Genomic DNA, 112,622 nt, shown 5'->3' with positions numbered 1-112,622 from the left:
ATGATCGCGCCGGTGGATCCATATATCGAAGCCTATGCCGATGCGGGCGCCGATGTGCTGACCGCCCATGTGGAGGCCGGACCCCATATCCACAGAACGTTGCAGGCCATTCGCGCATCGGGCATGAAGGCGGGTGTCGCGCTCAACCCCGGCACCCCGGCCGAGGCGGTGGCGCATCTTCTGGATCTAACCGACCTCATCTGCGTGATGACGGTGAACCCCGGCTTTGGCGGGCAGAAGTTCATCGACATGACCGGCAAGATCAGCGCCCTGCGCCAGATGATCGGCGACCGCCCGGTACACATTGAGATCGACGGCGGCGTCGATCCAACCACCGCCCCCAAGGTGCGCGCTGCGGGCGCCGATGTGCTGGTGGCCGGCTCGGCCGTCTTCAAAGGCGGCTCAGTCGACAACCCGGGCGTCTACGGCACCAACATCCGCGCCATCCGCGCGGCGGCCGAAGGCACCTGGACCTGAGGCAGCCGGGAACTCCCGCCCGTCGGCAGACAATCAAAGATTGCCCACTTCCCGTTGGGCCCAGCACCGCGCCAAAGGCGCGCTGCTGAAGCGCCCCGCTCACATGTCGCTTTCATAGGGGAGATTCGGGTCAAGGGCCGCAAAGCGGCCGCGCCCATGGCGCGGTTCACCCTTGAGGCGACTCTCCCCAATCCAGAAACTGAATATCGCGCGTTCAGGGCAGACCTGCCCCTGAACCGCTTCTCAGCAGCCCCCTTCCGCGCCGCGCCAGCGGCGCCACGCCCAACCCCGAACAAGGTCTGCGCAAGCAGGCCGCCCATTCGGGGGCGGGAGCCTGCCCGATGGCTAGCTGATGCGATCCGCAAAGGTGCTCAGCAGCTTGTGTTTCAGGATCTTGCCGGTCGGCGCCGCAGGCAGTGCCTCCACCGGGATAATCCGCGCGGGGCATTTGTATCCGGCAAGCTGGCCGCGCACGAAATCCCCCAGTTCCGTCAGATCCGGCGCATCGTCCGGTGCCACCTGCACAAAGGCCAGCACCTCTTCGTCACCGCTGACCCGGCGCCCCACCACTGCGGACTGAACCACCTGCGGATGGGCATTGAGCGCAGCCTCTACCTCCGGCGGGAAGACATTGAAACCGCCATGGATAATCAGCTCTTTCGAGCGCCCTTCGATATGCAGGAACCCGCGCGCGTCCAGGCGCCCCATGTCCCCGGTGTGCATCCAGCCCTCTGCGTCCAGCACCTTGGCCGTTTCCTCGGGATTGCGATAATACCCCAGCATGATGTTCGGCCCGCGCGTCAGCACCTCGCCCAACCCATCGCCGCCCCCCGGCACGGTTTCATCGATCCGCACCTCGACCTCCGGCAAAGGCGGACCGGTAGAGATATCAGGATCGCCAAGCTGGCTGTTCTTTGTTGCGCAAACGCCAGCGGTCGTTTCTGTCATGCCATAGCCGTTCTGCAGCGCCACGCCGTAAAAAGCTTCCGCCTTTCGCTTCCAATCTGGGTCCAGCGGAGCAGCACCGGAGGAGACATACTGCAAGGCATCGCTGCCAAGGCGATCGAGACCTTGTTCCTTGGCATATTGCATCACCAGAGCGTGCATCTGCGGCACGGCGGACAGGCGGGTCACCCCGGCCCGCAGCGCCTCATAGAGTTTCGCCGCCGAGAACCGCGCCTCAAGGCGTACGGCTGCCCCGGCAAAAAGCGCCGCGGTCATCACCGATGCCAGACCAAAAACATGGGTCAAGGGCAGAACACCGTAGATGATATCCCCTGGGCCCATATCGCGCAGCTCTGCCGAAGACTTGCCGCCAAAGAGCACATTGCCATGGGTCAGCATCACGCCCTTGGGATCGCCGGTTGTGCCGGTGGTGTAAAGCAGAACCGCAACCTCAGCCGGTGCATCCGGATTCGAAGGATACGACGCCGCAATATGCAGGCTGCCAAAAGAACCCGTGATCTCTGACGCCTCCATCCGTGCGGCATGCGCCGCCGCCTCGGAGGAGATCGCAGAGGTGAACAGCGTCGTCGCAGGGCGGGCATGAGTCAGGATCCGGTCCACCTCGCCCGCGCTCATGCGAGCATTGACGGGCACGGCAATGGCGCCAACGGTCGAGGCTCCAAGCATGGCCGCGACGGCAGCGCAGCAGTTTTCCGAGAGAACCATGACCCGGTCGCGGGGCTGCACGCCCGATGCCTTCAGATGGCTGGCCACGTCCTCCACGGCTCTGGAAAGATCCGCAAAGCTCCAAGCTGCACCACCACTGTCGGCAAAGGCCGGAGCCTCAGCCCGCAGCCTGACCTGTTCGGCCAATAAATCGTGCCAGTAGTCCATCGCCTTCTCCTCCCAAATCCGGCGCGCCCATGTCATGCGGGCGGCATCAGTCGCTGAACTGAGGCGCTCTTTTTTCAAGAAAGGCCGCAATCCCCTCACCTGCCTCGGGGCCACCTGCGGCGCGGGCCATGGCGGCGCATTCATCGTCAAGCTGCGCCGCTTCGCTGGCGTCATAGGCATTGGAGACCAGCTTTCGGATCGTGCCTTGTGCCTCGCGTGGACCCTGCGCCAGTGCATCAGCCAGCACATGAGCCGTGCTCAGGACCCGCTGCGGGGCCACCACCTGATTGACCGCGCCAAGGGCCGCCAGTCGACCCGCCGTCACCGGACGCGCCAAAAGGCACATCTCCATCGCCAAGGGGCGCGGCAGCATCCGCGCAAGCGAGGCGGTCAGCCCGCCATCTGGCACCAGTCCCGCCTTAACATAGGCCGCCGTGAACTTTGCCCCGTAAGAAGCGACGATGAGATCCGCCGCCAAAGCCAGCGAAACTCCCGCCCCCGCTGCGCCGCCCTCGACAGCGGCGATCACTGGCACCGGGCAATCCCGGATACCGCGGATCAGATCATGCAGGTTGTTGACCTTGGCGCGGCGTTCTTCCTCGCTCAGGGAGCGCCGGTCAATGATCACATTGAGATCCCCGCCCGCGCAGAAAAAACCACCCTCCGAGGTCAGCAGCACGGCACGAATACGTGACTGTTTTGCCAGTTCAAGCGCAGCTGCGATGGCGTCATAGAGGTCCTGCGACAGGGCGCCCCGACGCGTCGGGTTCATGTTCACGACCACGGCGCGGTCGCCCAGATCGTCCATCCGTGCAAGTTGGCTCATTTGCGTATCCTCTTGAAAATTCCGTTGGCCGTGGCCAGAAGCCGACCCTCGTCATCAAACAATTCACCCTGAATATAGGCGATGGATTTGCCGCCCCCCGTGGGCCGCGCGCGGGCGGTGATCGTGCCGCCGCGCACCGCTGCCACATAAGACAGGTTCAAAGACACGGTCACCAGATCGGCGTGGTTTTCAGGATCAAAGAACTGCGACGCCGTATTGCCGCAAACCACATCCAGAACCGTGGCCACCATCCCGCCATGAAGTATGCCGTGGCGGTTGAGGTGTTTTGGCTCCAGCTCCAAGGTCACTGTGCAGGAGCCGTCCCGCCCGTCGATCTCGGTCCGGTAGCCAACCATCTCTTGGCAACCGGGATCCTCGATCAGGCGGATCTCGCCCCTATCACGCGGCGCTGAGGTCAAGGAAACGCTCCAGCTGGGTGTCCGCATCGCCGAAACGGTGCTCGGCCATGACAATCCGCTTGGCGATATGCGCGAGCTCGTATTCCTGCGTCATGGCAATGCCACCATGCATCTGGATCGAATCCTCGGCCACAAGGCGCCCGGCCCGACCAATCAGGTTGCGCGCCGCCGCGATGTTGAGATCGCGCAGGCGGGCGTCGCCCTCAAGATGCCCAGCGGCGTTGATCACCGCCGAGCGCGCCTGTTCCAGCTCGATCAGCAGTTCGGCAACCCGGTGCTGCAGCGCCTGAAACGTGCCGATGGGGCGGCCGAACTGGGTGCGGGTCAGCAGGTACTGGCGGGTGAGTTCCGTCGCGGTCTCCATCGCACCCAGGGTTTCGGCGGCCAAGGCCACTTCGGCGCGCGCCAGAACGTCCGCGATGGCCGCATAGGCACCGCCCGCAGCACCAAGACGCGCAGTCGCTGGAAGGCGCACACCATCCAGATCCACCTCTGCGGCACGACCACCGGCCAAAAGCGCGTAACCGCGCAGCGACAGGCCCGTCGCATCGCGCGGCACCAGGAAGAGGGAAATCCCATCCGTCGCATCCACCGCGCCGCTTTCGCGGGCCGAGACGATCAGATGGTCGGCGGCTTCAGCGTTGACCACAACCGCCTTTTGACCTTTGAGGATGATCTCTGCGCCCTCAACGGTCGCCGTGGTTTCGACGCGCGATGTTTCATAGCGACTGGTCGGCTCACCATGGGCAAAGGCCAGTTGCACTGCGCCGCCAATGACTTCTTCCACCAGCTCCTTTTGGCTGTCATCGCCAAGCGCCGCGATCAGCCCACCGCCCAACAGAGCCGTATCCAGAAGCGGCTCGACCACGCCCGCGCGGCCCAACTCCTCGAACACGGTAGAAATGTCGAAGCCTGCGCCACCAAAGCCGCCGTCCTCTTCGGAAAACAGCGCTCCGATGACGCCCAGCTCTGCCAGTTGGCCCCAGATGTCGGCGGAATAGCCCGCTTCGCTTTCGAGGATCTCGTTGCGTACCGAGGTCGTGTAGCGGTCAGACAGGAAACGGCGCAGGCTGTCCTGCAGCATCTGCCGCTCTTCGGTCAGGTCGAAATTCATGCCCGGCCTCCCATTTTCACTTTTGCGATGATGTTCTTCTGGATCTCGTTGGAGCCGCCAAAGATCGACAGTTTGCGGTTGTTGAAATACTGCGCGGCAACAGGGGCAGTACCTTCGGGGCCGATTGGCGGCTCATTGCCGCCCTCGACCGCTTCGGAGGCAAAGGGCATCGCGTAGACGCCCGCGGCGCGGCGTGCCAGATCATTGATTTCCTGGCGGATTTCCGTCCCCTTCACCTTCAGCATCGAGCTTTCGACGCCCGGCGCCTGCCCCGAGGCAGCGGCCGAGATGATCCGAAGATTGGTGGTGGACATGGCCATCAGATCGATTTCCGCCTGGGCCACGCGGGCCGCGAAATAGGGGTTCTCGATCAGGGGCCGACCCTTGTGCATCTGGCTGCGCGCAAGGCGTTTCACGGTCTCAAGACCCGCCTGGCTAAAGCCGACTCCGGCGATATTGGTGCGCTCGTGCGTAAGCAGATACTTGGCGTAGGTCCAGCCCTTGTTTTCTTCGCCCACCAGGTTTTCGACCGGGACCTTCACGTCGGTGAACCAGACTTCATTCACTTCGTGGGTGCCATCCAGAAGGATGATCGGGCGCACTTCGATACCGGGTGTATCCATATCGATCAGAAGGAAAGAAATCCCCTCCTGCTGCTTGGCATCCGGGTCGGTGCGCACAAGGCAGAAGATCCAGTTGGCATATTGGCCGAGGGTGGTCCAGGTCTTCTGGCCATTGACGATATAGTGGTCCCCCTCGCGCACGGCCTTTGTCTTGAGGCTGGCAAGGTCCGATCCCGCGCCCGGCTCAGAATAGCCCTGGCACCACCAGTGCTCCCCGTTGAGGATCTTCGGCAGGTAATAGTCTTGCTGCTCCTTGGAGCCAAACTTCTGCAGCACAGGAGCCAGCATCGAAAGGCCAAAGGGTACGATGCGCGGCGCATGGGCACGGCAGCATTCTTCCTCAAAGATATGACGCTGAACGGCGTTCCAGCCGCAGCCGCCAAACTCCTTGGGCCAGTTCGGTGCCAGCCAGCCCTGCTCGTTCAGGATGGCATGCCAGCGGTCATGGCCTTCCTTGCCAAGCCCGCGCCCTTCGCGCACGGCATCCGACATTTCCTTGGGCAGTTTTTCCTCCAGGAAGCTGCGCACTTCCTGGCGAAAGGCCTGCTCTTCTGCGGTGTAGCTCAGATCCATTTCTCTCTCTCCTCGTGGCCCGTGGGCGGGGGCATCTGTACGGCCCCCTTGGGGCCGGACAGCGCCCGAAGGTCCCTCGATGGGGCCGCCGGGCGCCGCCTGTTTTCAAGTTGCGGTTCAGTAGATTTCGAACAGGCCGGCCGCGCCCATGCCGCCGCCGACACACATGGTGACAACGCCCAGCTTGGCGCCGCGCCGCTTGCCTTCGCGCAGGATGTGGCCGGTCATGCGGGCGCCGGTCATGCCGAAGGGATGCCCGATGGCGATCGAGCCACCGTTGACGTTGCATTTCTCGTCATCGATCCCCAGCCGGTCGCGGCAATAAAGCGCCTGGCTGGCAAAAGCCTCGTTCAGCTCCCATAGATCGATGTCATCGACCTTGAGCCCGTGACGCTCCAGAAGGCGCGGAACCGCAAAGACCGGACCGATGCCCATCTCGTCGGGCTCACAGCCGGCGACGCAGAAGCCCTTGAAGGCGCCCATGGCCTCAAGTCCGCGTTTCTCGGCCTCCTTGGCCTCCATCAGAACAACAGCGGCGGCCCCATCGGACAGCTGGCTGGCGTTGCCCGCGGTGATGTAGTTGCCCGCACCGCGCACCGGCTCAAGGCTGGCCAGCCCGTCCAGCGTGGTGGAGGGGCGGTTGCATTCATCCCGATCCACCAGCGCCTCTTTCATGGAAATCTCGCCGGTTTCCTTGTCCTTCACAGCCATGGTGGTGGTGACGGGGATGATCTCGTCCTTGAACAGTCCCGCCTCCTGCGCGGCAGCGATACGCTGCTGGCTGCGCAGACCGTAGGCGTCCTGATCCTCGCGGCTGATACCATAGCGCTCGGCGACGATATCGGCGGTTTCGATCATGGTCATATAGACGGCGGGCTTGTGCTCTTTCAGCCAAGCCTCATGGGCCGCGCGCGCCTTGGGCTGCACCATCGAGATGCTTTCCACCCCGCCCGCAACCATCGGGCCGGCCCCTTCGCAGATGATCTGCTGCGCGGCCAGCGCGATGGTCTGCAAACCGGACGAGCAAAAGCGGTTCACGGTCATGCCGGATGCGGTGACCGGCAGGCCTGCCCGCAGGGCGATCTGGCGCGCAATATTGGCACCTGTTTCGCCCTCGGGGGCGCCGCAGCCCATGATGCAGTCTTCCACTTCTGCGCCTTCGATCCCGGCGCGGGCCACAGCCGCCTCGACGGCCGCGCCACCCATGGTCGCGCCATGGGTCATGTTGAAGGATCCCCTGAAGGATTTCGCCAGCCCGGTGCGGGCGGCAGAGACGATAACGACTTCTTTCATATCAGCTGTTTTCCTTGTTCAGATCGTCAAATGTGCGCCCTTCGGCCACCAGCCGCTCCAGCAAAGGCGCGGGCTGCCAGAAGAAGTCGTCTTCCTCGGCGTAGGATTTGATGTTGGCCAGAAGCGTATCCAGCCCCTGCATATCGGCCCATTTCAGAGGCCCGCCGCGATAGCGCGGGAATCCGTAGCCAAAGAGCAGCGTCATATCGACGTCGAGCGGACGGCGCGCGATGCCCTCGCCCACCACCTTGGCGGCTTCATTGACCATGGCCGCCATATAGCGGGTCACGATCTCCTCATCCGAGAACTCTTTCGGGGTGATACCCTTCTCGGCGCGCTCGGCCTCGATCAGTTCGGTGACCTCGGGGTTCGGGGTGCCGCCACGCTTTCCGGCCTCGTAGACGTAATAACCCTTGCCGGTCTTCTGGCCAAAGTTGCCCGCCTCGCAGATCTTGTCCATGTAGCTGCTGTCGCGCTCGCGCGGGTCCATGCCCTCGGCGCGCTTGCGCTTGCGCACGGCCCAGCCGATGTCGAGACCGGCAAGGTCCGCCACCGCAAAGGGCCCCATGGCAAAGCCGAAATCGGTCAGCGCCTTGTCGATCTGATAGGGCGATGCGCCATCCAGCACCATGTGATCGGCGGCCTTGCGATAGGTGGCAAGGATCCGGTTGCCGATGAAACCGTCGCAGACACCGGCCCGCACCGAGATCTTCTTCAGCCGCTTGCCGAGCTCAAAGCCGGTGGCCACCACGTCAAGCGCAGTCTTGTCGGCGACGACGATCTCCAAAAGCTTCATCACATGCGCCGGAGAGAAGAAGTGCAGCCCGATCACATCCTCGGGGCGCGAGGTGCTGGCGGCGATCTCGTTCACATCCAGGTAGGAGGTGTTGGAGGCGAGGATCGCGCCTTTCTTGCAGACCGCGTCCAGCTTGCCAAAGACCTCTTTCTTGACGCCCATCTCTTCGAAGACAGCTTCGATCACCAGATCCACATCGCTGAGCGCGTCGTAATCGGTGGCCAGCGTCAGCGCCTCACCAGTCAGGTGGTCGAACTGCTCCTGGCTGATCTTGCCGCGCTTCAACGCGCCCTGCAGATTGCCAGAGATGCGGCCCTTGGCGGCCTCGGCGGCCTCTGGGGTCATTTCCAGCATGACAACCGGCAGACCGGAGAGCAGCGCCGCCGTGGCAATGCCCGCCCCCATTGTGCCACCGCCGATAACGCCAAGGCTGTTCACCGCGCGCGGCTCGACGCCTTTCAGTTCCGGCAGCTTGCTGACCGCCCGCTCCGAGAAGAAGGCATGGATCATGCCTTGACGCTGGTCCGTGCCCATCAGCTCCATAAAGAGTTCCCGCTCACGCTTCATGCCTTCGTCAAAGGGCAACTCGCAGCAGGCCTGGATGCCACGGATCGCAACCGCAGGCGCCAGAAGGCCACGGCCCTTTTTCAGAACGCTTTCGTAAAGCGCATCGAAATCAACCGCTTCGGGGGCAGGCATTTCGCTGATCGCACGGCGCGGGGCGCCCTGATCCAGCAGCTCTTGCGCGTAAGCAAGACCAATCTCGCGCGGCTCCCCGTCTTCTATGCGATCCAGAATGCCGAGGCTCAAAGCTTCCTTGGCACCGACCTGACGGCCCGAGGTGATCACGTCGACCGAAGCGTCAATGCCAATCAGTCGCGGCAAACGCTGTGTGCCACCGGCCCCCGGCATGACACCGATCAGCACTTCGGGCAAGCCGACCCGGGCGGACGGAACCGCAATGCGGTAATGAGAACCCAGGGCGATCTCAAGACCACCGCCTAGCGCGGTGCCATGCAGGGCAGAAACCACCAAAAGCGGCGAAGCTTCGATCCGGGTGCAGACATCGGGCAGGAAGGGACCCTGCGGCGGCTTGCCGAACTCGCGGATATCGGCGCCGGCGAAATAGGTACGGCCCTCACCGTAGATCAGAACCGCCTTGGCGCCTTCCGATTCGGCGCGCTCGATGCCGTCGACCAGCCCTTGGCGCACATCCAGGCCCAGCGCATTCACCGGCGGATTCTGCGCCTTGAGGACCGCAATATCCCCGACGCGTTCATATCCAATGGCTTGTGTCATTCGTTTTTCCTCTCCTTGGCGGGGCTTTGGGACGCGGCCCGCAAAGCACCCTTTTCCCGTGGGGATCTAGCCACGCTCCCCCCACCTGCGCCAAGAGCTCACTGCACAACTCATGCGAAAACCCGGCGTCATTTTTGAAGCCCAAGATGTTCGGCTCCGGGGGTGGGAGTCAATCCCTGTTTTACTATGCGGAACTATGTTCCACTAATTTGACAGCACCCTATGCCCGCCCCCCTGGCTTGGCAAGCAATATCATTGCGCAAGGCAGGGACGGATGGCATCAAAATACCGCCACGGCCAGAATGGCCGCCCCATATGTAACAAGGGTGCCTGCATGAGCAAGCACCCCGTAACATCTCAAGCAGTATGTTGTGGAAGCAGCCGTTTCGTCAGCCGTTTGGTATCACCCCTTCCGCCACCCAGGCATCGAAAAGCTCCAACACCTTGTCCGAGAATTCCGGATCGTTGATGTGGCACTCAAGCCTGTGCAACTGGGCGGTGTCAGGGCAGGCGGCGGTCATTTCTTCGGAAAAGGCGGCCAATCCTTCGGTATCATGGAGATCGGCGCCGGGGCGGTCCCATTCGTTGCAGCCGCCAGTGGGCAGCAGCACCGCGACCGGCCCCTTGGCCTGCCCCAGCTTGTCGCAGATTGTGCGGGCGACAAGGCGGCGCTCGTCTGCATCGAGTACGGCAGAGGTCAAAAGCCGGTTGTGCGCATGGGCCGGGCGACCTTGCAGCTGCGGCGGGGTGTCCTGCCAGCCGACAAAATCCACCAGATCATAGCACCCCGGCGCGACCAGTTGCGGCGTGCCTGAACGTCCCGCGTTGGTCATCCGGTCGGCCCCCGCAGACAGCCCGCCAAAAAGGTGGTTCGAAACCTCCTGCGGAGCGAAATCCATCACTGCGGCAAAAGCACCTTCGGCAGCAAGGCTCTCAAAAGCGCGCCCGCCCATGCCGGTGGCGTGAAAAACGGCAACCTCATAGCCACGTTCTTCAAGCGCCGGTTTCAGGCTGACCATGTAACGCAGCACCGTCTTGCCAAAGGACGTCATGCCGATGAGGGGCCGGTCGCGTTTGGGTGGCTCGACGGCGCATGCTGCTCCCAAGACCGCACCCGCCGCCTGGCTGAGCGCCGCCTTGCAGACCGAGTTCAGCCCATAAAGCCCCCCGGCCCAGAGGATCATCTGCACATCCGCCGCGATCCGCTCGGGCGGCATCAGCGGCGAGAAGGATACGGTGGAAACGATGTATTTCGGCACGCCCACCGGCAACGCCCCGCAAAGGTCCAGCGCCAGATCGGTACCCATGGTGCCGCCCAGCACAATCACCCCGTCGATGGCCCCCGCGCGGTACAGCTCTAGGGCTTTGGCCGCCGCACCCTGCGCCATGATCTGCATCGCGGTGTTTTCATCACCGCTGTCGATGGCAGCCTGGATCGAACTACCGCCCGCCTCCGCTACCTGATGCTTGCTGATGTCGGTCGGCTGGCTAGGGTCGCCCAGAACGCTCACGTCCATGGTCAGAACGCCGCCACCCTGCCCCCGGATCACATCGGCAAGATAGGCAAGCTCGGCATCCTTGGTGTCATAGGTGCCTGCAATCAGGATGGTCTTGTCGGGCATAGGGTGTCCTTCCGTCAGAGTTGGATCCAGGCGGTTTTCAGATCCACATATTTGTCGAGCGCATGGAGCGATTTGTCATGGCCGTTGCCGGACTGGCCAACGCCGCCAAGGGGCACTGTGTTGTCGGCGCCGCCATAGGTGTTCACATGGACAACACCTGCGCGGATGCCCGCCACCATGCGATGCGCGCGGGACAGGTTCGCCGTCCACACCCCCGAGGCAAGGCCAAACTCGGTGGCATTGGCAAGGCGCAGTGCCTCTTCTTCAGTCTTGAACGGCGTGACCGACAGGACCGGGCCAAAGACCTCTTTCTGGAACAGACTGTGACCTTGGGCGACACCGGTCACAATGGTGGGCGCCATATAGGTGCCGCCGGTCTCTTCTAGTATGCGGTTGCCGCCGGTCACGATCTCTCCGCCCTCGGCCCGCGCCATGTCCATGAACGCGAGGTTCCGGCTGAGCTGATCTTCGGAGTTCACCGCGCCGATATTGTTACTCAGGTCGAGCGGATCACCGACGCGCAAGGCTTCGGCCTCTTCCACCATCATAGCCACGAACTCATCATGGATGGCCTCTTCCACCAAAAGGCGCGATCCCGCGACGCAGACCTGCCCCGAATTGCGGAAAATCCCGGCGGCCGAGACCTTGGCCGCATGGCGCAGATCGGGAGCATCGGCAAAGACGATATTGGGAGATTTGCCGCCCAGCTCCAGATAGCAGCGTTTGAGGTTGGAGCGGGCCGACGCTTCCAAGAGCTTGCGCCCCGTCACGCCAGATCCGGTAAAGGCCAGGACATCCACATCCATGGCTTCGGCCAGCGCCGCGCCCGTTTCCGCGCCCGTTCCGGTCACGACATTCAGCACCCCATCGGGCAGGCCGCAGTCTGCGCAGATCTCGGCCAGTCGCAACAAGGAGAGCGATGCGGTTTCCGCCGGTTTCAGCACCACGGAATTGCCCATCGCCAGCGCAGGCGCCAGTTTCCACGCCCCGATCATCAAGGGGAAGTTCCACGGCACGATGGCGCCCACGACCCCCACCGGCGCACGGTGTACGAGGCCCAGCACATCGGGGGCGGTGGGCGCAACCTCTCCGGCAATCTTGTCCAGCGCCTCGGCATAATAACGGAAGGTGCCCGCCGCCGATCCCGGCTCGGCCTTCAGGGCCATGCCCATCTCGGTGCCATTGTCACGCACGCCCAGAACGGCCAGCGTCAGCGCCTCGGCCTCGATCCTGTCAGCGATCTTATGCAGCACCTTCTTGCGGGACGCAGGCGCCAGACGCGACCAGCGGCCATCTTCGAATGCTGCGCGAGCCGCGGCCACGGCGCGCTCCACATCCGCCTTTGACGCGCCCTCAAGGGTGGTCAGAACAGATCCGTCAATCGGCGAAGTAACTTCGCATGGCGTGCCCGTACCTGCTTGCCACGATCCTTCAAGAAAGAGTTTTTGCGGCGCCACATCAGCCCGCCGAAGCTCATTGATGAGGTTTTGGTCTGCCATTCGGCCTCCTTCAGTTCCTTGCGGTCGCGCATGACGCGAATGATGTGCAGCGCAAGGACCAGTATGATGATAGAAAACAGGATGAACGCCACGGGGCGGTCGATGAAGTCAAAGGGGGTTTTGACCCGCGCCATGGCGGCGCGCAGCTTCACCTCCATGATACCGCCCAGAACCATGCCAAGGATGATCGGCACCGCAGGCAGCGACAGGCGTTTCAGCACATAACCCACCAGCCCAAAGGCCGCCGCCATCACGCAGTCGGTGGCGGAGTTGCGCAAGGAATAGACCCCCACAAAGCTGAGCGTCAGGATACAGACGCCAAGGAAGCGGTTGGGGATCCGCACCACTTGGATCAGGCTGCGCGTTGCAAACAGCAAGAACACCAGCACGAGGACATTGAGAACCAACAGCGCCAGATACAGCGCCACGACGAAATCCATGTCGTTCTGGAACAGCCCCGGCCCCGGCACCACGTTATGGACGTAAAAGACGCTGAGCATCATTGCCGTCAGCGCTTCGCCCGGAATGCCAAGCGCCAGAAGTGGCACCATGGCGGCGGCGGGCACAGCGTTATTGGCGGTCTCGGCGGCGATCAGCCCTTCCGACGATCCGCGCCCGAAATCCTGGGGGCGTTTCGAGCTCTTCTGAGCGTAAGTGTAGGACATGAACTGCGCGGTGAATTCACCGACGCCGGGGATCATCCCCATCACCACGCCAAAACCGGCAGACACCGAGGCAACACGGGGGTGGCGCGACAGCTCGCGCAAGCCCTGGAACATGCCACCGCGCAACCGGGTGAGGCGGATCTTTTCGTCCTCGTCGGTCAGCAGAACAAAAGCCTGAGAGATCGCGAACAGCCCCAGCACCACCACGATCAGATTGATGCCGCCGCCCAGGAAATCCTGCCCGAAGGTGTATCGCTGGGTGTATTTCACCGGCTCCATACCGATGGTGTTGAGGAAGATGCCAAAGCACGCCAGCGCCCCCGCAATCAGCGCCTGCCCGCGGTGGGCCACCACCACCAGGATCAAACCCAGCAGCGCCGCCAGAAAGATCTCGCGGCTGCCGAACATCGGCGCCACCTTGGCCAGCACCGGTGCAAAAAGGATCAGACAGATCACCGAGAAGACCCCGCCAAAGAAGCTGGCGGAATAGGCAAGGCTGAGGGCGCGGCGTGGCTCTCCGCGCGCGGTCATTGGGTAGCCGTCATAGGTGGTCAGCGCATTGACGGCGGTGCCGGGCGTGTTGATCAGGATTGCCGGGATCGCCCCCCCGTACATCGACGAGCCATAGATCCCCAGAAGCACCGTGAGGCCGACGATGGGATCCATCGAGAATGTCGCGGGCAGCAGGATCGCAATCGCCACCGCCGGTCCGACCCCGGGAATGGCACCGATCAAGACGCCGCCCACCGACCCTGCCAGCAAGGCCAGCGCCACGTCCCAGCGCATCAGGATCTCGATTGCAGAAAGGATAAGGTCCATCAGGGATCCCGTCGAATTGAAGGCCTAGAGGTAGAGAATGGCAAAACTGCGCAAGGGACCCGGCAGGTATTCATAGAGCAGCGCGCCCGGAATGCGCACCGACAAGAGACCCTTGAAGACCAGCACCACCACAACGGCAAAGGCCACGCTTATCCACAGCATCCGCGGGCTGCGATAGCCCATGCGCCACGTGAGTAGCGGCACGAACACCAGCGTCACCGGCAGGTAGCCAACAATGGGCACCAACAGGACATAGCCCATGAACCAAAGGACATACTCCAGCGCCTGGCCCCAGCGGCGCGCCTCCCAGCCGTCATGGCGCGTCACCCGCCGCCAGGGCAGCCGGTAGAGATGCAAGCCCCCGAGCAGCACCATGCCGCCAAGCGCCACGCCGGGCCAGAAGCGGGGCTGGGCAAAGAACTTGGTCTTTTTCACCCAAGCGGTCTGATCCCCGATCAGCGCCAGCAGCAGCGCCGATAGCCCGACAAGGGCCAGCGCAAAGATCAGCTGCCCGCGCCGGGGTCCGGGGAAACGGCGTTCGCGTTCTGTGGTCATTGGGAGGGATCTTTTTGTCGCGCGGAAACAAAAGAACGGGACGCCCGAAGGCGCCCCGATCCGGGAGGAGGCGTTATTCGAGGATGGAACCGATGCGATCCATAGTCTCGATGTCATTGGCCACGCGGGCGGCACTGTCATCGGCACCTTGCCAGTAGACCAGCGCGCCGGTTTCCTTGGCGACGGCCTGGGCGCGTTCGCTCATCACGGTATTCTCGGCCACCGCGATGATCTTGTCGCGCACGTCCTGCGGCGTGTCCTTGGTCACGAAGAGACCGTTCCACAGCGCGATATTGAGGCTTTCGTCCAGCTCACCAATCGCAGGGGCATCGGGCACCAGCGGGATGCGTTCATCGGTGATGGAGACCAGCACCTTCACATCATCAAGGCAAGGCAGGATCAGCTGCAGCGTGGTGTTGATCACATCCGCATCGCCCGAGGCCAGCGTGTTACAATCAAGCGCGTCAAAAGCCGCGTCAGAGCCCCACTCGAACCCTGCGTTCTTGGCAAAGGCCTTGGTCACCTGGGTCGGGGTCAGCACATCGCCGAAATGGCCCAGCGCCACATCGTTCTCTTTGGCGTAGGCAGCCAGTTCCTCCATCGAGGAATAGGGCGCATCGCCCGAGGTCGCGATCACGAAAGGATAGGTCAGGAAGATGCCAAGCGGGTCGAACTTTGCCGGGGTCAGCGGCGGGATGTCGATCTGGTGGCCGACAACCGGCACGCCGATCACGAAAGAGCCGATCGTGTAGCCATCAGCGGGCGCATTGGCGACCTCAATCGCGCCCGGGAAGGGACCGCCGCCGCCGCCGGGCTTGTTCACCACGGCTGCCGCAACGCCATATTCCGCCTGGAAGTCCTCGGCGATCATCCGCGTCAGCACATCCTCCAGATCACCCGGAGGCCAGGGCACAATAAAGTTCACCGGCTTTTCCGGATACTCGGCCTGGGCAGAGGCGGCGCTAAGGCCAAGGGCGGCGGCTGCCGCTGCGCCTTTGACGATGGTGGTCAGTTTCATTGCAAGTCTCCCGGTTGCTGTCAGTTGGGGTCGGCTTATTATTGGTTCATTATTCGAACCGTTGGTTTGAATTTAGATTGACAGCCTCCCCGGTTATCTGTCAACAAATTTGAAAGGCCGAGGCGGAAATTCCTTGGCCTTGCCTGATCACACAGCATTTACGGGATCGCCGCGCCACATGGGTACAGTCTCCAAAGCCTTGTCATTGCTGACATATTTCAACCATGGCCGAACCGAGATCGGGCTCAGCGACCTCACGCGCCTGTCGGGGATGAACAAGGCGACCGTTTATCGGCTGATGGGCGAGTTGCAGGAATCAGGCTTTGTCGAACAGGCAGATGGGGACCGCTCCTACCGGCTGGGGCCGCAAGTTCTGCGCCTTGCCGCCCTGCGCGAAGCTGCTGTTCCGATCCTGTCGGTGTCACGCCGGGTGCTGAAGGATCTGAGCGAGGAAACCGGCGAGACCACGCACCTGTCGCTGGTGCAGGGCAGTCAGCTCAACTCGCTCAGCCATGCCTATTCGCCGCGCCATGCCACCCGCGTAATGATGGAGGACGCCGAGGTTCTGACCTATCACGGCACCGCCTCCGGCCTTGCGGTGCTGGCCTTTGCCGAAGCCGATTTTGTCGATGCCATTCTTGCGGGTCCGCTGCACAGCCACACCGCCGCCACCGTCACCGATCCGCAGACGATCCGCACCCATCTTCGCGAGGTTCGAAAAGTCGGCATGGCGCAATCGGTCGGCGGGTTCGAGGCTGAGGTACACTCCCACGCGGTACCGGTCTTTGGGCCAGACGCCAAAGTCATCGGCGCGCTGGCCGTGGCTGCGCCGGTGTCGCGTATGACAAAAGACCAGGCCGCGCTGATCCCCGAAGCCCTGCGCCGCGCGGGCCAGACCCTGACCCACCGCATCGGAGGCGCCGCACCAGCCGATTACCCCAGCGAGGCCGCCGCATGAGCCTGCCAAAGCCGACACCCGCTTTTCGCCCTTCCCCCTTGCCCGCCTTCAATGGCGCTGCAGCCAGGAGCTGATTTCATGAAAGATTCCAACTACCTCAAGGAACATAACGCCAAATCCCTGTGGCACCCGATGGCGCATCCCGCCGACAGCCTTGCCAATCCGCCTACAATCGTGACTGGCGCGTCTGGCGTGCGGATCCGGGACGTGGACGGGCATGAGGTTGTCGATGCGGTCGGGGGCCTGTGGAACGTGAACCTCGGCTTTTCCTGTCAGCCGGTGAAGGATGCCATCGCCGCTCAGCTGGACGTACTGCCCTATTATTCGACCTTCCGCGGCACCACCAACGATCAGGTGATCCAGCTGGCCGAAGAACTGAAGGACTTCTTCGCGCCCGATGGCCTGTCCCGCGCCTTTTTCACCTCTGGCGGCTCGGACTCGGTGGAAACCGCCCTGCGGCTGGCCCGCCAGTACCACAAGATCCGCGGTCATGAGGGGCGCAGCAAGTTCCTCAGCCTCAAGAAGGGTTATCACGGCACCCATATGGGCGGCGCCTCGGTCAACGGGAACGCCAATTTCCGTACCCAGTACGAACCGCTGCTGCCCGGCTGCCACCACATCCCGGCGCCCTATACCTATCGCAACCCCTTCAATGAAACGAACCCCGAGCGTCTGGCCCAGCTTTGTCTGCAGGCGCTGGAGGATGAGATCGCCTTTCAGGGCGCAGGCACCATCGCCGCCTTCATCATGGAACCGATCCTGGGCGCGGGCGGCGTGATCCCGCCACACGAAAGCTTCATGCCCGGTGTGCGCAAGATCTGCTCCAAACACGGGATCCTCCTGATCGCGGATGAGGTGATCACCGCCTTTGGACGCACTGGATCCTGGAGTGGCTCGCGCCACTGGGGGGTTCAGCCCGACCTGATGTGCACGGCCAAGGCGATAACCAATGGCTATTTCCCCTTCGGCGCCGTGATGATTTCAGATGCAGTTGCTGAGGTGTTCGAAGACGACGAGACCGGAAAGGCCGCCATCGGCCACGGCTACACATATTCCGGCCACCCTGTAGGGGCTGCGGCGGCACTTGCCTGCCTTTCGGAGACCAAGCGCCTCAATGTGCCGAAAAACGCTGCACAGCGCGGGACGGAGCTGCATCAGGGCCTTTTGGCCCTGAAGGACAAGTACGGCCTGATTGGCGATGTGCGCGGCGGCCACGGGCTGATGTGCGCGCTGGAGCTGGTGGGCGATCACGTCAGCAAGACCCCGATCGACAAGAAGACCATCGGTGTCCTGCAGGAGACTGCCTATCGCGAGGGCGCCATGGTGCGCGTCTCTGGCCCCAACATCATTCTGTCCCCGCCGCTGGTACTGGACAGCTCGGATGTAGAAGTGATCCTCTCAGCTCTCGATGCAGGATTTGCCGCGACAAGCTGACTTTTCTGCAGCGCGCGGGCGCCTGTGCAGGGCCCTTGGTCCTGCACAGGCCACCAGATACCATGGCGGGCCCGAAGCGCATGCGCTTCGGGCTCGCGCCTTTCGGCGGCGCCGCTGACGCGGCGCGGCATCGCAATATGGTAAGAAAGCAGCTATCGCTGAGGGCAAGGTTTGTGTCAGGCAGGAAGACGTTGAACCCGCAAACCGTCTTGTGCGCCAAATGCACAGCACGTTTGCCGAGGCATATGTATGTGAAAGAGTGTCCAGCCGGGCCGGATGGTCTGATTAGACCTCTGGAACGATGAGCACCAATCCGTCAAGCGCATCAGATGCCTCAATCTGACAGCTAAGCCGCGACGCCTCGCTGCGGGTATCAGCCATATCCAACATCGCATCCTCGAAATCACCGGCAGCACCACAGGCTTCAGCCCAGTCTGGCCCCACGTGGACATGGCAGGTTGCACAGCTGAGCGTGCCGCCACATTCTCCGATTACACCCGGAACGTCATGGGCCAGGGCAGCTTCCATCAGGGACTGGCCTGTCTCGGCGGTGCCGGTGATCTCACGCCCGTCTGGCAATTTCCAGATTACTTTCATGCCTTACACTCCTTCACCGGCAGACGCTCAATAACTCAAACAAAGTGCACATAGAAATCGCGCATCCCGTCGCCTTCCAGATCGCGGGTCTTGCGCACTTCCTTGCGCTTCATGAAAACGTGATTGGCGACCAGCTCGGCCCCGACGGCCTCGGCCAGCACCGTGTCCCGCTCAAGATCCGCAACCGCGCCTTTCAAATCGATCGCGGTGCCTTCTCGCGCGTCGGTCCGGTCAAAGCCGTCGCCGGTTTCCATCGGCGGCAGGGTATATCCCTTTTCAACGCCCAGCAGCGACGCCTGCAAGACCGCCGCCACCGCCGTGTAAGGATTGGCAGAAGCATCCGCCATCCGGTGCTCCAGCCGCGCCTTGGCACCGCCTTCGGAGCTGATCCGCGTGGTCACATTGCGATGATCGCCACCCCAGTTCTGCCAGTAGCCGGACAGGCTGCCGGGTTGCAGCCGCATATAGCTGTTGGCGGTGGGCGCGATCAGCCCGGCCAGCCCCTTGTGGTGGTGCAGCACCCCCGCAAGGCAGCCGCGCGCCAGATCGTTCATGTGATCAGGCCCGCCGCGCGGACCAGAGGACAGCGCATTGCCGCCCGCCTCATCCACGAAGGAATAGTTGATATGCATGCCGGACCCGCCCGCCTCTGCGATGGGTTTGGGCATGAAGGTGAGCACAATGCCGTATTCCAGCGCGATCTCCCGCGCCATCAGACGGAAGAGCACGATATCGTCCACCGCCTTCACCGCATCGTCGAAGGTCAGCGTGTATTCGAACTGCGGGCTGTCGAATTCGGCGGTGATCATATCAAGGCTAAAGCCCATCTCATCCGCCATCGCCCAGATCCGGTCGTTGAAACGCAAGGGATCGGCAAAGGGACCGGTGCCATAGACCACACCGCCGGGCGCATCGTAGGGGATCAGTCGGCCGTTCTCGTCCGCTTGCAGGGCAAAAGCTTCCAGCTCGATCCCCACCTTGGGTTGCAGGCCCTTGGCGGCCCAGGCCGCCACCGCCCGTTTCAGCGCGCCGCGGGGGCATAAGGACAGCGGCTGCCCTTCATCGTCGTAAAGATCGCCCAGCACCACCTTGGTGGAGGCATGCCAGCTGTCGCGAATGTCATCGTGCAGCCATTTCAGCTCCATATCCGGCAGGCCCTGTTTCACCATGGATCCGGGCGCGTCCAAGAGATCCTTATCGTAATGGGTGCCAAAGACCGAGCGGCAGAACCGCGTGGCATCGTCTCCGATCTTGGAGTTGGGGAGGTATTTCCCCCGCATGATGCTGAGGTGATCGCAGAACATCGCGCGCAGGCGGGTCTTCATGGGTAGTCCTTTCCTGTTGGACGGGCCGCAGCATCTTTGGCGTGCCGCTGTACCCTGCATTCCGTGGCGCTGCCCGGGCTTAGGCCCATGCGTCCGATTGATCCCAGCCTATGCCGCCTCGACCCTTACCGGCAATTCCTTGATGCCGCCGACGAAGTTGGAGCGTAGAAATTTGTGCGGCCCCGCCGCCTCGATATGGCTGATCCGCTTCGCAAGCTCCTGAAACAACACGGTGACCTCCAGCCGGGCCAGCCACATGCCAAGGCAGACATGCGGGCCGAACTGCCCGAAAGAAACATGACGATTGGGGCTGCGCATCAGGTTGACGCGGAAAGGATCGTCGAAATAGCTCTCGTCGCGGTTGGCCGAGATGAACCAGTAGAGCACCTTGTCCCCTGCGCGAATGGTCTTGCCGTGCATCTCAACATCGCGGGTCGCAGTGCGGCGGAAGTAAAGCGCCGGCGTCGCCCAGCGGATGATCTCATCCGCGGCAGTCTCCCACACCGTGCCGCCCGCCTGCATCTGCGCCAAAAGCTCAGGCTGATGGCACATCGCCTGAATACCGGCCGCGATGGAATAGCGCGTGGTATCATTGCCCGCCGCCACCAGAAGGCAGAAAAAGTTACGAAATTCGGTCTCGGTGATGGTCGAGCCATCCTTGGCCGGCTCCAGGATCAGGTTCAGCACACCCGAGGTGTCGCCCTTCTTCGCCTTATCCTCCATCAACTCCTTGGCATAGACGTACAGCTCGGCCCCGGCAGGCGAGTTGAAAGGCATCATGCGGAATTCATCCGTGTCCATCTTGTCCAAGACGTGCTTGGTGAAGTCCGGGTCGGTATTGGCGATCAACGCATCGCCCTTTTCCACCAGCCAGGGCAGATCCTCCTCGGGCAGGCCGACGACGCGTCCGAGCATCCGCATCGGCAATTGACGGGCGATTTCCTTGGTGGCGTCAAAGCTGCCCTTGGCCAACGCCTGATCCAGGATCTCGGCACAAAGGCTGCGAATGTCTTCCTCATATTGCGCCATGGTGGTCTTGGAAAACGCCTTGATCAGCTTCATGCGCACCTTGGAGTGCTCCGGCGGGTCGGTCTCCTGAAAGGTCCGGCGCGCCAGATATTCCTCGTAGGACTGATCCTCCATGCGGATCCCGCGCGCGGATGAGAACACCTCGGTGTTCTTGTTCATCGCGGTGATGTCCTCGTAGCGGGTCACCGACCAGTAGTTTTCACCACCCGCGTAATCGGTCCAGTGCAGGGGATCCTCGCGGCGCAGCCGGGCAAAGGTGTTGTGCGGCGCGCCATTGGCAAAGGTGTCGTGGCTGCTGAGATCGGCAAAGCCGTCGTCCTGCGGTGTCCAGATCGTCATGAGGGGCTTCCCGAATGGTTGCTTTGTGTATATTATTGGACGCTATAAATATGTAAATGAAAATCTTACGAGGCAAATCATGCACTTGGCCATTCTGATGACCAACACGGACGAGAGCGACTTTGCCGCGCGCCACCCAAAGGACGGGGAGAAATTCGCCGATCTGGTGCACATGGCCCGCCCCGCCTGGCAGGTCTCGGTCTTTTCGGTAAAGGATGGGGATTTCCCGTCGGACATCGCTGCCTTTGACGGCGCGATGATCACCGGCAGCCCGGCCTCCGTCCGCGATGACCTGCCCTGGATTGCCCCGCTGATGGAGCTGATCCGCGAGATGCACGCCCGCAAACAGCCGCTGTTTGGCGCCTGTTTCGGTCATCAGGCCGTGGCGCTTGCTCTTGGCGGCGCGCTTGACAGCAACCCTTGTGGCTGGGTGCAGGGGCTGACGCTCAATGCCTTGCGGAGCACGCCCGCATGGATGCGGGAGTTGCCCGACCCCCTGCGCCTTTATGGCTCTCATAAGGAGTGCGTGAGTGCCCTGCCGAAGGGAGCCATTCAGACCGCCACCAGCAACGGCATGATCGCGGGCTTCACCATCGGACGCCACATCTGGACGACGCAGCATCACCCCGAGATGAGCCATGACTTCATCACCGCACTGACCAAAGAGATGCAGGGGATGCTGCCGAAAGAGGTCTATGCGCAGGCTATGGAGAGCCTTGCGGATCGCTCGGATCAGGCCCGCTTTGCCGAGGCGCTGGCGCGGTTTTTTGAACAGGGCATCCGCTGAGGGTCAGCCCAAGGCCGCCAGAAGATCCATCACCGTCACCTGATCGAACTGCACGTGGGCGGCCATTTCTGCCTCGGCCGCTGCGCTGTCATGGGCCAGGATCAGCCCGGCCAGCCTGCGATGATCCTTGGCCGATTGCGCGATGGAACCCGGATAGCGGTAGCGCGCACGGTAATAGGCCATCAGCTTGCGCGCATTGGTCTTGATCATCTCCACAAGGAAGGGATTACCGGAGCCAAGCGCGACCACCTCGTGAAAACGCAGGTTCAGCTGGTAATAGCCATCGGGGTCACCATCGCCTTTCTCGACCGCGTGCGCCTCGCAGGCGGCAACGATCCGCTCCAGTTCCTCGGCTTGGGTCTTGGTCATGCGGCGCGCGGCAAGGCCGGCGGCCTGCCCCTCCAGCTTGGCATGAACCTCAAGGATGGCGAGGAACTCTTCCAGCGTCGGCTTGAACAGAACCGCCCCCTTGCGCGGCAGGCGGCGGATCAGCCCGGCGGTTTCCAGCTGGATCAGCACCTCCCGCACCGGCGTGCGCGAGACACCGTGGCGAGTGACAAGTCCGGCCTCGTCCAACACGTCACCAGGGTTGAGGCGACCGGCGTCTATATCGCTCAGGATCGCATTGAGTAACTGCTCGCTCTGCCCGGCCATGGGTGTTACATTCTCCTGCCTTTGTGGCTTGGCGCGCAGGATAGGATGCGCTTCCGCCAGAGGCAACGCCGCGCCAGCGACACACTGGGTTTCAGCAGAGGTCAGACGGCTTGCTTTCGCAGTCCCTCCCGCATCCAAAGGTAAAGCGGAAGGGCAAGAGACAGACCGACCGTGAACCCGGCAGGCAGAACCAACCACCAGCGGTTAAGGCCCAACTCTTTCGCATCGCGCCAGCTCCAGACCCAGAAGACGCAGATCGACAGCAGAACATCGGCAGAAAACCCACCCGCTGCCCCGTTCGCGACCAGCCCCGCCAGAAAGGCCGGGATATCGAGTCCGTTTGCGGCAAAAAAACTGCCAAAGAACAACCAAGGGACCGCCGTCCCGATCACCGCAGCGCCGCCATAAAACATGCGCATGTCAATTCTCCTTCTCAGGGAAGACCTCCCGCACCGCAGGTCCACCCGCAAGGCCGGGATGGCCCTTGGTGACCTTGGGCATCGCACCATCAGGGCATGGTGCAGCGCCGCGCCATGCGCGGCGCCGGGCCCAACTGGCGCAGGTCCATTTGCAAATGGACCGAGACGGGCGGGAGTTCACCCTTTGCGTTTGTCGTTGCGTTTCAGCGGCACCCTATCGATGCCGCCACCGACCGCCAGCCCAAAACACCCGACAGCTGCCCGGGGCTTTCCCGCCCCACTGCATGCGTCGGAGCATTTCCACGCACCTCCCTTTCACGCTCGGCCTTCGCGTGCTTTAACCGCGGCCACAAGCCCCCAGAGCCCAAGAAAGCCTCCCTGATGACGTCAAACGCATCCGCACTGCAGCTTCGCCCAGCGACCGAAGGTGATTGTGCGGCCCTCGCAGCCCTTTCGATCGAGGTCTGGACCGGCACCTACCTGCGCGAAGGGGTGAACGAGACCTTTGCAAGATTCGTCCTCGACGCCTTCTCCACACGCCATTTTGAAGATCTGCTGCAGGACCCCAGGGAAGTCCTCATCGTCTCGCAAAACCGGGTCGGGATCGATGGCTATATCCGCGTCACGGAAAATCGCACCTCTCCCGTGGGCGAACGTGATACAGAGATCTCCACCCTCTACGTACAGCCACGCCATCACGGACACGGCATCGGAGCAGGCTTGCTGCGGGCCGGGCTGGACTATTGCGACACCAATGGCCTTGGCGCCCCCTGGCTCACGACCAATTCAGAAAACACACCCGCCATCGGGTTTTATCACCGGCAGGGTTTTGAAACCGTGGGTGAGACCGTCTTCGAGATCGACGGGGTCGGCTATCCCAACACCGTGCTCCACTACGCAGGATAGATCACCCCTCCAGCGCGTTCTGCAACCGCTCATAGCCGCGCAGGAAATCCTCCTTGAAGGCCTGCACCACCGCCCCTGCCGACATGGCCTGCGTCATCAGGCCAACGCCCTGCCCGACCCAGTAGGTGGCCAGATCCTGTGCGCCCACATCCCCCGCCTGGCTCAACTGATCGATCCGCGCCAGTGCCGGCTCAGAAACGAGCGTCTGCAAGGGCATGGGCAGCGGTTTCGGCGCGCCTTTGCCCTCCCAGGCTTCGGTCCAGCCGCTGACCAGCTGACGCGACGGCTTGCCCGTGCGTGAGCGCGCCCGCACCGTGTCGGCGCTGCTGGCCGCCAGCATCTTTTCCTTCACCACAGGGTTTGTCTCGGCCTCCGCCGTCGTCAGCCAGACCGAGCCGCACCAGGCCCCCGCCGCCCCCATGGCCATTGCCCCCGCCATCTGCGCGCCGCTGGCGATGCCGCCTGCTGCCAAAACCGGCACCGAGGCGCCCATCGCCTCAACCGCCTGCACCACCTCGGGCACCAGCACCATGGTCGCGACCTCGCCGGTGTGCCCGCCGGCCTCTCCGCCAGCGGCGACGATGATATCCACCCCGGCAGCAACCTGCGCACGGGCGTGCTGTGCCGTACCAACCAGCGCCGCCACGGCAACGCCATGGGCCTTGCCCATCTCCAGCATATCGGCAGGCGGTACGCCCAGCGCATTGGCGATCAGCGCGATGGGATGGCGAAAGGCCACCTCCAGACTGCGCCGTGCGCCTGTCGCGCTGATATTGTCGCGAAAGACCAGAAGCTCCTGCCGCCGCGCATCCAGATCGCCGGGATCAAGCCCCTTGTCACGCAACACGGAGGCGGCAAAATCCTTGTGCCCCTCGGGCACCATGGCGAGAATCTGCTCGGCCGGGATATCCTGCCCCTTGGCCTCGAACTTGTTGGGCACGATAAGATCCACGCCATAGGGTCGCCCGTCCACATGATCGTCGATCCAGCTCAGTTCCTCTTCCAGCTGCTCGGGGCTCATCATCGCGGCGCCAAAGACGCCCAGGCCGCCTGCATTGGTGACGGCGGCCACCACGTCGCGGCAATGCGAGAAGGCAAAGAGCGGAAATTCGATGCCAAGCCGTCTGCACAGGTCCGAGTTCATGCTTCACCTCCATCCACGTCAATAGAAGCCAGAAGGTCGCCCGCCTTGACCTGAGCGCCCGCAGTGACTGGCACGTCTGTCACCGTGCCAGCAGCCCCAGTCAGAATTTCATGCTGCATCTTCATTGCCTCGAGCACCGCCACACGCGTGCCCACATCAACACGGTCGCCCACCGCAATGCAGACCTCCAAAAGCGCGCCATGCATGGGCGCGGTGATCTGGCCACCGGCGCCGCCGGCTGCTGACCCGGCGCCCGCCCGCAGGCGCGTGACCTCGAATATGCGCCCGCCACTGGCCACGAACAGCCGCTCGCCCTCCATCACAACATGCCGCAGATCGGCGCGGATGGCATCGAGGCGCAGATCCGTACCCTGCCCGGTCACCTGATGCGACCAATCCCCGTGAGTGACGGTCAACATATCGCCCGCTTCGCTCAGCCGCAGATCATGCTCCGCCTCCCCGGTGGCGATCTTCAGCCGCGCTTGCAGAACGCCTTGTGCCGACCAGCCCAAAAGCTCGGGCGCAACGCCGCTGGCCTTGGCCGCTGCATCCTGGTCGGCGCGGTAGATCAGAGCCGCCGCAAGGGCGATCTCCTTTGTACTCACGGGCACCGCCAGATCAGAAGGCAGGTGATCGGCAATGAAGCCGGTTGTCGCCTGTCCTGCGGAGAATTCCGGGTGAGAGAGAACCTGCAACAGGAAATCGCGATTGCAGGACACACCGAAAAGGGCCAGATCCTTCAGTGCAGCGGTCAATCGCCCCAACGCCTCGGCCCGCGTTGCGCCATGGGCGATGAGTTTGGCCAGCATCGGATCATAGTAGGGAGAGATCTCCTGCCCGCTGACAATCCCGGCATCAACGCGGATGCCCACGCCACTCGGCGCCTGCCACTGGGCGATACGCCCGGCCTGCGGCAGGAAATCCTGCGCGGGGTCTTCGGCGTAAAGGCGCACCTCGATGGCGTGGCCGGTCAGAGTCACTCCCTCTTGCGCCAGCCCAAGAGGCTGACCTTCGGCCACACGGATCTGCAACGCCACAAGATCCAGACCGGTGACCATTTCGGTGACCGGGTGTTCCACCTGCAAGCGGGTGTTCATCTCGAGGAAATAGAAGGTAGCCTCCGCATCCAGCAGAAACTCCACCGTCCCGGCGCCGACATAGCCGATGGCACGGGCGGCCTCGACCGCGGCGGCACCCATACGGGCGCGTAAGTCCTCATCCAGAGCTGGGCTCGGCGCCTCCTCCACCACCTTTTGATGGCGGCGCTGGACAGAACAGTCGCGTTCGCCCAGATGGATGGCATTGCCCTCTTGGTCGGCAAAGATCTGGATTTCCACGTGACGGGGGCGGATCACCGCTTTTTCGAGGATCACCTCATCTGATCCAAAAGCCGACAAGGCCTCGCTTTGTGCAAGGCCCAGCGCTCCCGTGAAATCCTCGGGCCGCTCCACCAGGCGCATGCCACGACCGCCACCCCCCGCGGCGGCCTTGATCATCACCGGATAGCCGATGCGCGCCGCCTCCGCCGCCAAGAGATCCGCCGACTGGTCTTCGCCCTCATAGCCCGGAACGCAAGGCACCCCTGCCGCGATCATGCGCCGCTTGGCAGCGGCCTTGTTGCCCATCAGGGCAATCGCCTCGGCGCCGGGGCCGATGAAGATGAGGCCCGCCTCTGTGCAGGCGCTTGCGAATTCAGCGCTTTCCGACAGGAAGCCATAGCCAGGGTGTACCGCATCCGCGCCGACCTCCCGCGCCGCCGCGATCAGCTTTTCCGCCGAAAGATAGCTGTCGCCGACAGGCCCCGCGCCGATGCAGATGGCCCGGTCGGCAAAAGCCACATGCGGGCTGCCTGCGTCCGCATCGGTGTAAACAGCAATGCAGGTGATGCCCATGGCGCGGGCGGTTTTCATGATACGCAGGGCGATCTCGCCCCGGTTCGCCACAAGGAGTGAGGTGATCTGTGTCATGTCCGCTCTCCCTTCACGCCCGCGCCACGCCAAAGGCATTGGGCCGCAGATCGCGGCTGCGGGCCTCCATGCAAGTTGCAAGGCAAAACCCGATCACCCGGCGGCTGTCGCGCGGGTCGATCATCCCCATGTCGAGCATATGGCCAGAGGTATAAAAGGCGTCCGACTGGCGGTCGAAATGCGCGGTGATCTTGGCCCGCTGGGCGGCCAGGCGTTCCTCATCCACCGGGAAGCCCTTGCGCGCGGCGGTACGGCGGGCGACCTGCTCCATGGTCAGCGCGGCCTGTTCTCCGCCCATCACGCCGGTCATGGCATTGGGCCAGGTGAACAGGAAATCGGCACCAAAGGCATGGCCGCACATGCCATAGTTCCCGGCCCCGAAACTGGCCCCCACATAGAGCGAGATCTTGGGCACCCGCAGGTTGGTCACCGCCTGGATCATCTTGGAGCCATGCTTGATCATGCCACCGCGTTCGTACTCGGTGCCGACCATATAGCCGGTGGTGTTGTTCAGAAAGATGACCGGCGTACCCGCCTGATCCATCGCCTGCAGGAAATGCGTCGCCTTGGTGGCGCCGTCCGGGTCTATGGGACCGTTGTTGGCAAGGATCCCTACAGGCTGCCCCATGATGCGCGCCTGCAGGCAGAGCGTCGCAGGCCCGTAGCCCGGTTTGAAGTCCAAAAGATCCGAGCCATCCACGATCCGAGCCGCGACCTCGCGCATGTCATAGGGTTTGCGGTAATCGACCGGCACCACGCCCGCCAGTTCATCGGGGTCGTATTGCGGCGCGTCATAGTCTGGAACCGGCGCAGCCCCCGAAGGCCAACCCAGCCCCGCAACCACATCACGGGCGATCTCGATCCCATGGGCGTCATCCTCGGCCAGGTATTCCACCAGCCCCGTCACCTCGGCGTGCATCTCGGCGCCGCCCAGATCGGCGTCCTTTGCGACCTCTCCGGTGGCGGCCTGCACCAGCGCGGCACCCGCCAGCATTGCCATGCCATTGCCCTTGACCCCGATCACATAGTCCGACAGCCCCGGCTGGTATGCGCCCCCGGCGGTGGAGGCCCCATGCAGTACCGTGATCACCGGAATGCCCGCCGCCGACAGCCGCGCAAGCCCTGCAAACATGCCGCCGCCATGGGCCCAGAGTTCGACCGTGTAGCGCATCAGATCGGCGCCAGCGCTTTCGACCAGATGGATAAAGGGCAGCTTCTGGCGATGCGCGATCTGGAGCGCCCCCAGCGCCTTATCCACCGATTTCCCGGTCATCGCGCCTGCATTGATCCCCGCATCATCCGCAAAGACCAGACAGCGTACGCCCGAGACATAGCCAATGCCAGTGATGATCGAAGCGCCGGGGACCGAGGTTTCAGGGTCCGGATCGTCCACAAGATAGGACGCCATGTTATAAAGCTCGACAAAGGGCATGCCGGGATCCAGCAGCGCCGAGACCCGCTCACGCGGGGAGAGCTGACCGCGTTTATCAAAGACCGGCCGGCGCTCATCGGATTTGGCCGCCGCGCGGGCCTCAAGCGCGCGCATCCGGTCCACCAGCGCCAGCATATCGGCGCGGTTCGCCTGAAAGGCATCGCTGGCCGGGCTGATCCGGCTTTGAAAGACTGTCATGACACGGCTCCGTCTATCTTATTCATTCTGCTCCCCTGCCTCCAACAGATCAGCATCCACCGCCACCGGGGCGGCCAACAACAGCTGCGCATATCCCTTGGCCTGCGGGTCATTGCGCAGGGAGGAAGTGCCTCCCCCGCCCAGCGCGCCATGGAGCAGGATGTTCATCGAGGCACTCCCCGGCAGGTAGAAGCGTTCGATCTGGCCTTTGGTGAAGTGGCCAAAGATGCGGGCGATGTGATCCTCATCCAGCGCGGCCCAGATCCAGGGCATGAAGTCGGCGCGGCGGGCGAGTATGCCGATATTGGCGATGTCGCCCTTGTCACCGCTGCGCCCAAAGGCCAGGCGCACAAGCGGCACCTCCACCAAGCTCTTGGCCGTCGGTTTAAGGGGCAGCGCGGGGCGCTGGGGTGGCGTCGTCTCAACTGTCGCAGCCGCAAGGATGTCGACCTCTCCAGCCTCATCGCGCAGCGTGACCGTCACCTGATCCTTGGGCGTGAGGTAGGAAAACAGCGCGAGCACCGGGCTGGGCCGAGGCCGTGTGCCTGCAAAGCCCGACAGCCCCGGCGGGGTTGCAAGGCCAAGCCCGGTTGCCTCTTTCATGAACAGCCCCACAGCGCGGGCATCCACGTGGCGCACGGCGATCTTGGTGGCGACCTCGCGCGCGGGGGGGCTTTGGCGCATCGCGCCGAACTGGCTTTCGGCGCCGATCAGTTCGACGCTGACATCGGTGAAGTCCGGCGCGTTCATGGCCTTGAGCTGCGCCCGCGTGCGCGCCAGCGCGGCATCTGCAAAGGCGCGGGCCTTTTCTTCGGCCTCCAAGCCATAGAAGGTGAAGATATGTCCCCCGCGATAGCCATCAGCATAGGTGAGACAGGTCTTGTAGTCATCCGGCACTCCAAGACCCTTTGCCCCCGCCACATGCACCCGGTCGGAGCCAGTATTTTCAAGTTTCACGTCGGAGAAATCGCAGATGACATCAGGCAGGACGTACGTCTGAGGATCGCCGATCTCATAAAGCATCTGCTCGCCGACCGTGCCGCGCGAGACCAGCCCGCCGGTGCCTTCCGGCTTAACAACATCAAAACTGCCATCGGAATGCACCTCGGCAATGGGGTAGCCGATGGTGTCCAGCCCCTCCACCACATCTTGCCAGTCGGTGAAGTTCCCGCCCGTGGCCTGCGGTCCGCATTCGAGGATATGCCCCGCCAGGGACCCGCCCGCGAGCTGGTCCAGATCATACGTCCTCCAGCCGAAATGATGGATGCAGGCGCCAAGGGTGACGGCGCTGTCGACGCAGCGGCCGGTAATGACGATATCCGCGCCCCGATCCAAAGCGGCAGCAATGGGAAAGGCGCCAAGGTAGGCGTTGATACTTGCGATCCTGTCCTTGGGCGGAAAGGGCGCGCCCGTAAACATCTCGACCGGAGCCTTGGCTGCAATCTCTTCTGACCTTGCCGTCAGGTCGTCTCCTTCAATGACCGCGACCTTCAAGCTTAGCCCCTGCCGCACGATCTCTTCGCGCAGGGCAGCGGCGCAGGCTCCGGGATTGACCCCGCCAGCGTTGGAGATGATGCGCACGCCCTGCGCCGCGATCTCGGCCAGGTTCGGCGCCATGGCACCGCTCACGAAATCACTGGCATAGCCGGCGGAGGGATCCTTGGCTCGGGCGCGGGCCAGGATCGCCATGGTGATCTCGGCCAGGTAGTCATAGACGATGACATCCAGCCCACCCGCCGCCAAAAGCTGCGGGGTCGCAAGGGACGCATCGCCCCAAAAGCCGCTGGCACCACCGACGCGCAGGCTCCTCACCATCTCTCCTCCCTCGATGTAACGCCTTCTGCGGGCTCCTCCACTCCGCAACAGACCGATCGTTCTGTTTTAGCCTGCCTGAAATCCGACCTCCCCCGCAACTGAAATTCGGAGACCAGCAGGAAGGACGTGAGGTCACTCTGCCAAACAATACGTTACACAATTCATCATATATTTCACTTCTCGTTACATTTTACTTGCCGCGAATCGATGCTTTAATGTACATCGACTACACGGTCGGCTAATTTTTGACCCCTTAGGAGACATGAAGCCCCATGGATGCATTCATCTGCGATGCCACCCGGACCCCGATTGGCCGCTACGGCGGCGCCCTTTCCCAGGTCCGCACCGACGATCTGGCCGCAGCGCCCATTGCCTCACTTGTTGCGCGCAACCCAAATGTGGACTGGGCCAGCATTGATGACGTGATCTTTGGCGATGCCAACCAGGCTGGCGAAAGCAACCGCAACGTGGCGCGCATGGCGGCCCTGCTGGCGGGTCTGCCGGTGGACGTGCCCGGCACCACCATCAACCGTCTCTGTGCATCCGGCATGGATGCGGTGGGCATGGCCAGCCGCGGGATCCGTGCGGGCGATTATGACATGGCCATCGCGGGCGGCGTCGAAAGCATGAGCCGCGCGCCCTTCGTGATGCCCAAGGCAACCTCGGCCTTCACCCGAGCCAATGCGGTTTATGACACCACCATCGGCTGGCGCTTCGTGAACAAGAAGATGCACGAGATGTACGGCACGGACTCAATGCCGCAGACCGCTGACAACGTGGCCGAAGACTATGACGTCTCTCGCGCGGATCAGGACGCCTTTGCCGCCCGGAGCCAGGCCCGCTGGGCCGCCGCGCATGAGGCAGGCGTCTTTGCCGAGGAGATCACCCCGGTCACCATCCCCCAGCGCAAGGGCGATCCGCTGGTCGTGGAAACCGACGAACACCCCCGCCCCGGCACCGATGCGGAAAAGCTGGCCAAGCTGAAGGGCGTCAACGGCCCCGACAAGACCGTGACCGCAGGCAATGCCTCCGGCGTCAACGACGGCGCCGCCGCCATCCTGATGGCGAATGAGGCCGCTGCCGCAAAGAATGGCCTCAAACCCATGGCGCGTATCGTCGGCATGGCGGCCGCCGGGGTCGAGCCGCGCGTGATGGGCATCGGCCCTGTGCCCGCGACGCAAAAGGTTCTGGCCCGCACCGGCCTTACCATCGACCAGATGGATGTGATCGAGCTGAACGAGGCCTTTGCCTCGCAGGGGCTTGCCACCCTGCGCGCCCTTGGCGTGGCGGATGATGCGCCCCATGTGAACCCCAATGGCGGCGCCATCGCCATCGGTCACCCGCTTGGCATGTCGGGCGCACGGCTTGTGCTGACAGCAGCCTATCAACTGCAACGCACCGGCGGGCGCTATGCGCTCTGCACCATGTGCGTTGGTGTCGGACAGGGCACCGCCCTGATCCTGGAACGAGTATAACGGAGGAGACGCGCTATGTATGCTCAGATGGTAAAATCCGAGGCAACGCAGGACGATCCCGAAAAGCTGGCCGCCTTTCAGGCGCGCATTGATCGGGGCGAAAAGATCGAGCCCAAGGACTGGATGCCCGAAGGCTATCGCAAGACCCTGATCCGCCAGATCGGCCAGCACGCGCATTCGGAAATCGTCGGCCAGCTCCCCGAGGGCAACTGGATCACCCGCGCACCCACGCTGGAGCGCAAGGCGATCCTGCTGGCCAAGGTGCAGGATGAGGCGGGCCATGGTCTGTACCTCTACTGCGCGGCAGAAACTTTGGGCGTGTCCCGCGATGAGCTGACCGAGATGCTGCTCGATGGCCGCATGAAGTATTCCTCGATCTTCAACTACCCGACCCTGAACTGGGCCGATATCGGCGCCGTGGGCTGGCTGGTTGACGGCGCTGCGATCATGAACCAGGTGCCGCTGCAACGGACGTCGTTCGGCCCCTACAGCCGCGCCATGATCCGCATCTGCAAGGAAGAAAGCTTCCACCAGCGTCAGGGCTATGACGCCATCCGCAAGATGGCCGAAGGCACGCCCGAGCAGAAGAAGATGGCACAGGACGCGCTGAACCGCCTGTGGTTCCCATCGCTGATGATGTTCGGCCCCTCGGACAAGGACTCGGTCCACTCGGCGCAGTCGATGGCCTGGAAGATCAAGATGAACACCAATGACGAGCTGCGTCAGAAGTTCGTCGACCAGACCGTGCCTCAGATCGAATTCCTGGGCCTCGACCTGCCCGATCCGAACATCAAGTGGAACGAGGAACGCGGTCACTACGATTACACCGATCCCGACTGGTCGGAGTTCTTCGACGTGATCCAGGGCAACGGCCCCTGCAACACCGATCGTCTGGCGGCCCGCAACACCGCCTGGGACGACGGCGCATGGGTGCGCGACGGTCTTTTGGCCCACGCCCAGAAGAAGGCCGCGCGCAAGCACGCCGCCGAATAAGCGATCCAAGCCTTACCCGCCCCCTGCCCGCGCCCGAAGCGAGATGCGCGGCAGGGTGGCCCCTCAGCCAGGAGGAACTCCCCATGAAAAACGAATGGCCCCTTTGGGAAATCTTCATCCGCGGCCAGCACGGCATGAGCCACCGCCATGTCGGCTCCTTGCATGCGCCGGACGCCGAGATGGCGATCAAGAACGCCCGCGACGTCTACACCCGTCGCAACGAAGGCGTGTCGATCTGGGTGGTCGAAGCCAACCACATCGCGGCCTCCTCCCCCGGCGACAAGGGCCCGCTCTATGAGCCGTCCGAGTCAAAGGTCTACCGTCACCCGACCTTCTTTGACATCCCCGAAGAAGTGGGGGCAATGTGATGACCCGCGATGAGGCGTTTACCCAGTTCCTTTTACGGATGGGCGACAACACCCTGATCCTGGGCCACCGCGTCAGCGAATGGTGCGGCCATGCCCCGGTTCTGGAAGAAGACATTGCGCTGGCCAATACCGCGCTGGACCTCATCGGCCAGACCCAGATGTGGCTTGGCCTCGCGGGCGAAGTGCAGGGCGAAGGCAAATCGGCAGATGATCTCGCCTTCCTGCGCGACGTCTGGGATTTCCGCAATCTGCTGCTGGTCGAAGTGCCGAACGGCGACTTTGGCCGCACCCTGATGCGCCAGTGCCTGTTCGATGCCTGGCACTCGATCCAGCTGGGTCATTTGATGAAATCGAGCGACGAACGGGTTGCCGCGATTGCCGCCAAGGCCAGCAAGGAAGTCGCTTATCACCTGGAACGCTCGGCCGATACGGTTGTGGGTCTGGGCGATGGCACCGAGGAAAGCCACCGCCGCATGCAGGAGGCGCTGGATTACCTCTGGCCCTATGTGGGCGAGATGTTCCAGTCCGACGAGGTGGATGCCGAGATGGTCAAGGCGGGCATCGCCCCCGATCCAGCATCCCTGCGCGCCGATTTCGATGCGCTGATCGGCCGGATCATGGGCGAAGCAACGCTGACCATCCCCGACAGCGCCTTCGGCCACAAGGGCGGGCGTACAGGCCAGATGCACACCGAACATCTGGGCCATCTTCTGACACAGATGCAGTGGCTGCAGCGCGCCTATCCCGGCGCCAAGTGGTAACACGCACCGGGGCCTTGCCCCATTGGTTGGGGCCATGGCCCCGACCATCGCTTCGGACGGGCCTTGCCCGACCATTCGGGCTGCCAGGCTAGAACATCCGGTCCAGAACATGAGGACATCCACATGAGCCAAACTGTAGACAAGCCAAGCGTGGAACAGATCTGGGAATGGCTGGACGCCGTGCCCGATCCGGAAATCCCGGTGATCTCCCTGGTGGATCTCGGCATCATTCGCGGCGTTGCCTGGGATGGCGACACGCTGGAAGTGGCCGTCACCCCCACTTATTCGGGCTGCCCGGCCACGGCGGTGATCAACATGGATATCGAGACCGCCCTGCGCGATCACGGAGTGGAAAACATCCGCCTCAAGACCCAGATCGCGCCGCCCTGGACCACCGACTGGCTGTCGCAAAAAGGCCGCGCCAAGCTGGAAGAATACGGGATCGCCCCGCCGCAACCTGCGGGCGGCCCCGAGAAATGCCCGCATTGCGGCAGCAAGAACGTCACATTGGTCAGCCAGTTCGGCTCGACCCCGTGCAAGGCACACTGGCGCTGCCAGGACTGCCTCGAACCCTTTGATTATTTCAAGTGCATCTGAGGAGACCTCCATGGCGCGCTTCCACGATCTAGAAGTCACTGATGTCCGCAAGACGATCCGCGATGCGGTTGTCGTCTCCCTGAAGCCCGTCAATGGCGCGGCAGCGGAGTTCGATTTCACCCAGGGCCAGTACCTGACCTTCCGCCGCGATTTCGACGGCGAGGAGCTACGCCGCAGCTACTCGATCTGCGCCGGAAAGGACGAGGGCATCCTTCAGGTGGGCATCAAGCGCGTCGACGGCGGCGCCTTTTCGACCTGGGCCAACACCGAGCTGAAAGCGGGCGATACCCTGCAGGCGATGGCCCCCATGGGCACCTTCTTCACCCCGCTCGATGCGGCGGCTGAGAAGTCCTACCTCGGCTTTGCCGGCGGATCCGGCATCACCCCTGTGCTGTCGATCCTCAAGACCACACTGGCGGCGGAGCCGAACTCCACCTTCACGCTGGTCTATGCCAACAAGGGTGTGAACACGATCATGTTCCGCGAGGAGCTGGAGGATCTGAAGAACCTCTACATGGGGCGCTTCAACGTCATCCACATCCTGGAAAGCGACGCGCAGGAGATCGACCTTTTCACCGGCCTTGTGACCGAGGAGAAATGCGCCCAGCTGTTCGAGCATTGGATCGATATCAAGAACGTCGACACCGCCTTTATCTGCGGTCCGGAGCCGATGATGTTGGGCATCGCCGCCGCCCTGCGCACCGCGGGCCTGAGCGATGATCAGATTAAGTTTGAACTCTTCGCCAGCGCCCAGCCGGGTCGCGCCAAGCGCAAGGCATCTGCGGCGGATGCGGCCAGCGGCGCCAATCAGACCTCTGCCGCCATCACGCTGGACGGTGCGACCCAGACGATCCAGATGGGCAAGGACACCACGATCCTGGATGCCGCGCTGGAGAATGCAATGGATGCGCCCTATGCCTGCAAGGCCGGGGTCTGCTCCACTTGCCGCTGCAAGGTGCTGGAGGGCGAGGTCGAAATGGTCACCAACCACGCGCTTGAGGATTACGAGGTCGAAAAGGGCTATGTGCTGTCCTGCCAGGCCTATCCGGTCACCGACAAGGTGGTCGTGGATTACGATCAGTAACAGATTTCACGGCGCGCCCTTCGGGGCGCGTCTTTTATTTTGCGGCCCATGATGCATTGGGCCGATCATGAGGGAGGACATCCATGGCCGAGGATATGAGCATCGCAAGCTATCTTGCGCAGGGCGGCAAGCTGACCAACCCATCCAACGTGCCGCCGCGCTACCGCGCCGAGCTCTTGAAATTGATGGCCACTTTCGTGGACAGCGAACTTGCCGGTGCGGCAGGTTTTGCCGATATCATCAATGAAGGCCCCGGCATCAAAGCACGCATCGCTGCCGCCAAGATCGTGCTGGAAAAAACCGACAACGCCGACAAGGTGCTGCAGATCATGGGAGACTTTGGCGCCGATACCGAGGCTTACGCCGATCATCACCCCTGGACCGCGCGGCTGGAGCGCAGCGCCGATATCGGCCAGAGCCGCAGCAAGCACGACATGCGCCTTGCCGTCTTCAACTATCCGCTGGAAGGCTGGACAGATGCGGTGGTGATGAACCTGCTGATGGGTCGGGCCGTTACGGTGCAACTCGGGGAACTCTCGCGCGTCTCATACCAGCCGCTGGCCGAAGCGTTTCGCGCCATCCTTCCCATCGAAGCGCGCCATGCGGAACTGGCCGAAGAAGGGCTGACCCAACTGGTTCAGCATGGCGAAGCACCGCAGGCGCAAGAGTCGGTGAATTACTGGTGGCCGCGTGTTGCAGCCTCTTTTGGCGCCGAAGGCTCAGAGAAGTTCGAAGGCCTCGCGGCCATGGGCCTGCGCCACACCCAGAATGCAGATCTGCGCAGCCAATGGGAAAAGGACGCCGGTGCGATCCTCAAGGGTCTGAGCCTCGCGGCCATGAGCTGAAGCCTGGAACCGGGCGTCTCCCGCCTGGACTTGGACGCATCACAGATGCGCCCCGCCCCGTTGGGCGTGGCGCGCCTTGCGGCGCGTGGGAGCAGGACACAGCCCACTGTGCCATTTGTTTCGCACGCGAAACAGCCTGACGGGGCCTTATATGTGCGCGCGCCAAACGTGCAACGCCGTAGAGGCTTTGCACGGGCCGATGTGCACCAAAGCGCGTTTGTGGATCTGGACCTTGCCGTGCCAGACTCATAGGGTCCGGTCAAAGTAAGGTATTTCGAAAGGCCCGGACCCATGGCAGCTGGCAGCACTATCCACACCTATTTCAACGGCGCCTGGCACGACGGCGATGTGCCGATCATGAAGGCGGCCGATCACGCCTCCTGGCTGGGTTCTTCGATCTTTGACGGGGCACGACTGTTTGACGGCATGACGCCGGATCTGGATCTCCATTGCGCGCGGGCCAATGCCTCGGCCTCGGCGCTGATGATGCAGCCTACCCTGTCGGTCGAAGAAATGGTGGAGATCACCCGCGAGGGTCTGAAACGCTTTGCCCCCGGCGCCGCCGTCTATATCCGCCCGATGTACTGGGCGACCGATGGCGATGCGACCATGATCGCGCCCAAGCCAGAAAGCACCCAGTTTGCCCTGTGTCTCGAAGAGATCCCGATGGCCCCGGCCGAAGCCAGCGCCACCCTGACCCGCACGCGCTTCCGCCGCCCGGTGCTGGAAAGCGCCGTGGTCAACGCCAAGGCCGGCTGCCTATATCCAAACAACGCCCGCATGCTGCGCGAGGCGCGGGCCAAGGGCTTCACCAATGCGCTGGTGCAGGACGCGATGGGCAATGTGGCGGAAACCGCCACTGCCAACATCTTTATGGTGCGCGATGGCGAAGTGTTCACGCCGATCGCCAACGGGACCTTCCTGGCCGGCATCACCCGCGCCCGCCACATCAAGAACCTGAAGGCCGATGGCGTGACGGTGCATGAGACCGTGCTGACCTTCAAGGATTTCGAGGAGGCGGACGAGGTCTTCATGTCCGGGAACATGAGCAAGGTCACCCCGGTCACAGCCTTTGACGAGCGGCAGTACCAGGTCGGCCCCGTGGCCCGCCGCGTGCGCGAGATGTACTGGGACTGGGCCGCCACGCATGGATGAAGCGCGACGCAGCCTCCTGACCCTTGCCGTCGGCGGAGTCGGAGCGCTGCTCGCATCATTGATCCACATGCCCATGGCTTTGCTCGCAGGACCTGCCATTGCCGTATCTGCTGCAAGCCTGTGGGGGGCGCCGATGGGCATCGCCCCCCGCCTGCGCAACGGAGGTTTCCTGGTGATGGGGCTCAGCATCGGCTCCATGGTCAGCCCCGACAGTTTCGATGCCGTGATGCGCTGGCCGGTGGCTTTTGGCCTTTTGGCGCTGCTCACCATCGCCACCCCAATCGCAGGACGCAGCCTTGTACCGCGCCTTTTGCCATTCGAGCGGCACGAGTCCTTCCTCGCCTCGGCGCCGGGCCACCTGAGCCTGGTGATCGCCCTTGCAGACAGCCTGTCCCTGTCGCTGACCAGGCCGGTGGTCCTGGCTTCGATCCGGCTTATGGCGCTAACACTGCTCGTTCCGTTGGGAGCCGCCATGGCGGGACTGGAGATCGGCATGGGATTGCCAAGCAGCTCTGTCGTAGCTCCGTGGATCTGGATCGCAGCGCAAATCGCGCTCGCGATGGCCGTATCACCTTTCCTCGCCCTGATGAAACTGCCCGCCCCGACGCTGATCGCAGGGATCACCGTAGCCGCTGGCGCGCATCTTGGCGGCTGGACCGAGGGTGGTCTGCCGGGATGGGGCGCGCAAGGTGCACTGATCCTGATGGGTAGCCTGATCGGCACGCGGTTTACCGGCATGACATGGGGAGAGCTGCGCGACAGCCTGCTGGCAGGCGGCGTGATCGTGCTGCTGACATGCGGGCTGGCTGCTGCAGTAGCGGTGCCGGCGGCCCATCTTTCGGGCCTGCCGCTGTTGGATGTGCTGCTCGGCTTCTCTCCGGGCGGGCTGGAAACCATGATCATCCTGGGCGCCGCCCTTGGCGCCGACCCGACCTTTGTGGCAGCGGCGCACCTCTTTCGCCTGTTGGTGCTGGCAGTGGTGCTGATGCTTTATGCAACCCGCGTCGCCAAACAGTTGCATCGCAAAAGCGATGGACAGGGGACGGCCCCTCGGGCAGATTGACTGGAAGTGTGGAGGGATGAGATGCGCAAATTCCTGGTTGTGCTGGATGACAGTCGCGAATGTCTGAACGCCATGCGTTTTGCCGCCATGCGGGCGGCAAGCACGGGCGGTGGTGTGGCGATCCTGTCGATCATCCCACCCGATGAGTTCAATCATTGGATCGGCGTCGGCGAGGTCATGCGCGAAGAGGCCCGCGAACGCATTCATGCTCATTTCGAGGTCTTTGCCAAATGGATGCGTGACCGGCAGGGCGTCGATCCTGAGTTGATTATTCGCGAGGGCGAAGCCGTGCCCGAGATTTTGGCCCAGATTGATGCAGACCCCGAAATCGGCGTTCTGGTTCTAGGCGCAGGAACTGACCGCAAGGGTCCGGGACCGCTTGTGAACCAGTTGAGCAAGACCTCGGGCAGCCTGCCCGTGCCGATCACCATCGTGCCCGGGGATCTCTCCAAGGACCGGCTGGAAGCGATCACCTGACATCGGGGCGAATCCCTTTGATTACCTGCGCCCAAAGATCGTGTTTGCTGGCGCAGACGGGCCTTGCACATTTTAGAACCATTCCAAACCTTGACTTGTCGGTGCGCGGCGCGCATATCTGGCTCAGTTAAACGGAGGCCTCAGATGTTCATTCAGACCGAATCCACGCCGAACCCGGCGACGCTGAAATTCCTTCCGGGACAGACCGTTCTGGAGGCAGGAACAGCCGATTTCGCAACTGCCGAGGCAGCTGAGACCTCTCCTCTGGCCTCTCGGATCTTTGCGGTGAAGGGCGTGAATGGGGTTTTCTTCGGCAATGACTTTGTCACCGTGACCAAAGCGGATGATGTCGAATGGGACCACATCAAGCCCGCGATCCTGGGCGCCGTGATGGAGCATTACCAGTCCGGCCAGCCGGTCATCAACGCGGGAGGTGAGCAGGCATCCGGACATGCTGAACACTCCGGTGAACACGGTGAAGTTGTAAGCCAGATCAAAGAACTGCTCGACAGCCGCGTACGCCCTGCCGTGGCGCAGGACGGCGGCGACATCACCTTCCACGGGTTTGAGCGCGGCGTCGTTTACCTGCACATGCAAGGCGCCTGCGCCGGCTGCCCGTCCTCGACGCTGACACTGAAAATGGGCATCGAGAACCTGCTGCGCCACTATATCCCGGAAGTGACCGAAGTGCGCCCTGTCGCCGTATAAGCCGCACCGGCGGCGAGTCGCCTTCTGAGCGACAGGAAAGGATGAGGGATGACTGCCGAGCCACTTGTTCTGGGCTTTGACACATCGGCCGCGCATTGCGCGGCCGCTTTGCTGCGGGGGGACTCGGTCCTGGCAGAGGCTCTGGAGCCGATGGCGCGCGGTCAGGCGGAACGTCTGTTGCCGCTGCTGGAAGAGGTCCTGGCGTCAGCAGGGTGTACATGGGCGCAGTTGGACGCCATCGGCGTCGGTATCGGCCCCGGCAATTTCACCGGTATCCGCATCGCCGTCTCCGCCGCACGCGGCCTCGCGCTGGGGCTTGAGATTCCGACCGTTGGCGTCGATGGGTTTGAAGCGCGCGCCACCAAGGACACCTTGCCCGCAATCCCCGCGCCGCGCGATCAGGTCTATGCCGCCCTGCCCGATCAGGCACCGCGTCTGATGCCCCGCCAGGAGGCCGAAGACGCCGCGCGCGGTGCCGGGCTGGCCTTCGCGCCCGAAGCCTCGCCTGCAGGACTGGCCGAAGCCATTGCGCGCATTGCCGCGGCTAGGATGGGCGAAGACCTTGCGCCGCCTGCCCCGCTCTACTTGCGCGCGGCCGATGCCGCACCCTCACGCGATGTGCCGCCACAGCTGATCGATGGTTGAACTGCCAACGCCAGATCAGATGGCAACCACCCACGCAGCGGCATTTACACATTCACGTTCGTGGAGCGCAGATGAATTTGCAGCGCTTCTGGAGAGCCCCCTCACCCTTGCCGTCGGGGATGCGCGCAGCTTTGCGCTGGTGCGGATCATTGCCCAAGAGGCCGAACTCCTGACCATCGCCACTCATCCTGATCATCAGCGACAGGGCCTTGCGCGCCGGATCATGGAGACCTGGCAAAGGGAGGCCACCGCGCGCGGCGCAGCCGAAGCCTTTCTTGAGGTCGCAGCCGACAACATGCCCGCACAGGCTCTGTACCAGAGTTACGGATTCGCAGAATGCGGCCGCCGCGCCGGATACTACACGCGCAAAGGCGCGCCGGCGGTGGATGCCGTGCTTATGCAGCGCACCTTACGTTAGGCCATCTGCCCGGATTTCCACCGATTGGTCAAAAAGCGGTTGACCCTGTCCTAGCCCTGCGGGCTAAATTGCCGCACCTAGACCCTGTTCCCGGACAACCTATATGCCGGGTGGCCGGGCACCGGCCTTAACAATTAAAAACAACTTGGGAGTATCCACATGAGCCTGATGAAATCCCTGATGGGCGCATCGGCGGCACTGGCACTGACCGCAGGCGCGGCGCTGGCCGAACCGGCGCTGATCTTTGACCTTGGCGGCAAATTCGACAAATCCTTCAACGAAGCGGCCTTCAACGGCGCCAAACGCTGGGCCGAAGAAACCGGCAACAGCTTCCGCGAGATCGAGCTGCAGTCCGAAGCCCAACGCGAGCAGGCCCTGCGCCGCTTTGCCGAAGCAGGCTCCAACCCGATCGTGATGGCGGGCTTTGCCTTTGCCGATGCGCTGGGTCAGGTCGCTGCCGATTACCCGGACACAAAGTTCACCATCATCGATATGGTCGTCGATCAGCCCAACGTGCGCTCGGTTGTCTTCAACGAGCATGAAGGCTCCTACCTGGTCGGCATGATGGCGGCTGAAGCATCGAAATCCGGCACCGTCGGTTTCATCGGCGGCATGGACATCCCGCTGATCCGCAAATTCGCCTGCGGCTATGCCCAGGGCGTGATGGCCGCCAACCCCGACGCCAAGGTCATCGCCAACATGACCGGCACCACCCCGGCGGCCTGGAACGATCCGGTGAAGGGATCCGAGCTGACCAAGGCGCAGATCAGCCAGGGCGCTGATGTTGTCTATGCGGCCGCAGGCGGCACAGGCGTGGGCGTTCTGCAGACCGCTGCCGATGAAGACATCCTGTCGATCGGCGTGGACAGCAACCAGAACCACCTGCACCCCGGCAAGGTTCTGACCTCGATGATGAAACGTGTCGACAATGCTGTCTACGAAGCCTTCAGCGATGGTCCCGACATGGAAACCGGCTTCTCGGTCATGGGGCTGGCCAATGGCGGTGTGGGCTATGCGCTGGACGACAACAACGCGCCGCTGGTCTCTGCCGAAATGCAGGCCATGGTGGACGAGGCCGCGGCCAAGATCGCCTCGGGCGAGCTGAAAGTTCATGACTACATGTCCGACGACAGCTGCCCGGCGCTGACGTTCTGATCAGTCCGTGCCCCGGCCCCGCGCGCTGCGCGGGATCGGGGTCAGTTCTGCCCGGAGGCTGCCTTGAACGCCGCCTCCGGGTTTGGTTTTTATGACCCCTTCGGCAAAGCGCTCTGCCGATACCGTGGATCTCTGGCCTGCCGGTGCACTCCACGAGACTGTTGAGGAGCCAGAATGACGGCACCAGCGATTGAACTCAAAGGCATTTCCAAGGCCTTTGGCCCGGTCCAGGCAAACAAGGACATCTCCATCAGCGTCGCCCCCGGCACGATCCACGGAATCATCGGTGAAAACGGTGCGGGCAAATCCACGCTGATGAGTATTCTTTACGGGTTTTACAAAGCCGACAGCGGAGAGATCTGGATCAACGGCAAGAAGACCGAGATCCCCGACAGCCAGGCCGCCATTGCCGCCGGCATCGGCATGGTGTTTCAGCATTTCAAACTGGTCGAAAACTTCACCGTGCTGGAAAACATCGTACTGGGCGCAGAGGACAGCGGCCTTCTGATGCCCTCGCTGCGGCGTGCCCGCAAAGAGCTGAAGGCGCTGGAAGAGGAATACGAGCTGTTCGTGGATCCCGACAAGCGCATCGACGAGATCGGCGTCGGCATGCAGCAGCGGGTCGAGATCCTGAAGGCGCTATACCGCAAGGCCGAGATCCTGATCCTGGACGAGCCCACCGGCGTGCTGACTCCGGCTGAGGCCGACCAGCTGTTCCGCATCCTTGACCGCCTGCGCGCCGAAGGAAAGACCATCATCCTGATCACGCACAAGCTACGCGAAATTATGGAGGCGACCGATACCGTCAGCGTCATGCGACGCGGCGAGATGACCGCGACCGTGAAGACCTCCGAAACCAACCCCGAGCATTTGGCCGAACTGATGGTGGGCCGCAAGGTGCTGTTGCGCGTCGATAAGGTGCCCGCCCAGCCCGGCAAGCCGATTTTGGAAGTCGAGAACCTCCGCGTGGTTGACGAGGCAGGCGTGGAGCGCGTCAAAGGCATCGACCTCAACGTGCGCGCCGGAGAGATCCTCGGCATCGCGGGCGTTGCGGGCAACGGTCAGTCCGAACTGCTGGAGGTGCTGGGCGGCATGCGCCCCGGCACCGGCACCATTCATCTCAATGGCCAGCCCCTGCCCCTGTCGGGCGCGGGATCGGACGGGCGCGCACGCCGCACCGCCCATGTGGCCCATGTGCCCGAGGACCGCCAGCGCGAGGGCCTGATCATGGACTTCCACGCCTGGGAAAACGTCGCCTTCGGCTATCATCACGCGCCGGAATACCAACGCGGCCTGTTGATGGACAACGCGGCCCTGCGCGCCGATACCGCCGCCAAGATGGAAAAGTTCGACGTCCGCCCGCCCGATCCCTGGCTTGCCGCCAAGAATTTCTCGGGCGGCAACCAGCAGAAGATCGTGGTTGCGCGTGAGATCGAGCGCAACCCGGATCTGTTGCTGGTCGGCCAGCCCACACGCGGCGTGGACATTGGCGCCATCGAATTCATTCACAAGCAGATCGTGGCCTTACGCGATCAGGGCAAGGCGATCCTGCTGGTCTCGGTCGAGCTGGAAGAGATCCTGTCCTTGTCTGACCGGGTCGCGGTGATGTTTGACGGCATGATCATGGGCGAACGTCCCGCAGATCAAACTGATGAGAAGGAACTGGGCCTGTTGATGGCCGGTGTCGCGGGGGAGGCCGCGTAAATGGACAAGATGCCGAAATGGGCCGACGTGGTCCTGATTCCGCTGATCAGCCTGCTGCTGGCGGCGATCCTCTCTGCCCTGGTGATCCTCGCCATCGGCGAAGACCCGGTCGCCGCCGTCAAGATGATGGTAACCGGCGCTTTGGGCTCCACCTATGGCTGGGGCTATACGCTTTATTACGCAACGAACTTCCTGTTCACCGGCCTTGCCGTCGCGGTGGCCTTCCATGCCCGCATGTTCAATATCGGCGGCGAAGGTCAGGCGATGCTGGGCGGCCTCGGTGTTGCCTTGGTATGCCTCTACATTCCCTGGCCGCACTGGTCGATCGCCCTGGTCTTTGCCACCCTCGGCGCGGCGCTGTTTGGCGCAGCATGGGCCGCAATCCCAGCCTATCTGCAGGCCAAGCGCGGCAGCCATATCGTGATCACCACCATCATGTTCAACTTTATCGCCGCTGCGGTGCTGAACTATGTTCTGGTCAATGTACTGAAGCCCGCAGGTGCCATGGACCCGGCCACGGCGCGCTTTGCCGAAGCCGTGCACCTGCCCAGCTTGCATGAGCTGCTGGCGCCCTTTGGAATTGCTTTTTCGAAATCCGCCCCGGCCAACGTCAGCCTTCTGGTCGCCGTCGCCGCCTGTTTTGCCGTGTGGCTGCTAATCTGGCGCACTCGTCTGGGCTATGAGATCCGCGCTTATGGCCATTCGGAGCCCGGCGCGCTTTATGCCGGGATTTCACCGGTGAAGATCACCATGATCGCCATGCTGATTTCTGGTGGTCTGGCTGGCATGATGGCGATCAACAACGTCATGGGCGAGGCCGAGCGTCTGGTGCTGAACTCCACCGAGGGCGCCGGTTTCATCGGCATCGCCGTGGCCCTAATGGGCCGCAGCCATCCCTTTGGCGTCTTCCTGGCCGCGATCCTCTTTGGCTTCCTCTATCAGGGCGGCGCGGAACTGGCGCTCTGGACCTCGATCCCGCGCGAATTGATCGTGGTGATCCAGGCCTTGGTGATCCTCTTTACCGGGGCGCTCGACAATATGGTGCGGATGCCGCTTGAAAAGCTCTTCCTTGCCTTTCGGAAGGAGAAAGCCTGATGGACGCCCTGACGATCATCCAGGTGCTGGACAGCACCATCCGTCTGGCAACGCCGCTGCTGCTGGCCTGTCTGGCCGGGCTTTATTCCGAGCGCGCGGGCATCTTCGACATCGGCCTTGAGGGCAAGATGCTGATGGCGGCCTTCTTCTCTGCCGCTGTCGCTGCGCTGACCGGCAATGTCTGGCTGGGGCTCCTGTCGGGCATCGCCTCATCGCTGGTATTGGCGGGGCTGCACGGGGTGGCCTCGATCACCTTCCGGGGCAATCAGCTGATCTCGGGCGTTGCCATCAACTTCTTGGCCGCCGGCATGACCGTGCTGATCGCGCAGGACTGGTTCCAGCAAGGCGGGCGCACGCCCTCGCTGCTGGCCGAGGGGCGCTTTGGCGGGATCGAGCTGCCCTTTGCCATCGGCCCCAGCGATGCGGCAGAGGCGGGACGCCCCCTGTCCGAGCTGATCGCCGAGGCAGGCATGATCCAGCAGATCTATTCCGAACTGCTCTCGGGCCATTCGATCCTGGTCTATGCCGCTTTCCTCTGCGTGCCGCTCACCTGGTGGGTTTTGTTTCGCACCCGCTTCGGCCTGCGCCTGCGCGCGGTGGGGGAAAACCCGGCGGCCGTGGATACAGCCGGGGTGTCGGTCGTCGGCCTGCGCTTTGCCGCGGTGGCGATCTGCGGGCTGTTGTGCGGCATCGCAGGCGCCTATCTGGCAACCGCCCTGCAGGCCGGTTTCGTCAAGGACATGACCGCCGGGCGCGGCTTCATCGCGCTGGCCGCGCTGATCTTTGCCAAGTGGCGCCCCTGGCACGCGATGGGAGCCTGTCTGTTGTTCGGCCTGTTGCAAGCCGTTGCGCTGCGCTTCCAGAACATCGAGCTTGGCACAATCACCATCCCGGTGCAGGCGATGGACGCCCTGCCCTACATCCTGACCGTGGTGATCCTGGCCGGTTTTGTCGGCAAGGCGATCCCGCCGCGCGCGGGTGGAGAGCCCTACGTCAAGGAGCGCTGATCACAGCTTGATTTTTCGACCTTGAAACCGCCCGGATCCGCACCGGGCGGTTTTCCTTTTGGCGCAGTCGGCTCACCTGCGGTTGCGTGAGACCCAGACCTTTCAATGCGCCCTCATCCTTCACCGTTTTCAGTGCCATAGGTCCAGATCGCTCCGGTTTATCGGTCCTGAATGCTGCGGGGCGGCATCGCCAGTTGATTTTGCCACGGCAAAGCGGTCTAACTGAATCATGCAGATCTACCTTCCCATCGCCGAAGTCTCGGTCAACGCCTTCCTTCTTCTGGGCCTTGGAGGAATGGTTGGCATCTTATCCGGCATGTTCGGCGTTGGCGGTGGCTTCCTGATGACGCCGCTTCTGTTTTTTATCGGTATTCCCCCGGCGGTGGCCGTTGCAACCGAAGCGAACCAGATCGTAGCCTCCTCCTTTTCCGGCGTGCTGGCCCATTTTCGAAGGCGTACCGTAGACATAAAGATGGGGCTTGTCTTGCAAGCGGGCGGTCTCATTGGCGCGGCCCTCGGCGTTGTCGTCTTCAACCATCTCAAAGAGCTTGGTCAGGTCGATCTACTGGTCAAGCTTTGCTATGTCGTCTTTCTTGGCGTTGTGGGCGGGCTGATGTTCATCGAAAGCCTCAATGCCCTGCGCAAATCCCGCAAGCCGGGCGCAGGCGCGCCGGTACGGCGCCAGCGCGGCTGGGTGCATGCTTTACCCTTCAAGATGCGGTTCCGAACCTCCGGGCTTTATATCTCGGTCATCCCCCCGATCATGGTTGGTGTCGTTGTCGGCATTCTGGCCGCCATCATGGGGGTCGGCGGTGGATTTATCATGGTGCCTGCCATGATCTACATCCTCGGAATGCCAACCAAGGTCGTTGTCGGCACTTCGCTCTTCCAGATTATCCTCGTCACCGGCTTTACCACCATGCTGCATGCGACCACCAACTACACGGTGGACATCGTGCTGGCGGTGCTGCTGCTGGTGGGCGGCGTGATTGGCGCCCAGATCGGCACCCGCATCGGCACCTACCTCAAGGCCGAGCAACTGAGAATTCTCTTGGCGATCATGGTCCTTGCAGTCTGCGGCAAGCTGGGTCTCGACCTTCTCATCATGCCGGACGAGTTGTTCTCGCTTGGCGTTGCGGGGGGGCATTGATGCGCGGCCTGCTGTCAGCCCTGCTCTGCACGCTCTTTGCTGCAACGGCACTTTCCGCCGCCGAAGCGCGCGAAGAGGTCGTGCTCGGCCTCAGCCAGAACCGCGTTGCGATCACCGCCGATTTTGACGGCTCAGAAATTTTGATCTTCGGCGCGGTAAAGCGCGAAACCCCCATCCCCGACACCGATCCGCTTGAAGTGATCGTGACGGTGGCCGGCCCTGCCTCTCCGGTGACCGTGCGCCGCAAGGAGAAAAAGTTGGGCATCTGGGTCAACGCCGACAGCGTGCTGGTGGATTCTGCGCCCAGTTTCTACGCCGTGGCCACTAGTGGCCCCTTCGAGGACGTGCTCAGCGATACCGAGGATCTGCGCCACCGCGTTTCGGTCGAGCGCGCGATCCGATCGGTCGGGGCGGCGATGAACATCCGCGGCGCGCAGGACTTCGCCGACGCTGTGGTGCGGATCCGCCAGGACGAAGGGCTTTATTCGCTGCGACCCAGTACCGTTGCCGTGGATCAGCAGACCCTGTTCCGCACCGCGATCGACATGCCTGCGAACCTCACCGAAGGTGCCTACACGACCCGCGTCCTGCTGACCCGTGGTGGCCAGGTCGTGTCCGCCTACGAGACCGTGATCGACGTGCGCAAAGTCGGCCTCGAGCGGTTCCTTTATGCGCTGTCTCGCGAACAGCCCTTCATCTACGGGATCATGTCGCTGGTGATCGCCGTCCTCGCAGGCTGGGGCGCCTCGGCGGCCTTCCAGCTTCTGCGGGACAGGTAGGCGAACGGTGCCGTGCCTGCACGTCGGGTGTCATGACGGACCCCAGATGAGATTTCATCCAAGGACCAAGGTGTATCGCGCAATGGGACAGATTGCATGATCGCCTATGTGACCGTGGGTGCTGATGACATTCCGCGCGCCAAACAGTTCTATTCTGCCTTCCTGCCCGCCCTTGGCTATGAGCTGTCGGAGGGAAGCGAGGGCCTAAGCTATGCCTTGCCGGTTGAGCCGGGGCAGTCGCCCACTCAGCCTGATTTCTACGTCAAACCTCCCTTCGATAGCGAAGCGGCCTCGGCTGGAAACGGGGCGATGGTGGCGTTCGAGGCGCGCAGCCAGGACCAGGTCCGCACCCTTCATGCCGCTGCCTTGGCCGCAGGCGGCACCGACGAAGGGCAACCGGGCTTTCGCGCTGCCTATGGACCCAGTTTCTTTGTCGGCTACCTGCGCGACCCGCAAGGCAACAAGATCGCATTGTTCTCCTGCAACCCGGCCGAGCCAGGACGGGATGGGTAACCCCTCGGTCACGGGTGAAATGATCATTACCTCTCGAAACCCGCGCCGCGCCCCGCGCGGTGCCGGGCCCAACGGGATGAGGGCTGCGCAAGCAGCTTGAAGACGGGCGGGAGCGCCCCGCCCTACCGTCCTCAACCCCGGCCGATATAGGGCATCTTGGTGGCCATCACCGTCATGAACTGCACGTTGGCCTCCAGCGGCAGTTCGGCCATGTGCAGGACCGAGCGCGCCGCGTCCTCTACCGCGAAGGTCTGCATCGCCTCGCCTTCGGGATTGGCCATGGAATGGCGATGGCTCAGGTCCTCTACCATCGGCGTGCGCGCATTGCCGATATCGATCTGCCCGCAGGCGATGTCAAAGGGGCGCCCGTCCAGCGACAGGCTGCGGGTGAGGCCGGTGATCGCCGCCTTGGTTGCCGAATAGGGCACCGAGCCGGGGCGCGGCACATGGGCGGCGATGGAGCCGTTGTTGATGATCCGCCCGCCCTGAGGCGCCTGATGGCGCATCTGCCGGAAGGCTGCCCGTGCCGCCAAGAACATGCCGGTGAGATTCACGTTCACTGCGGCGTGCCAGTCTTCCAGCGCGATTTCGTCGATGGTGCCGGGGGGCGTGAAGATACCCGCGTTGTTGAACAGCACATCCAGCCGCCCCGCCTGCATGGCAAAGCTGTTCACCGCGTGGTCCACAGCCGTGGCATCGGTCACATCAGCGGGCAGCACATAGGCGCGGTCATGGCCCAGCGCCACATCGGCCAGCTTGTCGGCACGGCGTGCAAGCAGCCCCACGGACCAGCCCTGCGCCAGGAACAGCTCCGCCACCGCCTTGCCAATGCCCGAGCTGGCACCCGTGATCAGAATCGTCTTTCGGCTCATATCGCGGCTTCCTCCTCTGCCTCTAGTGTCAATGCGGCCACGGGGGCGGCACGCAGATCGTCCACGCGCAGCGGCCCCGAAGGTTTGGCCAGCCGGTTGCGCACCACCCAGATCAGCCGCTCCTGCGCACGGGTGATCGCCACATAGGCCAGGCGCTTCCACAGGGGTTGTCCGGCCTCGACGCGCCCCATGCGAGCGGCGGCGTATATGTCGGGAGCAAAGACCTGCGCGGTTTCCCACTGCGACCCTTGGGCCTTGTGAATGGTCACCGCCGCGCCGTGAAGGAAGGTCGCCCCCATCCGCGCAGCATAGGGAATGAAGGGCTCTTCCTCGTCCGGTTTCTCGATCTTCACGATGGAGGCGGCGGAGACCTGCGGATCCTCAGCACCCATCACATGCAGGCGCGAGAAACCGGGCTTGCGGCCGGGGCCGAGGTAGATCACCTGCGCGCCCTTGATCAGGCCGCGCGCCTCGAGGTCCAGCCGTTTCTTGCGGTGTTTCAGCGGCAGTTCGATCCCGTCGCAGATCAGCGGCTCGCCCTCGATCAGCGCATCCTCGGGGGCGCCATGCACGCTGCGAAAAGCGTTGATCAGACGAATGCGTGTCGCGTTGCGCCAGACCAGAACGGGCGAGCGCGCCATCAGGTCCACCTCGACACGCTGTCCCCAGACCACGCGGGGGTCGCGGCGGGCGGTGTCTTCGACCATGCGTTCAAAATCCTCAAACCCCAGCTCTGGATCCGCCAAGGCATGGGCGAGGTCGAGGATCGGGTTGTCGGCCTCCTGCCGGTGAATGCGGCTGAGCACCTGCTTGCGCGGCTCTGGCAGACCATCGAACACCATGGCGCCCGACTGGTTCACCGGCGCCAGCTGGGCCGGATCGCCAAACAGCAGGAGAGTCGGGAAAATCTCTTTCAGGTCCTCAAACTGGCGATCATCCAGCATCGAGGCCTCATCGACGAAACCGATGTCTAGGGGCTCCTCACGGCGCTTCCATCCGGTGATGAAATCGGATCCGCGCAGGCCTGCGGCGGCCAGGGCGCCGGGGATCGATTTGTTGCGCTCGTAAAAAGCGGCGGCGCGGGCAAGAGCCTCGGGCGTCAGGCCCTCGATCTCGGGCTCGTCACCATTGCCGGCCAGCCATTCCGCGATGCGCTCATATTCAGGATCATAGACGGGGGTATAGAGGATCCGGTGGATCGTGGTCGCGGGCACCCCGCGCAGGCGCAAGACGCTGGCGGCCTTGTTCGTCGGGGCAAGGATCGCAAGCGTGCGCTTTCCGTTCTTCTTACGGCTTTCATAGTCGCCCGAAACCACCTCGACACCGGCCTGCTCCAGCGCTTTGTAGAGTTCAGCCAAAAGCAGCGTCTTGCCCGATCCGGCCTTGCCAATGACCGCCATCACGCCCGCATCGCCGCGCGGCGGGTGCAAGAGACCATCGTCCAGATCGACACCGGCCTCGCGCAAAAGCTGGGTCACGCTGTCATAGGCCGTGGCCTGGTCATCAGAGAACTGGATAAGAGGCTGTGTCATGGCGCGACACTACAGCCGGTGGGTCGGCTGCACCAGCGGCAACCGACCCGGGAACAAGCAGGGATTATTTACTAGGAACGCAAATCAACCGGTCATCGCCATCGGTGCGACAGGTCCGGCATCGCCAAAGGCGCGTTCGAACCAAAGCCGAGAAAGCTCGGGCGCGATGCCCGCACGTTTGGCCACCAGATCGTAGCTTTCGGGCGTGAACTCCCAAAGGCCGACGTTGATCTGATCACGCCCTTCACCTTCGGTGCCCAGTACCTCAGGGCTGGAGCCGATGGCGCGATAGATGCGCACCATGCGCTTGTCGAAGACACCCACGAAATGACGCACACCAAAATTGCGCATTATCTCGCCACCGCCCAGCATCAAGGCGCCGGCAACGCGGGAAGGTGCGTTACGCGACAGGCAGAACCGCGTGCACTCCCAGATCAGCGGGCTGACAATGGGCGCCCCGCCGGTCAGATGGCCAAAGATTTCATTCACCATGACGCGTCCCGTGGTGGGAAGAAACCGCATCGAACCACCATGGCTGCCATCGGGCATTTCCCAGATCACATAAAGCGGATCCAGCGCGTCATATTGGTCTCGCTCTTCGCCCTTGGAATCAACATTGACCTCCCAGCCCAGCCGAGTGCGGAATTGGTCAGCGCGATCCGTGAACATGGAGTGGGCCAGTTCCGGGTATTTGTGAAGGTCGTGTCCGTAGATGTATCGAAGCATTTGCATTGTCCCCTTTAGCTTGAAATGCAGGGACAGAATACGGCCTGAAAGTGAAGAACCAAAGACTTTAGATAAATTGAAGAGGCTAAATTCTATTTTTTATTCAATCACTTAAACGACAATCAGGCCGCAACTAAGGGCCCGCGCAATTGCATGCGTGGTGTTCAGCGCGCCAAGCTTGAAACGTGCGCTTTCGATGTAAACGCGCAACGTATGTTCGGAAATCGACAAGGTTTGTGCGACTTGCGCACGGCTGTAACCAATAGCCAACAACGTCAGTGCGTCGATTTCACGCGGCGATAGTGTCTGTGCTTTTTCAGGTCCACGGTCCGGTTCGAATTCCAGCGCTTTTCGATTGAAATAGTGCGCCATGAGAATCAGTTCCCGGCTATGGCTCTCTGTGAATTCAGCCCATTCTTCATCCTCGCAATTGTGATTGACGGTAAACAGGGCGAATTGCCCGTTTGGTCCCCGAATCGGAATTGAATACCCCTGATTGCCGACCCCATGGGCCAGTGCGTCTTTCAGGAATATGCGTGCAGTTTTTGTAGACCAGTCGAGCCGTTTCCAGTCGACGGGATGAAACCTCTGATAGCAGCCGATAATGACCGGGTCCGTGCGCAGATATCCTTGCTCAAGGTAGTGCTGGACCCAGGCCTCATCATAGGTGCCGCAGCCATATTGCTCTCCGGCACTGTCGACCCAGTGATATACGATATGATCGACACCGAAGGCATCCCGCACGCGCTCGGTGATCTCTTGCAGACCATCAAGACTCGTTGTGGCATCCAAATCCTCCAGAATGCCGTCGAGATCTACCTTCTTCCCCATAGGATCGCGCACCGTTGTCGTCTGCTCTTGGCGAGATCTCTGCGTAAGCGATATCCAGTGCGATATCCAGCTGGTCGCTCAGTCTCCCCAGACCTTTTGCAGCGGCAACCTCCCTGAGGTCAACGAGAACGTCCAAAATCCATCCGTTTTCTCCCATAGCGGCCCCCTGAGCCTATCCAGTTCCGGCCACCATCATAATTTCTTTGTAAAATTGGTCCTATTCGCAGCTTTTTCTTCCCCCGAAATGGTGAGGGTTCGGCGGATAAGTTGCTGATTTTGCGTTTTCGGCATCTTCACAGACAAAAAAGAGCGAACCATTTGAAATGATTCGCTCTTGCTTTTTTTTGTAGGTCTGGCCGGTTGGCCTGCGGATTACTTGCCCGCTTCAAGAACCTCGGCCAGGGTGCGCATGCCTGTCTTGGGGGCCTGCACCAGCACCGACATATTGCCCGGCAGATGCTCGTTGCGCAGCATCTTCATGTGCGCTTCGGGCAGGTCGTTCCACGCAAAAACCTCGGACATGCAGGGGTCAAGACGCCGCTCGATCATCAGCTTGTTGGCCGCTGAGGCCTGCTTCAGATGGGCAAAATGCGATCCCTGCAAACGCTTCTGGTGCATCCACATGTAGCGCACATCGAAGGTACAGTTGAAGCCGGAGGTGCCCGCGCAGATCACGACCATGCCGCCCTTCTTCACCACGAAGGTGGAGACCGGGAAGGTCGCCTCACCGGGGTGTTCAAAGACCATGTCCACGTTCACACCCTTGCCGGTGATGTCCCAGATCGCCTTGCCGAACTTGCGGGCTTCCTTGAACCAGTTGGCGTATTCCGGCGTGTTGACTGTAGGCAGCTGGCCCCAGCAGTTGAAATCCTTGCGGTTCAGAACGCCCTTGGCGCCCAGTCCCATCACAAAGTCACGCTTGCTTTCGTCGGAGATCACGCCGATCGCATTGGCGCCCGCAGTGTTGATCAGCTGGATCGCATAGGAGCCGAGACCGCCCGATGCGCCCCAGACCAGAACGTTCTGGCCCGGCTTCAGGTCGTGCGGCTCATGGCCGAACAGCATTCGGTAGGCGGTGGCCAGCGTCAGCGTGTAGCAGGCAGCCTCTTCCCAGCTCAGGTGCTTGGGGCGCGGCATCAGCTGCTGAGCCTGCACATTGGTGAACTGGGCAAAGGAGCCATCGGGGGTCTCGTAACCCCAGATCCGCTGGCTGGGGGAGTACATCGGATCGCCACCGTTGCATTCCTCGTCGTCGCCGTCGTCCTGGTTGCAGTGGATCACGACCTCGTCGCCCACCTTCCAGCGCGTGACCTTGTCACCCACGGCCCAGACGATGCCCGACGCATCGGAACCGGCGATGTGATACGGCGCCTTGTGGCCATCGAATGGCGAGATCGGCTGGCCAAGGGCCGCCCAGACACCGTTGTAGTTGACGCCTGCCGCCATCACCAGAACCAGCACCTCGTGGCTGTCCAGCTCGGGCACGTCCACCACTTCTTCGACCATGGCGGTGTTCGGCTCGCCGTGACGCTCCTTGCGGATGGTCCAGGCGTACATTTTCTTGGGGACGTAACCCATCGGGGGGATTTCGCCCATCTCATAGAGATCCTTCTCGGGCGCCTCGTAGGACAGAACGTCGGTCTGCTTGTCCAGAGCCATGATGGCCTCCTTCGTATGAAACATTTCGCCGCAATGCAGAATCGCGGGCCTACCTAGGGAATAGAAACGGGAAGGTAATAATGCAACCCCATTTGATGTCGTTTTGTAATTTTATGACCTTGCAGGTGCAGAAAAATCCTTAGCGGGTGCAGCATCAGCGGTCAGGGAGGCTGCCGGAACCAGGTGGCGGATCGAGTTGGCATAGTAGGTCAAAAGATCCCGTTTTGCCGGAACAGGTATATATCGGCCACGCTCGGCCCGAATGATTCCGCGCTGGATCAGGATCCGCAGGGCCGCCTCAACCGCATAGGCATGGCTGTGACGCGGCACATGGACATGCGCCATGGGAATACGCTTCAGCAAAGAACCCAGCCGCTGCTCCAATGCACTGCGCGACATCGCCCCTTCGGACAAAAGCAGCCGGGCAACCGCAGGAACAGGCAAGACCGGCACGATTTCCCCAATCCGCTCCATCAGTTCCTGCGACAAAGGCGCAGGCAGATCTTCGGCGCCCTGCCCGTTCTCAGGCTGCGCAGCCGTGAACTCCGCAAGGCTGAGGGGGCGACCAAAGTTCACCGCCGCATAGCCGAAGCGGTGATAGCGCCCAGTCATCCAAAGCCACAGCTGCCGCAGCATGCGCGCCATGACGACCCCTATGCGGGCCTTGAAGCGTCGCTCACCCGCGCGCCCGGCAGAGGTCAGGATCTTATCCTCCAGCACCCAGTCATAGTTCAGCCCAACGGGCACAAATACCACATCCCGGCTGGGACCTGCCGCGTCCTGCGCCGCCACGATATACTTTAGCAATCCCATGCGCGGCGGCGCCAGCGCCCCATCGAGGCTCAGCCCCCCTTCGGGAAACATCGCCTGCGTTGCGCCCCCTTGGGTGGCAAGGCGCACATAGGTAGCCAGCACCCGGCGATAAAGCTCATTGCGGGATTTGCGGCGGATGAAATAAGCGCCCATGGCCCGGATCAGCCGCGACAAAGGCCAGACCCGCGCCCACTCCCCCACCGCATAGGACAGCGCCGAGCGCCGCGCCGCCAGATAGGTGATCAGCACGTAGTCCATATTGCTGCGGTGGTTCATCACAAAAACCAGCGTTGCCTCCGGGTCGATACGGCGCAGGGCCTCTTCGTCCTGATGACCAAGGCGCACCCTGTAGATCGCATTCGAAAGCCAGCGCGTCACGCGAATGGCAAAGCTGAAATAGGTGAAGGCGGAAAAGGACGGCACGATCTCACGCGCATAGCGGAGTGCCTCTTCAAAGGCGACATTGTCGGGAATGCCTTCCGCCGCCGCGTGATCGGCCACCGCCTGCGCCACCTGCGGATCATAGATCAGCCGCTGGATCATGTCATAGCGCCGCGCCAGGCGAAACGGCTCGATCGGGCGTTCCAGCCGCCGGTTGAGCCGCGCCACCGCCCGCTCCAGCCGCCGCCGGAAGAACCAGCGCACCGAGGGAAACAGGAAATGCGAAGCAAAGGTGACCGCCGCAAACAGCAGGATCAGCGCAAAGAGCCAAATCGGGATCTCGACGGTGTCTGTCATGGTCAAGACTGTGGCAGCAAAGCCGGGTCCGGGCAATTGTGACGCAGGATAACAACCCGCACAGGGCTTCGCCGCAACGCAGCGAATTGACATGGATCTATTATTCCGCTTTACATCGCCTCAGCGAAATAAAATTACCGAACCTAGAATCGTGAGGCCCGCCCATGTCGCAGACGCAGAATGACCGCAAAGCCGACCGCCCCTGGCTGATCCGCACCTATGCCGGCCACTCCACCGCCAAAGCCTCAAACGCGCTGTACCGTTCCAATCTCGCCAAAGGGCAGACCGGCTTGTCCGTCGCTTTCGATCTGCCGACCCAGACCGGCTATGACAGCGATCATGTGCTGGCGCGCGGCGAAGTGGGCAAGGTGGGTGTTCCCGTCTGCCATCTGGGCGACATGCGCACCCTGTTCGACCAGATCCCGCTGGAGCAGATGAACACCTCGATGACGATCAACGCGACCGCGCCCTGGCTGCTCTCGCTTTACATCGCCGTGGCCGAGGAACAGGGCGCCGATGTCAGCAAGCTGCAGGGCACCGTGCAGAACGATCTGATCAAGGAATACCTCAGCCGCGGCACCTATATCTGCCCGCCCAAGCCGAGCCTCAAGATGATCGCGGATGTGGCCGAATACTGCTACACCAACGTGCCCAAATGGAACCCGATGAACGTCTGCTCCTACCACCTGCAAGAGGCCGGTGCGACACCCGAGCAGGAGCTGGCCTTTGCCCTGGCCACAGCGCAGGCGGTTCTGGACGAACTGCGCCCGCGCATTGACCCTGCGGATTTCCCGGCGCTGGTGGGGCGGATCTCTTTCTTCGTGAACGCGGGCATCCGCTTTGTCACCGAGATGTGCAAGATGCGCGCCTTCGTCGATCTCTGGGATGAGATCTGCGAAAAGCGCTATGGTGTGGACAACCCGAAATTCCGCCGCTTCCGCTATGGCGTGCAGGTGAACTCCCTTGGCCTGACCGAGCAGCAGCCGGAAAACAACGTCTACCGCATCCTGATCGAGATGCTGGCGGTGACCCTGTCGAAAAAGGCGCGCGCCCGCGCGGTGCAGCTCCCTGCCTGGAACGAAGCCTTGGGCCTGCCCCGCCCCTGGGATCAGCAATGGTCAATGCGCATGCAGCAAATCCTGGCCTATGAGACCGACCTTCTGGAATACGAAGACCTGTTTGACGGCAATCCGGCAGTGGATCGCAAGGTCGAAGAGCTGAAAGAAGGCGCCCGCGCCGAGCTGGCGAACCTGGATTCCATGGGAGGCGCCGTCGCCTCGATCGAGTACATGAAATCGCGGCTGGTGGATTCCAACGCCGAACGCCTCAACCGGATCGAGCGCAATGAGACCGTCGTGGTTGGCGTCAACCGCTGGACCGAAGGCGAGCCTTCACCACTGCAGACCGAAGATGGCGGCATCATGGTTGTCGACCCGGCAGTAGAACAGCAACAGATAGGGCGCCTTAACGACTGGCGCGCGCAGCGCGACAACGCAGCAGTCCAGAAAGCACTGGCCGATCTCCGTGACGCTGCCAAGAACGGCAGCAATATCATGGAGCCTTCGATCGCAGCCGCGAAGGCAGGTGTAACAACCGGCGAGTGGGCTGAGGAGATGCGCAAGGTCCATGGCACCTATCGCGGCCCGACCGGCGTGTCCGGCTCCCCCTCGAACAAGACAGAAGGCCTTGACGATTTGCGGGAGGCTGTGAATGCGGTCAGCGACCAGCTGGGCCGTCGCCTGAAATTCGTGGTCGGCAAGCCGGGTCTCGATGGTCATTCGAATGGCGCCGAACAGATCGCTTTCCGCGCGCGAGACTGTGGCATGGACATCACCTATGATGGCATCCGCATGACCCCGCAGGAACTTGTGGAACAAGCCCAAAAAGACGATGCACATGTGATTGGCTTGTCAATCCTGTCAGGGAGCCACCTGCCCCTGGTAGAGGACATGATGACCCTGATGCAGAATGCCGGACTGGGCCATATTCCTGTAGTCGTCGGGGGAATCATCCCCGACGATGATGCCGAGCGGCTCAAGAAAATGGGTGTGGCACGGGTTTACACCCCTAAAGACTTTGAACTGAATTCAATTATGGGGGACATCGTTGAATTGGCAAAACCACCTCAAATTGCATGAGGGCCGTAAAGCCAGGGGAATTTTTTATAAAAGTGTAAAAAATAGGCTAATAATCTCATCAACACTCCGGCATATAGGAAAGCCAGGAATAACCTGAGTGGCCCTATATAGCCGGAGTGTCAAAATGAGTATTGATCTTTCTTCCATGTCGCGCAGCGAATTGATTGAGCTGAAAGCAGAAGTGGAAGCAGCCATTAAATCGGCCGAAGTACGCGAACGTCAGGAAGCGCTGAAAGCAGCTGAAGAAGCGGCAGCGAAGTATGGCTTTTCTCTGGAAGAGATCGCCGCAGCCTCCCGCACAGGCGGCAAAAAGCAAAAAGCCGCGGCAAAGTACCGTAATCCCAACAATCCCGAAGAAACCTGGAGCGGACGTGGTCGCAAACCCCATTGGGTACATGCGGCGCTGACAGCCGGAATGGACATTTCCGACCTTGAAATCTGACATGTTTCGGCTTGGAGAGCGTCAATGACAATCCATATCGGTGCCGAAAAGAGCGATATCGCCGAAACGGTACTCATGCCCGGCGACCCTTATCGCGCAAAATGGGCTGCAGAGACGTTTTTGCGGGATGCGCGCCTTGTAAATGAAGTGCGCGGAATGCTGGGCTATACCGGCACCTGGAATGGCAACCCGGTTACAATTCAGGGCAGCGGCATGGGAATGCCCTCGCTTTCGATTTATGCCAATGAATTGATCCGGGATTTTGGCGCAAAAACGCTGATCCGGATCGGTTCTTGCGGCGGCATGCAGAAATCAGTGGCCGTGCGCGATGTCATTCTTGCAATGACCGCGACCACCGCAGGCTCACCTTCGGCGACGATGTTCAAAGAGGTGAATTACGCGCCCTGCGCGGATTGGTCCCTTTTGAAAGCCGCATCCGAAGCGGCAGGCAAACGCGATGTCGCAACTCATGTCGGCGGCATTTATTCCTCCGATACCTTTTACGACGAGCGGCCCGACCTGAACGAACAGATGGTCCGCCACGGAATTCTGGGTGTCGAAATGGAAGCCGCCGAGCTATATACTCTGGCTGCCCGCTATGGCTGCCGGGCACTGGCGGTGCTGACTGTCTCCGACCACCTCTTGACCGGAGAGGCCCTGCCCTCGGACCAGCGTGAACGCAGCTTTGGCGACATGGTGGAAATCGCGCTGGAAGCCGCTTTCAGCTGACCCCGGCCGACAGACCACTATCACAATACAGAGCGGGCAGCGGAAACACTCCGTTGCCCGTTTTTGCATTGGCTGCAACCTGCGGTGACGCAGCGCGCGTCCGCGCGCTGCCGGGCCCAAGGCTTTGTGCGGCCCCAAAGGGCCACGCAAAGGCGCGGGAGCACCCCGGTGCCGCGCCTCTCACCGGCCGTGGCTGCGGTCGTATCCGTTTGGCGCGGGTCTGTTCCAACCTTCCAGATCGCCGTCGGCCGGGGCAAAGATCTCCACCAACAGCGGATGACAAGCGGCGGTGTCGCTGGAGTGCTCGGACGAGCAATCCCCTCCAGGGCATGCACTCAGCGCGCCCAGGATGTCGATTTCAGCAAAGAATTCCAGATAGTCGCCGGGGCGCACCGGGCTGGCCTTCATGAAATACTGCCCTGTATCACGGGTGAACCCCGTGCACATGAAGACGTTGAGCACATCGTGCACATGGGGTTCCGCCTCGTCCAAGCTCACTCCCAGGTGATCGGCCAGCGCCCGCGTCAGGTTTGAATGGCAGCAGTGATGATACTGGCTGCCTGCCAATAGGTTGCCGGTATAGGGATCACAGCGGGTGCCGATCACATCGTGAACCGAACCGCCGAATTCATCCATCCCGTACCAGTCCAGCGTATCGTCGATGATGGTCGCCATGGGGCGCAAATGCGGAAAGCTCGACCACATCCGCTCGCCGGTGGTCAGGTGGGTGCCATGCAGCGCGCGGCTCTTGCCGGAGTAGAACCGCTCCGACAAATCCTTGAGGTTCCACAGGTTCAGATCCCCCACCTGCGCCCCTTCGACCGAGGAAATGCGAAAGAAATGCCCGGCCGGTACCTCGAAACAGGCAGCATCACGGGGCGGGACCAGCACCTCGCCGGTCTTTTCAGCGCCCTGCCGCGCTGCCCGGTACAAGGACAGGTCCGGCACCGGCAGGGTCTCGTTCGGGTAGCAGATCACTGGCCTGATGGCCTTGCGGTTTTCCGCGTCCGGGGGCGCGGGATGTTGGGCAACATCAAATGTCATGCTCTGCTCCAATTCTTCTGACGGCAGCGCCTGAGACCCCTCGCGTGGGGGCGAAAACGCTCTCCCATGGGGGAGGGGTTGGCGCTATCCGGCCTCTGACCGGATTTCAATGCCGCAAACAATCCTGGGACCATAAAAAAAACCAAAGGCGCCCGGGCACAAGTCCCGAACGCCTTTGCTGTCTTCAAATTTTGCTGAGCCGTGCCACTCAGATCACCACCACATCCAGCGGCGGAAAGCCGTTGAACCCGACCGAAGCATAGGTCGAAGTATAGGCGCCGCAGGCATGGATCACCACGCGGTCACCGCCCCTAAGGCCCAGAGGGAGCTGGTAGGGCTGCTTTTCATAAAGCACATCGGCGCTGTCACACGACGGGCCGGCCAGAACGCAGGGGCCGGTGGTCTCGTGATCCCGGTCGGTGGTGATGCGGTAGCGGATCGCCTCATCCATGGTTTCGGCCAGCCCTGAGAATTTGCCGATATCGAGGTATACCCAACGGTGTAGATCATCCTCGTGCTTTTTGGAGACCAGCAGCACCTCGGCCACGATGGCACCGGCCTCGGCCACAAGGCCACGGCCCGGCTCTGCCATCACCTCAACCGCATCGGGAAAACGGGCGTTCACCTGCATCATCACGGCGCGGGCGTAGTCGGTCGGTCCCATCACGGTATTGACATAAGACGCCGGAAAACCACCGCCGATGTTCAAAAGGCGCATGGAGTGGCCTGCTTCCTTGGCCGCTTCCCAGACCGCATGAACCTGATCCAGCGTCGCGCCCCACATCATCGGATCGCGGGTTTGCGAGCCGACGTGGAAGGACAGCCCATCGGCGACAAGGCCCAGATCGCGGGCGCGCGCCATCAGCAACAGCGCCATTTCGGGGGTGCAGCCGAACTTGCGGCTGAGCGGCCAGTCAGCGCCGGTTGCATCAACCAACAGGCGGATGCAGACATGGGCGCCGGGGGCGTGTTCTGCCAGTTTCTCCAACTCCTCCACCGCGTCGGCCGCAAAGTGGCGAATGCCGATCTCATGAGCAAAGGCGATGTCGGCAGGGCGTTTGATGGTGTTGCCAAAGGTGATCTGATGCGGCGCAGCTCCGGCGGCCAGGCACATTTCGATCTCGGCACGGCTGGCGGCATCAAAGTTCGCCCCCGAACGCACCAGACGGCGTAGCAGGGCAGCTTCGGGGTTGGCCTTCACCGCATAATGGATGCGCGCCCGGCCCAGACCACGGGCCAGAGACTCGTACTGGCGTGTCACGGCTGCGCCGTCGATCACCAGGGTCGGACGTGCGAAACCGGTGTTCGCGATATACTCGATGTGGCGTGCTGGGGGTACGACTTCACAATCGCGGGCGATTTGCCCGGTGACGTTTGCGTTCATGGTCATCTCCAAAAGACCCGGCCATATATGACCGCTCACTTCAATCAGAGACGTTACCGTCGCTACGTAACCCTAGGGCTGTTAGCCCTTTCGACAGAGGCGCGTGCGTTGGCGTCTTGAACGCGCATATCGGGCAAAGTTTCGAGTCGTGCAAGAGGTTTTCTGCACCCGGACTCATCTTTTTTTACCACCGCAAAACGGGAGGCTCCCGCGCCTTCCTGGGTGCATCAAAGATGCCCCCGTCCGCCTTGGGCGTAGCGCCGCGCTTTGCGCGGCGCTACGCCCAACCGCGACCGGCAGCCTGTGGCTGTCATGGAGTGGGCGGGAGACCCTCGTCAGCGCCCTGCCCTGCCTGATCGTGCAGGGTTCAAACAGTGGCGCGGTTGCGCCTCGCCGGGCTGCACGGCACCGCAATAGGTGCAGCGCCACTGGCGCTTGCTGCGCTCGGCGCGCCAACGGCAATTGCGGCTCAGCGTGGATGTGCTGCGGCGCCAGATGAAATAGGCAAAAACACCGGCCAGAAGGATCAGAAGCAGAATAGGCATGCGCGCTGTCTAACGGCAGCGCGCAGCTGTATCAATGGAAGGAGACCTGGCCTTGCTGCCGGTTGTCAGGCGGCCTCGTAATACGGAGCATAGCCGAGCGTCGGTTGCTCCTTCACCGGCTGAGGCAGCGGTGTTGGCATGTAATAGGCCCAAGCCTGTTCCAGATCCTGCAAAGCGGCGGCGGCTTTTTCTTCGGTTCTTTTGGCAGCGTGAGTGACGACGTTTGTCATGGAAACATTTCCTTTCTTCAGGATGCTTCCTCCCTTGCCGATGAAGATAGTCCCGCCCGGATGTCCTTTGCAGGGGGACTTATCGCAGTCTCGCCATGCGAAAAATGCAGGGCTCGGGAAAGCCTTGCCGCCAAACAAAAAAACCGCCGCGGCGGGATACCCGTCGCGGCGGCAACTCTGGCAGATCCGATCCCGGATCAGACGGCGCGTTCGACCATCATCTGCTTGATGTGGGAGATCGCCTTGGCCGGGTTCAGACCCTTGGGGCAGGTCTTGGCGCAGTTCATGATGCTGTGGCAGCGATAGAGCTTGAACGGGTCTTCGAGCTGATCCAGACGCTCGCCCGTGGCCTCGTCCCGGCTGTCGATGATCCAGCGGTAGGCGTGCAGCAGCGCGGCGGGGCCGAGGTACCGGTCACCGTTCCACCAGTAGCTTGGGCAGGAGGTAGAGCAGCTGGCGCACATCACGCATTCATAAAGACCGTCCAGTTTCTTGCGGTCCTCAATGGACTGTTTCCACTCTTTCGCGGGGCGGTTGGTCTTGGTTTCGAGCCAGGGCATGATCGAAGCATGCTGGGCATAGAAGTGGGTGAGATCCGGAATGAGGTCCTTCACCACCGGCATATGCGGCAGCGGGTAGATCTTCACGTCGCCCTTGATCTCATCCAGGCCGTAGATACAGGCCAGCGTGTTGATCCCGTCGATGTTCATCGCGCAGGAGCCACAGATGCCTTCGCGGCAGGAGCGGCGGAAGGTCAGCGTCGGGTCAATCTCGTTCTTGATCTTGATCAGCGCGTCCAGAACCATGGGACCGCATTTGTCCATGTCCAGGAAATAGGTGTCCACCTGCGGGTTCTTGCCGTCATCCGGGTTCCAGCGATAGATCTGGAACTTGCGGACGTTGGTTGCGCCTTCAGGCTTGGGCCACGTCTTACCCGTGGTGATCTTGGAGTTTTTCGGAAGTGCGAATTCGACCATAGATCTGTCTCCTTGCTTAGCCGCCCATCGTCAGGGACCGAAGCGGTGCCTGCAGACAGGAGATCGGATGAACCGGCGACGGGGAAATGCCCTGCCGGAAAGCGAGTGCTGCGCCCAAGGGGGCGCTTGCGTTCATTGGAGCGGGGGCCATCATGCCAGCCCTCCGCGCATCATTGGGGTTTGGGCCGCGACACCGGCCAGTAGCGCCGCATCCGTTGGGAATAGCCGCGACAGCCGGTCGGTCAGCGCCTCGTCACGCGCGGCTAGGTGCAGAACCGACTGGTATTCGGCGTCCGTCGCCATCTGCCGCCAGCGCTGATCGGTCTGAAGATCCTCGGCGCCCTTGGCGTCCTTCTGGAAGGACGAGCCACCGCCATAGGGTTGCACCGCACCAAGGCCGTTGTCCTGCGCCTTCAGGCCCAGTTCGGCCAGCAGATCCGCGCGATAAGCCTCGTCGCGGCACCAGCGATCATAAGAGATGCAGGTGACGGCCAGTTCCTTGGCCATCTCCACCATGCCCAAAAGGCGAGTGTACGTGTCCATGGCGCGCAGCAGGATGGCATTGCGGCGCACCAGGCTGTAGCTGGGATTGCCCTGCATCTTCTTCAGAAGCGAGGCCGCCCAGTTGAGGAAACTGCGATAGATCAGCACGTTGCGGCTCAGAGCGCTTTCATCAAAGCCGCCCGACACCTGCCGCTCGCCGGTGAACTCCGCCGGCGACGTATCCTCATAGGACATCACCAGCAGCGCGCCGTCACCCGCTTCGCCCGTCACCGATGCCATATTCCGCATCGCTTTATGCTGTGGAGCATGGGTGCCATTGACCTCGATCCCCCGAAAGCTGCGGAACGGATCCTGTCCGGGCTTGCAGTTGTTGAGAAAGACGGAGCGCCCACCGGGGGCATTGCGCTGCATCCACCCCACGATGGCATGGTTGCCCGAACGGCGCATACCAAAAAGGCGCAGGGCAACACCGGGAACGATCCCAAGGGGCTTCCATGCACTGTGGGCCTGTTGCGTCGCGAAAGACATCAGATGCCCTCCACCTTGCAGGCCCACATATCCCCACGCGCAAGCAGTCGCCCCTCCATCAGGAGAGGCGCTGCAGCACGCGAATGATATGTGGCATGACCCATCGCGTCTTCGGCCTTAGAAGGTCCGCGCCTTGGGCGCGATGCGCTTGAGGCTGATGCCACCTTCGTCCTCGGTGGTGAGCGGATCGACGATCACCGGACGATAGCTGAGGTCCACCTTGTTGCCTTCGACGCGGGCAACCGAGTGGACACGCCAGTTTTCGTCGTCACGGGTGGTGAAATCCTCATGCGCATGGGCACCGCGGCTTTCCTTGCGGGCTTCGGCGCCGACGATCGTGGCCAACGCGTTCGGCATCAGGTTGGTCAGCTCCAGCGTTTCCATCAGGTCAGAGTTCCACACCAGCGAACGATCGGTGACCTTGACGTCATCCATTTTCGCGGCAATTGCGGTCATCTTCTCGACACCTTCGGCCATGGTCTCCGAGGTGCGGAAGACTGCCGCATCGGATTGCATAGTACGCTGCATTTCCAGACGCAGATCGGCGGTCGGGATGCCGCCATTGGCGTTGCGCAGCCCGTCAAAGCGGTCAAACGCCTTGTCGATCTGGGACTGGTTCAGCTCGGGGTTCGAGGTCTCGGGGTTCACCACCTTGCCCGCACGGATCGCAGCGGCGCGACCGAAGACCACAAGGTCAATGAGCGAGTTGGAGCCCAGACGGTTGGCACCGTGCACCGAGGCACAGCCCGCTTCGCCCACGGCCATCAGACCCGGCACCACGGCGGTGGGATCTTCGGCGGTGGGGTTCAGCACTTCGCCCCAATAGTTGGTGGGAATGCCGCCCATGTTGTAATGCACCGTCGGCAGAACCGGGATCGGCTCTTTGGTGACATCGACACCGGCAAAGATCTTGGCGCTTTCCGAGATGCCCGGCAGGCGTTCGGCCAGGGCTTCGGGCGGCAGGTGCGACAGGTTCAGGTGAATGTGATCGCCATGTTCACCCACACCGCGCCCTTCGCGGATTTCCATGGTCATGGAGCGGGAGACATAGTCGCGCGGGGCGAGGTCTTTATACTGGGGCGCATAACGCTCCATAAAACGTTCGCCTTCGGAGTTGGTCAGATAGCCGCCTTCGCCGCGCGCGCCTTCGGTGATCAGGCAGCCCGAGCCGTAGATGCCGGTCGGGTGGAACTGCACGAACTCCATGTCCTGCAGCGGCAGGCCTGCACGAGCCACCATGCCACCACCGTCGCCGGTGCAGGTGTGGGCCGAAGTGGCGCTGAAGTAGGCACGGCCGTAACCGCCGGTGGCCAGCACGACCATCTTGGCGTTGAAGACATGCATGGTGCCATCGTCGAGCTTCCAGCAGACAACGCCCTGGCACTGCCCGTCTTCGGACATGATGAGGTCGATGGCAAAATACTCGATGTAGAACTCGGCGTTGTTCTTGAGGCTCTGACCATAAAGCGTGTGCAGGATGGCGTGGCCGGTGCGGTCGGCCGCGGCGCAGGTGCGCTGAACGGCGGGACCTTCACCGAATTCGGTAGTGTGACCACCAAAGGGACGCTGGTAGATCTTGCCTTCCTCGGTACGGGAGAAGGGCACGCCGTAATGCTCCAGCTCGTAAACCGCCTTGGGCGCTTCACGGGCGAGGTATTCCATCGCGTCGGTGTCACCCAGCCAGTCCGAGCCCTTGACGGTGTCATACATGTGCCACTGCCAGTGGTCCGGGCCCATGTTGGACAGCGAGGCGGCGATACCGCCCTGCGCCGCAACGGTGTGCGAGCGGGTCGGGAAAACCTTGGTCACGCAGGCGGTCCGCAGACCCTGTTCGGCCATGCCGAGGGTGGCGCGCAGACCGGCACCACCGGCACCCACCACGACCACGTCATATTCGTGTGTTTCGTATTCGTAAGCAGCCATTGGAAACCTCGGGGATTAAAGGGCCAGGCGGACGAGGGCATAAACCCCGGTCACGGCGACGGCATAGGACAGGCAGGTCATCAGGATGATCGCCAGACGGCCCTTGAAGCCGTGGACGTAATCCTCAAGCATGATCTGCGCACCCGATTTGAAGTGCATCATGCCAACCCAGATGGTCAGCGCGGCGACGATCGCCGGGAAGGGACGCGCGTAATAAGCGGTGATATCCTCATAGGATCCGCCCAGCGCCGAGCCGAAGGTGAAGATGAACAGCGGCACCAGGATCAGCAGGGCAACCGAGCTGACCTGCATCGACCAGTGATGCTCGGTTCCGGATTTGGCCGCGCCCATGCCAATGGCGCGCTTGCGGTCGGTCAGATAACGCATAGCTTTATCTCCCCTGGCTTAGACGATGATAAGGGTGATGGCGGTCAGGACGACCGAGCCGATGATGACGATCCAACCCAGCTTCTGCGCGGGCTCCAGGTCCATCATCCTGCCGTTGTCCCAGATCAGGTGACGCACACCTGCCAGAAGGTGATACCACATGCCCAGAACCGACAAGCTGAGGACCAGATCCCCGAACCAGCTGGTCAGCACCGCGTTGGCAATTGCAAAGTATTCAGCAGAGGTCGCCGCAGCGAGGAACCACCAGACAACCAGCAGCGCGGTCACGATCAGGGCATTGCCTGTGATCCGCGTCAGGATCGAGGTGACAGAGGTGATCTGCGGGCGGTAGATCGACAGATGCGGCGAAAGCGGGCGATTGCCCCGATTTACATCGGCCATGTTGGCTCCTTTCCGGTTAGCTGACCACGTTTTAGCGGTTTTTTGCGCGCTGTCACGCAAACGAGTGGTAAAAATCGCGCCATATTTACACTGCGGTGCAGAAAAGCCGAGGTTTGTGATCACACCGCTTGGATAAGTGATCACAAAACCGCAGATGCCTAAAAATATACAGAATCACGTTTCCGGACCCTTTGGTCCGCTTTGCCGTCAAAATGACCGCAATCTACACAGCGTTCGGCTGTGCGGCGCCCCTCCCCCCACATGGCAAAGGGCGTCGAACATTGGCAGGTCACTTGGGCATCAAGGCCCAATAATCAAGATCCAAGAGAACGTCGGACAGGTATTTGCCGTCTTCGCCCTTCAGCGCGAAAGGTTCGCCGCCGCTGGTGGCGACCAGGCGCAGGCGGATGGCGCCAACGCCGGGGGCCTCGGTATCGGCCTTGTCCAGCACCTCGGACCAGGCGCGGATGGTGGTGCCCGACAGGCACGGGTTCGCATGCGCACCGCCGTTGAGACCGACGATCATCTGCGCATTTGCCAGACCGTTGAACGAGAGTGCCCGCGCCATGGAGATCACGTGACCGCCATAAATCAGCCGGGTGCCGTCGGGGCGCGCGGTGGCGTCGAAATGCACCTTGGCGGTGTTCTGCCACAGGCGGGTGGCCAGCATATGCTCAGCCTCTTCGACGGTGACGCCATCGACATGGTCGATGGTCTCGCCCACCTCGTAATCACCCCAGCGGTGGGGTTCACCGGCGAGAGTGAAGTCGTAACCGCTGAAATCAAGACCGCCGGGGATTTTCAGATCCGAGGCCGGGATCACCTTGCTGAGTTCGGGGATCACGGTTTCCGGCGCAGGCGCATCGAGGTTGTTCTTGCGCACCATCACCCAGCGCACGTACTCCATCACGACCTCGTCGTTCTGGTTCAGCCCACGGGTGCGCACGTAAACGACCCCCGATTTGCCGTTGGAGTTCTGCTTGACGCCGATCACCTCGGATTCCGAACGCAGCGTGTCCCCCTCATAGACCGGCAAGAGCCAGCGCCCCTCGGCATAGCCAAGGTTCGCGACGGCATTGAGCGAGATATCCGGCACCGTCTTGCCAAAGACGATGTGGAAGGCTGCCAGATCATCGATGGGCGAGCCGGGCAGACCACAGCCGCGTGCAAATTCATCCGAGGAATAAAGCGCGTGCCGCGCCGGATAGAGCGCATGATAGAGCGCCCGCTCGCCCCCCGAAACGGTGCGCGGCACCGCGTGGGCGATCACATCCCCCACCTTGTAGTCTTCGAAAAAGCGTCCCGGATTGGTTTTCGCAGCTGTGGTCTTTGCCATCAGTGCTCTCCTAGTTTTGTGTCAGGTGTGTAGGTGCCTTCCACCTCTTTCACCACGGATTGACCGCAACGCATGATGCCCTTGACCGGGTCAAAGGTCTGGGTGGGGGAGCCATAAAGCTCCCATCCCTTGTTCAGCGCATCAGTCACCTTGTGACAAAAGGCAGAGGTGTCGTCTTCACTCAGGAAACGATAGAGTTTCATGGCTCAGTTATCCCGGAAATGGTGAGGGGCCGATCAGCCCGTGGATGTAGCCGATCACACCCAGAAGGATGATCGAGCCGACAAAAAACATGCCGTCCTTGGCGATGCTGCCTTTGGGGCCGGGGGTCCAGTTGGGTTCAGCCTTGTTGATCAGCATGATTTGAACCGGCACATAAAGCAGCAAGCCGCCGAACAGCACGATCGAGGCCAGATCCCCATTGACCAGAAGATGCGCAAGCGCCCAAAGCGCAAAACCCGTCAGCATCGGGTGGCGCATCCCCGACAGAAGCGCGCCTTTCTTCGGGGCCGGTGACATCATGTAGATCGCAATCAGAACCAGCAGGTTGTTGATATGCACCATGAAGGTTGGCGGCGCCCAGACGTAAATGAACTCGGTGGCGCGATAGCCCAGCACCATAAGAACGATGCCAAGCACAATACCCAGTGCAACGATGCCCTTGCCCTTGTCCCCAAGGGACGCCCGAGACGCGGGGGCGAGGCGCTTGAACATATGCGCCCCCCACCACAACAGGATGCCTAGGACCAGAAGTGCCATATCAGTCTCCTAACAGATGTTAACTCCGTTAACTCCTAGGCTGAAATGGCTGCGATTGCATCCGCTTTTGCAAGAATCTCCCGCGCCGTCACAACGTGCAGGTTCTCGACGATCTTGCCATCGACAACCGCAACGCCCTGTCCCGAGGCTTCGACCTCTTCAAAGGCAGCGATCTGGCGGCGGGCAAGGTCGATCTCGGCGTCCGACGGCGCAAATGCGGTATTGGTCACATCGACCTGCGCCGGGTGAATCAACGTCTTGCCGTCAAAGCCCATATCACGGCCCTGATCGCATTCCACTTTCAGCCCTTCGTCGTCCTTGAAGGCATTGTATACGCCATCGACGATGATCTTGCCTTCCGCCTTGGCGGCCAGCAGGCACAGGCCCAGCCCGGCCATCATCGGCAACCGGTCGGGGCGAAAGCGGGTCTGCAGCTCTTTGGCCAGGTCGTTGGTGCCCATCACCATGCCCTGCAGTTTCGGATGGGCCGCGATCGCCGCCGCATTCAGCATGCCGCGCGGGGTTTCCATCATCGCCCAGAGCGGCTTGTCGCCGGTGAGTTCGGCCAGGGCGTCCAGATCGGCAGGGGAAGAGACCTTGGGCAGAAGGATCGCATCACAGTCCATCTTTGCGGCGGCCTCCGCATCAGCGCGGCCCCACTGGGTATCAAGCCCGTTGATCCGCACGATCCGCACGCGAGCGCCATAGCCACCGGTGGCCAATGCCTCGGCCAGGGTGCCGCGCGCGTTCTCCTTTTCCTCGACCGATACGGCATCTTCCAGATCAAAGATCACCGCATCCACCGGCAGGGTCCGGGCCTTTTCCAGCGCCCGCGGTTTTGAGCCGGGAATGTAAAGAACCGAACGATAGGGACGAGTGCGCGGGTCCATTTAGAGCCTCCAAGTCATTTTGTTGCGCAAACCGGTATAGATTCGACCAGAAACTTTCAAGAGGTTTCCTGCTGCAGCGCAGAAACGCACAAAAAGGCAGCCCGAATCGCAAAATTTTCACAAAGAATCGCCTTGAAATCTCAGCCGAATCATGAGTGTGCACAGCATTAACCACTTGTCAGCACCTATTTGGCACAGTTTTTCTATCGAGCAGTCGATCCGGAACAGCCAAGACTCTGACTGACCGGGGGCCAGGACGGTCCATACAAACGCCACCGATCCATTCGATCCTTGGCAAGGCTCTGGGCCAAAGGCCCGCATAACGATTACGTCAATCAAACCGGCCCACAAAAGGGACTTCGGACAGGTGCAGCTTGCTGCCTCTGAACAGGTCTGGCCGTTCGGGAAAGGGTAAAACCCATGAAGAAGACGATGTTCAAAGCTACAGTAGGTCTGGCCGTTCTGGCACTGACCGCAACCCAGTCCTTCGCACAGGGCCGCAACTGCGCCCCGCGGGAAGTCGTGGTGGAGCGACTGGCAGAGAAATACGGCGAAAGCCGCCAGAGCATTGGCCTTGGCGGCCAGGGCATGGTGATGGAAACCTTCGCTTCGACAGAATCAGGCACCTGGACGATCACCGTTACAATGCCCAATGGACTGACCTGCCTGATGGCCTCTGGCCAGTCGTATGAGGCTCTGGCAGAGGCCCTGCCCAGCACGGACAACGACGCCTGATCAGAGCGACCCTGATCGCACCCTGACCGAACGTCTGGAGTGGACCGCCCACGTGGCGGCCCTTTCCAAGGCGATCATGTCAGACCGTCCCAGATCAGTTTCACTCCGGTCAACGTCAGCAGGACATAGGCCACGGCAAAGAACAGCCGTTCGGGTATGCTATGGTGCAGCCGCACACCCAACCATGTGCCCAAAAGGGCGAAAGGCGCCAGCAGCAGGTCCAGCCTAAGGGTTTCGATGCTGAACAAACCAAGGCCTGCATAGGGTATGGCCTTTGCGAGATTGAGTACCCAGAACACCAGAACCGTGGTGGCCTGGTATTCGGTTTTTGATGGCTTCTTGCTCAGCAGATAAACGGCCACCGGTGGCCCGCCCGCATGGCTGACAAAGCTTGTGAACCCACCGACACCCCCGGCAAGCGCCCCTGCCCAGCCTGGCAACACACGGCCCGCCTGCAAGGAAAAGCCAAGGTGCCCCCGCATCTGCCAAATCACAAAGGCGACAGAGAGCGTGCCGATCATTAGCCGCATTGCATCTGCATCAAGAGCCGAAAAAAGCCAGGCCCCGAGAGCAACGCCGGGAATGCCGCCAAGGATCAGCACTGCAGCTTCCTTGCTGCTCCAACGCCGCCAATAGGGCCGCAGCGCAGCAACATCGATCAGCATCAAAAGCGGCAACATCAGCGCAAGCGCCTGACCTGGCTCAATAATAAGGGCCAGAATCGACGCGCTGGCAAAGGCCGCCCCCGACCCGAAGCCTCCTTTCGACACCCCCGCGAAAACCACCGCAGGTACCGCAAAAGCGAAAAACACAAGGTCGGCTTCGAGACTCTGCACGCTGTGGAACTCCCTTAATTCAAAACCATTTTTCCCGGGTTCGAAAACACAAACAAGGCGCATTCCGGTCGCGCTGCAGTGCAGAACACTTGCGCGAAGCCCCGCAAAGGCTTAGGCATCGCTGCAAATTCAACCGGACCGGAGAGAAATCCCATGGCACGACCCAAAATCGCCCTTATCGGCGCAGGTCAGATCGGTGGCACCCTTGCCCATCTTGCAGCTCTGAAAGAACTCGGCGACGTCGTTCTGTTCGACATTGCCGAAGGCACCCCGGAAGGCAAGGCGCTGGACATCGCGGAATCCGGCCCCTCCGAAGGCTTTGACGCCTCGCTGAAAGGCACCCAGGATTATGCCGATATCGCGGGCGCAGACGTCTGCATCGTGACTGCAGGCGTGCCGCGCAAGCCGGGCATGAGCCGCGACGACCTTCTGGGCATCAACCTGAAAGTCATGAAATCCGTTGGCGAAGGCATCCGCGACAACGCCCCCGACGCCTTTGTCATCTGCATCACCAACCCGCTGGACGCGATGGTCTGGGCGCTGCAGAAATTCTCGGGCCTGCCCGCGCACAAGGTCTGCGGCATGGCCGGCGTTCTGGACTCCGCCCGCTTCCGCCACTTCCTGGCCGAAGAATTCAACGTCTCCATGAAAGACGTCACCGCCTTCGTTCTGGGCGGCCACGGCGACACCATGGTGCCTTCGGTGCGCTACTCCACCGTTGCCGGTATCCCGCTGCCCGACCTGGTTGAAATGGGCTGGACCACGCAGGAAAAGATGGACGCCATCGTTCAGCGCACCCGTGACGGTGGCGCCGAGATCGTGGGCCTCTTGAAAACAGGTTCCGCCTTCTATGCGCCGGCGACCTCGGCGATCGAAATGGCCGAAGCTTACCTGAAAGACCAGAAGCGCGTCCTGCCCTGCGCCGCCTATTGCGACGGCGACCTCGGCGTCAAGGACATGTATGTGGGCGTGCCCACCGTGATCGGCGCAGGCGGCATCGAGAAGATCGTCAACATCAAGCTGAACAAGGCCGAGCAGGAGATGTTCGACACCTCCGTCAAGGCCGTTCAGGGCCTGGTCGAAGCCTGCAAGGGCATCGACGCCTCGCTGGCGTAAACCCAGCCTCAGGCGATTTGCAAAAGGGTCCGGTCCTCCGGGCCCTTTTTCTTTGGTCATGTCAGCAGATTTTGCTCGTCAGCTGTGCGGGACATCGCTGCCGTTGAACGTTGAACAGCCGCCAAAAGACTTGGCTACCTCTTGCCCACTTCGTTATGAGAAACCTCAGATACTCATCTTCTGAGGCCCCAATGGTACGATGCAAGACGAAGTTCAGATACTGGATGAATTTGGCGCGGTCTTGAAGGTATACACTGTACCCCAAGGCAAAACTCAGTTTGAGGGCGTTTCCTGGAACGGTGCGTACCTGTATGGAGCGCAACTTGGAGGTGCTAGCTTCAAGAATGCAGATTTGTACTGGGCGGGCCTTTTTATGGCGCATCTGGATGGCGCAAATTTTGAAAACGCCAACCTTCGGGGTGTTGACCTAACACAAGCCTCTTGTGTTGGCGCGAATTTTCGCGGGGCTGATCTTGGCAAAGACAGTCTCGGTGGCCGCTCGCAACTACAAGGCGCCGACTTTACAGGAGCAATACTGAATCAAGCCACGCTTGATGGTGCAGAATATGACAAGGAAACCAAGTTTCCCAAAGGCTTTGATCCGACATCCCATGGTATGAAAAGAACCTAATTGTTGAGAACTAATGGGCACAAAGAGGACCATTGGTTCTCAGTCATGACCTTTTCTTTCGCGCTCAGCCTTTGACCAGCGCCAAGGCAATCACCCGCTGCATTTCCGCCAGGTACTCCTCGGCGCTCCAGCCACTGTCCAACACGCAGGCCGCCCAACTGTCCATGTTCAAAAGCGCGAGATACAGATCCGCCGCCCGCTCCGCCGTCAAATGATCGAGCAGATCCCCGTCGGCCTGTAGGGCATCCACTGCCGCCCGGCAGCCTTCCTTCATGGCGCCCATGCGGTTGGCCCAGGCGGATTTGGCCTCTTCATCGCCCTGCCCCATCGCCATCAGCGCCTGTTTCAGCGGGTAGATCTCCGGGTAGAACTCCAGCATCGCGCGGGTGTAGGCCTCAAGACGGCTTTTGCCGTCCGGCGCGGTGCGGCTGGGGGCCAGCCGGGCGTCGATCTTTAGCCCATCCCCGAAATGCAGGATCGCCGCGATCAGCATCTCCGAGCGGTTTGCGAAATGATCATAGACCGTCTGCCGGGTGACCCCTGCGGCGCGGGCCACATCGATCATCCGCAAGGGGGAACCTTCGGGCGCCAGCAGCAATTCCAGCACCGTTTCGAGCAGCAGATGGCGGGTTTGCGAGCGCTTATTTGACATAGTGTAAGATTTTCCTTGACGCAGTGTAAGATTTTGCGGCATCAAATCAGCAACCTTACACAGTGTAAAGTGAGTCATGTCATGTCCCATCTTGTGAAACCCTATCTTTTCCTTTCCGCCGCCGTGCTTTTGCTTGTCGGAGCCTTTCTCAGCTTTGCGCCAGAGGTGCTCTATGCCAGCTCGGGACAGGACCTGCCCGCTGCCGTGATGATCCGCTCGGACCTGCGCGCGGGCGGCATGTTGCTGCTGTTGTCCGGGCTTTTTGTCGGCGCGGCGACCCTTAACCCGCGCTCCGCGCGCCCCGCGCTGCAGCTTTCGGCCCTGGTCTATCTCGGTTACGGGCTGGGGCGGATCGCAAGCCTCGCCTTTGACGGCACTCCCGACACGACGCTGGTTGCGGTTACGGGGGTCGAATGGCTTTTGGGCCTTGCAGCCGTGGCCCTGCTGTGGCGCGGCCTCCCCGCTGACCCAAAGCAACGTGTCCAGACAGCGTGAGAGGCCGATCCGCGCGCCTGAATAAATCATGCGCAGATCGAGGGGGCGACATGTTGTCAGCCCCCTTTTTCATTGACAGGCAACCGACACAGGCCGCCATCCCTCAAGTTTGCTGACAAATTTAGCGGTTGTACGAATCACGCAGCCTTTGGGCACTTTTGTGATCACAGCCCTCAAACGTGTGATCACAAAACCGAAAAATCTTCATCATTTCCCCGACGTGCGTGAGAAAACCCTTTAATCCTTTGTCCTATGACGGCGTTATACCAAAGACAAAATTAGCCAGACGGGACAGTTTCTCATGAACATCCACGAATATCAGGCCAAGGCCCTTTTGCGCAGCTATGGCGCTCCGGTATCGGACGGGCGTGTTGTGCTGAAAGCAGACGAAGCCAAAACCGCCGCAGGTGAGCTTGACGGCCCGCTTTGGGTTGTCAAGGCGCAGATCCACGCAGGTGGCCGCGGCAAGGGCTCCTTCAAGGAAGCCGACGCCGGTGAAAAAGGCGGCGTGCGCCTGACCAAATCGGTGGAGGAAGCCGCCGAGGAAGCCAAGAAGATGCTGGGCCGCACCCTTGTGACCCACCAGACCGGCCCGGCGGGCAAGCAGGTCAACCGCATCTACATCGAGGCCGGCTCCGGCATCGAGACTGAACTCTACCTGGCGCTTCTGGTGGATCGCCAGACCTCGCGCATTTCCTTTGTCTGCTCCACCGAGGGCGGCATGGACATCGAAGAAGTCGCGGCAGCCACCCCGGAAAAGATCCTGTCCTTCTCGGTTGACCCCGCAACCGGCTATCAGGCCTTCCACGGCCGCCGCATCGCGTTTTCGCTGGGCCTCAAGGGCGCGCAGGTCAAGCAGTGCGTGCAGCTGATGGGTCAGCTCTACAAGGCCTTCGTCGAAAAAGACATGGAGATGCTGGAGATCAACCCGCTGATCATCTCTGACGACGGCAACCTCAAGGTGCTGGACGCCAAGGTCGGTTTCGACGGCAACGCGGTCTACCGCCACGCCGATATCGCCGAGCTGCGCGACACCACCGAGGAAGACCCCAAAGAGCTCGAAGCCTCCAAGTACGACCTGAACTACATCGCGCTGGACGGTGAGATCGGCTGCATGGTGAACGGTGCGGGTCTGGCGATGGCCACCATGGACATCATCAAGCTGTATGGCGCTGAGCCTGCGAACTTCCTTGATGTGGGTGGCGGCGCCACCAAGGAGAAAGTGACCGAGGCCTTCAAGATCATCACCTCTGACCCCAACGTCAAAGGCATCCTGGTGAACATCTTCGGCGGCATCATGCGCTGCGACGTCATCGCCGAGGGCGTTGTCGCTGCGGTGAAGGAAGTCGGCCTCAAGGTTCCGCTGGTCGTGCGTCTGGAAGGCACCAACGTCGAAGCGGGCAAGGAGATCATCAACACCTCCGGCCTTGACGTGATCGCGGCAGACAACCTGTCCGACGGCGCCGAGAAGATCGTGAAAGCCGTCAAAGGCTAATCCTTGGGGTGGGTGACAACCCACCTTTCCCCAAAGCTCAGAATTCTAAGGAGAACGCCAAATGGCAGTCCTCATCGACGAAAACACCAAGGTCATCTGTCAGGGCTTCACCGGCTCGCAGGGCACCTTTCACTCTGAACAGGCCATCGCCTATGGCACCAAGATGGTCGGCGGCGTGACCCCCGGCAAGGGTGGTCAGACCCACCTTGACCTGCCGGTCTTCAATTCGGTCCACGAAGCCAAGCATGTGACCGAAGCCAACGCATCCGTCATCTACGTGCCGCCCCCCTTTGCAGCGGACTCGATCCTTGAAGCCATCGATGCCGAGATGGAACTGATCGTCTGCATCACCGAAGGCATCCCGGTTCTGGACATGATGAAGGTGCAGCGCGCGCTGGAAGGCTCTGCATCGCGCCTCATCGGCCCGAACTGCCCCGGTGTCATCACGCCCGACGCCTGCAAGATCGGCATCATGCCCGGCCACATTCACAAACGCGGGAGCGTGGGTGTTGTGAGCCGGTCCGGCACCCTTACATATGAAGCCGTGAAACAGACCTCCGATATCGGCCTTGGCCAGTCCTCTGCGGTTGGCATCGGCGGTGACCCCATCAAGGGCACCGAGCATATCGACGTGCTCGACATGTTCCTGGACGATGACGAGACCACCTCGATCATCATGATCGGTGAGATCGGCGGCTCTGCCGAAGAGGAAGCAGCCGCCTTCCTCGCCGAGCAGAAGAAAAAGGGCCGCTGGAAGCCGACCGCTGGCTTCATCGCGGGCCGCACCGCCCCTCCGGGCCGCCGCATGGGCCACGCGGGCGCGATTGTCGCCGGCGGCAAGGGCGGCGCCGAGGACAAGATCGAAGCCATGAAATCGGCCGGTATCGTGGTCGCCGACAGCCCCGCGGGCCTCGGTGAAGCGGTGCTGAAAGCGATCGAGCTGGGCTAAGATGCCTACGGCTGATCATATCAGCCACGGGCAGCGCCCGACCTTCCCTTGCGGATGGTCGGGCGCTGCGCCGCATTTGCGCTCGGCGGTGTTTTTCTCACCTTCCCTCACCTTCCACCCGGACTGTGTTGCAAAGGCGGCCCCTTGGGCGGCTTTTGCAGCAGAGTCCCGCCCCGGTTTCACCTTTCGGAAACCTCCAAGCGCCAGTCTGCCCCGAATGACCGAAGGTCACGATGTAAACGGTCCGAACCCACAAGAGGCACCCAAATGACCGAACAAAGCCCCAACGATCTCTTCCATGCGTCCTCCTTCATGCAGGGACACAATGCGGAGTATCTGGAGCAGCTTTACGCCCAGTATGCCAATGACCCCAGCGCGGTGGATGCCGCCTGGGCCGAGTTCTTCCGCCAGATGGGCGATGCAGACCTTGACGTAAAGGCCGAGGCCGCAGGCCCCTCCTGGGCGCGGGGCGACTGGCCGCCAGCGCCGAATGACGATCTGACCGCCGCCCTGACCGGCGAATGGCCCGCGCCGGTGGAAACCAAGGCCGCAGGCAAGAAGATCGCCGAAAAGGCCGCGAAGGCCGGTGTCGAGGTCTCGGACGAGCAAATCCAGCGCGCGGTGCTGGACTCGGTCCGCGCCCTGATGCTGATCCGCGCCTATCGGATCCGGGGCCATCTGGCCGCTGATCTGGACCCGCTGGGCATGCGCGCCGACACGCCGCATCCCGAGCTGGACCCAAAGACCTACGGCTTCATGGATGCCGATATGGATCGCCCGATCTTCATCGACAACGTTCTGGGGCTTCAGGTCGCCTCGATGCGGCAGATCGTGGACATCGTGAAGCGCACCTATTGCGGCACCTTCGCACTGCAGTACATGCACATTTCCGATCCCGAACAGTCCTCCTGGCTGAAGGAACGGATCGAGGGCTTTGGCAAAGAAATCCAGTTCACCCGCGAGGGCCGCAAGGCGATCCTGAACAAGATGGTCGAGGCCGAAGGGTTCGAGAAATTCCTGCATGTCAAATACATGGGCACCAAACGCTTTGGCCTTGATGGCGGCGAAAGCCTGATCCCGGCGATGGAGCAGATCATCAAGCGCGGCGGCAACCTCGGTGTCGAAGAAATCGTCATCGGCATGCCGCACCGGGGCCGTCTGTCGGTTCTGGCCAATGTGATGCAAAAACCCTACCGCGCCATCTTCAACGAATTTCAGGGCGGCAGCTTCAAGCCCGAAGACGTGGATGGATCGGGCGATGTGAAATATCACCTTGGCGCGTCCTCCGACCGTGAATTCGACGGCAACGAGGTGCACCTGTCGCTGACCGCCAACCCCTCGCACCTGGAGGCGGTGAACCCGGTTGTGCTGGGCAAGGTCCGCGCCAAGCAGGACCAGAAAAATGACGCCAGCCGCACCAAGGTTCTGCCGATCCTGCTGCACGGCGATGCGGCCTTTGCCGGCCAGGGCGTCGTGGCGGAGTGTTTCGCCCTGTCGGGTCTGCGCGGTCACAAGACCGGCGGCACCATCCATATCGTGGTGAACAACCAGATCGGTTTCACCACCGCGCCGCATTTCTCGCGCTCCTCGCCCTATCCCACCGACAACGCTCTGGTGGTTGAGGCACCGATCTTCCATGTCAACGGCGACGATCCCGAAGCGGTGGTGCACGCGGCCAAGGTCGCGACCGAGTTCCGCCAGAAGTTCGGCAAGGACGTGGTCATCGACATGTTCTGCTACCGCCGGTTTGGTCACAACGAGGGCGATGAGCCCATGTTCACCAACCCGCTCATGTACAAGAACATCAAGAGCCACAAGACCACGCTCAGCCTTTACACCGAGCGTCTGGTCAAGGACGGCCTGATCCCCGAGGGTGAAATCGAGGACATGAAGGCCGCCTTCCAGGCCAAGCTGAACGAAGAGTTCGAGGCCGGAAAGGACTTCAAACCCAACAAGGCCGACTGGCTGGACGGGCGCTGGTCGCATCTGGACAAGCAGAAAGAAGACTACCAGCGCGGCCAGACCGCCATCGCCCCCGAAACCTTTGAAGAGGTCGGCGCGGCCCTCACGCGCCTGCCCGAAGGCTTCCCGGTCCACAAGACCATTGGCCGGTTCCTCGATACCCGCGCCAAGATGTTCGAAAACGGCAGCGGCATCGACTGGGCCACCGGTGAGGCCCTGGCCTTCGGCTCGCTTCTGACCGAAGGCTACCCGGTGCGTCTGGCCGGTCAGGACAGCACGCGCGGCACCTTCTCGCAGCGCCACTCCGGCATCGTCAATCAGGACACCGAGGAACGCTACTACCCGCTCAACAACATCCGCGCGGGCCAGTCGCAGTACGAGGTGATCGACTCCGCCCTGTCGGAATATGCGGTTCTGGGCTTTGAATACGGCTATTCGCTGGCCGAACCCAACGCGCTGACGCTCTGGGAGGCCCAGTTCGGCGATTTTGCCAACGGCGCGCAGATCATGTTCGACCAGTTCATTTCCTCGGGTGAAAGCAAATGGCTGCGGATGTCGGGCCTTGTCTGCCTTCTGCCCCACGGGTTCGAAGGCCAGGGACCTGAGCACTCCTCGGCGCGTCTGGAACGCTTCCTGCAGATGTGCGGCCAGGACAACTGGATCGTTGCCAACTGCACGACGCCTGCGAACTATTTCCACATCCTGCGCCGTCAGCTGCACCGCACCTTCCGCAAACCGCTGATCCTGGTGACCCCGAAATCCCTGCTGCGCCACAAGCTGGCCGTCAGCAAGACCGAGGAATTCACCACCGGGTCGAGCTTCCACCGGGTGCTGTGGGATGATGCGCAGCACGGCAATTCGGACACCAAGCTGGTCGCGGATGACAAGATCAAGCGCGTCGTCCTGTGCTCGGGCAAGGTCTACTACGACCTCCTGGAAGAGCGCGACGCCCGCGGCATTGATGACATCTACCTGATGCGGATCGAACAATATTACCCCTTCCCGGCGATCAGCCTGGTGAAGGAGCTCGAACGCTTCAAGGATGCCGAGGTCGTCTGGTGCCAGGAAGAGCCCAAGAACCAAGGCGCCTGGACCTTCATCGAACCCAACATCGAATGGGTGCTGACCCGCATCGGCGCCAAGCATACCCGGCCCACATATGTCGGCCGCGCCACATCGGCCTCGCCCGCGACGGGCCTGGCCAGCCAACACAAAGCACAGCAAGAGGCGCTTGTGAACGAAGCGCTGAGCATCTGAGGAAGAGACACATGACCACTGAAGTGCGCGTACCCACCCTGGGTGAATCCGTCACCGAAGCCACCGTGGCCACCTGGTTCAAAAAGCCCGGCGATGCGGTTGCCGTGGATGAAATGCTTTGCGAGCTGGAGACCGACAAGGTCACCGTCGAAGTGCCCGCCCCCGCCGCCGGCACCCTGGGCGAAATCGTCGCCAGCGAAGGCGATACCGTGGGCGTCGATGCGCTCCTCGCCACAATCGCCGAGGCAGGCGCCGCAGCCGCGGCAGCGAGTCCGGCGCCTGCCGCACCCGCTGCCGCGGCTGCGCCCGCAGGCGATGCAGGCGGCTCCACCGATGTGATGGTGCCCACCCTGGGTGAATCCGTGTCTGAGGCGACCGTCTCCACCTGGTTCAAGAAGGTCGGCGACGCGGTCGCGCAGGACGAAATGCTCTGTGAGCTGGAAACCGATAAGGTTTCGGTCGAGGTGCCCGCCCCCGTCGCTGGCGTTCTGGCCGAAATCACCGCGCCTGAAGGCACCACGGTTGATGCCTCGGCGAAACTCGGCGTGATCTCGGGCTCTGGCGCAGCCGCCGCCGCCGAGCCTGCCACCGACACAGGCGCCAGCCAATACAGCACGCCTCCAGCAGGCGATGGCGGCCCCGGCAAGGATATCGCCAACGCACCCTCGGCGGAAAAGGCCATGGCCGAAGCCGGGATCTCTGCCGCGAACGTTCAAGGCACCGGCCGCGATGGCCGCATCATGAAGGATGACGTCGCCCGCGCCGTGGCGGCTGCCGCCTCTGCCCCCGCACCGGCCCCTGCACCGGCCGCCCCGCGTGCGCCGGTCGCAGCTGACGATGCCGCGCGCGAAGAGCGGGTCAAGATGACCCGCCTGCGCCAGACCATTGCCAAGCGCCTGAAAGACAGTCAGAACACCGCCGCCATGCTGACCACCTACAACGAGGTGGACATGACCGAGGTGATGGCCCTGCGCAAACAGTACAAGGACGAGTTCGAAAAGAAGCACGGCGTGCGCCTGGGCTTCATGTCCTTCTTCACCAAGGCCTGCTGCCATGCGCTGAAAGAGGTTCCCGAGGTCAACGCCGAGATCGACGGCACCGACATCGTCTACAAGAACTTCGTGCATATGGGCGTTGCCGCCGGCACGCCGACCGGCCTTGTGGTTCCGGTCATCCGCGATGCGGACTCGATGTCCTTTGCCGAGATCGAAAAGGCCATCGCCGAAAAGGGCAAGCGCGCTCGTGACGGCAAGCTGTCCATGGCGGAGATGCAGGGCGGCACCTTCACCATCTCCAACGGGGGGGTCTATGGCTCCTTGATGTCCTCGCCCATCCTGAACCCGCCGCAGTCGGGTATCTTGGGTATGCACAAGATCCAGGACCGCCCGATGGCCATCAACGGTGAAGTGGTAATCCGCCCGATGATGTATCTGGCGCTCAGCTATGACCACCGCATCGTCGATGGCAAAGGCGCTGTGACCTTCCTGGTGGGTGTCAAGGAAGCGCTGGAAGATCCCCGTCGTCTGCTGATGGATCTGTAATAAGAACAGCGGCGCACCCCTATTTGGCGGGGTGCGCTTAGCGTTTCGAGGGACAGAGATGAACCTGGCCATCACTGCAGTTCAGTGGATGATCGCGTTGGCAGCGGCCGTGCTATGCGTACAGATATTCGCTTACGCTGCGACCAGCCCCTCTCTTCTCGAACTCCTTGCGCTCTCTGCCATCCTCGCTGCCTTTTACATCCTGCCCTTGGTCTTTTTCCTCCACAGCCTCAATAAAGAGATCAAATGGGGCATCTACCTGTTCGCCATTTACTGCATCTATTTGTTCGTAAGCACGGTCATGGACGGATTTACGGTTGAGAACCTGATCCACTTCCCGAGTGCAATCCTGGCCTTTGTGGCGTTCTGCGGGATTTTTCACTGGAAACGTGACCGCAAGATACTGGAGCAGCAATGACGCATCATCCACCAGATAGGGCAGCGCCCGACCCTGGGTGGGTGCGAAAGCGCCCTCCCCTTTGCTGGAGGCAAACCTCCGGTTTGACGGGGAGGGTCGGGCGCTGCCCGGCGTTGCCGAGCAATGAAAGAGGCCAAGAATGACCCCTGAACTCACCGCCCTCACACTCGCCGCGCTGCTGCAGGTTCTGCAGTTCTTCGCCTATTCCATCACCGCCAACCGGCAGGTGGGCCCCAAGGTCGCCATGGGGCCGCGCGATACGCCGGTGCAGCTGACCGGCATCGCGGGTCGTCTGCAACGGGCGCTGAACAATCACTTCGAAGGGCTGATCCTCTTTACGATCGCCTGCGTGGTGGTGACGCTTGGCGGCCAGTCCACGGAATTCACCGCCGCCTGCGGCTGGGTCTATGTGCTGGCGCGGGTTCTGTATGTGCCCGCCTATGCATTTGGCCTGACACCCTGGCGGTCGGTCGTCTGGTCGGTCGGCTTTCTCGCCACCGTCCTGATGCTACTCGCGGCGCTGATCTGATGGTCTGCGCCCGGCCTCATATCCCCGAACACGGGCCAGGGCCGTGCACAGGCGGTGTACGCCCGGTGCACGAGGGGTGCACGGATGTCACCCCCGGTTTTCTCCCTGGCCCCTCTCTCATTTCCAACGAAAGGACCTCCCATGGCTTCCTATGACGTGATCATCATCGGCGCAGGCCCCGGCGGCTATGTCAGCGCCATCCGCTGCGCCCAACTGGGTCTAAAGACCGCCATCGTCGAAGGGCGCGACACCCTTGGCGGCACCTGCCTAAATGTGGGCTGTATCCCCTCCAAGGCGCTCTTGCACGCGACCCATTCCCTGCATGAGGCAGAGCATAATTTTGCCAAGATGGGCCTCAAAGGAAAAAGCCCCTCCGTCGACTGGGACCAGATGAAGGCCTACAAGGACGAGGTCATCGGCCAGAATACTGGCGGCGTCGAATTCCTGATGAAAAAGAACAAGATAGACTGGCTGAAAGGCTGGGCCTCGATCCCCGCTGCCGGTCAGGTCAAGGTCGGTGACGATGTGCATGAGACCAAGAATATCGTGATCGCCTCTGGCTCGGTGCCCTCCTCGTTGCCCGGTGTCGAGGTCGACAACGACAAGGGCATCGTGGTGGATAGCACCGGCGCGCTGGAGCTGCCCAAGGTGCCGAAGAAAATGGTCGTCATCGGTGCTGGCGTCATCGGGCTTGAGCTTGGCTCGGTATATGCCCGCCTTGGCGCCGAGGTCACGGTTGTCGAGTACATGGACGCGGTCTGCCCCGGCATGGACAAGGACGTACAGCGCACCTTCAAGCGTATCCTTGAAAAACAAGGCCTTAACTTCATCATGGGCGCCGCCGTGCAGGGCGTCGAAACCACCAAAACCAAGGCCAAGGTGACCTACCAGTCCAAGAAAGGCGGCGATGCAGAGGTGCTGGACGCCGATGTGGTGCTGGTCGCCACGGGCCGCAAACCCTATGCTGAGGGGCTTGGCCTGGATGCGCTGGGGGTGAAACTGACCGAACGCGGCCAGATCGCCACCGACGCACACTGGGCCACCAATGTCAAAGGCATCTATGCCATCGGTGACGTGATCGAAGGCCCGATGCTGGCGCACAAGGCCGAGGACGAAGGCATGGCCGTGGCCGAGGTGATCGCAGGCAAGCATGGCCACGTGAACTATGGCGTGATCCCCGGCGTTGTCTACACCACGCCTGAGGTTGCCACCGTCGGCGCCACCGAGGACGCGCTCAAGGCTGAGGGCCGCAAGATCAAGGTCGGCAAGTTCAACTTCATGGGCAACGGCCGCGCCAAGGCCGTGCATCAGGGCGAAGGTTTTGTAAAACTGATCGCGGACAAGGAAACCGACCGCATCCTGGGCGCAGCCATAATCGGCCCCGGCGCCGGTGATCTGATCCACGAGGTCTGCGTTGCCATGGAGTTCGGCGCATCAGCCGAGGATCTGGCCCTCACCTGCCACGCGCACCCGACCTATTCCGAAGCTGTGCGCGAAGCTGCCCTTGCCTGCGGCGACGGCGCGATCCACAGCTGATTGCCAGATTATCTAATGCGGAATGGGGGCGTCTTCATCGGCGCCCCCTTTTTTGTATCAGCTCAAAGGAATGATCCGCTACCACATGGTCTTTGCGGCCCGTGCACCCCAGGCATCGTCATAGGGTTTGCCGCCTTCCTCGCCACCCGTCTGCTCGGCGAGAATCTCTCCCATGCTGGGCAGGCCTTCGCTCTGGTCGCCTGCGGTCCAGGTTCCCGCCCGCATCAGGGCGCGGGCGCATTGGCTGTAGATCTCGTCGATGGCGATCACCAGCACCGTAGCAGGCTGTTTGCCCTGCCGGTCGAACCGGGCACGCAGGGCTTCATCAGCGGTGATCCGCGCCTGACCATTGAGACGCACAACGTTGTTTGAACCGGGCACGAAGAACATAAGCGACACTCGCGGATCACGCACGATATTGCGCAGGGAATCGATCCGCTGGTTGCCGCGCCAATCGGGCAGCGCAAGGGTGCCGGGGTCCAGTTCCAGAACACAGGGGCCATTGTCGCCGCGCGGGCTTGCGTCGGTACCTTCCGGGCCAACGGTGGACAGAACGCAGAGCCGCGAAGCCATGATCCACTTGCGATAAAGCGGCGTCATCCGCCGCGCCACCTTTCTTAAAGAAGGCGCTCCAGGTGTCCCGTAAAGCGCCTCAAGATCTTCAAGTTTTTCTATGTACTCCATCCGGATCAAACCCCGCTTCGCGCATCAATGCATCGGATCGCTCTTCGACCCGTTCTTCCAATACCTTCATGAACTCCTGCCGCGCCATGCCCGGCTCAATCGGATCGAGAAACTCCACAATAGCGACACCGGGGCGGCGCATGATTCCCTTGCGGGGCCACAGAACGCCGACATTGGTGGCCACCGGCACGCAGGTCTGATCCAGCTGTTCATAAAGAACGCCGGTGCCGACCTTGTATTCGGTCTTCACGCCGGGTGCGACGCGGGTGCCCTGCGAATAGATCACCAGTTGCCCGGCTTCCTGGCGACCGGCATGGACATCTTCCACCATCTTCTGAATCGCAGCGCCCCGCTTGCCCCGATCTACCGCCACGCAGTCCAAGAGCTTGGCGTATTGGCCGATCACCGGCGTGCGCAGGATTTCCTTCTTCATGATGAACTTGGCCGTAGGCAGTGCGGTGAAGATCATCATGATGTCCAGAAACGACTGATGCTTGGCCGCAATCAGCGCCTCACCTTCGGGCGGCGTGCCGCGCACCTCGCAGCGGATGCCGACCATCCAGCGCGCGCTCCAGAATACCCAGCGCGAATAAGTCTTGCAGCAGACACGGGCGCCACGCTTGCTGAAGATCGCCCATGGTGCAAAAGCAAGGCCGATGAGGGGCATCATCAAATAGATCTGCCCTACAAAGAGCAGAGAACGCAGCCATTGAATTGCGTCTTTCACGTCAGATCTCCCAGGCGTTTCTTGGCGGCGCGGCTGGTGGCGATATAGGCGACCAGCGCCCCGAGAAGCGGAATGGCCAGCGGTAAAAGCCAGCCAAAGCCCTGAAAACCAAGACCAGTCAGGAATCCGCCCTCATCCGAGGCAGCAGGCATCAGCCAGACCCCGAGCATGCCAAATCCCATGCCAACCGCAGCGCCGCTCAAGGCCCGCAGGGTAAAGCGGCGGATGAAGGCCTGCGCGATATAGCCGTCCTGCGCGCCAACAAGGCGAAGAACTTCGATAACCTGGGCATTGGCCGCAAGGGCAGCGTTGGCGGCCAGGGTGATCATCGCCCCCATAGCACCTGCGATCAGCAGGATCGAGACCACCGCCAAAAGCCGCAGGGAGCGCGCCGCATCCACCAGTGGTTCGCGCCAGCGGGTGTGATCGTCCAGCACCGCCCCCGGCACCTCGGCCTGAAGACGCAGGCGCAGGCCCGTCGCATCATAGCCCGGGTCATCCTCGATCACCTCGATCAGCTGCGGCACGGGCAAGGCGTCCAGCGGCAGGGCTGCTCCGAACCATGGCGCCAGCAAGGCGGCCTGTTCCTCGGCCGTGAAGGCCCGGGCCGAGGCCACTCCCGGCGTCTGGCGCAGGATCTTGAGCGCCGCCTCGGTCTGTGCGGTGCGCTGTTCGGCTGGCGCATTGATACGCAGGGTGGCCGCACGGGCCAGTTCATCGGCCCAGCGATCTGCGAGCCGCCCTGAGGCAAGCGACAGTGCCAGCGCAAAGACCGCAAGGAAGGCCATGGCACCGGCAGCAAATAGCGTCAGCTGCGCGGTGAACCCACTGGGGGGCACCACCCTGTCCGCCTGGGCATCCCCGATGATCAGCGCCCGCAGGCGCCCGCCAAGACTGTCCGTGCTCATAGGTCCGCCCCCGCAAGATGCAGCTGCCTGTCCCAGATCCTGAGCACCCGCGCCTGTACCTGGTTCTTGGCGGCGCGAATCAGCGACAGATCATGGGTCGCCACCAGGATGGTCTTGCCCATACGGTTAAGCTCCACCAAAAGCTGCAGCAGGCGTTGGGACATTTCCCAATCGACATTGCCGGTCGGCTCGTCAGCGATGATCACGTCAGGCGACAGAATGACCGAGCGCGCCAGAGCCGCACGCTGGCGTTCCCCGCCCGACAGTTCCGGCGGCAGGGCATCGGACCGATCCGCAAGACCGACCCAGTTCAAAAGCTCGCGTAGGTTTGCCTCTTCCTGCGCCAGATCGCGCCCCGAAACGGTCAACGGGAGGGCAATATTCTCGATGACCGGAAGATGATCCAGAAACCGGCAATCCTGGTGCACAACGCCAACGCGGCGCCGGAGCAGAGCCATCTGATCCCGGTCAAGCCCCTTGACGTCCATGTTGAAGGCACGCACCCGCCCTGAGGTTGGCGTCAGGGCCCCGTAGCACAGCTTCATGAGTGTGGTCTTGCCCGCCCCGGATGGCCCGGTGAGGAAATGGAAGGAGCCCGGTGCCAGTTTCACCGACACACCGCTCAGCAGCTCTCCGCCGCCATAATTGTAGCCCAGATTGTCCAGCTCGATCACGGCGGCCCCCAGCTTTTGCCCGCTCGTTTTGCCCCAGAGCACCGCCAGTTTCAATGGTCCGTGGCGCTTTGGCTGCGTCCCTTCGATCTCCAAGACTTTGGCCAGATTGCAATTGCCCCTTTCTTGAGACCCCGGAACTGCATATGATCGTTTGGAAATAATGCCATATGGCTTCCGGCGGGTTCCGGAGCCAAGGAGTCCCTGAATGCGCCTGACATGTCCGAATTGCGCCGCCCAGTACGAAGTGCCGGATGACGTCATTCCGGACGAGGGACGGGATGTGCAATGTTCGAACTGCGGCACCACATGGTTTGAAGGCGGAAGCGAAACTGCGCAGACACAAGCGACAGCGGAGCCTGCCGCCGCCGAGCCTGAAGGCGAGGCTCCGCTGGCCCAAGAAGGCCAATCAGAACAGGTCTCGTCCCAACCGCAAACAGAGGACGAAGACGCAACACCTGACCGCGAGCCAGACGCCGAGCCAGCGCCTGAACTGGCCGAACCAGAACCACAGCTCGAGGCTACTGCCCGCCCGCAACGTGGCCTTGATCCGGCCCTGTCGGATATTCTGCGCGAAGAGGCAGAGCGCGAGGCGAGCCTGCGCGCCGCGGCGGCCGCCTCTGCTGCTGCCCAGGGGCTCGAGAGTCAGCCGAACCTTGGCCTTGACGATCTGTCCGAAAGCGAAAGCGCCCTGCGGGCGCGCCAGGTCAAAGATCGCATGGCGCGGCTTCAGGGGCAGGATCCCCGGCAACTCGCAGCCGAGGAAAGCGGTCAGCGGCGCGATATGCTGCCTGATATCGAAGAGATCAATTCAACCCTGCGCGCAGGTGACACAGTTGCTGCCGCTCAGTCTGAAACTGAAGAGGTCGAACCCCCGCGCAAAAACGGGTTTGCCCGCGGGTTTGCCCTGACGATCCTGCTGTTTCTGCTGCTCCTGATGATCTACACCAACGCAGGGCAAATCGCTCAAACCATGCCGCAGGCGGATCCCTATCTCAGCGCCTTTGTCACTTGGGTCGATCAGGCGCGTATTTGGCTGGATGCACAGGTCAAGGCCCTACAGGCGCCGCAGCTCTGATCTGGAGCACGCCCCTATCCTCCCAGCACGCTTTTTTTCTACCGCTACAGCCTAGAACCTGTCGAAAAGTCGCTGAAGATAGCCGCGTTCTTCCTCGCTACGGCTTCGATCCTCCGAGCGGCGGCGGATTTCTTCTAGCAGTTGCCACGCACGCCCATGTGCCGAGCCTTGATCCGGAACGGCGCCGGTCCGCCCCTCGTCAATGCCGGTGCTGCGCCCGAGCGGGTCAATTCCGCTTGCTGAGGCATTCGGCTGGGCTTCGCCCTGTCCCTGATTCTGACCCGGCTGCTGACGCTGTGCCATAGCCTCACCAAGAGACCGCATGCCTTCGCGCAGAGCCTCCATCGCGTCGGACTGCTGGTCGATTGCCTCAGCCAGATCACCCTGACGCAGAGCCTCTTCGGCGCCTTCCATGGCGCGGCCTGCGCGATCCAGCGCATCGCGGGCATCGCGGCCCTCTTCGCCGCCAAATGGCAGCGCACCTTGTTGGCGCTCCAGTTCATTGCGCAAGGCCTGCTGGCGATCGGCAAGGCTTTGACCATCCTCTCCCCGCTCGGAGCCGCCCTGTCCCTGCCCAGACGGATCTCCCGCCTGCCCGGAACCACCTGACCCTTCATGGCTCTGACCACGGCCTTGTCCGCCGTTGCGCCCCTCGTTGCCCTGGCTTTCGCCGCGCTGAGCGTCGCCGTTGAACTGCTCCTGCAAGTCACGGAACGCCTGATCCGACAAGCCTTGCTGTTCGCGCAAGGTCTCCGCCAGACCCTCCATAGCCTCGCGACCCTCACTGCCACCGCCTTGGCCCTGTTGGCCCTGGGCCATGCGCATGTTTTGCATCATCTGCTGGAATTCGCGCAGGGCTTGTTCGGCCTCGGCCATGCGGCCCTGTTCCATCAGTTCCTGAATACGGTCCATCATTGCCTGCAGATCATCCTGGCTGAGCTGCATCGTGTTTTCGGACATCTCGCCCGACTCGCCCATTTCGCCGTCCTGCTGGGCCTGCCGCTGCAATTGGCGCAGGTAATCATCCGTTGCCTCGCGCAACTCCTGCATCAGGCGCGCAATTTCCTGATCACTGGCGCCTTCACGCATCGCCTGGCTGAGGCGTTCCTGGGCGCGGCGCATCCGTTCCAGCGCGTCGCCCACATCGCCCTCTTCCAGTGTTACGGCCAGGTCCCACAGGGCCTCGGCTATCTCGTCCTGCTGGGGAGGTGTCAAGCCTGCCGCCACATAGCTTTCGAGCCGCCGCAGGATGCCGCGCAGGCGCAGATAGCTACCCGCATCGCGGAACACCTCATCAGGGCGATGGGACAGGGCACGCAAGATCTGGACCACCCGCGCACCGTTCGTCCGGGCCCACAGAAGATCGCGACGCTGCTCGGCCACGGAGGCCGCAAGCGGATCAAAAAAGCGCCGCGCCGTCAGCGCTCCGCCAAAGGGTGCCGAACTGCCGCTTTGGGCCGCCGCGTCACGGGCCGTGAAGGTGAAGGTCACCGGCATGTTGGCCCACGGATGCTGGGCAAAATCCTCGATCAGGTTTTCGGTAAAGTCCTGGCGGCTTCCAGTCAATGGCAGCGGCAGGTCAAGGAGGATATCCTCGCGTGGGTCTGGATCGGCGCTCAGGCCATGCTGACGCTCAAGCGCCAGAAGATCGAGGGAAATTCGCACGGTCCCCCCGATGACTCCGTAATCGTCCTGCGCTGCATACGGCAGGGACAAGGCGCCGTCAGATCCCATCTCGGGCGGGCCTGCCACCGCGATCACCGGGGGCGCATCCGGGGCGAGGGTCACATCCCAACTGCGTCCGCCCTGCCCTTCGATGGCCAGCCTGCCGCCTTTGGCAACATCGAACTCCTGTTCGGGGTCCGTCGCCGGGGGCACCTCGCCAGTTCTGGCCGAGAGGGTCTCATCGAGGCTGAGCGCGCCGATCTCTCCATAAAACCGCAGCGTGATCCGGCTGCCTTCGGGCAGGGTCAAAGCGCCTTCAGGCTGGTCGTTCAGATAAAGAACCGGCAAGCCAGTGTAGCGGGGCGGCGCAATCCAGCCTTCCCAGGTCGGGCCGCTCATGGCAGAGGCCGCGCCGGGGGTCATGCTGGACAGACTCCCCACCCGCCACAGGGAGCCAAAGACCAGCGCAACAACCAGTGCAAGCAGCGCCATGTAGCGCAGCGCGAAGGGATCCGCCGCAGCAATTCTGAGATTCGGGGCCGGAGCGCGGGCATCGGCAGCTGCCGCCGCCATCCTGCTCTGGTGGGCCTGCCACAAGGCAATTGAGGCCGGATCCGAGGCGCCAATCGCCTGCGCATCCAACAAAGCGCTGACAGGCCGACCCGGCAGGGTCGCATCCAGACGGATCAGGGCATCGCTCTGGCTCGGCCAGGAAAACCGCCGCAGGCCCCAGATCAGCGCCGCGCAGAGCCCAAGCAGGCTGAGTACAGCCCCGGACCACACCAGTTCCACCGGCATTTCATCTTGCAGCCCCAGCATCACCACAGCGAGAACCGCCATAAGCACCGAGGCCGCGGGCCAGAAGGCGCGCAACAGCTGTTCTGCGACCAGGCCGACGCGCGTCAGCCGCAGAGGCCAGCGCAACGGTGTCAGGCGTGGATCAGAGTTTGCGAATGCAGAGTCATGTGCGGCCATAAGGGCAATGCCTCATTCTCACCCATGCGGGCGCGGTTGCGGAGCAGCCCCAACCGCAAACATCCCGCTGCAGCGGTCAGAGCCATTCTGGGATGGTATCGCGGTTTATCATTTCGTCAAAGGTCGGACGTCGGCGGATAACCGCAAATTGATCCCCATGCACCAGAACCTCGGGGATCAGAGGTCGGGAATTATACTCGCTTGCCATGACCGCGCCGTAGGCGCCGGCGCTGCGAAAGGCAATCAGATCCCCAGCGTTCAGCGGCGGCATCTCGCGCTGCTTGGCAAAGGTATCACCTGTCTCGCAAACCGGGCCGACGATATCATAGGGCTGGCTCTCGATGCCGGGCGCAGGCTCGATCACCGGAACGATGTCGTGATGCGCCTCATACATGGCGGGGCGGATCAGGTCGTTCATGGCGCCATCAACAATCAGAAAGTCACGCCCCTCGCCGGACTTGACGTAGATGACCTTGCTGACCATCAGTCCGGCATTGCCAGCGATAAGGCGGCCCGGTTCGATCTCGATCTCGCAGCCAAGGTGGCCAAGGGTCTGCTTGATCAGCGCGCCATATTCAACCGGCAGCGGCGGTGCTTCATTGGAGCGGGTGTAGGGGATGCCTAGACCGCCGCCCAGATCGAGGCGGCGAATGTCATGACCTTCGGCGCGCAGGGTCTCTGTCAGTTCTGCCACCTTGCGATAAGCCGCCTCAAACGGGGCCAGTTCGGTCAGCTGTGAGCCGATGTGCACGTCGATCCCGATCACCTCAAGTCCTGGAAGGCTGGCGGCATGGGCATAGACCTCGCTGGCCCGCGAGATCGGAATTCCGAACTTGTTTTCAGACTTTCCGGTGGCGATCTTGGCGTGTGTCTTGGCGTCCACATCCGGGTTGATGCGGATGGTGATGGGCGCGCGGGTGCCCAGCTCAAGCGCGACGGCGTTGATCACCTCCATCTCGGGCTCGGATTCCACGTTGAACTGGCGGATCCCGCCGGATAGCGCGCAGCGGATTTCATCCGCCGTCTTGCCCACCCCGGAAAAGACGATGCGATCCCCCGGCACGCCCGCGGCCCTGGCGCGCAGGTATTCACCCTGGCTGACCACATCCATGCCCGCCCCTGCCTGCGCCAGCGTCCTGAGGATGGCCTGATTGCTGGCCGCCTTCATCGCGTAGCAGACCAGATGATCGGTGCCCTCCAGCGCCTCATCGAACAGGCGGAAGTGCCGCAGCAGTGTAGCGGTGGAGTAGACGTAGAAAGGCGTGCCCACGGCGGCTGCAATTTCGGCCACCGGCACGTCCTCGGCACAGAGCGCGCCATCGCGATAAAGAAAATGATCCATGACTTGGCGATTAGACCAAAAGAGGGCGGCGGATCAATGGAATTGTCGCCTGGGTCACGGCCTCGGCTCAGCCCTTGAGCCCGGATGCAATCAGTGTCAGCGCCGCTTCTCGCCGCGCAACGGCAAGGGGCTCGTCCGGGGCAAAGACCGTCAGGTGCAGAAAAAGGCCGTCCAGCATGGCAATCACGGCCCGCGCCAATGCCACCGGATCACGATCGCAGCGGATCTGCCCTGTCGACGCCAGCTTCTCGAACTGACGCCCCCAATGCCCGGCAAGCCAGTCGAAAAAACCGCCAATGATCTGCTCTGCGCGCGGATCGGTGAACCCCGGCCCCAGGATCTCAAAGACCAATGCGGTCATTTCGCGCTGCTCAAGGCCGACAGTGCTGTGAAGTATGGCCAGATACGCCTCAAGGCTAGGCGGCACAGGCTGCACTGTGATCTCTTCCCGGATCTGATCAAAGTAGGACTGCACCAAGGTCAGGATGAGTTCATCTTTACTGGAGAAGTAAAGATACAACGTGCCCTTGGCCAATCCGGCGGCCCGCGCAACATCTGTCATCTTGGTGGCATGATAGCCCTTCTGCGCAAAGCACATCATGGCTGCCTGAAGGATCTGCGCCCGCATCTTGTCCTTGTCGACTATCTTGGGCACGGCCAGTCCTTCCAGCGAAAATGCACGCTCTGCATATCAGGGTTGAGCCAACCGGACAGTTAAATGACTTGCGGGTCAGCAAAGCAAACCCTAAGTACGCCCCATCAAAATTGATCAATTGGTCAAAAGTGGATTTACAGCAATGGCACAGGATATCAAGACGGCATTTGTAGCCGGTGCAACAGGCTATCTGGGGCGCCGGATCGTCGCCGAGCTGCTGTCACGGGGCTATGAGGTAAAGGCGCTGGTGCGCCCCGGATCGGACACCTCGGGACTGCCCGGGAGCGTTGAGCAGATCGAAGCTGAGGCCACGGCTCCAGCCACTCTGGACGGTATCATGCAAGGCGTGGATATGGTGATCTCGGCCCTGGGCCTGACCCGCCAGACGGACCGGCTCAGCTATATGGATGTGGACTATCAGGCTAATCTCAACCTGCTGCGAGAGGCCGTTGAGGCCGGGGTCAAGCGTTTTGCCTATGTGCACGTCCTCACGCGCGGCACCCCGGCTTCGGACCTAGTCGCGGCCAAGGCGCGGTTCGTCGCCACGTTGCAGACCGCGCCGCTGGAGACCTGCGTGATCCGTCCAAACGGCTTTTTCTCTGACATGGAAGCAATCCTCGAGATGGCCAAACGAGGGCGCGTGTGGCTGATCGGCAATGGGTCGGTGCGTATCAATCCCATCGACGGGAGCGACCTGGCAGCGGCCATTCTTGACGGTCTCGAGGCGGATGCCAAAGACATTGAGATCGGCGGGCCTCAGATCCTCAGCCTTGATCAGATCGCCGACCTTGCGTTTCTTGCCCTCGATCGCCGTTCAAAGATAACCCACCTTCCCCTGTGGGTGGGTCGCGCGGCGCTCTCGTTCATGAAAAGATTCGCCCCCCGGCACATCTGGGGGCCTTTTGAGTTCTTCCTCACATCCTGCCGAGAGGATGCCATCGGCCCTTGCCACGGGGAGCGTTCGCTCAGCCATCACTTCAAGTCACTTTGTTCTGACTCCGCGTCGGCGGATATGGCCGCCGTTACCTCCCGATAGATACCCCGACCCGCGCGGTACCCGACACCGTGATCCCGGTTGTAGAGTGGACCGACCCTGATGGCCGCGGCGCGGAATTATACCCCAGCGGTTCGCAGGCTGCGAGAACACCAAAAGCCAAAACGAGGGCCAGGCGCGCTGCGTATTGCTTGGGCTGGCGCGTCTCTACCGGGTGGCCTTTCGCCACCTGTCGGCAAACCGAAGTATGCCGATGCAAAGCATGTGGAACAAACGGCACCGCGTCTAGAAGCCCAGAAGGATGTTAAATGGGCCTTTCTGAACGCCAACGCTGCCGCCCGCATGAACGCCACTGTTTGACACCGACACCCCTGCATTGAGCGCGGGGCGCACGGGTTCTCCATCCACACCGCAGGCGGCAAGGGTCGTCGCGGCGAACAGACCGAGAAGGGAAAGGCGCATTGGGATCAATCCTCTGAATATGTGCTTGGAGTATGGGCGGCGCGGACCGCAATCACAAGCGCCGCGCCGCATATGCTGTGGCAGGAACTTGCTGACAGCGGTAGTCAGCCTGCCAGCGCCTCGGTCCAACGCGCGATCTGCGCTCGCACCTGTGCAGGCGCAGTTCCGCCGTAGGACATGCGCGAATTGACCGAATTCTCGACGCCCAAAACGGTGAAGATATCCTCGGTGATCCCGGCGTGGACGCCCTGCATGTCCTCAAGGCTCAGATCCGGCAGATCGCAGCCACGGCTTTCGGCCATGGCAACGAGGGTGCCGGTCACATGGTGAGCATCGCGGAAGGGCACCTTCAGCACCCGAACCAGCCAGTCGGCAAGATCCGTCGCGGTCGAGAAACCCGATCCGGCAGCCGCCGCGAGCGACTCGCGGTTGGCGGTCATGTCTTTCACCATGCCCTCCATTGCCGCCAGGGCCAGCATCCAGTTGTCGGCGGCGTCAAAGACCTGCTCCTTGTCTTCCTGCATGTCCTTGGAATAGGCCAGCGGCAGGCCTTTCATCACCATCATCAGCGCGGTGTTGGCGCCGTAGATGCGGCCCACCTTGGCACGGATCAGCTCGGCCGCGTCGGGGTTTTTCTTCTGCGGCATGATGGAGGAGCCGGTCGAGAAGCGGTCGGACAGGGTCACGAAGCGGAACTGTGCCGAGGACCAGATCACCAATTCTTCGGCAAAGCGGGACAGATGCACCGCGCAGATCGAGGCAACGCTGAGGAATTCCAGCGCAAAGTCGCGGTCCGATACGGCATCGAGCGAGTTCGCGGCAGGACGGTCAAAGCCCAGCGCCTGTGCCGTCATATCGCGATCGATGGGGAAGGAGGTGCCCGCCAGCGCCGCTGCCCCCAGGGGGCTTTCGTTCATCCGGGCGCGGGCATCACGCACGCGCGACAGATCGCGGCCAAACATTTCCACATAGGCCATCATATGATGGCCCCAGGTCACGGGCTGCGCCGTCTGAAGGTGGGTGAAACCGGGCATCACCCAGTCCGCGCCCGCCTCGGCCTGTGATAGAAGGGCGCGGATCAGAGCCAGAAGGCCGCTTTCGGCCGCATCGAACTGATCGCGCACCCAGAGTTTGAAATCGGTCGCCACCTGATCGTTGCGGCTGCGGCCCGTGTGTAAACGCCCCGCAGGCTCTCCGATGATTTCTTTCAGGCGCGCCTCCACGTTCATGTGGATGTCTTCGAGCGCGGTCGAGAACTGGAAGCTGCCGCTTTCAATCTCTGACAAGACCGTGAGCAGACCTTCCTGAATGGCCTCGGCGTCGTTATCCGTAATGACGCCTGTTGCGGCCAGCATCGCTGCATGGGCCCTTGAGCCCGCGATGTCCTGGGCCGCCATACGCTTGTCAAACCCGATCGAGGCATTAATTGCCTCCATGATCGCGTCAGGGCCAGCGGCAAAGCGGCCGCCCCACATCTGGTTTGAGGATTGATCTGTCATGGCTGAACCCCGGAGATAACATGCGTCTGTTTCGTCACCTCACCCTTTATATGGCCCTGAGCTTGGGTGCAAATGCCGCCGTCGCCGCCGATGTCGCAACGCTGGAATCCTTGCGCGCGGACAGCCTGAAACGCCTCGTCGTCCACAGCGAACCCCGGCCCGTGTCGGATGCCGAGTTCTTTCTGGAGGACGAGGGCGGAACGGCCAAATTGGCCGATTACAAGGGCAAGATCGTGCTCCTGAACTTCTGGGCCACTTGGTGCGCGCCCTGTCGCAAGGAAATGCCGCAGATCGCCGAGCTGCAGGAGGAATTCGGCGGTGACGATTTCGAGGTCCTGACCATCGCCACCGGACGCAACACGCCTGCGGGCATCGTCAAGTTCTTCGAGGAAAACGGCATCACCAACCTGCCCCGCCACACCGACCCCAAACAGGCGCTGGCCCGCACCATGGCAGTGATCGGCCTGCCCATCACCGTTTTGATCAACCGCGAAGGCGAGGAGGTCGCGCGCCTTCTGGGGGATGCGGAGTGGAATTCTGACAGTGCCAAGGCAATTGTAAAGGCTTTGATCGACAGCGAAGCAACCAACTGAGGAGAACAGCCTCAACTACAAGGTTGCCAGCGGCGAAAGCGATACCGTAGCCTTCCGAGACATGAATAACGGGGAGGCAGCCATGCCAAGCAGACCAACGGGCGAAAACCTGGAGCAAATGCTGGTACGTGTCATGGGTCGGCGGCCCGGACGTGGTCAGTTCCCCGGTCTAGGCGGGTATCCTGGCAGGATTCCCGGGAACTGGCCCGGCTCTCCACCTTCGGTAGGGTCTGACCCACACCCCTTCTTTCCACCGTTATCCCCGCCAATCTGGCCACCGGCGCCCATCCCGGTTGCACCTCCGACCCCGGTGGGGCCCACGCCCAGTCCGCCACGGGGTCCCATTCCGATCAACCCGCCTCCGCGTGGGCCCATTCCGGTTCCTTCGCCACCCGGGCCGATTCCGGTACCACCACCTCCGGGACCAATCCCAGTGCCACCTCCTCCGGGACCGATCCCGGTTAACCCGCCGGTCGGGCCCAATCCGCCCACACCGCCGCCGCCACCTCAGCCTCCGGCACCTCCTCCTACGCCTGCGCCTCCTGCGCCCCCGACGCCGACGCCCACACCGCCGCCAAGTCCACCGGATCCGCCAATACCCGGCGATGATGTTCGCTTTGGGGGGCTCGACAGCCCGGAAGAGGCCATCGCGGCGCTCCATGCGGCGAACACTCGTTTTGATGAACCGGAGTACGAATGGATCTTCAAGGCCCGTGCTTTGCAGCCACAGAAGCTGCGCCCGCTGGACCACGTCTTTGTCGAAGACTTCCTGACCGATGCGGAGTGCGACTGGATCATCGAACGCCATCAGAAACTTGCACTGGATGAAAGCCGCATGTCTTGGGGTGAGCGGGATGAGCATCGCCGCAGTACTGACCTCTACTGGCTCCAGCCGGACGAGGTGAGCTATCCTCTGTTCCAGAAAGTTGCGGCCCTGGTTGCCGAAGTAAACGACAAAGAGTTTCGCTATGATCTTTTCGGCTATATCCGCCCGATGCAGCTTGGACGCTACTCCATGACGCAGGGCTATGACTGGCATCAGGACATAGGGCCCGCAGCGACATCCAAACGCAAACTGTCAGTTTGTATCCAACTGAGCAATCCCGCCGAATACGAAGGCGGGCATCTCGAGCTCTTCCGCGCCGAAAGCGACGCTCTTGCCCTGCCCCGAAAACGTGGATCTGTTGCGGTATTCCCATCTTGGGTGCTTCATAGGGTCACGCCGGTTACAGCCGGAACGCGCTGGAGTCTTGTCAGTTGGGTCGAGGGCCCACCTCTCCGCTAGCGGAGGAGCCTTGCAACACGCCTTCCCCTACGCAACCTTTGACAGGTCCCTGCTGACAGTTTCATTCTGCCCACAGGGAGGACGACATGCCACTGGAAATACTGCTGATCATGGTTGTCGGCGGGGTCAGCCTCGTTGCGCTGATCTTGCATTTGACCGGCCGCTCGGCCCAAACCGTTCTGTCAGCCGAGGATGCACGCGTGGCCTGGCACCGGCATTTCCCCGATGACGAAGTGCGTCAGGTGATGGTCTCGGAAGATCGCCATGCGGCGCTGGTCCAGACGTCTGTGGCGACCGGCCTGCTGTGGTCCTTCGGCGCCGACACCGTGGCGCGTCATCTCATTGATTTTGACGTGATGGAGACCAAAGACGGGCTGCGGCTGGAGTTTCATGACTTCGGCACGCCTGGTGTTTCCCTGACCCTTGCGCCGCCCGAGCGCGCGCGCTGGCAACAGCTTATGACATCCCCCTGACGGAGCCCCACCATGAGTGATCCGATCTCATACCCTGACGTTACCCAATATGCGGTGCCCTTCTTCATTGCCGCGATCCTGGCCGAGTTCATCTGGATTGCCATCAAGGGGCGCGGCGGGCGTTACGAGACGCGCGATGCGCTCACCTCGCTGATTATGGGGGCAGGCAGTGTGGCCTCGGGGATCCTTCTGGGGTTCATCGCATGGGGATTCTTCATGCTCTTGTGGCGGGTCACCCCGCTGGACATGGGCACATCGATCTGGGCGATCCTCGCCTGTTTTGTGCTGGATGATCTGCGGTACTACTGGGTGCATCGCTTTGGCCACAGGGTGCGCTGGGTCTGGGCCAGCCATGTGAACCATCACTCAAGTCAGCACTATAACCTGACAACCGCCTTGCGGCAGACCTGGACCGGCACCTTCACCTTCATGATGGTGGTCCGCGCGCCTTTGGTGCTGATGGGCTTTCACCCGGCGCTGGTGCTGTTCGTAGGCGGCATCAACCTTGTCTACCAGTTCTGGATCCATACCGAGGCAATCGGCAAGATGCCCCGCTGGTTCGAGGCCGTGATGAACACGCCCAGCCACCACCGTGCGCACCACGGGCGCAACCCGCGTTATCTGGATTGCAACTATGCCGGCGTCTTCATCATCTGGGACAAGATTTTCGGAACCTTCGTCCCCGAGCAGGAGAATGACCGCGTGGATTACGGGCTTGTGCATAATATTGGCACCTTCAACCCGCTGCGCGTCGCCTTTCATGAATGGGTCGGCATCTTTCGTGATATGGCCCAGCCGGGCCTCTCCCTGAAACAGCGCCTGCTCTACGCGGTTGCCCCGCCCGGCTACAGCCACGACGGAAGCCGAGATACCAGCGAAGAGATCAAGGCCAAGCACCTGGCCCGCAATCCACAGGACAGGGGCACACCGGGCTTTGAAACACCTGCCGACGCCTCCTGACCCAATACCGCCCGGAGCACCTGTGTCCACGCAGGCAATTTCAATAAAATTGGAACCTTAAACCTCAGTTCACCCTTTTGCCCGACAGTGAGAACCAACGCATAGTTTACATGCTTTTGCACAGGACAAGCCGAGGGAATCACGGTGAACAAAAGACGCTGGAAAAAGGCGGACATGCCGGAAGGTGCCGAGAACCCGCTGAGCGCGGCCGTCGCATCGCGCGACCGCTCGACCCTCGACATGGTCGCGGAGGCGGTGAAACACGATCAAACCATGTTGGCCTTCCAACCGGTGATGCAGGCCATGCCGCCCCACCAAACAGCATTCTACGAAGGCTATATCCGGGTTCTGGACCCAACCGGCCGCGTCATACCCGCACGCGAATTCATGGGGGTCGTGGAAGAGACCGAAATCGGGCGCGCCCTTGACTGCCTGGCCCTGCAGCACGGCCTGAGGGCCCTGGCGAAATCACCGCAGATCCGCCTTTCGGTTAACATGTCAGCCCGCTCCATCGGCTATGGACGCTGGATGGATGTGCTGAACCGCTTCCTGAAAAAGGATGAAACCATCGGCGAGCGGTTGATCCTTGAAATCTCGGAGGCTTCGGCAATTGCCACTCCGGAGTTGGTCATCGACTTCATGCAGCGGATGCAAAAGCACGGCATCGCCTTTGCGCTCGACAACTTTGGCGCCGGCACGACAGCTATCGGCCACTTCCGCAACTTCTTTTTCGATGCGGTCAAGATCGACGGGCAATTCATTCGCGGCATCAGCGAGAACGCCGACAATCAGGCGGTTACATGCGCGCTGGTTGGGATCGCCAAACAGTTCGATATGCTGGTGGTGGCCGAGTCGGTCGAATCCGAGGTCGATGCGCAATTTCTGGTGTCCATCGGTGTGGACTGCATGCAAGGCTTCCTCTTTGGAGCGCCCACGGTCAGCCCCCCCTGGCTGGAAGAGCTGAAAGAGCGCAGCCGCGCCTGAATACGGGGCAGCCTTCTCGCTCCAGCTTCAAAGCCACCAAACGGTGGCTTTTTGCATGTCTGACGGTTGACTTCCCTTCAACCCCTGAGACACCCTGTCGATTGCTGCAGGTGCAGCAATACGCTATGCCTGCCCGGGACTAAGGGAGGGAAGGTCGCTATCGCGGTGTTTTGATTTCAACGTTATCCGCGCTGGCAGGACTGTCCCACGTACATTTGATGGCAGAGGACCCATATCAATGACCAATGTTGTAATCGCATCCGCCGCGCGGACCGCCGTGGGAAGCTTTGGCGGCGCATTCGCCAATACCCCGGCCCACGATCTGGGGGCTGCAGTATTGGAAGCCGTCGTCGCCCGTGCCGGTGTGGACAAGAGCGAGATTTCGGAAACTATTCTCGGGCAGGTACTGACTGCGGCTCAGGGCCAGAACCCTGCCCGCCAGGCTCACATCAACGCCGGCCTACCGATCGAAAGCGCTGCCTGGGGTATCAACCAGGTCTGCGGCTCGGGCCTGCGCGCCGTCGCCCTTGGCGCTCAGCACATCCAGTTGGGGGACGCCTCCATCGTCTGTGCAGGTGGTCAGGAGAACATGACCCTCAGCCCCCATGCGGCCCACCTGCGCGCCGGCCACAAGATGGGCGACATGAAATACATCGACACCATGATCCGCGATGGTCTGTGGGACGCCTTCAACGGCTATCACATGGGTCAGACCGCCGAGAATGTCGCCGAAAAGTGGCAGATCTCCCGCGATCAGCAAGACGAATTCGCCGTCGCCAGCCAAAACAAGGCCGAAGCGGCACAGAAGGCTGGCAAATTCGCCGACGAGATCACCCCCTTCACCGTGAAGACCCGCAAAGGCGACATCGTGGTGGACAGCGATGAATACATCCGCCACGGCGCCACCATCGAAGCGATGCAGAAACTGCGCCCGGCCTTCACCAAGGACGGCTCGGTCACCGCAGCCAACGCTTCGGGTCTCAACGACGGCGCCGCCGCCACCCTTCTGATGAGCGCGGATGAAGCCGAGAAGCGCGGCATCGAGCCGCTGGCGCGGATCGCCTCTTACGCGACCGCCGGTCTCGATCCCTCGATCATGGGTGTCGGCCCAATCTACGCGTCGCGCAAGGCGCTGGAAAAGGCCGGCTGGAGCGCATCGGACCTGGATCTGGTCGAAGCCAATGAAGCCTTTGCAGCGCAGGCCTGCGCCGTGAACAAGGAAATGGGCTGGGATCCCGAGATCGTCAACGTCAACGGCGGCGCCATCGCCATCGGCCACCCCATCGGCGCCTCGGGCTGCCGGGTGCTGAACACACTTCTGTTCGAGATGAAGCGGCGGGGCGCAAAGAAGGGCCTCGCGACCCTCTGCATCGGCGGCGGCATGGGCGTCGCCATGTGCGTGGAGCGCCCGTAATTGCAGCGCAAAACCTGACATAACAAAGGGCGTCACTGTGGCGCCCTTTTCTTTTATGCTTCAGAGGTTTGTAGGGGTGCGACAATTTATGCGGCACCGCAGCAAAAATTTGCCGCGAAATATTGTTGCGCATAATCGGCCTCACATGTAGCAAGATTACCAAGCAAATGAATCACTGGAGGAAAACTCAATGGCACGTACTGCACTCGTCACCGGCGGCTCCCGCGGCATCGGCGCAGCAATTTCCAAGGCGCTGAAAGCCCAAGGCTATAACGTCGCGGCCACCTATGCCGGCAATGACGAAGCCGCGGCCAAGTTCACCGAAGAAACCGGCATCCAGACCTACAAGTGGAACGTTGGCGACTACGATGAAAGCAAGGCCGGCATCGAAAAGGTCGAAGCAGATCTGGGCCCAATCGATGTGGTCGTCGCCAATGCTGGCATCACCCGCGATGCGCCCTTTCACAAGATGACCCCCGAGCAGTGGCACCAGGTGATCGACACAAACCTCACCGGCGTGTTCAACACCATTCACCCGGTGTGGCCCGGCATGCGCGAGCGCAAGTTCGGCCGCATCATCGTGATCTCCTCGATCAACGGGCAGAAAGGACAGTTCGCCCAGGTGAACTATGCCGCAACAAAGGCCGGCGATCTGGGCATCGTGAAGTCCCTAGCGCAGGAAGGCGCCCGTGCAGGCATCACTGCAAACGCGATCTGCCCCGGCTACATTGCCACCGAAATGGTGATGGCGGTGCCGGAAAAGGTTCGCGAATCGATCATCGGCCAGATCCCGACCGGACGTCTGGGCGAGCCCGAGGAAATCGCGCGCTGCGTGACCTTCCTGGCCTCTGACGATGCAGGATTTATCAACGGCTCGACCATTTCGGCCAACGGCGGTCAGTTCTTCGTCTGATCCCAGGCCGCAGGTGCCAAAAAGAACAAGGGCCGGTCCATCAGGACCGGCCCTTTTCAAATCCCGTAAGGACATGCGCGCTATGCCCAGCGGGAAACTCCAGCGTGAACCAAGCTGGGTTTGCTGCGGCGAAACAGCCGCGCCCAGAAGGACTTCAGAACCTGACCGCGTTCCGCGTGGGCGCGCTGCATGGCCAGTTTGATATCTGCGTTGGCTGTATATTCCATCTTGCAAACCTCCGTTTCGGATCAACATCGTTAACCTGATCTGAATATGAGCTACCGGAAGACAGCTTACAAACGAGACTTTTCATCCGTTCAGTTAAGTATTACTTATGTGGCTATGCCAGATCGTCTGCCTCCCTTGACCGCCCTGCGTGCCTTTGATGCCGCTGCCCGCCACATGTCTTTTGCCAAGGCGGCAGAGGAATTGAACGTGACGCCCGCCGCACTGTCCTTCCAGATCAAATCGCTCGAAGAGCATTTGGGCGAGCCGCTGTTCCGCCGCCTCAACCGCGCGGTCGAACTGACAGAGGCCGGACGCACCCTGGCCCCAGGCGCCGCCGAAGGCTTTGAAATACTGGGCGATGCCTGGCGTGCAACCCGCCGTCTGCAGGACAACAGCACCCTCACCGTGACAGCCGGCCCAGCTTTTACGGCAAAATGGTTGGCGCCCAGGCTCTATGAGTTCGCCCGCGCCCATCCTGAAATTGATCTTCGCTTCTCCGCCACCCTCCGGATGATGGACTTTGACCGCGACGAGGTGGACGTGGCGATCCGCTTCGGCCTCGGTCCCGACGAAGGGCTGTGGTCCCTGCCGCTGCGCAATGAATGGCTGACGCCGGTCATGACGCCGGAGCTGGCGGAAAAATACACCACGCCGGAAAGCCTGACAGAGGCGCCGCTCCTGTTCGACGAATCCCTGCACTTCATCACGCCGCCCTGTGACTGGCCCGCCTGGTTCGCCAGCCAGGGTATTGATTTCGCCCCTTCCCACGGTGCCCACTTCTCGCAGGCGGACCACGCGGTTGACGCGGCCCTAGCAGGCGTTGGTGTCGCCCTTGGACGCAGGGCTGTCATTGTTACCGACCTCCATGCAGGCCGCCTGGTGGCACCTTTCAAGACGGCCATCGGGATCCAGGGCCGGTTTCGCTTTGTCTGCGCGAAGGGCACCGAGGATCGCCCCCAGATCAAGGCATTTCGCGATTGGTTCATGGGAGAGATTGAAAAAACTTCTTATGTGTCGGAAGGTTTCGAGATTATCCCCGTGGAAGAGATCTCCCTGAAATGACTGCCAGCCCCCCCGATGCCCGCGCGCAAGGCCGGGCCACCGCGATTGGATTTGTGGCGGTTCTCTTGTGGGCACTGCTGGCCCTTTTCACCGTCGGCACGGCGCCTGCACCTCCCCTCCTGCTGAATGCGATCTGCTTTTCCATCGGCGGCTCCATCGGCCTTGCCTGGACCTTGCTGAGCGGCGGGTTGCAAGAACTGCGCTACGTGCCTTTGCGCGTCTACCTTTTTGGCACATTGGGGCTTTTTGGCTATCACGCCCTTTATTTCTCGGCACTGCGGCTCGCCCCCGCTGCCGAGGCAGGGCTGATCGCTTATCTTTGGCCGCTGCTGATCGTCCTGTTCTCCGGCCTCTTGCCAGGTGAGCGTCTGCGTCTGGGGCATCTGATCGGGGCGCTGTTGGCCTTTGCCGGGGCGGCCACGATCCTTGGGGGCGGTGCAACCGGTATCGACACGCAGTATTTGCCGGGCTACGGGCTTGCCTTTCTTTGCGCTCTCACCTGGTCCAGCTACTCTGTCCTGTCTCGTCGTTTGGGCAATGCGCCAACGGCCTCTGTCGCCGTCTTTTGCCTAGCGACTGCGGTCTTATCGTGGGGCATGCATTTTGCGCTGGAAGAAACGGTCTGGCCGGATGGCGCCATCGGTTGGCTCTCCGCCATCGGGCTCGGGCTCGGGCCGGTTGGGCTGGCCTTCTACGTCTGGGATATTGGTGTCAAGAAGGGGGACATCCAGCTTTTGGGCACCAGCTCTTATGCGGCGCCGCTTCTCTCGACGGTGATCCTCGTTGTCTGTGGGGTCGCCGCCCCGACATGGTCCCTGGCCATCGCAGCCCTGCTGATCACCGCCGGCGCCGCGCTGGCCGCACGCAGCAGCGCAAAAGCCTAGCCCACCTGACGCTATGGAGTACAAAAGGGCTGCCGAGGTTCGGCAGCCCGGTCTTGGGTCATTCCGAGGTATGTGGCAGCGCACACAGGCGCCGCCTTTGGTAATATTCCCCGGTTCATTACCGGGACGGATGGCTCAGTGGGCCAGTTCAGCGACCGAAAGTCGTTCGATCTCTTCCTTGAGTTTGAGTTTCTGCTTTTTCATGGCCGCGACTTGAAGACCGTCAGCGCCGGGTGCGCGTTGGGCTTGTTCAACTTCCATGCTGAGGTGCTCGTGCTTCTTCTTCAGTTCAGTCAGATGCGAGCTTAGGCTCATGCCGTTCCTCCTTTTTGAGCAAGATACGTCCTGCACGGTGCAAGACAATTTGAGTGGAGCACAAGAAATCGAATCTGTCACGCTGCAGACGCACGGTTTTGTCATCAAATTGTCGCATCAGCCAAAGACCGCCAAAATCGGCACCGAACATCGGCAATAAAGGCGCAACGCAGGCGCAAAACGGTCGGCATATGCTTGAAAGCCGTGGGTCACATACCCACATTCGCGCGGCTGCGAAATCCCGGATCACAGGTGTCAGAGCCGCATTTTCGCTCAATCACCGCGCTGATGGCCAGGGGAGCGGCGCGCCGTGCCGCAAGACAGCAGAGATCTCGGAGGTGTAACTCTCCCCGTCCCGCTCGTGGCGCACCCCTTCGTGCAGGACAAGCGGCGCATGAAGGCGGAAGGCTGCTTTGCCTCCCTTGCGCGCGCGCAGGATCACCAGTTCTGCCGCCCGCTCCTGCCGCGGGGCAAGGGGCAGCACTTCGATCGAGCCGAGCCGCCCGTCACAGGCCTTCAGCATGTCCGCCAGCCGGTCCGCCCGCTGGATCATGTGGAGGTAGCCGCGCGGGGCCAGCCGTTTGGCGGCAATAGCGATCCATTCCTCCAAAGGCGTCTCCTCTCCCAGCGCAACTCGACGCCCTGCATCCTCGGCCTGACTATGGGCGCCTGCGCGATAATAGGGCGGGTTGGCAATGACATGGGCAAACTGGCGCTGTCGCAAGTCAGCGGGGAGCGCTGACAAATCCGCCTCGAAGATCTCAAGCTCCTGCGCGTTTAGCGCGGCATTGCGACGCGCCAGGTCTGCGTAGGCGCCCTGCACTTCCACTCCGGTCAAGGACAGGTTCTTGATGCGCGCACCAAGACACAAGAGCGCCTGCCCTGCGCCGCAGCCCAGTTCGAGCACGCTGTCGCCGTGATCTGCCTCTACGCTGGCTGCAAGAAGAACCGGATCCACACCAGCGCGGTAACCTCTTAAGGGCTGCAAAAGCCGCACCCGCCCTCCCAGAAAGTCGTTGCAGGTCAGATCGCTATCAGTAAACGCGCTCATCGTCCCAATGGGATCTGGTTGTCCAGCAGAACCTTCAGCGCCGGGTCGTAATCATCCGGATGGACCAGCAGCCTTTGCGGGATCGCCCCGATCCCTCCAGTGAGGACGCTCATATTTACGTCCACATGAAAGCAGTCTATATCCTCACCCTCAAGAAGGGCGGAGGCAAAGGCCAGGACGGTTGGATCGGTGCTGCGCAGAAGTTCCTTCATGGGGATGGATCTAAGAGCAAGGGCACTACCTTGTCGAGCGTGAAAGCCGAGAATGCAATGGACCAAGTGACAATGCAAAAGCCGCATGAGATGCTGGCAGCCACCCTCAGCGAGGAAATGGCGGCGGTAAACAGTCTGATCCGTACACGCATGGCGTCTGAGCATGCGCCCCGCATCCCCGAGGTGACCGCGCATCTGGTCGAGGCAGGCGGCAAACGCCTGCGGCCCATGCTGACACTGGCTGCCGCGCGCCTGTGTGGCTACGAGGGCGACAACCATGTAAAGCTTGCCGCCACGGTGGAATTCATTCACACGGCAACATTGCTGCACGATGACGTGGTCGATGAAAGCGGCCAGCGTCGGGGCCGCCCGACGGCCAACCTTCTGTGGGACAACAAAAGCTCGGTTTTGGTTGGGGACTATCTCTTTGCCCGCAGCTTCCAGTTGATGGTCGAAACGGGATCGCTGCGCGTGCTGGACATCCTTGCCAATGCGTCGGCCACCATCGCAGAGGGCGAAGTGTTGCAGATGACTGCAGCAACCGACCTCAAGACCGATGAGGCCATCTATCTACAAGTGGTGCGCGGTAAAACCGCCGCGCTGTTCTCCGCAGCAACCGAGGTTGGTGGCGTGATCGCCGGTGTCGAAGAGGCCAAGGTCAAGGCGCTTTTCGACTACGGGGATGCACTGGGGATCGCCTTCCAGATCGCCGATGACCTTCTGGATTATCAGGGGGACAGCAAGGCCACAGGCAAGAACGTCGGGGATGATTTCCGCGAGCGCAAGCTGACCCTGCCCGTGATCAAGGCGGTCGCGCAGGCAACAGATGAGGAACGCGCTTTCTGGACCCGGACGATAGAAAAGGGCCGCCAGCAAGACGGCGATCTGGAGCATGCTCTTGAGCTGATGAACAAATACGGCACGCTCGACGCGACGCGTCGCGATGCAATTGCCTGGGCCGACAAGGCAAAAGCGGCGCTCAGCTCCCTCCCGGATCAACCGATCCGCAAGATGCTATATAACCTTGCCGACTACGTCGTAGCCCGCCTGCATTAAGCCCGAACGCCCCGGTCCAACACAAAACAGCAGGCTTTCACGCGCCCGCAGGCGCAGATGTTTGCGCCGCCGCAGGCGCGGGAGCACGCGGCGACGGACAGTTTCAGATCACTCGGCCCAAAGCGGCCCACCAGTTCGGATAGACATTGCGCAGGCGCTCGCGGGCCAACCGGGCCTGCGCACTGCCAACGGGAAACAACCCAAAGCAGGTGGCCCCCGAGCCGGACATGGCCGCAAGCAATGCGCCAGACCTGCGCAGCTCTTCCAGCACCGTTGCAATCACAGGATGCTGCTCCACGGCGGGCAGTTGCAGATCATTGCGCTGCGAGGACAGCCACTGCGCCAGGTCCTCTGCCGTGTTCCATCGCGGCAGTTCCTTTGGCATCGGCGCATTCTGTGGTGAGGTCAGAGCGCGGAACACCGCCGGAGTGGAAACCGAAACGCCGGGATTGACCAAAAGGATCTCACAGGGCGGCAGATCAGGTGCAGGGGAGAGGTTCTCGCCAATTCCCTCCATCCGCCAGCTCCCGGGCGCCATACAAACAGGCACATCGGCGCCTAAGGACAGCAATTCCGCAGGCTCCGGCAGGTCGGCATTCCAAAGCTGTGAGAGCGCGCGCAAGGTCGCCGCCGCATCAGAGGATCCACCACCAATACCGGCCGCGGCAGGCAGGTGCTTCTCCAGCGTGATCTCTGCGCCCTGCCCCTTGCGCCGCATCAACTCTGCGGCACGCAGAACAAGATTGCTTGCATCCGTCGGCACGCCGTCTGACCTTGGCCCCGTGACTTGCATCGACAGCTCCGGCGCCGAACGCACCCCGATCACATCCCCCACATCGCAAAACGCCACCAGAGAATCCAAAAGGTGATAGCCATCGGCGCGGCGGCCAGTCACATGCAGGGTCAGGTTGATCTTGGCCGGGGCAAATGCCTCAACCGCCATTGGCAACCTTCAGGGGCTCCGCGCCTTCCTCCGCCAGAACCACGTCCAGTCCGACCTCCAGCTTGCGACGGATGCGGTCCGGATCGGCCTCACCGTCCCCCTCGCCCGCACGAATGAAGGAGAGCGCACGCTTCCACTGGAATTCTGCCTCGCGCTTGCGACCCACCGCCCAGAAGACATCGCCGAGGTGATCGTTGACCACCGGGTCCACTGGCATCAACTCGACCGCACGCTCCATATGGCCAACAGCCTCATCATAACGGCCGAGGCGGTACAGCACCCAGCCAAGGGAGTCGACGATGTATCCGGAATCGGGGCGCGCCGCGACGGCGCGTTCGATCATGTCCAGCGCCTCATCGAGGTTCTTGCGCTTTTCGACAAGAGAGTACCCGAGGTAGTTCAAGACCTGCGGACGGTCCGGCTCCAGCGCAAGGGACGCGCGGAAGTCGGCCTCTGCCTTGTCCCAGATGTCAAGGCGTTCATGGCAAATCCCGCGGGCATAATAGAGGAACCAGCGGCTGCTTGCGTCCTCGGGCGTCAGCGCCAAGGCCTTGTCATAGGCCTTTACTGCACCGGCATAATCCTCCTGCTGCCGCAACAGGTCGCCAAGGCTGATGTGAACCTGCGGCAGATCGGGATAGGTCTCGGCCAGCTGGTTCAGGACTTCCGCCGAGGCATCCGGTTTTGCCGACCGGCGCAACGCCTCGGCCCGGCCCATCTCGGCTGCGTAATAGTCCGGATGATCACGCGGCACCTTCTTGTAGGTCGCAATCGACAGCGGGAAGCGGCCAAGATCGTCCAGCAATTCGGCGCTCAGCAGAACCGCATCTACATGAGAGGGGTTCAGTGCTGCCGCCATCCGCGCATACATCAGCACATAGTCGCCCGGCTGCTGACCATTCAGCGCCGAGCCCATGGTGAAAAAGACTTCGGCAATGCCCTCAACCGGAGTGGACGCGATGGAAAAGCCGAGCGGCTCCCCGGCGACGAGGCGGCTGCGGATATCCGCGATGGCTGGATCGAAGGCAGTGCCGAAGGCGCCGTTCAGAACCTCAAGCGCCTTTTCGTTCTCGCCCAGCTGCGACAGGATCTGCAGCCGCGCCAGAACGGACTGGCGTGACAGGCGCGTCAGTTGTTCGCCGTCTGCTGCAAACATCTCTTCAGCCCCCTTGTAGTCGCCGACCGAAGCCAGGGCGAGGGCCTGATGGTAAAGCACATAGGGACGCAGGTTCTGGTCCTTGGCGAGGGTATCAAAACTCTGCATAGCGGCAGAGACTGCACCTTCGCCCATATGGGCCCAGGCTGTCAGAAGACCATCCACCAGCGGGTGAATGTCACGGATCGACAGATCACGCGACAGGATGTCGACAAAGGCACCACGCTGCGCGAAATCGGCGATCATGACCATATTGGCGGCCTGACTGCGCAGCTCCATCTGCCACAGGCGCTGTGCCACCGGAATCGCCTGCTTGATCTGACCCTGGGCCAGTTGGGCGAATACCACATTCTCCATCAGCACCGGATTGCTCGGATCGCGCACCAAAGCACGGGTGTAATACTCCGCTTGGGCGGAAAAGTCGCTTTCATAGGTCGCGGCACGTCCGGCCAGATAGGCCCCGGCCAAGCCATCAGCCTGCACGGGCGCTGGGATTACGAAAGGCACCGTCAGCGAGACTGCGAGCGCAATGAGCGCCTTGGATGACAGGGTGCGAAGAGTTTGAACAGGCACAGAGACCTCCCCCAAGGGTGATGGATGGCTTCAGATGAAGCGTTGCCAAAAGGTAGTCCGCAGGCGCCCGACACGCAATGGGGCGCCCCGAAGGGCGCCCCACTTTTGCGGTATTTGTTGCAGGACTGGTAAAAACCCGCCCAAAGAGAGCAGGATTTACCCACCATGCCTTACATGTTGGGATAGTTCGGGCCGTCGCCGCCCTGCGGTGTGGTCCACGTGATGTTCTGGCTCGGGTCCTTGATGTCGCAGGTCTTGCAGTGCACGCAATTCTGGAAGTTGACCACGAACTCGGGCTTGCCATCCTTCTCCAGCACCTCATAGACGCCCGCCGGGCAGTAACGCTGCGCCGGTTCGTCGTACTTGGGCAGGTTGACCGAGATCGGCGTTTCCGCATTGCCAAGGCGTAGGTGGCAGGGCTGGCTTTCCTCGTGGTTTGTCATCGCAAAGGAGACGTTGGTCAGACGGTCAAACGACAGGGTGCCATCGGGTTTCGGATAGTCGATAGGCTGATGTTTGCTGGCCTCTTCGGTGGCTTCGGCGTCGTTCTTGCCGTGACCGAGGGTGCCAAAGACGGACAGACCGAGAATGTTGTTCGTCCACATGTCCAGACCGCCCAGAACGAGGGAGGCAGTCAGCCCCCACTTCGACCACATCGGCTTGACGTTGCGCACCATCTTGAGGTCCTTGCCGATGGCGCCTTCGCGCACCGAGGTCTCATAGGCGGCAAGTTCGTCACCGGACCGCTCGGCCTTGATGGCGTCATAGGCAGCCTCGGCTGCGGCTTTGCCCGACAGCATGGCGTTGTGGTTGCCCTTGATGCGCGGCACGTTGACCATGCCCGCAGCGCAGCCCAGAAGCGCAACACCGGGCGCCACGAGCTTCGGCATCGACTGCCAGCCGCCCTCGGTGATGGCACGGGCGCCATAGGCGACGCGCTTGCCGCCTTTCAGCAGCTCGGCGACCATCGGGTGATGCTTGAACCGCTGGAATTCCATGTAGGGGTAAAGGTGCGGGTTCTTGTAGTTCAGGTGCACCACGAAGCCCACGTAAACCTGGTTATTCTCCAGGTGGTAGATGAAGGAGCCGCCGCCCGCGTTGGAATTCAGCGGCCAGCCCATGGTGTGGGTAACAGTGCCTTCCTTGTGCTTGGCCGGGTCGATCTCCCAGATCTCTTTCATGCCGACGCCATATTTCTGCGGCTCCTTGCCATCGGACAGACCGTATTTTGCGATCACTTCCTTGGACAACGACCCGCGCACGCCTTCGGACAGGAAGACATATTTGCCGTGCAGTTCCATACCCGGCTCGGTGTTGGGACCGTAGGATCCATCGGGTTCAAGGCCAAAGACACCGGCGACAACACCTTTGACCTCACCACTGTCGCCATAGATCAGTTCGGAACAGGACATGCCCGGGAAAATCTCGACGCCCAATTCCTCGGCCTGCTCAGCCATCCAGCGGCAGACATTGCCCATGGAGACGATGTAGTTGCCGTGATTGTTCATCAGCGGGGGCATCGGGAAGTTGGGGATCCGAACCTCGCCCGCTTCGCCCATCATGTAGAAGTTGTCTTCGGTGACCGGCGTGTTGAGCGGCGCGCCCTTTTCCTTCCAGTCGGGGATCAGCGCGTCCAGGCCGCAGGGATCCAGAACCGCGCCCGACAGAATATGCGCGCCCACTTCAGAGCCTTTTTCCAGCACCACGACATCCAGGTCGCTGTCCAGCTGTTTCAGACGGATCGCCGCCGACAGGCCAGCAGGGCCGGCTCCGACGATCACAACGTCATATTCCATCGCTTCGCGTTCAATCTCGGCCATAGATGATGTGCTCCTTGGCTATCGTTCGTGTCTGTCCGCACCGGACAGATGGTCCTGGGCGCAATTTTCTTTCGCGGTTGCTTAGCGGCTGCAGAAAGGCAAGGTCAATGGATACTCTGCGTTACATTCCCGCAGAAGAGCGTTTTGCGCGCATTTCATACCCATTTCACCCCTTCTCCCCCTCATTTTGAGCCTCCGGTCCAGCCTCGGGGCTGTCTCCCAACAGGTAGCGCGGGCCAGAGCCCTTCTCAGCCGCCTTATCCTGCGGATTATATAGCGCACATCTGGGCAGGGACAGGCAGCCACAGCCGATGCAGCCGTCCAAATTGTCGCGCAGCTTTAAAAGGGTCTCGATTCGCCGGTCGAGATGCTCGCGGAAATCCCCCGAGATCGCCGCCCAGTCCTCTTGTGTGGGGGTGCGCCCCCCCGGCAGGCTTTTGAGGAAACCCCGAATTTCCGGCAGGGAGAACCCGAACTGCTGCGCAATCATCACAAAGCTGAGCCGCCTCAGGTCCGAGCGATGAAACCGCCGCTGCCCGCCTGCATTGCGCCAGGGCTCCACCAGCCCCTGCGCCTCGTAGTAGCGGATGGCGGAAACGGCGAGCCCCGTGCGCTCTGCCAGATAGCCAATCGAAACCCCTGCCGTGCGTGCCATATCGAACGTCTCCTTCATGCAGAAAAAGCTTGATCTAAAGTTAGGTTGAGAAATTACACCAGAGTCAGATGAGATCAAAGGAGATTCGAAATGACAGCCATTCTTGAACATGCGAACGTCTGCGTCGCCGACCCTCATGCCACCGCAGCCTGGATGGAAAAAGTCTTTGGCTGGCACATCCGCTGGGAGGGCCCCGCCATACATGGCGGCTATTCCGTGCATGTGGGCAACAAAGACAGCTACATGGCACTTTACTCACCGCCCGAGGACATCAAGGACACTTTGCCCCGATACGCCAACAAGGGTGCGCTCAACCATCTGGCCCTGATCGTCGATGACCTTGACCGCGCCGAAGCAGCCGTCAAGGAGGCGGGCTTCAGACCGATCAACCACGCCGATTACGAACCCGGC

General features: G+C 61.9%; 111 protein-coding genes (2 of these 111 running past the window's edge). 52 read left to right on the top strand and 59 right to left on the bottom strand.

The annotated features are described in order from the left end of the window. Positions 1 to 477, top strand: partial view of a ribulose-phosphate 3-epimerase gene (gene rpe / locus INS80_RS10740; protein WP_192965633.1) — the 3' portion only. 213 nt of this gene lie to the left of the window's left edge; 477 of the gene's 690 nt are visible here — the last part of the coding sequence; the start codon falls outside the window, past its left edge; its stop codon occupies positions 475 to 477. Positions 478 to 822: 345 nt separating this feature from the next. Here rpe and INS80_RS10735 read toward each other — a convergent pair whose 3' ends face one another. From INS80_RS10735 to INS80_RS10680, 12 genes are all read right to left on the bottom strand, one after another. Further along, a complete protein-coding gene (locus INS80_RS10735; RefSeq protein ID WP_192965632.1) occupies positions 823 to 2,316 on the bottom strand; it encodes a class I adenylate-forming enzyme family protein in 1,494 nt (497 codons plus the stop codon). 46 nt (positions 2,317 to 2,362) lie between these two features. Continuing rightward, a complete protein-coding gene (locus INS80_RS10730) occupies positions 2,363 to 3,142 on the bottom strand; it encodes an oxepin-CoA hydrolase, alternative type (RefSeq protein ID WP_192965631.1) in 780 nt (259 codons plus the stop codon). Next, complete coding sequence (locus tag INS80_RS10725; protein WP_439650939.1) at positions 3,139 to 3,561, bottom strand: PaaI family thioesterase; 423 nt, start codon at positions 3,559 to 3,561, stop codon at positions 3,139 to 3,141. Before INS80_RS10725 ends, INS80_RS10730 begins: the two co-directional genes overlap by 4 nt. Continuing rightward, on the bottom strand, positions 3,542 to 4,675 hold the full coding sequence (locus INS80_RS10720; protein ID WP_192965629.1) for an acyl-CoA dehydrogenase family protein: 1,134 nt from the start codon (positions 4,673 to 4,675) through the stop codon (positions 3,542 to 3,544). Before INS80_RS10720 ends, INS80_RS10725 begins: the two co-directional genes overlap by 20 nt. Next, complete coding sequence (locus INS80_RS10715; protein WP_192965628.1) at positions 4,672 to 5,871, bottom strand: acyl-CoA dehydrogenase family protein; 1,200 nt, start codon at positions 5,869 to 5,871, stop codon at positions 4,672 to 4,674. The genes INS80_RS10720 and INS80_RS10715 overlap by 4 nt, the downstream gene beginning before the upstream one ends. Positions 5,872 to 5,988: 117 nt before the next feature. Then, complete coding sequence (locus tag INS80_RS10710) at positions 5,989 to 7,164, bottom strand: acetyl-CoA C-acyltransferase (protein ID WP_192965627.1); 1,176 nt, start codon at positions 7,162 to 7,164, stop codon at positions 5,989 to 5,991. A 1-nt stretch (position 7,165) separates the two neighbouring features. Next, positions 7,166 to 9,259, bottom strand: coding sequence for a 3-hydroxyacyl-CoA dehydrogenase NAD-binding domain-containing protein (locus INS80_RS10705; protein WP_192965626.1), 2,094 nt, complete (start codon positions 9,257 to 9,259; stop codon positions 7,166 to 7,168). Between the two features lie 389 nt (positions 9,260 to 9,648). Then, entirely contained in the window at positions 9,649 to 10,881 is a 1,233-nt protein-coding gene (locus INS80_RS10700) for a Tm-1-like ATP-binding domain-containing protein (protein WP_192965625.1), read from the bottom strand. A 14-nt stretch (positions 10,882 to 10,895) separates the two neighbouring features. Beyond that, positions 10,896 to 12,338: an aldehyde dehydrogenase family protein gene (locus INS80_RS10695; protein WP_369411440.1), complete on the bottom strand. Its 1,443-nt coding sequence runs from the start codon at positions 12,336 to 12,338 to the stop codon at positions 10,896 to 10,898. Continuing rightward, positions 12,245 to 13,864: a tripartite tricarboxylate transporter permease gene (locus INS80_RS10690; protein ID WP_369411392.1), complete on the bottom strand. Its 1,620-nt coding sequence runs from the start codon at positions 13,862 to 13,864 to the stop codon at positions 12,245 to 12,247. Before INS80_RS10690 ends, INS80_RS10695 begins: the two co-directional genes overlap by 94 nt. Before the next feature lie 24 nt (positions 13,865 to 13,888). Further along, positions 13,889 to 14,419, bottom strand: coding sequence for a tripartite tricarboxylate transporter TctB family protein (locus INS80_RS10685; RefSeq protein ID WP_192965623.1), 531 nt, complete (start codon positions 14,417 to 14,419; stop codon positions 13,889 to 13,891). Positions 14,420 to 14,492: 73 nt separating this feature from the next. Continuing rightward, positions 14,493 to 15,437: a tripartite tricarboxylate transporter substrate-binding protein gene (locus tag INS80_RS10680; protein ID WP_192965622.1), complete on the bottom strand. Its 945-nt coding sequence runs from the start codon at positions 15,435 to 15,437 to the stop codon at positions 14,493 to 14,495. A gap of 178 nt (positions 15,438 to 15,615) precedes the next feature. Between INS80_RS10680 and INS80_RS10675 the strand changes: the two genes are divergently transcribed. Both INS80_RS10675 and INS80_RS10670 read left to right on the top strand, forming a co-directional pair. Further along, positions 15,616 to 16,395: an IclR family transcriptional regulator gene (locus INS80_RS10675; protein WP_192965621.1), complete on the top strand. Its 780-nt coding sequence runs from the start codon at positions 15,616 to 15,618 to the stop codon at positions 16,393 to 16,395. 78 nt (positions 16,396 to 16,473) lie between these two features. Continuing rightward, a complete protein-coding gene (locus INS80_RS10670; protein ID WP_192965620.1) occupies positions 16,474 to 17,829 on the top strand; it encodes an aspartate aminotransferase family protein in 1,356 nt (451 codons plus the stop codon). Between the two features lie 285 nt (positions 17,830 to 18,114). On the opposite strand, the gene INS80_RS10665 is transcribed toward INS80_RS10670, so the two are convergent. From INS80_RS10665 to INS80_RS10655, 3 genes are all read right to left on the bottom strand, one after another. Beyond that, the gene (locus INS80_RS10665) at positions 18,115 to 18,426 is read right to left on the bottom strand and encodes a 2Fe-2S iron-sulfur cluster-binding protein (protein WP_192965619.1); all 312 of its coding nucleotides are present in this window, start codon (positions 18,424 to 18,426) and stop codon (positions 18,115 to 18,117) included. 35 nt (positions 18,427 to 18,461) lie between these two features. Continuing rightward, entirely contained in the window at positions 18,462 to 19,751 is a 1,290-nt protein-coding gene (locus INS80_RS10660; protein ID WP_192965618.1) for a type I glutamate--ammonia ligase, read from the bottom strand. A 108-nt stretch (positions 19,752 to 19,859) separates the two neighbouring features. Continuing rightward, on the bottom strand, positions 19,860 to 21,119 hold the full coding sequence (locus INS80_RS10655) for a cytochrome P450 (protein ID WP_192965617.1): 1,260 nt from the start codon (positions 21,117 to 21,119) through the stop codon (positions 19,860 to 19,862). A 79-nt stretch (positions 21,120 to 21,198) separates the two neighbouring features. Here INS80_RS10655 and INS80_RS10650 point away from each other — a divergent pair, with 79 nt between their 5' ends. Continuing rightward, positions 21,199 to 21,906, top strand: a complete 708-nt coding sequence (locus INS80_RS10650) for a type 1 glutamine amidotransferase (protein ID WP_192965616.1) — start codon at positions 21,199 to 21,201, stop codon at positions 21,904 to 21,906. 3 nt (positions 21,907 to 21,909) lie between these two features. On the opposite strand, the gene INS80_RS10645 is transcribed toward INS80_RS10650, so the two are convergent. Both INS80_RS10645 and INS80_RS10640 read right to left on the bottom strand, forming a co-directional pair. After that, a complete protein-coding gene (locus INS80_RS10645) occupies positions 21,910 to 22,560 on the bottom strand; it encodes a GntR family transcriptional regulator (RefSeq protein ID WP_192965615.1) in 651 nt (216 codons plus the stop codon). Between the two features lie 101 nt (positions 22,561 to 22,661). After that, positions 22,662 to 22,979, bottom strand: coding sequence for a DUF2834 domain-containing protein (locus INS80_RS10640; RefSeq protein ID WP_192965614.1), 318 nt, complete (start codon positions 22,977 to 22,979; stop codon positions 22,662 to 22,664). A gap of 381 nt (positions 22,980 to 23,360) precedes the next feature. On the opposite strand from INS80_RS10640, the gene INS80_RS10635 reads away from it, so the two are divergent. Further along, positions 23,361 to 23,885, top strand: a complete 525-nt coding sequence (locus INS80_RS10635) for a GNAT family N-acetyltransferase (protein ID WP_192965613.1) — start codon at positions 23,361 to 23,363, stop codon at positions 23,883 to 23,885. Position 23,886: 1 nt separating this feature from the next. Here INS80_RS10635 and INS80_RS10630 read toward each other — a convergent pair whose 3' ends face one another. Genes INS80_RS10630 through INS80_RS10615 form a run of 4 tightly spaced genes read right to left on the bottom strand, consistent with a single transcriptional unit; the run spans position 23,887 to position 30,441 of the window. Continuing rightward, on the bottom strand, positions 23,887 to 25,029 hold the full coding sequence (locus INS80_RS10630; protein ID WP_192965612.1) for a nitronate monooxygenase: 1,143 nt from the start codon (positions 25,027 to 25,029) through the stop codon (positions 23,887 to 23,889). Next, entirely contained in the window at positions 25,026 to 26,996 is a 1,971-nt protein-coding gene (locus tag INS80_RS10625; RefSeq protein ID WP_192965611.1) for an acetyl-CoA carboxylase biotin carboxylase subunit, read from the bottom strand. Before INS80_RS10625 ends, INS80_RS10630 begins: the two co-directional genes overlap by 4 nt. Before the next feature lie 13 nt (positions 26,997 to 27,009). Continuing rightward, the gene (locus INS80_RS10620) at positions 27,010 to 28,626 is read right to left on the bottom strand and encodes an acyl-CoA carboxylase subunit beta (protein ID WP_192965610.1); all 1,617 of its coding nucleotides are present in this window, start codon (positions 28,624 to 28,626) and stop codon (positions 27,010 to 27,012) included. Between the two features lie 18 nt (positions 28,627 to 28,644). After that, positions 28,645 to 30,441 (bottom strand): acyclic terpene utilization AtuA family protein, encoded by a 1,797-nt coding sequence (locus tag INS80_RS10615; protein ID WP_192965609.1) that lies wholly within the window; start codon positions 30,439 to 30,441, stop codon positions 28,645 to 28,647. A 272-nt stretch (positions 30,442 to 30,713) separates the two neighbouring features. On the opposite strand from INS80_RS10615, the gene pcaF reads away from it, so the two are divergent. From pcaF to INS80_RS10515, 20 genes are all read left to right on the top strand, one after another. After that, entirely contained in the window at positions 30,714 to 31,916 is a 1,203-nt protein-coding gene (gene pcaF / locus INS80_RS10610) for a 3-oxoadipyl-CoA thiolase (RefSeq protein ID WP_192965608.1), read from the top strand. A 15-nt stretch (positions 31,917 to 31,931) separates the two neighbouring features. After that, on the top strand, positions 31,932 to 32,909 hold the full coding sequence (paaA, locus tag INS80_RS10605) for a 1,2-phenylacetyl-CoA epoxidase subunit PaaA (protein ID WP_192965607.1): 978 nt from the start codon (positions 31,932 to 31,934) through the stop codon (positions 32,907 to 32,909). A gap of 83 nt (positions 32,910 to 32,992) precedes the next feature. Next, positions 32,993 to 33,277, top strand: a complete 285-nt coding sequence (paaB, locus tag INS80_RS10600) for a 1,2-phenylacetyl-CoA epoxidase subunit PaaB (RefSeq protein WP_192965606.1) — start codon at positions 32,993 to 32,995, stop codon at positions 33,275 to 33,277. Then, complete coding sequence (gene paaC, locus INS80_RS10595; RefSeq protein WP_192965605.1) at positions 33,277 to 34,038, top strand: 1,2-phenylacetyl-CoA epoxidase subunit PaaC; 762 nt, start codon at positions 33,277 to 33,279, stop codon at positions 34,036 to 34,038. Before paaB ends, paaC begins: the two co-directional genes overlap by 1 nt. 123 nt (positions 34,039 to 34,161) lie before the next feature. Next, a complete protein-coding gene (gene paaD / locus INS80_RS10590; protein ID WP_192965604.1) occupies positions 34,162 to 34,635 on the top strand; it encodes a 1,2-phenylacetyl-CoA epoxidase subunit PaaD in 474 nt (157 codons plus the stop codon). Positions 34,636 to 34,645: 10 nt separating this feature from the next. Further along, positions 34,646 to 35,719 carry a 1,2-phenylacetyl-CoA epoxidase subunit PaaE gene (gene paaE, locus INS80_RS10585; RefSeq protein WP_192965603.1) on the top strand — a complete coding sequence of 358 codons (1,074 nt, stop codon included), beginning with the start codon at positions 34,646 to 34,648 and terminating at the stop codon, positions 35,717 to 35,719. 83 nt (positions 35,720 to 35,802) lie between these two features. Beyond that, positions 35,803 to 36,564 carry a Phenylacetic acid catabolic protein gene (locus INS80_RS10580; RefSeq protein WP_192965602.1) on the top strand — a complete coding sequence of 254 codons (762 nt, stop codon included), beginning with the start codon at positions 35,803 to 35,805 and terminating at the stop codon, positions 36,562 to 36,564. A gap of 291 nt (positions 36,565 to 36,855) precedes the next feature. Continuing rightward, positions 36,856 to 37,719, top strand: a complete 864-nt coding sequence (locus INS80_RS10575) for a branched-chain amino acid aminotransferase (RefSeq protein WP_192965601.1) — start codon at positions 36,856 to 36,858, stop codon at positions 37,717 to 37,719. Then, complete coding sequence (locus INS80_RS10570; protein WP_192965600.1) at positions 37,712 to 38,782, top strand: AbrB family transcriptional regulator; 1,071 nt, start codon at positions 37,712 to 37,714, stop codon at positions 38,780 to 38,782. The genes INS80_RS10575 and INS80_RS10570 overlap by 8 nt, the downstream gene beginning before the upstream one ends. Positions 38,783 to 38,803: 21 nt before the next feature. Continuing rightward, positions 38,804 to 39,259: a universal stress protein gene (locus INS80_RS10565; protein WP_192965599.1), complete on the top strand. Its 456-nt coding sequence runs from the start codon at positions 38,804 to 38,806 to the stop codon at positions 39,257 to 39,259. 144 nt (positions 39,260 to 39,403) lie between these two features. After that, the gene (locus INS80_RS10560; RefSeq protein ID WP_192965598.1) at positions 39,404 to 39,967 is read left to right on the top strand and encodes a NifU family protein; all 564 of its coding nucleotides are present in this window, start codon (positions 39,404 to 39,406) and stop codon (positions 39,965 to 39,967) included. A gap of 48 nt (positions 39,968 to 40,015) precedes the next feature. After that, complete coding sequence (gene tsaB / locus INS80_RS10555) at positions 40,016 to 40,612, top strand: tRNA (adenosine(37)-N6)-threonylcarbamoyltransferase complex dimerization subunit type 1 TsaB (RefSeq protein ID WP_192965597.1); 597 nt, start codon at positions 40,016 to 40,018, stop codon at positions 40,610 to 40,612. A gap of 19 nt (positions 40,613 to 40,631) precedes the next feature. Then, positions 40,632 to 41,030 (top strand): GNAT family N-acetyltransferase, encoded by a 399-nt coding sequence (locus tag INS80_RS10550; protein WP_192965596.1) that lies wholly within the window; start codon positions 40,632 to 40,634, stop codon positions 41,028 to 41,030. Between the two features lie 159 nt (positions 41,031 to 41,189). Beyond that, a complete protein-coding gene (locus INS80_RS10545) occupies positions 41,190 to 42,185 on the top strand; it encodes a BMP family lipoprotein (protein ID WP_192965595.1) in 996 nt (331 codons plus the stop codon). Between the two features lie 174 nt (positions 42,186 to 42,359). Next, complete coding sequence (locus INS80_RS10540; protein WP_192965594.1) at positions 42,360 to 43,889, top strand: ABC transporter ATP-binding protein; 1,530 nt, start codon at positions 42,360 to 42,362, stop codon at positions 43,887 to 43,889. Further along, complete coding sequence (locus tag INS80_RS10535; protein WP_192965593.1) at positions 43,890 to 44,984, top strand: ABC transporter permease; 1,095 nt, start codon at positions 43,890 to 43,892, stop codon at positions 44,982 to 44,984. It begins immediately after the preceding gene. Then, positions 44,984 to 45,991 carry an ABC transporter permease gene (locus INS80_RS10530; RefSeq protein ID WP_192965592.1) on the top strand — a complete coding sequence of 336 codons (1,008 nt, stop codon included), beginning with the start codon at positions 44,984 to 44,986 and terminating at the stop codon, positions 45,989 to 45,991. Before INS80_RS10535 ends, INS80_RS10530 begins: the two co-directional genes overlap by 1 nt. A 229-nt stretch (positions 45,992 to 46,220) precedes the next feature. Then, positions 46,221 to 47,141, top strand: a complete 921-nt coding sequence (locus INS80_RS10525) for a sulfite exporter TauE/SafE family protein (RefSeq protein WP_192965591.1) — start codon at positions 46,221 to 46,223, stop codon at positions 47,139 to 47,141. After that, positions 47,138 to 47,920 carry a TIGR02186 family protein gene (locus INS80_RS10520; protein ID WP_439650938.1) on the top strand — a complete coding sequence of 261 codons (783 nt, stop codon included), beginning with the start codon at positions 47,138 to 47,140 and terminating at the stop codon, positions 47,918 to 47,920. Before INS80_RS10525 ends, INS80_RS10520 begins: the two co-directional genes overlap by 4 nt. Positions 47,921 to 48,016: 96 nt before the next feature. Next, positions 48,017 to 48,433 carry a VOC family protein gene (locus INS80_RS10515; protein WP_192965589.1) on the top strand — a complete coding sequence of 139 codons (417 nt, stop codon included), beginning with the start codon at positions 48,017 to 48,019 and terminating at the stop codon, positions 48,431 to 48,433. A 131-nt stretch (positions 48,434 to 48,564) separates the two neighbouring features. Here INS80_RS10515 and INS80_RS10510 read toward each other — a convergent pair whose 3' ends face one another. The 6 genes from INS80_RS10510 to INS80_RS10485 form a co-directional block, all read right to left on the bottom strand. Beyond that, a complete protein-coding gene (locus INS80_RS10510) occupies positions 48,565 to 49,305 on the bottom strand; it encodes an SDR family oxidoreductase (protein ID WP_192965588.1) in 741 nt (246 codons plus the stop codon). Next, positions 49,302 to 50,837 (bottom strand): ATP-dependent DNA helicase, encoded by a 1,536-nt coding sequence (locus tag INS80_RS10505; RefSeq protein ID WP_192965587.1) that lies wholly within the window; start codon positions 50,835 to 50,837, stop codon positions 49,302 to 49,304. The genes INS80_RS10510 and INS80_RS10505 overlap by 4 nt, the downstream gene beginning before the upstream one ends. Positions 50,838 to 50,921: 84 nt before the next feature. Next, entirely contained in the window at positions 50,922 to 51,563 is a 642-nt protein-coding gene (locus INS80_RS10500; protein WP_192967251.1) for an acyl-homoserine-lactone synthase, read from the bottom strand. A gap of 111 nt (positions 51,564 to 51,674) precedes the next feature. After that, positions 51,675 to 52,394 carry a helix-turn-helix transcriptional regulator gene (locus tag INS80_RS10495; RefSeq protein ID WP_192965586.1) on the bottom strand — a complete coding sequence of 240 codons (720 nt, stop codon included), beginning with the start codon at positions 52,392 to 52,394 and terminating at the stop codon, positions 51,675 to 51,677. Between the two features lie 372 nt (positions 52,395 to 52,766). Next, positions 52,767 to 54,053 carry a crotonyl-CoA carboxylase/reductase gene (gene ccrA / locus INS80_RS10490; protein ID WP_192965585.1) on the bottom strand — a complete coding sequence of 429 codons (1,287 nt, stop codon included), beginning with the start codon at positions 54,051 to 54,053 and terminating at the stop codon, positions 52,767 to 52,769. A gap of 111 nt (positions 54,054 to 54,164) precedes the next feature. Then, complete coding sequence (locus INS80_RS10485) at positions 54,165 to 55,604, bottom strand: 1-acyl-sn-glycerol-3-phosphate acyltransferase (RefSeq protein ID WP_192965584.1); 1,440 nt, start codon at positions 55,602 to 55,604, stop codon at positions 54,165 to 54,167. A 164-nt stretch (positions 55,605 to 55,768) separates the two neighbouring features. Here INS80_RS10485 and INS80_RS10480 point away from each other — a divergent pair, with 164 nt between their 5' ends. From INS80_RS10480 to deoD, 3 genes are all read left to right on the top strand, one after another. Next, entirely contained in the window at positions 55,769 to 57,742 is a 1,974-nt protein-coding gene (locus tag INS80_RS10480) for a protein meaA (protein WP_192965583.1), read from the top strand. 124 nt (positions 57,743 to 57,866) lie between these two features. Then, positions 57,867 to 58,184 (top strand): H-NS histone family protein, encoded by a 318-nt coding sequence (locus INS80_RS10475; protein WP_192965582.1) that lies wholly within the window; start codon positions 57,867 to 57,869, stop codon positions 58,182 to 58,184. A gap of 24 nt (positions 58,185 to 58,208) precedes the next feature. Then, positions 58,209 to 58,913 (top strand): purine-nucleoside phosphorylase, encoded by a 705-nt coding sequence (deoD, locus tag INS80_RS10470; RefSeq protein WP_192965581.1) that lies wholly within the window; start codon positions 58,209 to 58,211, stop codon positions 58,911 to 58,913. A gap of 180 nt (positions 58,914 to 59,093) precedes the next feature. Here the strand turns inward: deoD and INS80_RS10465 are convergent, their stop codons facing one another. From INS80_RS10465 to INS80_RS10405, 13 genes are all read right to left on the bottom strand, one after another. Further along, the gene (locus tag INS80_RS10465; RefSeq protein ID WP_192965580.1) at positions 59,094 to 59,957 is read right to left on the bottom strand and encodes an urea carboxylase-associated family protein; all 864 of its coding nucleotides are present in this window, start codon (positions 59,955 to 59,957) and stop codon (positions 59,094 to 59,096) included. Positions 59,958 to 60,165: 208 nt separating this feature from the next. Next, entirely contained in the window at positions 60,166 to 61,347 is a 1,182-nt protein-coding gene (locus INS80_RS10460) for a type III PLP-dependent enzyme (RefSeq protein ID WP_192965579.1), read from the bottom strand. 329 nt (positions 61,348 to 61,676) lie between these two features. After that, a complete protein-coding gene (locus INS80_RS10455) occupies positions 61,677 to 61,886 on the bottom strand; it encodes a hypothetical protein (RefSeq protein ID WP_192965578.1) in 210 nt (69 codons plus the stop codon). Between the two features lie 65 nt (positions 61,887 to 61,951). Continuing rightward, positions 61,952 to 62,116 carry a hypothetical protein gene (locus INS80_RS10450; RefSeq protein ID WP_192965577.1) on the bottom strand — a complete coding sequence of 55 codons (165 nt, stop codon included), beginning with the start codon at positions 62,114 to 62,116 and terminating at the stop codon, positions 61,952 to 61,954. A 197-nt stretch (positions 62,117 to 62,313) separates the two neighbouring features. Continuing rightward, entirely contained in the window at positions 62,314 to 63,093 is a 780-nt protein-coding gene (locus INS80_RS10445) for a succinate dehydrogenase iron-sulfur subunit (RefSeq protein ID WP_192965576.1), read from the bottom strand. Positions 63,094 to 63,243: 150 nt separating this feature from the next. Beyond that, entirely contained in the window at positions 63,244 to 64,125 is an 882-nt protein-coding gene (locus tag INS80_RS10440; RefSeq protein ID WP_192965575.1) for a hypothetical protein, read from the bottom strand. A gap of 117 nt (positions 64,126 to 64,242) precedes the next feature. Further along, positions 64,243 to 66,048, bottom strand: coding sequence for a succinate dehydrogenase flavoprotein subunit (sdhA, locus tag INS80_RS10435; RefSeq protein ID WP_192965574.1), 1,806 nt, complete (start codon positions 66,046 to 66,048; stop codon positions 64,243 to 64,245). Between the two features lie 15 nt (positions 66,049 to 66,063). Beyond that, complete coding sequence (gene sdhD / locus INS80_RS10430; RefSeq protein ID WP_192965573.1) at positions 66,064 to 66,435, bottom strand: succinate dehydrogenase, hydrophobic membrane anchor protein; 372 nt, start codon at positions 66,433 to 66,435, stop codon at positions 66,064 to 66,066. An 18-nt stretch (positions 66,436 to 66,453) separates the two neighbouring features. Then, entirely contained in the window at positions 66,454 to 66,837 is a 384-nt protein-coding gene (sdhC, locus tag INS80_RS10425; protein ID WP_192965572.1) for a succinate dehydrogenase, cytochrome b556 subunit, read from the bottom strand. Positions 66,838 to 67,126: 289 nt separating this feature from the next. After that, positions 67,127 to 68,173 (bottom strand): MaoC family dehydratase, encoded by a 1,047-nt coding sequence (locus INS80_RS10420; RefSeq protein ID WP_192965571.1) that lies wholly within the window; start codon positions 68,171 to 68,173, stop codon positions 67,127 to 67,129. After that, a complete protein-coding gene (locus tag INS80_RS10415) occupies positions 68,173 to 68,376 on the bottom strand; it encodes a DUF1737 domain-containing protein (RefSeq protein WP_065272517.1) in 204 nt (67 codons plus the stop codon). The genes INS80_RS10420 and INS80_RS10415 overlap by 1 nt, the downstream gene beginning before the upstream one ends. Positions 68,377 to 68,383: 7 nt before the next feature. Next, the gene (locus tag INS80_RS10410; RefSeq protein ID WP_192965570.1) at positions 68,384 to 68,932 is read right to left on the bottom strand and encodes an NnrU family protein; all 549 of its coding nucleotides are present in this window, start codon (positions 68,930 to 68,932) and stop codon (positions 68,384 to 68,386) included. Positions 68,933 to 68,967: 35 nt separating this feature from the next. Further along, positions 68,968 to 69,822, bottom strand: coding sequence for an HpcH/HpaI aldolase/citrate lyase family protein (locus INS80_RS10405; RefSeq protein ID WP_192965569.1), 855 nt, complete (start codon positions 69,820 to 69,822; stop codon positions 68,968 to 68,970). A gap of 420 nt (positions 69,823 to 70,242) precedes the next feature. On the opposite strand from INS80_RS10405, the gene INS80_RS10400 reads away from it, so the two are divergent. Next, positions 70,243 to 70,557 carry a hypothetical protein gene (locus INS80_RS10400; RefSeq protein WP_192965568.1) on the top strand — a complete coding sequence of 105 codons (315 nt, stop codon included), beginning with the start codon at positions 70,243 to 70,245 and terminating at the stop codon, positions 70,555 to 70,557. Positions 70,558 to 70,631: 74 nt separating this feature from the next. Here INS80_RS10400 and INS80_RS10395 read toward each other — a convergent pair whose 3' ends face one another. Further along, positions 70,632 to 71,393 carry a sulfite exporter TauE/SafE family protein gene (locus INS80_RS10395; protein ID WP_369411390.1) on the bottom strand — a complete coding sequence of 254 codons (762 nt, stop codon included), beginning with the start codon at positions 71,391 to 71,393 and terminating at the stop codon, positions 70,632 to 70,634. A gap of 153 nt (positions 71,394 to 71,546) precedes the next feature. On the opposite strand from INS80_RS10395, the gene mdh reads away from it, so the two are divergent. Then, entirely contained in the window at positions 71,547 to 72,509 is a 963-nt protein-coding gene (mdh, locus tag INS80_RS10390) for a malate dehydrogenase (RefSeq protein WP_192965566.1), read from the top strand. A 199-nt stretch (positions 72,510 to 72,708) separates the two neighbouring features. Further along, positions 72,709 to 73,140, top strand: a complete 432-nt coding sequence (locus INS80_RS10385; protein WP_192965565.1) for a pentapeptide repeat-containing protein — start codon at positions 72,709 to 72,711, stop codon at positions 73,138 to 73,140. Positions 73,141 to 73,204: 64 nt separating this feature from the next. On the opposite strand, the gene INS80_RS10380 is transcribed toward INS80_RS10385, so the two are convergent. Beyond that, positions 73,205 to 73,792 carry a TetR/AcrR family transcriptional regulator gene (locus INS80_RS10380; RefSeq protein WP_192965564.1) on the bottom strand — a complete coding sequence of 196 codons (588 nt, stop codon included), beginning with the start codon at positions 73,790 to 73,792 and terminating at the stop codon, positions 73,205 to 73,207. Positions 73,793 to 73,873: 81 nt separating this feature from the next. Here INS80_RS10380 and INS80_RS10375 point away from each other — a divergent pair, with 81 nt between their 5' ends. From INS80_RS10375 to lpdA, 8 genes are all read left to right on the top strand, one after another. Beyond that, positions 73,874 to 74,287, top strand: coding sequence for a DUF4345 domain-containing protein (locus INS80_RS10375; protein ID WP_192965563.1), 414 nt, complete (start codon positions 73,874 to 73,876; stop codon positions 74,285 to 74,287). Between the two features lie 301 nt (positions 74,288 to 74,588). Beyond that, complete coding sequence (sucC, locus tag INS80_RS10370) at positions 74,589 to 75,782, top strand: ADP-forming succinate--CoA ligase subunit beta (protein ID WP_192965562.1); 1,194 nt, start codon at positions 74,589 to 74,591, stop codon at positions 75,780 to 75,782. A 61-nt stretch (positions 75,783 to 75,843) separates the two neighbouring features. Then, positions 75,844 to 76,731 (top strand): succinate--CoA ligase subunit alpha, encoded by an 888-nt coding sequence (sucD, locus tag INS80_RS10365; RefSeq protein WP_192965561.1) that lies wholly within the window; start codon positions 75,844 to 75,846, stop codon positions 76,729 to 76,731. A 267-nt stretch (positions 76,732 to 76,998) separates the two neighbouring features. Continuing rightward, the gene (locus INS80_RS10360; protein ID WP_192965560.1) at positions 76,999 to 79,950 is read left to right on the top strand and encodes a 2-oxoglutarate dehydrogenase E1 component; all 2,952 of its coding nucleotides are present in this window, start codon (positions 76,999 to 77,001) and stop codon (positions 79,948 to 79,950) included. An 11-nt stretch (positions 79,951 to 79,961) separates the two neighbouring features. Then, a complete protein-coding gene (gene odhB / locus INS80_RS10355) occupies positions 79,962 to 81,491 on the top strand; it encodes a 2-oxoglutarate dehydrogenase complex dihydrolipoyllysine-residue succinyltransferase (RefSeq protein WP_192965559.1) in 1,530 nt (509 codons plus the stop codon). A gap of 58 nt (positions 81,492 to 81,549) precedes the next feature. Further along, entirely contained in the window at positions 81,550 to 81,909 is a 360-nt protein-coding gene (locus INS80_RS10350) for a hypothetical protein (protein ID WP_192965558.1), read from the top strand. Positions 81,910 to 82,048: 139 nt separating this feature from the next. Then, positions 82,049 to 82,438 carry an MAPEG family protein gene (locus INS80_RS10345; protein WP_192965557.1) on the top strand — a complete coding sequence of 130 codons (390 nt, stop codon included), beginning with the start codon at positions 82,049 to 82,051 and terminating at the stop codon, positions 82,436 to 82,438. Positions 82,439 to 82,579: 141 nt separating this feature from the next. Next, positions 82,580 to 83,974, top strand: coding sequence for a dihydrolipoyl dehydrogenase (gene lpdA, locus INS80_RS10340; protein WP_192965556.1), 1,395 nt, complete (start codon positions 82,580 to 82,582; stop codon positions 83,972 to 83,974). 78 nt (positions 83,975 to 84,052) lie between these two features. Here the strand turns inward: lpdA and INS80_RS10335 are convergent, their stop codons facing one another. Genes INS80_RS10335 through INS80_RS10320 form a run of 4 tightly spaced genes read right to left on the bottom strand, consistent with a single transcriptional unit; the run spans position 84,053 to position 86,967 of the window. Beyond that, complete coding sequence (locus INS80_RS10335; protein WP_192965555.1) at positions 84,053 to 84,658, bottom strand: pyridoxamine 5'-phosphate oxidase family protein; 606 nt, start codon at positions 84,656 to 84,658, stop codon at positions 84,053 to 84,055. Beyond that, entirely contained in the window at positions 84,636 to 85,385 is a 750-nt protein-coding gene (locus INS80_RS10330) for a lysophospholipid acyltransferase family protein (RefSeq protein WP_192965554.1), read from the bottom strand. The genes INS80_RS10335 and INS80_RS10330 overlap by 23 nt, the downstream gene beginning before the upstream one ends. Further along, positions 85,382 to 86,293, bottom strand: a complete 912-nt coding sequence (locus tag INS80_RS10325) for a cell division protein FtsX (RefSeq protein ID WP_192965553.1) — start codon at positions 86,291 to 86,293, stop codon at positions 85,382 to 85,384. Before INS80_RS10325 ends, INS80_RS10330 begins: the two co-directional genes overlap by 4 nt. Next, on the bottom strand, positions 86,290 to 86,967 hold the full coding sequence (locus INS80_RS10320; RefSeq protein WP_192967250.1) for a cell division ATP-binding protein FtsE: 678 nt from the start codon (positions 86,965 to 86,967) through the stop codon (positions 86,290 to 86,292). Before INS80_RS10320 ends, INS80_RS10325 begins: the two co-directional genes overlap by 4 nt. A 205-nt stretch (positions 86,968 to 87,172) precedes the next feature. Here INS80_RS10320 and INS80_RS10315 point away from each other — a divergent pair, with 205 nt between their 5' ends. Next, positions 87,173 to 88,042, top strand: a complete 870-nt coding sequence (locus INS80_RS10315; protein WP_192965552.1) for a zinc-ribbon domain-containing protein — start codon at positions 87,173 to 87,175, stop codon at positions 88,040 to 88,042. Between the two features lie 51 nt (positions 88,043 to 88,093). On the opposite strand, the gene INS80_RS10310 is transcribed toward INS80_RS10315, so the two are convergent. From INS80_RS10310 to INS80_RS10300, 3 genes are all read right to left on the bottom strand, one after another. Beyond that, a complete protein-coding gene (locus tag INS80_RS10310) occupies positions 88,094 to 90,682 on the bottom strand; it encodes a TIGR02302 family protein (RefSeq protein ID WP_192965551.1) in 2,589 nt (862 codons plus the stop codon). A 76-nt stretch (positions 90,683 to 90,758) separates the two neighbouring features. Then, complete coding sequence (gene lysA / locus INS80_RS10305; RefSeq protein WP_192965550.1) at positions 90,759 to 92,024, bottom strand: diaminopimelate decarboxylase; 1,266 nt, start codon at positions 92,022 to 92,024, stop codon at positions 90,759 to 90,761. A 67-nt stretch (positions 92,025 to 92,091) separates the two neighbouring features. Next, positions 92,092 to 92,679: a TetR/AcrR family transcriptional regulator gene (locus INS80_RS10300; RefSeq protein ID WP_192965549.1), complete on the bottom strand. Its 588-nt coding sequence runs from the start codon at positions 92,677 to 92,679 to the stop codon at positions 92,092 to 92,094. A 142-nt stretch (positions 92,680 to 92,821) separates the two neighbouring features. Here INS80_RS10300 and INS80_RS10295 point away from each other — a divergent pair, with 142 nt between their 5' ends. After that, the gene (locus INS80_RS10295) at positions 92,822 to 93,715 is read left to right on the top strand and encodes an SDR family oxidoreductase (protein WP_192965548.1); all 894 of its coding nucleotides are present in this window, start codon (positions 92,822 to 92,824) and stop codon (positions 93,713 to 93,715) included. Between the two features lie 243 nt (positions 93,716 to 93,958). On the opposite strand, the gene INS80_RS10290 is transcribed toward INS80_RS10295, so the two are convergent. Then, positions 93,959 to 94,135, bottom strand: coding sequence for a hypothetical protein (locus tag INS80_RS10290; RefSeq protein ID WP_192965547.1), 177 nt, complete (start codon positions 94,133 to 94,135; stop codon positions 93,959 to 93,961). A gap of 104 nt (positions 94,136 to 94,239) precedes the next feature. Then, positions 94,240 to 95,634: an argininosuccinate lyase gene (gene argH / locus INS80_RS10285; protein ID WP_192965546.1), complete on the bottom strand. Its 1,395-nt coding sequence runs from the start codon at positions 95,632 to 95,634 to the stop codon at positions 94,240 to 94,242. Positions 95,635 to 95,654: 20 nt separating this feature from the next. Here argH and INS80_RS10280 point away from each other — a divergent pair, with 20 nt between their 5' ends. From INS80_RS10280 to phbB, 7 genes are all read left to right on the top strand, one after another. Beyond that, entirely contained in the window at positions 95,655 to 96,227 is a 573-nt protein-coding gene (locus INS80_RS10280) for a TlpA disulfide reductase family protein (protein WP_192965545.1), read from the top strand. Between the two features lie 433 nt (positions 96,228 to 96,660). Then, entirely contained in the window at positions 96,661 to 97,512 is an 852-nt protein-coding gene (locus tag INS80_RS19470; RefSeq protein WP_192965544.1) for a 2OG-Fe(II) oxygenase, read from the top strand. Positions 97,513 to 97,598: 86 nt separating this feature from the next. Next, positions 97,599 to 97,985: a hypothetical protein gene (locus INS80_RS10270; protein WP_192965543.1), complete on the top strand. Its 387-nt coding sequence runs from the start codon at positions 97,599 to 97,601 to the stop codon at positions 97,983 to 97,985. Positions 97,986 to 97,997: 12 nt separating this feature from the next. Continuing rightward, on the top strand, positions 97,998 to 98,945 hold the full coding sequence (locus tag INS80_RS10265; protein WP_192965542.1) for a sterol desaturase family protein: 948 nt from the start codon (positions 97,998 to 98,000) through the stop codon (positions 98,943 to 98,945). A gap of 174 nt (positions 98,946 to 99,119) precedes the next feature. Continuing rightward, complete coding sequence (locus tag INS80_RS10260; protein ID WP_192967249.1) at positions 99,120 to 99,929, top strand: EAL domain-containing protein; 810 nt, start codon at positions 99,120 to 99,122, stop codon at positions 99,927 to 99,929. A 238-nt stretch (positions 99,930 to 100,167) separates the two neighbouring features. Further along, on the top strand, positions 100,168 to 101,343 hold the full coding sequence (locus INS80_RS10255; protein WP_192965541.1) for an acetyl-CoA C-acetyltransferase: 1,176 nt from the start codon (positions 100,168 to 100,170) through the stop codon (positions 101,341 to 101,343). 190 nt (positions 101,344 to 101,533) lie between these two features. Continuing rightward, the gene (gene phbB / locus INS80_RS10250; protein WP_192965540.1) at positions 101,534 to 102,256 is read left to right on the top strand and encodes an acetoacetyl-CoA reductase; all 723 of its coding nucleotides are present in this window, start codon (positions 101,534 to 101,536) and stop codon (positions 102,254 to 102,256) included. An 80-nt stretch (positions 102,257 to 102,336) separates the two neighbouring features. On the opposite strand, the gene INS80_RS10245 is transcribed toward phbB, so the two are convergent. Beyond that, entirely contained in the window at positions 102,337 to 102,483 is a 147-nt protein-coding gene (locus INS80_RS10245; RefSeq protein ID WP_192965539.1) for a hypothetical protein, read from the bottom strand. A 115-nt stretch (positions 102,484 to 102,598) separates the two neighbouring features. Between INS80_RS10245 and INS80_RS10240 the strand changes: the two genes are divergently transcribed. Together INS80_RS10240 and yddG are read left to right on the top strand one after the other, a co-directional pair. Continuing rightward, the gene (locus INS80_RS10240) at positions 102,599 to 103,546 is read left to right on the top strand and encodes a transcriptional regulator GcvA (RefSeq protein ID WP_192965538.1); all 948 of its coding nucleotides are present in this window, start codon (positions 102,599 to 102,601) and stop codon (positions 103,544 to 103,546) included. After that, complete coding sequence (gene yddG, locus INS80_RS10235; RefSeq protein ID WP_192965537.1) at positions 103,543 to 104,430, top strand: aromatic amino acid exporter YddG; 888 nt, start codon at positions 103,543 to 103,545, stop codon at positions 104,428 to 104,430. Before INS80_RS10240 ends, yddG begins: the two co-directional genes overlap by 4 nt. Before the next feature lie 135 nt (positions 104,431 to 104,565). Here yddG and INS80_RS10230 read toward each other — a convergent pair whose 3' ends face one another. From INS80_RS10230 to INS80_RS10220, 3 genes are all read right to left on the bottom strand, one after another. Then, the gene (locus INS80_RS10230; RefSeq protein WP_192965536.1) at positions 104,566 to 104,745 is read right to left on the bottom strand and encodes a YdcH family protein; all 180 of its coding nucleotides are present in this window, start codon (positions 104,743 to 104,745) and stop codon (positions 104,566 to 104,568) included. Between the two features lie 277 nt (positions 104,746 to 105,022). Next, positions 105,023 to 105,796, bottom strand: coding sequence for a tRNA1(Val) (adenine(37)-N6)-methyltransferase (locus INS80_RS10225; RefSeq protein WP_192965535.1), 774 nt, complete (start codon positions 105,794 to 105,796; stop codon positions 105,023 to 105,025). After that, entirely contained in the window at positions 105,793 to 106,008 is a 216-nt protein-coding gene (locus INS80_RS10220) for a putative signal transducing protein (RefSeq protein ID WP_192965534.1), read from the bottom strand. Before INS80_RS10220 ends, INS80_RS10225 begins: the two co-directional genes overlap by 4 nt. 57 nt (positions 106,009 to 106,065) lie before the next feature. On the opposite strand from INS80_RS10220, the gene INS80_RS10215 reads away from it, so the two are divergent. Continuing rightward, positions 106,066 to 107,064 (top strand): polyprenyl synthetase family protein, encoded by a 999-nt coding sequence (locus INS80_RS10215; RefSeq protein WP_192965533.1) that lies wholly within the window; start codon positions 106,066 to 106,068, stop codon positions 107,062 to 107,064. A gap of 103 nt (positions 107,065 to 107,167) precedes the next feature. Here the strand turns inward: INS80_RS10215 and INS80_RS10210 are convergent, their stop codons facing one another. The 4 genes from INS80_RS10210 to soxR all read right to left on the bottom strand — a co-directional run bounded on the left by INS80_RS10210 (position 107,168) and on the right by soxR (position 112,211). Continuing rightward, positions 107,168 to 108,007, bottom strand: a complete 840-nt coding sequence (locus INS80_RS10210; RefSeq protein ID WP_192965532.1) for a 4-(cytidine 5'-diphospho)-2-C-methyl-D-erythritol kinase — start codon at positions 108,005 to 108,007, stop codon at positions 107,168 to 107,170. Next, a complete protein-coding gene (locus INS80_RS10205; RefSeq protein ID WP_192965531.1) occupies positions 107,997 to 109,736 on the bottom strand; it encodes a tetratricopeptide repeat protein in 1,740 nt (579 codons plus the stop codon). The genes INS80_RS10210 and INS80_RS10205 overlap by 11 nt, the downstream gene beginning before the upstream one ends. Positions 109,737 to 109,906: 170 nt before the next feature. Further along, positions 109,907 to 111,556, bottom strand: a complete 1,650-nt coding sequence (locus INS80_RS10200) for an electron transfer flavoprotein-ubiquinone oxidoreductase (RefSeq protein WP_192965530.1) — start codon at positions 111,554 to 111,556, stop codon at positions 109,907 to 109,909. A 166-nt stretch (positions 111,557 to 111,722) separates the two neighbouring features. Beyond that, positions 111,723 to 112,211 carry a redox-sensitive transcriptional activator SoxR gene (soxR, locus tag INS80_RS10195; protein WP_192965529.1) on the bottom strand — a complete coding sequence of 163 codons (489 nt, stop codon included), beginning with the start codon at positions 112,209 to 112,211 and terminating at the stop codon, positions 111,723 to 111,725. Positions 112,212 to 112,301: 90 nt separating this feature from the next. On the opposite strand from soxR, the gene INS80_RS10190 reads away from it, so the two are divergent. Continuing rightward, positions 112,302 to 112,622, top strand: partial view of a VOC family protein gene (locus tag INS80_RS10190; protein ID WP_192965528.1) — the 5' portion only. 60 nt of this gene lie beyond the right edge of the window; the window shows 321 of its 381 coding nt (coding positions 1-321); its start codon is at positions 112,302 to 112,304; its stop codon lies beyond the right edge, outside the window.

The sequence above is a fragment of the Phycobacter azelaicus genome (genome assembly GCF_014884385.1).
Classification (GTDB): domain Bacteria; phylum Pseudomonadota; class Alphaproteobacteria; order Rhodobacterales; family Rhodobacteraceae; genus Phycobacter; species Phycobacter azelaicus.
Note: the sequence above shows the minus strand (reverse complement) of the source record. Positions and strands in the feature narration are given on the sequence as shown.

Excerpts from the sequence above, each read along its gene's own strand:
- INS80_RS10735 (WP_192965632.1), bottom strand. The coding sequence starts at position 2,316 with ATGGACTACTGGCACGATTTATTGGCCGAACAGGTCAGGCTGCGGGCT.
- INS80_RS10730 (WP_192965631.1), bottom strand. The coding sequence starts at position 3,142 with ATGAGCCAACTTGCACGGATGGACGATCTGGGCGACCGCGCCGTGGTC.
- INS80_RS10720 (WP_192965629.1), bottom strand. The coding sequence starts at position 4,675 with ATGAATTTCGACCTGACCGAAGAGCGGCAGATGCTGCAGGACAGCCTG.
- INS80_RS10715 (WP_192965628.1), bottom strand. The coding sequence starts at position 5,871 with ATGGATCTGAGCTACACCGCAGAAGAGCAGGCCTTTCGCCAGGAAGTG.
- INS80_RS10710 (WP_192965627.1), bottom strand. The coding sequence starts at position 7,164 with ATGAAAGAAGTCGTTATCGTCTCTGCCGCCCGCACCGGGCTGGCGAAA.
- INS80_RS10705 (WP_192965626.1), bottom strand. The coding sequence starts at position 9,259 with ATGACACAAGCCATTGGATATGAACGCGTCGGGGATATTGCGGTCCTC.
- INS80_RS10700 (WP_192965625.1), bottom strand. The coding sequence starts at position 10,881 with ATGCCCGACAAGACCATCCTGATTGCAGGCACCTATGACACCAAGGAT.
- INS80_RS10690 (WP_369411392.1), bottom strand. The coding sequence starts at position 13,864 with ATGGACCTTATCCTTTCTGCAATCGAGATCCTGATGCGCTGGGACGTG.
- INS80_RS10685 (WP_192965623.1), bottom strand. The coding sequence starts at position 14,419 with ATGACCACAGAACGCGAACGCCGTTTCCCCGGACCCCGGCGCGGGCAG.
- INS80_RS10680 (WP_192965622.1), bottom strand. The coding sequence starts at position 15,437 with ATGAAACTGACCACCATCGTCAAAGGCGCAGCGGCAGCCGCCGCCCTT.
- INS80_RS10675 (WP_192965621.1), top strand. The coding sequence starts at position 15,616 with ATGGGTACAGTCTCCAAAGCCTTGTCATTGCTGACATATTTCAACCAT.
- INS80_RS10670 (WP_192965620.1), top strand. The coding sequence starts at position 16,474 with ATGAAAGATTCCAACTACCTCAAGGAACATAACGCCAAATCCCTGTGG.
- INS80_RS10665 (WP_192965619.1), bottom strand. The coding sequence starts at position 18,426 with ATGAAAGTAATCTGGAAATTGCCAGACGGGCGTGAGATCACCGGCACC.
- INS80_RS10660 (WP_192965618.1), bottom strand. The coding sequence starts at position 19,751 with ATGAAGACCCGCCTGCGCGCGATGTTCTGCGATCACCTCAGCATCATG.
- INS80_RS10655 (WP_192965617.1), bottom strand. The coding sequence starts at position 21,119 with ATGACGATCTGGACACCGCAGGACGACGGCTTTGCCGATCTCAGCAGC.
- INS80_RS10650 (WP_192965616.1), top strand. The coding sequence starts at position 21,199 with ATGCACTTGGCCATTCTGATGACCAACACGGACGAGAGCGACTTTGCC.
- INS80_RS10645 (WP_192965615.1), bottom strand. The coding sequence starts at position 22,560 with ATGGCCGGGCAGAGCGAGCAGTTACTCAATGCGATCCTGAGCGATATA.
- INS80_RS10640 (WP_192965614.1), bottom strand. The coding sequence starts at position 22,979 with ATGCGCATGTTTTATGGCGGCGCTGCGGTGATCGGGACGGCGGTCCCT.
- INS80_RS10635 (WP_192965613.1), top strand. The coding sequence starts at position 23,361 with ATGACGTCAAACGCATCCGCACTGCAGCTTCGCCCAGCGACCGAAGGT.
- INS80_RS10630 (WP_192965612.1), bottom strand. The coding sequence starts at position 25,029 with ATGAACTCGGACCTGTGCAGACGGCTTGGCATCGAATTTCCGCTCTTT.
- INS80_RS10625 (WP_192965611.1), bottom strand. The coding sequence starts at position 26,996 with ATGACACAGATCACCTCACTCCTTGTGGCGAACCGGGGCGAGATCGCC.
- INS80_RS10620 (WP_192965610.1), bottom strand. The coding sequence starts at position 28,626 with ATGACAGTCTTTCAAAGCCGGATCAGCCCGGCCAGCGATGCCTTTCAG.
- INS80_RS10615 (WP_192965609.1), bottom strand. The coding sequence starts at position 30,441 with ATGGTGAGGAGCCTGCGCGTCGGTGGTGCCAGCGGCTTTTGGGGCGAT.
- pcaF (WP_192965608.1), top strand. The coding sequence starts at position 30,714 with ATGGATGCATTCATCTGCGATGCCACCCGGACCCCGATTGGCCGCTAC.
- paaA (WP_192965607.1), top strand. The coding sequence starts at position 31,932 with ATGTATGCTCAGATGGTAAAATCCGAGGCAACGCAGGACGATCCCGAA.
- paaB (WP_192965606.1), top strand. The coding sequence starts at position 32,993 with ATGAAAAACGAATGGCCCCTTTGGGAAATCTTCATCCGCGGCCAGCAC.
- paaC (WP_192965605.1), top strand. The coding sequence starts at position 33,277 with ATGACCCGCGATGAGGCGTTTACCCAGTTCCTTTTACGGATGGGCGAC.
- paaD (WP_192965604.1), top strand. The coding sequence starts at position 34,162 with ATGAGCCAAACTGTAGACAAGCCAAGCGTGGAACAGATCTGGGAATGG.
- paaE (WP_192965603.1), top strand. The coding sequence starts at position 34,646 with ATGGCGCGCTTCCACGATCTAGAAGTCACTGATGTCCGCAAGACGATC.
- INS80_RS10580 (WP_192965602.1), top strand. The coding sequence starts at position 35,803 with ATGGCCGAGGATATGAGCATCGCAAGCTATCTTGCGCAGGGCGGCAAG.
- INS80_RS10575 (WP_192965601.1), top strand. The coding sequence starts at position 36,856 with ATGGCAGCTGGCAGCACTATCCACACCTATTTCAACGGCGCCTGGCAC.
- INS80_RS10570 (WP_192965600.1), top strand. The coding sequence starts at position 37,712 with ATGGATGAAGCGCGACGCAGCCTCCTGACCCTTGCCGTCGGCGGAGTC.
- INS80_RS10565 (WP_192965599.1), top strand. The coding sequence starts at position 38,804 with ATGCGCAAATTCCTGGTTGTGCTGGATGACAGTCGCGAATGTCTGAAC.
- INS80_RS10560 (WP_192965598.1), top strand. The coding sequence starts at position 39,404 with ATGTTCATTCAGACCGAATCCACGCCGAACCCGGCGACGCTGAAATTC.
- tsaB (WP_192965597.1), top strand. The coding sequence starts at position 40,016 with ATGACTGCCGAGCCACTTGTTCTGGGCTTTGACACATCGGCCGCGCAT.
- INS80_RS10550 (WP_192965596.1), top strand. The coding sequence starts at position 40,632 with ATGGCAACCACCCACGCAGCGGCATTTACACATTCACGTTCGTGGAGC.
- INS80_RS10545 (WP_192965595.1), top strand. The coding sequence starts at position 41,190 with ATGAGCCTGATGAAATCCCTGATGGGCGCATCGGCGGCACTGGCACTG.
- INS80_RS10540 (WP_192965594.1), top strand. The coding sequence starts at position 42,360 with ATGACGGCACCAGCGATTGAACTCAAAGGCATTTCCAAGGCCTTTGGC.
- INS80_RS10535 (WP_192965593.1), top strand. The coding sequence starts at position 43,890 with ATGGACAAGATGCCGAAATGGGCCGACGTGGTCCTGATTCCGCTGATC.
- INS80_RS10530 (WP_192965592.1), top strand. The coding sequence starts at position 44,984 with ATGGACGCCCTGACGATCATCCAGGTGCTGGACAGCACCATCCGTCTG.
- INS80_RS10525 (WP_192965591.1), top strand. The coding sequence starts at position 46,221 with ATGCAGATCTACCTTCCCATCGCCGAAGTCTCGGTCAACGCCTTCCTT.
- INS80_RS10515 (WP_192965589.1), top strand. The coding sequence starts at position 48,017 with ATGATCGCCTATGTGACCGTGGGTGCTGATGACATTCCGCGCGCCAAA.
- INS80_RS10510 (WP_192965588.1), bottom strand. The coding sequence starts at position 49,305 with ATGAGCCGAAAGACGATTCTGATCACGGGTGCCAGCTCGGGCATTGGC.
- INS80_RS10505 (WP_192965587.1), bottom strand. The coding sequence starts at position 50,837 with ATGACACAGCCTCTTATCCAGTTCTCTGATGACCAGGCCACGGCCTAT.
- INS80_RS10500 (WP_192967251.1), bottom strand. The coding sequence starts at position 51,563 with ATGCTTCGATACATCTACGGACACGACCTTCACAAATACCCGGAACTG.
- INS80_RS10495 (WP_192965586.1), bottom strand. The coding sequence starts at position 52,394 with ATGGGGAAGAAGGTAGATCTCGACGGCATTCTGGAGGATTTGGATGCC.
- ccrA (WP_192965585.1), bottom strand. The coding sequence starts at position 54,053 with ATGGCTCTGGACAAGCAGACCGACGTTCTGTCCTACGAGGCGCCCGAG.
- INS80_RS10485 (WP_192965584.1), bottom strand. The coding sequence starts at position 55,604 with ATGACAGACACCGTCGAGATCCCGATTTGGCTCTTTGCGCTGATCCTG.
- INS80_RS10480 (WP_192965583.1), top strand. The coding sequence starts at position 55,769 with ATGTCGCAGACGCAGAATGACCGCAAAGCCGACCGCCCCTGGCTGATC.
- INS80_RS10475 (WP_192965582.1), top strand. The coding sequence starts at position 57,867 with ATGAGTATTGATCTTTCTTCCATGTCGCGCAGCGAATTGATTGAGCTG.
- deoD (WP_192965581.1), top strand. The coding sequence starts at position 58,209 with ATGACAATCCATATCGGTGCCGAAAAGAGCGATATCGCCGAAACGGTA.
- INS80_RS10465 (WP_192965580.1), bottom strand. The coding sequence starts at position 59,957 with ATGACATTTGATGTTGCCCAACATCCCGCGCCCCCGGACGCGGAAAAC.
- INS80_RS10460 (WP_192965579.1), bottom strand. The coding sequence starts at position 61,347 with ATGACCATGAACGCAAACGTCACCGGGCAAATCGCCCGCGATTGTGAA.
- INS80_RS10455 (WP_192965578.1), bottom strand. The coding sequence starts at position 61,886 with ATGCCTATTCTGCTTCTGATCCTTCTGGCCGGTGTTTTTGCCTATTTC.
- INS80_RS10450 (WP_192965577.1), bottom strand. The coding sequence starts at position 62,116 with ATGACAAACGTCGTCACTCACGCTGCCAAAAGAACCGAAGAAAAAGCC.
- INS80_RS10445 (WP_192965576.1), bottom strand. The coding sequence starts at position 63,093 with ATGGTCGAATTCGCACTTCCGAAAAACTCCAAGATCACCACGGGTAAG.
- INS80_RS10440 (WP_192965575.1), bottom strand. The coding sequence starts at position 64,125 with ATGTCTTTCGCGACGCAACAGGCCCACAGTGCATGGAAGCCCCTTGGG.
- sdhA (WP_192965574.1), bottom strand. The coding sequence starts at position 66,048 with ATGGCTGCTTACGAATACGAAACACACGAATATGACGTGGTCGTGGTG.
- sdhD (WP_192965573.1), bottom strand. The coding sequence starts at position 66,435 with ATGCGTTATCTGACCGACCGCAAGCGCGCCATTGGCATGGGCGCGGCC.
- sdhC (WP_192965572.1), bottom strand. The coding sequence starts at position 66,837 with ATGGCCGATGTAAATCGGGGCAATCGCCCGCTTTCGCCGCATCTGTCG.
- INS80_RS10420 (WP_192965571.1), bottom strand. The coding sequence starts at position 68,173 with ATGGCAAAGACCACAGCTGCGAAAACCAATCCGGGACGCTTTTTCGAA.
- INS80_RS10415 (WP_065272517.1), bottom strand. The coding sequence starts at position 68,376 with ATGAAACTCTATCGTTTCCTGAGTGAAGACGACACCTCTGCCTTTTGT.
- INS80_RS10410 (WP_192965570.1), bottom strand. The coding sequence starts at position 68,932 with ATGGCACTTCTGGTCCTAGGCATCCTGTTGTGGTGGGGGGCGCATATG.
- INS80_RS10405 (WP_192965569.1), bottom strand. The coding sequence starts at position 69,822 with ATGGACCCGCGCACTCGTCCCTATCGTTCGGTTCTTTACATTCCCGGC.
- INS80_RS10400 (WP_192965568.1), top strand. The coding sequence starts at position 70,243 with ATGAAGAAGACGATGTTCAAAGCTACAGTAGGTCTGGCCGTTCTGGCA.
- mdh (WP_192965566.1), top strand. The coding sequence starts at position 71,547 with ATGGCACGACCCAAAATCGCCCTTATCGGCGCAGGTCAGATCGGTGGC.
- INS80_RS10385 (WP_192965565.1), top strand. The coding sequence starts at position 72,709 with ATGCAAGACGAAGTTCAGATACTGGATGAATTTGGCGCGGTCTTGAAG.
- INS80_RS10380 (WP_192965564.1), bottom strand. The coding sequence starts at position 73,792 with ATGTCAAATAAGCGCTCGCAAACCCGCCATCTGCTGCTCGAAACGGTG.
- INS80_RS10375 (WP_192965563.1), top strand. The coding sequence starts at position 73,874 with ATGTCCCATCTTGTGAAACCCTATCTTTTCCTTTCCGCCGCCGTGCTT.
- sucC (WP_192965562.1), top strand. The coding sequence starts at position 74,589 with ATGAACATCCACGAATATCAGGCCAAGGCCCTTTTGCGCAGCTATGGC.
- sucD (WP_192965561.1), top strand. The coding sequence starts at position 75,844 with ATGGCAGTCCTCATCGACGAAAACACCAAGGTCATCTGTCAGGGCTTC.
- INS80_RS10360 (WP_192965560.1), top strand. The coding sequence starts at position 76,999 with ATGACCGAACAAAGCCCCAACGATCTCTTCCATGCGTCCTCCTTCATG.
- odhB (WP_192965559.1), top strand. The coding sequence starts at position 79,962 with ATGACCACTGAAGTGCGCGTACCCACCCTGGGTGAATCCGTCACCGAA.
- INS80_RS10350 (WP_192965558.1), top strand. The coding sequence starts at position 81,550 with ATGAACCTGGCCATCACTGCAGTTCAGTGGATGATCGCGTTGGCAGCG.
- INS80_RS10345 (WP_192965557.1), top strand. The coding sequence starts at position 82,049 with ATGACCCCTGAACTCACCGCCCTCACACTCGCCGCGCTGCTGCAGGTT.
- lpdA (WP_192965556.1), top strand. The coding sequence starts at position 82,580 with ATGGCTTCCTATGACGTGATCATCATCGGCGCAGGCCCCGGCGGCTAT.
- INS80_RS10335 (WP_192965555.1), bottom strand. The coding sequence starts at position 84,658 with ATGGAGTACATAGAAAAACTTGAAGATCTTGAGGCGCTTTACGGGACA.
- INS80_RS10325 (WP_192965553.1), bottom strand. The coding sequence starts at position 86,293 with ATGAGCACGGACAGTCTTGGCGGGCGCCTGCGGGCGCTGATCATCGGG.
- INS80_RS10315 (WP_192965552.1), top strand. The coding sequence starts at position 87,173 with ATGCGCCTGACATGTCCGAATTGCGCCGCCCAGTACGAAGTGCCGGAT.
- INS80_RS10310 (WP_192965551.1), bottom strand. The coding sequence starts at position 90,682 with ATGGCCGCACATGACTCTGCATTCGCAAACTCTGATCCACGCCTGACA.
- lysA (WP_192965550.1), bottom strand. The coding sequence starts at position 92,024 with ATGGATCATTTTCTTTATCGCGATGGCGCGCTCTGTGCCGAGGACGTG.
- INS80_RS10295 (WP_192965548.1), top strand. The coding sequence starts at position 92,822 with ATGGCACAGGATATCAAGACGGCATTTGTAGCCGGTGCAACAGGCTAT.
- INS80_RS10290 (WP_192965547.1), bottom strand. The coding sequence starts at position 94,135 with ATGCGCCTTTCCCTTCTCGGTCTGTTCGCCGCGACGACCCTTGCCGCC.
- argH (WP_192965546.1), bottom strand. The coding sequence starts at position 95,634 with ATGACAGATCAATCCTCAAACCAGATGTGGGGCGGCCGCTTTGCCGCT.
- INS80_RS10280 (WP_192965545.1), top strand. The coding sequence starts at position 95,655 with ATGCGTCTGTTTCGTCACCTCACCCTTTATATGGCCCTGAGCTTGGGT.
- INS80_RS10270 (WP_192965543.1), top strand. The coding sequence starts at position 97,599 with ATGCCACTGGAAATACTGCTGATCATGGTTGTCGGCGGGGTCAGCCTC.
- INS80_RS10265 (WP_192965542.1), top strand. The coding sequence starts at position 97,998 with ATGAGTGATCCGATCTCATACCCTGACGTTACCCAATATGCGGTGCCC.
- INS80_RS10260 (WP_192967249.1), top strand. The coding sequence starts at position 99,120 with ATGCCGGAAGGTGCCGAGAACCCGCTGAGCGCGGCCGTCGCATCGCGC.
- INS80_RS10255 (WP_192965541.1), top strand. The coding sequence starts at position 100,168 with ATGACCAATGTTGTAATCGCATCCGCCGCGCGGACCGCCGTGGGAAGC.
- phbB (WP_192965540.1), top strand. The coding sequence starts at position 101,534 with ATGGCACGTACTGCACTCGTCACCGGCGGCTCCCGCGGCATCGGCGCA.
- INS80_RS10245 (WP_192965539.1), bottom strand. The coding sequence starts at position 102,483 with ATGGAATATACAGCCAACGCAGATATCAAACTGGCCATGCAGCGCGCC.
- INS80_RS10240 (WP_192965538.1), top strand. The coding sequence starts at position 102,599 with ATGCCAGATCGTCTGCCTCCCTTGACCGCCCTGCGTGCCTTTGATGCC.
- yddG (WP_192965537.1), top strand. The coding sequence starts at position 103,543 with ATGACTGCCAGCCCCCCCGATGCCCGCGCGCAAGGCCGGGCCACCGCG.
- INS80_RS10230 (WP_192965536.1), bottom strand. The coding sequence starts at position 104,745 with ATGAGCCTAAGCTCGCATCTGACTGAACTGAAGAAGAAGCACGAGCAC.
- INS80_RS10225 (WP_192965535.1), bottom strand. The coding sequence starts at position 105,796 with ATGAGCGCGTTTACTGATAGCGATCTGACCTGCAACGACTTTCTGGGA.
- INS80_RS10220 (WP_192965534.1), bottom strand. The coding sequence starts at position 106,008 with ATGAAGGAACTTCTGCGCAGCACCGATCCAACCGTCCTGGCCTTTGCC.
- INS80_RS10215 (WP_192965533.1), top strand. The coding sequence starts at position 106,066 with ATGGACCAAGTGACAATGCAAAAGCCGCATGAGATGCTGGCAGCCACC.
- INS80_RS10210 (WP_192965532.1), bottom strand. The coding sequence starts at position 108,007 with ATGGCGGTTGAGGCATTTGCCCCGGCCAAGATCAACCTGACCCTGCAT.
- INS80_RS10200 (WP_192965530.1), bottom strand. The coding sequence starts at position 111,556 with ATGGCCGAGATTGAACGCGAAGCGATGGAATATGACGTTGTGATCGTC.
- soxR (WP_192965529.1), bottom strand. The coding sequence starts at position 112,211 with ATGGCACGCACGGCAGGGGTTTCGATTGGCTATCTGGCAGAGCGCACG.